This is a genomic window from Acidovorax sp. 94 (assembly GCF_003634645.1).
Classification (GTDB): Bacteria; Pseudomonadota; Gammaproteobacteria; order Burkholderiales; family Burkholderiaceae_C; genus Acidovorax; species Acidovorax facilis.
The window spans coordinates 3,045,640-3,160,133 of the sequence record NZ_RBJA01000001.1; the positions used below are offsets into that span (position 1 = coordinate 3,045,640).

At 63.6% G+C, this 114,494-nt stretch carries 104 protein-coding genes (2 of these 104 only partly in view); 47 read left to right on the top strand and 57 right to left on the bottom strand.

Annotated elements, in window-relative coordinates; genetic code table 11:
* A protein-coding gene (gene ruvC, locus C8C94_RS13990; RefSeq protein ID WP_055395965.1) for a crossover junction endodeoxyribonuclease RuvC crosses the window boundary here: on the top strand, positions 1–272 show its final stretch. The gene continues 277 nt to the left of window position 1, outside the view; the window shows 272 of its 549 coding nt (coding positions 278–549); the start codon falls outside the window, past its left edge; its stop codon occupies positions 270–272.
* 132 nt (positions 273–404) lie between these two features.
* On the opposite strand, the gene C8C94_RS13995 is transcribed toward ruvC, so the two are convergent.
* Entirely contained in the window at positions 405–1,157 is a 753-nt protein-coding gene (locus C8C94_RS13995) for a M48 family metallopeptidase (RefSeq protein ID WP_121421137.1), read from the bottom strand.
* 349 nt (positions 1,158–1,506) lie between these two features.
* The gene (locus C8C94_RS14000) at positions 1,507–1,992 is read right to left on the bottom strand and encodes a CZB domain-containing protein (protein WP_055395973.1); all 486 of its coding nucleotides are present in this window, start codon (positions 1,990–1,992) and stop codon (positions 1,507–1,509) included.
* Positions 1,993–2,195: 203 nt separating this feature from the next.
* Here C8C94_RS14000 and C8C94_RS14005 point away from each other — a divergent pair, with 203 nt between their 5' ends.
* Positions 2,196–3,215 carry an LLM class flavin-dependent oxidoreductase gene (locus C8C94_RS14005; protein WP_121421138.1) on the top strand — a complete coding sequence of 340 codons (1,020 nt, stop codon included), beginning with the start codon at positions 2,196–2,198 and terminating at the stop codon, positions 3,213–3,215.
* A gap of 18 nt (positions 3,216–3,233) precedes the next feature.
* Here the strand turns inward: C8C94_RS14005 and C8C94_RS14010 are convergent, their stop codons facing one another.
* Positions 3,234–4,010 carry a hypothetical protein gene (locus C8C94_RS14010; RefSeq protein WP_147433262.1) on the bottom strand — a complete coding sequence of 259 codons (777 nt, stop codon included), beginning with the start codon at positions 4,008–4,010 and terminating at the stop codon, positions 3,234–3,236.
* 217 nt (positions 4,011–4,227) lie between these two features.
* Complete coding sequence (locus tag C8C94_RS14015) at positions 4,228–4,977, bottom strand: SDR family NAD(P)-dependent oxidoreductase (RefSeq protein ID WP_055395971.1); 750 nt, start codon at positions 4,975–4,977, stop codon at positions 4,228–4,230.
* Between the two features lie 234 nt (positions 4,978–5,211).
* On the opposite strand from C8C94_RS14015, the gene gspF reads away from it, so the two are divergent.
* The 3 genes from gspF (at position 5,212) to C8C94_RS14030 (ending at position 7,918) form a co-directional block, all read left to right on the top strand.
* Positions 5,212–6,444: a type II secretion system inner membrane protein GspF gene (gene gspF / locus C8C94_RS14020; RefSeq protein ID WP_121421140.1), complete on the top strand. Its 1,233-nt coding sequence runs from the start codon at positions 5,212–5,214 to the stop codon at positions 6,442–6,444.
* A 4-nt stretch (positions 6,445–6,448) separates the two neighbouring features.
* Positions 6,449–7,381, top strand: a complete 933-nt coding sequence (locus tag C8C94_RS14025; RefSeq protein WP_121421141.1) for a 5'-nucleotidase — start codon at positions 6,449–6,451, stop codon at positions 7,379–7,381.
* A 180-nt stretch (positions 7,382–7,561) separates the two neighbouring features.
* A complete protein-coding gene (locus C8C94_RS14030; protein WP_121421142.1) occupies positions 7,562–7,918 on the top strand; it encodes an EF-hand domain-containing protein in 357 nt (118 codons plus the stop codon).
* Positions 7,919–8,006: 88 nt separating this feature from the next.
* Here the strand turns inward: C8C94_RS14030 and C8C94_RS14035 are convergent, their stop codons facing one another.
* From C8C94_RS14035 to C8C94_RS14045, 3 genes are all read right to left on the bottom strand, one after another.
* Positions 8,007–8,438: a hypothetical protein gene (locus tag C8C94_RS14035; RefSeq protein ID WP_121421143.1), complete on the bottom strand. Its 432-nt coding sequence runs from the start codon at positions 8,436–8,438 to the stop codon at positions 8,007–8,009.
* A 319-nt stretch (positions 8,439–8,757) separates the two neighbouring features.
* Positions 8,758–9,264, bottom strand: coding sequence for a DUF1854 domain-containing protein (locus C8C94_RS14040; RefSeq protein ID WP_121422862.1), 507 nt, complete (start codon positions 9,262–9,264; stop codon positions 8,758–8,760).
* A gap of 23 nt (positions 9,265–9,287) precedes the next feature.
* Positions 9,288–11,594, bottom strand: coding sequence for an ABC transporter ATP-binding protein (locus tag C8C94_RS14045; protein ID WP_121421144.1), 2,307 nt, complete (start codon positions 11,592–11,594; stop codon positions 9,288–9,290).
* Between the two features lie 253 nt (positions 11,595–11,847).
* On the opposite strand from C8C94_RS14045, the gene cphA (C8C94_RS14050) reads away from it, so the two are divergent.
* The 3 genes from cphA (C8C94_RS14050) to C8C94_RS14060 all read left to right on the top strand — a co-directional run bounded on the left by cphA (C8C94_RS14050) (position 11,848) and on the right by C8C94_RS14060 (position 17,239).
* Complete coding sequence (cphA, locus tag C8C94_RS14050) at positions 11,848–14,052, top strand: cyanophycin synthetase (protein WP_055395949.1); 2,205 nt, start codon at positions 11,848–11,850, stop codon at positions 14,050–14,052.
* A gap of 98 nt (positions 14,053–14,150) precedes the next feature.
* Positions 14,151–16,730, top strand: coding sequence for a cyanophycin synthetase (gene cphA / locus C8C94_RS14055; RefSeq protein ID WP_121421145.1), 2,580 nt, complete (start codon positions 14,151–14,153; stop codon positions 16,728–16,730).
* Between the two features lie 59 nt (positions 16,731–16,789).
* Complete coding sequence (locus C8C94_RS14060; protein ID WP_121422863.1) at positions 16,790–17,239, top strand: CreA family protein; 450 nt, start codon at positions 16,790–16,792, stop codon at positions 17,237–17,239.
* 122 nt (positions 17,240–17,361) lie between these two features.
* On the opposite strand, the gene C8C94_RS14065 is transcribed toward C8C94_RS14060, so the two are convergent.
* Entirely contained in the window at positions 17,362–18,012 is a 651-nt protein-coding gene (locus tag C8C94_RS14065) for a DsbA family oxidoreductase (RefSeq protein ID WP_121421146.1), read from the bottom strand.
* A 194-nt stretch (positions 18,013–18,206) separates the two neighbouring features.
* Here C8C94_RS14065 and C8C94_RS14075 point away from each other — a divergent pair, with 194 nt between their 5' ends.
* Positions 18,207–19,955 carry a hypothetical protein gene (locus tag C8C94_RS14075; protein WP_147433263.1) on the top strand — a complete coding sequence of 583 codons (1,749 nt, stop codon included), beginning with the start codon at positions 18,207–18,209 and terminating at the stop codon, positions 19,953–19,955.
* Positions 19,956–20,033: 78 nt separating this feature from the next.
* Here the strand turns inward: C8C94_RS14075 and C8C94_RS14080 are convergent, their stop codons facing one another.
* On the bottom strand, positions 20,034–21,557 hold the full coding sequence (locus tag C8C94_RS14080; RefSeq protein ID WP_121421149.1) for an AMP-binding protein: 1,524 nt from the start codon (positions 21,555–21,557) through the stop codon (positions 20,034–20,036).
* 285 nt (positions 21,558–21,842) lie between these two features.
* Here C8C94_RS14080 and C8C94_RS14085 point away from each other — a divergent pair, with 285 nt between their 5' ends.
* The 3 genes from C8C94_RS14085 (at position 21,843) to C8C94_RS25470 (ending at position 25,176) form a co-directional block, all read left to right on the top strand.
* On the top strand, positions 21,843–22,835 hold the full coding sequence (locus C8C94_RS14085; protein ID WP_121421150.1) for a YcjF family protein: 993 nt from the start codon (positions 21,843–21,845) through the stop codon (positions 22,833–22,835).
* A 199-nt stretch (positions 22,836–23,034) separates the two neighbouring features.
* Positions 23,035–24,369, top strand: coding sequence for an SPOR domain-containing protein (locus C8C94_RS14090; RefSeq protein WP_121421151.1), 1,335 nt, complete (start codon positions 23,035–23,037; stop codon positions 24,367–24,369).
* Positions 24,370–24,534: 165 nt separating this feature from the next.
* Positions 24,535–25,176 carry a hypothetical protein gene (locus tag C8C94_RS25470; protein ID WP_147433264.1) on the top strand — a complete coding sequence of 214 codons (642 nt, stop codon included), beginning with the start codon at positions 24,535–24,537 and terminating at the stop codon, positions 25,174–25,176.
* 52 nt (positions 25,177–25,228) lie between these two features.
* Here C8C94_RS25470 and C8C94_RS14100 read toward each other — a convergent pair whose 3' ends face one another.
* Together C8C94_RS14100 and C8C94_RS14105 are read right to left on the bottom strand one after the other, a co-directional pair.
* The gene (locus tag C8C94_RS14100; RefSeq protein ID WP_233573471.1) at positions 25,229–25,993 is read right to left on the bottom strand and encodes an alpha/beta fold hydrolase; all 765 of its coding nucleotides are present in this window, start codon (positions 25,991–25,993) and stop codon (positions 25,229–25,231) included.
* Positions 25,994–26,006: 13 nt separating this feature from the next.
* Entirely contained in the window at positions 26,007–27,017 is a 1,011-nt protein-coding gene (locus C8C94_RS14105; RefSeq protein WP_121421154.1) for a M14 family zinc carboxypeptidase, read from the bottom strand.
* A 181-nt stretch (positions 27,018–27,198) separates the two neighbouring features.
* Between C8C94_RS14105 and C8C94_RS25975 the strand changes: the two genes are divergently transcribed.
* From C8C94_RS25975 to C8C94_RS14110, 3 genes are all read left to right on the top strand, one after another.
* The gene (locus C8C94_RS25975) at positions 27,199–27,330 is read left to right on the top strand and encodes a hypothetical protein (RefSeq protein ID WP_255354175.1); all 132 of its coding nucleotides are present in this window, start codon (positions 27,199–27,201) and stop codon (positions 27,328–27,330) included.
* Positions 27,302–27,463, top strand: a complete 162-nt coding sequence (locus C8C94_RS25730; RefSeq protein WP_176887027.1) for a hypothetical protein — start codon at positions 27,302–27,304, stop codon at positions 27,461–27,463. The genes C8C94_RS25975 and C8C94_RS25730 overlap by 29 nt, the downstream gene beginning before the upstream one ends.
* Before the next feature lie 256 nt (positions 27,464–27,719).
* Entirely contained in the window at positions 27,720–28,193 is a 474-nt protein-coding gene (locus C8C94_RS14110; RefSeq protein WP_121421155.1) for an HU family DNA-binding protein, read from the top strand.
* Positions 28,194–28,333: 140 nt separating this feature from the next.
* Here the strand turns inward: C8C94_RS14110 and C8C94_RS14115 are convergent, their stop codons facing one another.
* The 4 genes from C8C94_RS14115 to C8C94_RS14130 all read right to left on the bottom strand — a co-directional run bounded on the left by C8C94_RS14115 (position 28,334) and on the right by C8C94_RS14130 (position 33,311).
* The gene (locus C8C94_RS14115; RefSeq protein ID WP_121421156.1) at positions 28,334–30,133 is read right to left on the bottom strand and encodes a feruloyl-CoA synthase; all 1,800 of its coding nucleotides are present in this window, start codon (positions 30,131–30,133) and stop codon (positions 28,334–28,336) included.
* A 271-nt stretch (positions 30,134–30,404) separates the two neighbouring features.
* Positions 30,405–31,346 carry a 3-hydroxyacyl-CoA dehydrogenase NAD-binding domain-containing protein gene (locus C8C94_RS14120; protein ID WP_121421157.1) on the bottom strand — a complete coding sequence of 314 codons (942 nt, stop codon included), beginning with the start codon at positions 31,344–31,346 and terminating at the stop codon, positions 30,405–30,407.
* 11 nt (positions 31,347–31,357) lie between these two features.
* On the bottom strand, positions 31,358–32,350 hold the full coding sequence (locus C8C94_RS14125; RefSeq protein ID WP_121422864.1) for a Bug family tripartite tricarboxylate transporter substrate binding protein: 993 nt from the start codon (positions 32,348–32,350) through the stop codon (positions 31,358–31,360).
* Positions 32,351–32,390: 40 nt separating this feature from the next.
* The gene (locus C8C94_RS14130; RefSeq protein ID WP_055393320.1) at positions 32,391–33,311 is read right to left on the bottom strand and encodes a 3-keto-5-aminohexanoate cleavage protein; all 921 of its coding nucleotides are present in this window, start codon (positions 33,309–33,311) and stop codon (positions 32,391–32,393) included.
* A 130-nt stretch (positions 33,312–33,441) separates the two neighbouring features.
* On the opposite strand from C8C94_RS14130, the gene C8C94_RS14135 reads away from it, so the two are divergent.
* Entirely contained in the window at positions 33,442–34,134 is a 693-nt protein-coding gene (locus C8C94_RS14135) for a Crp/Fnr family transcriptional regulator (RefSeq protein ID WP_055393318.1), read from the top strand.
* Between the two features lie 47 nt (positions 34,135–34,181).
* Here C8C94_RS14135 and C8C94_RS14140 read toward each other — a convergent pair whose 3' ends face one another.
* The 4 genes from C8C94_RS14140 to C8C94_RS14155 are packed head-to-tail and all read right to left on the bottom strand — an operon-like array spanning position 34,182 to position 38,682.
* Positions 34,182–35,009: an alpha/beta fold hydrolase gene (locus C8C94_RS14140; RefSeq protein ID WP_121421158.1), complete on the bottom strand. Its 828-nt coding sequence runs from the start codon at positions 35,007–35,009 to the stop codon at positions 34,182–34,184.
* Positions 35,006–36,556, bottom strand: coding sequence for a benzoate-CoA ligase family protein (locus C8C94_RS14145; protein ID WP_121421159.1), 1,551 nt, complete (start codon positions 36,554–36,556; stop codon positions 35,006–35,008). Before C8C94_RS14145 ends, C8C94_RS14140 begins: the two co-directional genes overlap by 4 nt.
* Before the next feature lie 48 nt (positions 36,557–36,604).
* Entirely contained in the window at positions 36,605–38,155 is a 1,551-nt protein-coding gene (locus tag C8C94_RS14150) for a 3,4-dehydroadipyl-CoA semialdehyde dehydrogenase (RefSeq protein ID WP_121421160.1), read from the bottom strand.
* Positions 38,156–38,214: 59 nt separating this feature from the next.
* Positions 38,215–38,682, bottom strand: coding sequence for a DUF4863 family protein (locus tag C8C94_RS14155; RefSeq protein ID WP_121421161.1), 468 nt, complete (start codon positions 38,680–38,682; stop codon positions 38,215–38,217).
* Between the two features lie 261 nt (positions 38,683–38,943).
* On the opposite strand from C8C94_RS14155, the gene C8C94_RS14160 reads away from it, so the two are divergent.
* The 6 genes from C8C94_RS14160 to C8C94_RS14185 all read left to right on the top strand — a co-directional run bounded on the left by C8C94_RS14160 (position 38,944) and on the right by C8C94_RS14185 (position 46,840).
* Positions 38,944–39,885: a helix-turn-helix transcriptional regulator gene (locus tag C8C94_RS14160; protein WP_121422865.1), complete on the top strand. Its 942-nt coding sequence runs from the start codon at positions 38,944–38,946 to the stop codon at positions 39,883–39,885.
* A gap of 179 nt (positions 39,886–40,064) precedes the next feature.
* Positions 40,065–41,729 carry a 2,3-epoxybenzoyl-CoA dihydrolase gene (gene boxC / locus C8C94_RS14165; protein ID WP_121421162.1) on the top strand — a complete coding sequence of 555 codons (1,665 nt, stop codon included), beginning with the start codon at positions 40,065–40,067 and terminating at the stop codon, positions 41,727–41,729.
* Between the two features lie 45 nt (positions 41,730–41,774).
* Positions 41,775–43,202: a benzoyl-CoA 2,3-epoxidase subunit BoxB gene (gene boxB, locus C8C94_RS14170; protein WP_121421163.1), complete on the top strand. Its 1,428-nt coding sequence runs from the start codon at positions 41,775–41,777 to the stop codon at positions 43,200–43,202.
* Between the two features lie 165 nt (positions 43,203–43,367).
* Positions 43,368–44,654, top strand: coding sequence for a benzoyl-CoA 2,3-epoxidase subunit BoxA (gene boxA / locus C8C94_RS14175; RefSeq protein WP_121422866.1), 1,287 nt, complete (start codon positions 43,368–43,370; stop codon positions 44,652–44,654).
* A gap of 731 nt (positions 44,655–45,385) precedes the next feature.
* Positions 45,386–45,598: a hypothetical protein gene (locus C8C94_RS14180; RefSeq protein WP_121421164.1), complete on the top strand. Its 213-nt coding sequence runs from the start codon at positions 45,386–45,388 to the stop codon at positions 45,596–45,598.
* A 216-nt stretch (positions 45,599–45,814) separates the two neighbouring features.
* The gene (locus tag C8C94_RS14185; RefSeq protein WP_121421165.1) at positions 45,815–46,840 is read left to right on the top strand and encodes an SDR family oxidoreductase; all 1,026 of its coding nucleotides are present in this window, start codon (positions 45,815–45,817) and stop codon (positions 46,838–46,840) included.
* 18 nt (positions 46,841–46,858) lie between these two features.
* On the opposite strand, the gene C8C94_RS14190 is transcribed toward C8C94_RS14185, so the two are convergent.
* Positions 46,859–47,236 (bottom strand): DUF779 domain-containing protein, encoded by a 378-nt coding sequence (locus tag C8C94_RS14190; protein WP_121422867.1) that lies wholly within the window; start codon positions 47,234–47,236, stop codon positions 46,859–46,861.
* A 170-nt stretch (positions 47,237–47,406) separates the two neighbouring features.
* Entirely contained in the window at positions 47,407–48,930 is a 1,524-nt protein-coding gene (locus C8C94_RS14195; RefSeq protein WP_121421166.1) for an aldehyde dehydrogenase family protein, read from the bottom strand.
* Positions 48,931–49,240: 310 nt separating this feature from the next.
* Here C8C94_RS14195 and C8C94_RS14200 point away from each other — a divergent pair, with 310 nt between their 5' ends.
* Positions 49,241–51,211, top strand: coding sequence for a sigma-54-dependent Fis family transcriptional regulator (locus tag C8C94_RS14200; RefSeq protein ID WP_121422868.1), 1,971 nt, complete (start codon positions 49,241–49,243; stop codon positions 51,209–51,211).
* 3 nt (positions 51,212–51,214) lie between these two features.
* Here the strand turns inward: C8C94_RS14200 and C8C94_RS14205 are convergent, their stop codons facing one another.
* A complete protein-coding gene (locus C8C94_RS14205) occupies positions 51,215–52,801 on the bottom strand; it encodes a methyl-accepting chemotaxis protein (RefSeq protein ID WP_121421167.1) in 1,587 nt (528 codons plus the stop codon).
* 205 nt (positions 52,802–53,006) lie between these two features.
* Between C8C94_RS14205 and C8C94_RS14210 the strand changes: the two genes are divergently transcribed.
* Positions 53,007–53,513: a flavodoxin family protein gene (locus tag C8C94_RS14210; RefSeq protein ID WP_121421168.1), complete on the top strand. Its 507-nt coding sequence runs from the start codon at positions 53,007–53,009 to the stop codon at positions 53,511–53,513.
* 36 nt (positions 53,514–53,549) lie between these two features.
* Here C8C94_RS14210 and C8C94_RS14215 read toward each other — a convergent pair whose 3' ends face one another.
* Entirely contained in the window at positions 53,550–53,888 is a 339-nt protein-coding gene (locus tag C8C94_RS14215; RefSeq protein WP_055395322.1) for a helix-turn-helix transcriptional regulator, read from the bottom strand.
* Between the two features lie 96 nt (positions 53,889–53,984).
* Between C8C94_RS14215 and C8C94_RS14220 the strand changes: the two genes are divergently transcribed.
* The 11 genes from C8C94_RS14220 to C8C94_RS14270 all read left to right on the top strand — a co-directional run bounded on the left by C8C94_RS14220 (position 53,985) and on the right by C8C94_RS14270 (position 64,787).
* The gene (locus C8C94_RS14220; RefSeq protein WP_121421169.1) at positions 53,985–55,055 is read left to right on the top strand and encodes an efflux RND transporter periplasmic adaptor subunit; all 1,071 of its coding nucleotides are present in this window, start codon (positions 53,985–53,987) and stop codon (positions 55,053–55,055) included.
* Position 55,056: 1 nt separating this feature from the next.
* Positions 55,057–58,404 (top strand): efflux RND transporter permease subunit, encoded by a 3,348-nt coding sequence (locus C8C94_RS14225; protein ID WP_121421170.1) that lies wholly within the window; start codon positions 55,057–55,059, stop codon positions 58,402–58,404.
* 63 nt (positions 58,405–58,467) lie between these two features.
* Entirely contained in the window at positions 58,468–59,760 is a 1,293-nt protein-coding gene (locus C8C94_RS14230) for an NAD(P)/FAD-dependent oxidoreductase (RefSeq protein WP_121421171.1), read from the top strand.
* A gap of 59 nt (positions 59,761–59,819) precedes the next feature.
* Positions 59,820–60,029: a DUF2892 domain-containing protein gene (locus C8C94_RS14235; RefSeq protein ID WP_055395335.1), complete on the top strand. Its 210-nt coding sequence runs from the start codon at positions 59,820–59,822 to the stop codon at positions 60,027–60,029.
* Positions 60,030–60,042: 13 nt separating this feature from the next.
* Positions 60,043–61,452 carry a TolC family protein gene (locus tag C8C94_RS14240; RefSeq protein WP_121421172.1) on the top strand — a complete coding sequence of 470 codons (1,410 nt, stop codon included), beginning with the start codon at positions 60,043–60,045 and terminating at the stop codon, positions 61,450–61,452.
* A 47-nt stretch (positions 61,453–61,499) separates the two neighbouring features.
* Positions 61,500–61,793 carry a rhodanese-like domain-containing protein gene (locus C8C94_RS14245; RefSeq protein WP_121421173.1) on the top strand — a complete coding sequence of 98 codons (294 nt, stop codon included), beginning with the start codon at positions 61,500–61,502 and terminating at the stop codon, positions 61,791–61,793.
* Positions 61,794–61,860: 67 nt separating this feature from the next.
* Positions 61,861–62,721: an MBL fold metallo-hydrolase gene (locus C8C94_RS14250; RefSeq protein WP_121421174.1), complete on the top strand. Its 861-nt coding sequence runs from the start codon at positions 61,861–61,863 to the stop codon at positions 62,719–62,721.
* A gap of 43 nt (positions 62,722–62,764) precedes the next feature.
* Positions 62,765–63,211 (top strand): OsmC family protein, encoded by a 447-nt coding sequence (locus C8C94_RS14255; protein WP_121421175.1) that lies wholly within the window; start codon positions 62,765–62,767, stop codon positions 63,209–63,211.
* A gap of 43 nt (positions 63,212–63,254) precedes the next feature.
* Positions 63,255–63,635: a rhodanese-like domain-containing protein gene (locus C8C94_RS14260; protein ID WP_121421176.1), complete on the top strand. Its 381-nt coding sequence runs from the start codon at positions 63,255–63,257 to the stop codon at positions 63,633–63,635.
* Positions 63,636–63,719: 84 nt separating this feature from the next.
* A complete protein-coding gene (locus tag C8C94_RS14265) occupies positions 63,720–63,911 on the top strand; it encodes a DUF2892 domain-containing protein (protein WP_121421177.1) in 192 nt (63 codons plus the stop codon).
* Positions 63,912–64,493: 582 nt separating this feature from the next.
* Positions 64,494–64,787: a DUF4148 domain-containing protein gene (locus C8C94_RS14270; protein ID WP_121421178.1), complete on the top strand. Its 294-nt coding sequence runs from the start codon at positions 64,494–64,496 to the stop codon at positions 64,785–64,787.
* Between the two features lie 435 nt (positions 64,788–65,222).
* On the opposite strand, the gene C8C94_RS14275 is transcribed toward C8C94_RS14270, so the two are convergent.
* The 10 genes from C8C94_RS14275 to C8C94_RS14320 all read right to left on the bottom strand — a co-directional run bounded on the left by C8C94_RS14275 (position 65,223) and on the right by C8C94_RS14320 (position 77,617).
* Positions 65,223–66,548, bottom strand: coding sequence for an MmgE/PrpD family protein (locus C8C94_RS14275; protein ID WP_121421179.1), 1,326 nt, complete (start codon positions 66,546–66,548; stop codon positions 65,223–65,225).
* A 1-nt stretch (position 66,549) separates the two neighbouring features.
* On the bottom strand, positions 66,550–67,293 hold the full coding sequence (locus tag C8C94_RS14280) for an alpha/beta fold hydrolase (RefSeq protein WP_233573472.1): 744 nt from the start codon (positions 67,291–67,293) through the stop codon (positions 66,550–66,552).
* A 144-nt stretch (positions 67,294–67,437) separates the two neighbouring features.
* A complete protein-coding gene (locus C8C94_RS14285) occupies positions 67,438–68,415 on the bottom strand; it encodes a tripartite tricarboxylate transporter substrate binding protein (RefSeq protein ID WP_233573473.1) in 978 nt (325 codons plus the stop codon).
* A 99-nt stretch (positions 68,416–68,514) separates the two neighbouring features.
* Positions 68,515–69,720 carry a 3-oxoadipyl-CoA thiolase gene (gene pcaF / locus C8C94_RS14290; protein ID WP_121421180.1) on the bottom strand — a complete coding sequence of 402 codons (1,206 nt, stop codon included), beginning with the start codon at positions 69,718–69,720 and terminating at the stop codon, positions 68,515–68,517.
* A gap of 13 nt (positions 69,721–69,733) precedes the next feature.
* Entirely contained in the window at positions 69,734–70,549 is an 816-nt protein-coding gene (gene pcaD, locus C8C94_RS14295; RefSeq protein ID WP_121421181.1) for a 3-oxoadipate enol-lactonase, read from the bottom strand.
* Positions 70,550–70,561: 12 nt separating this feature from the next.
* Positions 70,562–71,581, bottom strand: a complete 1,020-nt coding sequence (locus C8C94_RS14300) for a tripartite tricarboxylate transporter substrate binding protein (RefSeq protein ID WP_121421182.1) — start codon at positions 71,579–71,581, stop codon at positions 70,562–70,564.
* Between the two features lie 65 nt (positions 71,582–71,646).
* Entirely contained in the window at positions 71,647–73,710 is a 2,064-nt protein-coding gene (locus tag C8C94_RS14305; protein ID WP_121421183.1) for a 3-hydroxyacyl-CoA dehydrogenase NAD-binding domain-containing protein, read from the bottom strand.
* Entirely contained in the window at positions 73,710–75,794 is a 2,085-nt protein-coding gene (locus tag C8C94_RS14310) for an acetate--CoA ligase family protein (protein WP_121421184.1), read from the bottom strand. Before C8C94_RS14310 ends, C8C94_RS14305 begins: the two co-directional genes overlap by 1 nt.
* A gap of 5 nt (positions 75,795–75,799) precedes the next feature.
* On the bottom strand, positions 75,800–76,600 hold the full coding sequence (locus C8C94_RS14315) for an enoyl-CoA hydratase/isomerase family protein (RefSeq protein ID WP_121421185.1): 801 nt from the start codon (positions 76,598–76,600) through the stop codon (positions 75,800–75,802).
* Positions 76,601–76,618: 18 nt separating this feature from the next.
* A complete protein-coding gene (locus tag C8C94_RS14320) occupies positions 76,619–77,617 on the bottom strand; it encodes a tripartite tricarboxylate transporter substrate binding protein (RefSeq protein WP_121421186.1) in 999 nt (332 codons plus the stop codon).
* A 161-nt stretch (positions 77,618–77,778) separates the two neighbouring features.
* Between C8C94_RS14320 and C8C94_RS14325 the strand changes: the two genes are divergently transcribed.
* Positions 77,779–78,576, top strand: a complete 798-nt coding sequence (locus C8C94_RS14325) for an IclR family transcriptional regulator (RefSeq protein ID WP_121421187.1) — start codon at positions 77,779–77,781, stop codon at positions 78,574–78,576.
* Between the two features lie 277 nt (positions 78,577–78,853).
* Positions 78,854–79,933, top strand: a complete 1,080-nt coding sequence (locus tag C8C94_RS14330; protein WP_121421188.1) for a porin — start codon at positions 78,854–78,856, stop codon at positions 79,931–79,933.
* 527 nt (positions 79,934–80,460) lie between these two features.
* On the opposite strand, the gene C8C94_RS14335 is transcribed toward C8C94_RS14330, so the two are convergent.
* A protein-coding gene (locus C8C94_RS14335; protein WP_121421189.1) for an IS3 family transposase occupies positions 80,461–81,683 on the bottom strand; the annotation gives its coding sequence in 2 pieces (ribosomal slippage) (positions 80,461–81,416 and positions 81,416–81,683; 1,224 coding nt in all).
* A 271-nt stretch (positions 81,684–81,954) separates the two neighbouring features.
* Positions 81,955–82,941 carry an IS5 family transposase gene (locus C8C94_RS14340; RefSeq protein WP_121421190.1) on the bottom strand — a complete coding sequence of 329 codons (987 nt, stop codon included), beginning with the start codon at positions 82,939–82,941 and terminating at the stop codon, positions 81,955–81,957.
* Between the two features lie 291 nt (positions 82,942–83,232).
* Here C8C94_RS14340 and C8C94_RS14345 point away from each other — a divergent pair, with 291 nt between their 5' ends.
* Entirely contained in the window at positions 83,233–83,823 is a 591-nt protein-coding gene (locus C8C94_RS14345; RefSeq protein WP_121421191.1) for a hypothetical protein, read from the top strand.
* Positions 83,824–84,105: 282 nt separating this feature from the next.
* On the opposite strand, the gene C8C94_RS14350 is transcribed toward C8C94_RS14345, so the two are convergent.
* The 12 genes from C8C94_RS14350 to C8C94_RS14395 form a co-directional block, all read right to left on the bottom strand.
* On the bottom strand, positions 84,106–86,355 hold the full coding sequence (locus tag C8C94_RS14350) for a bifunctional diguanylate cyclase/phosphodiesterase (protein WP_121421192.1): 2,250 nt from the start codon (positions 86,353–86,355) through the stop codon (positions 84,106–84,108).
* Complete coding sequence (locus C8C94_RS14355; RefSeq protein WP_121421193.1) at positions 86,345–87,106, bottom strand: GGDEF domain-containing protein; 762 nt, start codon at positions 87,104–87,106, stop codon at positions 86,345–86,347. The genes C8C94_RS14350 and C8C94_RS14355 overlap by 11 nt, the downstream gene beginning before the upstream one ends.
* Positions 87,107–87,496, bottom strand: coding sequence for a DUF1987 domain-containing protein (locus tag C8C94_RS14360; RefSeq protein ID WP_121421194.1), 390 nt, complete (start codon positions 87,494–87,496; stop codon positions 87,107–87,109).
* A gap of 30 nt (positions 87,497–87,526) precedes the next feature.
* Positions 87,527–88,099, bottom strand: a complete 573-nt coding sequence (locus C8C94_RS14365) for a SiaB family protein kinase (RefSeq protein WP_121421195.1) — start codon at positions 88,097–88,099, stop codon at positions 87,527–87,529.
* 6 nt (positions 88,100–88,105) lie between these two features.
* A complete protein-coding gene (locus tag C8C94_RS14370) occupies positions 88,106–89,338 on the bottom strand; it encodes a SpoIIE family protein phosphatase (RefSeq protein WP_121421196.1) in 1,233 nt (410 codons plus the stop codon).
* Positions 89,339–89,851: 513 nt separating this feature from the next.
* Positions 89,852–90,691 (bottom strand): hemolysin III family protein, encoded by an 840-nt coding sequence (locus C8C94_RS14375; protein ID WP_233573475.1) that lies wholly within the window; start codon positions 90,689–90,691, stop codon positions 89,852–89,854.
* A 68-nt stretch (positions 90,692–90,759) separates the two neighbouring features.
* Positions 90,760–90,900 (bottom strand): hypothetical protein, encoded by a 141-nt coding sequence (locus tag C8C94_RS25640; protein ID WP_158603825.1) that lies wholly within the window; start codon positions 90,898–90,900, stop codon positions 90,760–90,762.
* The gene (locus C8C94_RS14380; protein ID WP_121421197.1) at positions 90,894–91,511 is read right to left on the bottom strand and encodes a hypothetical protein; all 618 of its coding nucleotides are present in this window, start codon (positions 91,509–91,511) and stop codon (positions 90,894–90,896) included. The genes C8C94_RS25640 and C8C94_RS14380 overlap by 7 nt, the downstream gene beginning before the upstream one ends.
* Entirely contained in the window at positions 91,483–91,893 is a 411-nt protein-coding gene (locus C8C94_RS25475; protein WP_147433265.1) for a hypothetical protein, read from the bottom strand. The genes C8C94_RS14380 and C8C94_RS25475 overlap by 29 nt, the downstream gene beginning before the upstream one ends.
* A gap of 543 nt (positions 91,894–92,436) precedes the next feature.
* Positions 92,437–92,790, bottom strand: a complete 354-nt coding sequence (locus C8C94_RS25980) for a GFA family protein (RefSeq protein WP_121421198.1) — start codon at positions 92,788–92,790, stop codon at positions 92,437–92,439.
* On the bottom strand, positions 92,787–93,470 hold the full coding sequence (locus C8C94_RS14390; RefSeq protein WP_158603826.1) for a TetR/AcrR family transcriptional regulator: 684 nt from the start codon (positions 93,468–93,470) through the stop codon (positions 92,787–92,789). The genes C8C94_RS25980 and C8C94_RS14390 overlap by 4 nt, the downstream gene beginning before the upstream one ends.
* Positions 93,467–94,030, bottom strand: a complete 564-nt coding sequence (locus C8C94_RS14395; RefSeq protein WP_158603827.1) for a peroxiredoxin-like family protein — start codon at positions 94,028–94,030, stop codon at positions 93,467–93,469. Before C8C94_RS14395 ends, C8C94_RS14390 begins: the two co-directional genes overlap by 4 nt.
* Before the next feature lie 242 nt (positions 94,031–94,272).
* On the opposite strand from C8C94_RS14395, the gene C8C94_RS14400 reads away from it, so the two are divergent.
* The 4 genes from C8C94_RS14400 (at position 94,273) to C8C94_RS25985 (ending at position 96,812) form a co-directional block, all read left to right on the top strand.
* Positions 94,273–95,370 carry an alkene reductase gene (locus C8C94_RS14400; RefSeq protein ID WP_121421201.1) on the top strand — a complete coding sequence of 366 codons (1,098 nt, stop codon included), beginning with the start codon at positions 94,273–94,275 and terminating at the stop codon, positions 95,368–95,370.
* Entirely contained in the window at positions 95,367–95,963 is a 597-nt protein-coding gene (locus C8C94_RS14405; protein WP_121421202.1) for a TetR/AcrR family transcriptional regulator, read from the top strand. Before C8C94_RS14400 ends, C8C94_RS14405 begins: the two co-directional genes overlap by 4 nt.
* Before the next feature lie 47 nt (positions 95,964–96,010).
* Complete coding sequence (locus C8C94_RS14410) at positions 96,011–96,298, top strand: YciI family protein (protein WP_121421203.1); 288 nt, start codon at positions 96,011–96,013, stop codon at positions 96,296–96,298.
* Positions 96,299–96,680: 382 nt separating this feature from the next.
* Positions 96,681–96,812 (top strand): hypothetical protein, encoded by a 132-nt coding sequence (locus C8C94_RS25985; RefSeq protein ID WP_255424238.1) that lies wholly within the window; start codon positions 96,681–96,683, stop codon positions 96,810–96,812.
* Positions 96,813–97,026: 214 nt separating this feature from the next.
* Here the strand turns inward: C8C94_RS25985 and C8C94_RS14415 are convergent, their stop codons facing one another.
* The 8 genes from C8C94_RS14415 to glmS form a co-directional block, all read right to left on the bottom strand.
* Positions 97,027–98,313: an MFS transporter gene (locus C8C94_RS14415; protein WP_121421204.1), complete on the bottom strand. Its 1,287-nt coding sequence runs from the start codon at positions 98,311–98,313 to the stop codon at positions 97,027–97,029.
* A 7-nt stretch (positions 98,314–98,320) separates the two neighbouring features.
* Positions 98,321–99,076, bottom strand: a complete 756-nt coding sequence (locus C8C94_RS14420) for an MBL fold metallo-hydrolase (protein ID WP_121421205.1) — start codon at positions 99,074–99,076, stop codon at positions 98,321–98,323.
* A gap of 118 nt (positions 99,077–99,194) precedes the next feature.
* Positions 99,195–99,863: a metalloregulator ArsR/SmtB family transcription factor gene (locus tag C8C94_RS14425; protein WP_121421206.1), complete on the bottom strand. Its 669-nt coding sequence runs from the start codon at positions 99,861–99,863 to the stop codon at positions 99,195–99,197.
* A gap of 364 nt (positions 99,864–100,227) precedes the next feature.
* On the bottom strand, positions 100,228–101,442 hold the full coding sequence (locus C8C94_RS14430; RefSeq protein WP_255424239.1) for a PepSY domain-containing protein: 1,215 nt from the start codon (positions 101,440–101,442) through the stop codon (positions 100,228–100,230).
* A 7-nt stretch (positions 101,443–101,449) separates the two neighbouring features.
* On the bottom strand, positions 101,450–103,993 hold the full coding sequence (locus C8C94_RS14435; protein ID WP_233573476.1) for a TonB-dependent receptor: 2,544 nt from the start codon (positions 103,991–103,993) through the stop codon (positions 101,450–101,452).
* A 77-nt stretch (positions 103,994–104,070) separates the two neighbouring features.
* Positions 104,071–105,039 (bottom strand): DUF4880 domain-containing protein, encoded by a 969-nt coding sequence (locus C8C94_RS14440; protein WP_158603828.1) that lies wholly within the window; start codon positions 105,037–105,039, stop codon positions 104,071–104,073.
* Between the two features lie 5 nt (positions 105,040–105,044).
* Positions 105,045–105,548, bottom strand: coding sequence for a sigma-70 family RNA polymerase sigma factor (locus C8C94_RS14445; RefSeq protein ID WP_121421209.1), 504 nt, complete (start codon positions 105,546–105,548; stop codon positions 105,045–105,047).
* Positions 105,549–106,082: 534 nt separating this feature from the next.
* Positions 106,083–107,996 carry a glutamine--fructose-6-phosphate transaminase (isomerizing) gene (gene glmS, locus C8C94_RS14450; protein ID WP_121422873.1) on the bottom strand — a complete coding sequence of 638 codons (1,914 nt, stop codon included), beginning with the start codon at positions 107,994–107,996 and terminating at the stop codon, positions 106,083–106,085.
* A gap of 140 nt (positions 107,997–108,136) precedes the next feature.
* On the opposite strand from glmS, the gene C8C94_RS14455 reads away from it, so the two are divergent.
* The 5 genes from C8C94_RS14455 (at position 108,137) to C8C94_RS14475 (ending at position 112,448) form a co-directional block, all read left to right on the top strand.
* Positions 108,137–108,646 (top strand): Lrp/AsnC family transcriptional regulator, encoded by a 510-nt coding sequence (locus C8C94_RS14455; RefSeq protein ID WP_121421210.1) that lies wholly within the window; start codon positions 108,137–108,139, stop codon positions 108,644–108,646.
* 104 nt (positions 108,647–108,750) lie between these two features.
* On the top strand, positions 108,751–109,737 hold the full coding sequence (locus C8C94_RS14460; RefSeq protein WP_121421211.1) for a DnaJ C-terminal domain-containing protein: 987 nt from the start codon (positions 108,751–108,753) through the stop codon (positions 109,735–109,737).
* Positions 109,734–110,060, top strand: coding sequence for a MerR family transcriptional regulator (locus C8C94_RS14465; protein ID WP_121421212.1), 327 nt, complete (start codon positions 109,734–109,736; stop codon positions 110,058–110,060). The genes C8C94_RS14460 and C8C94_RS14465 overlap by 4 nt, the downstream gene beginning before the upstream one ends.
* Before the next feature lie 156 nt (positions 110,061–110,216).
* Positions 110,217–111,269, top strand: coding sequence for a diguanylate cyclase (locus C8C94_RS14470; RefSeq protein ID WP_121421213.1), 1,053 nt, complete (start codon positions 110,217–110,219; stop codon positions 111,267–111,269).
* Positions 111,270–111,317: 48 nt separating this feature from the next.
* Complete coding sequence (locus C8C94_RS14475) at positions 111,318–112,448, top strand: diguanylate cyclase (protein ID WP_121421214.1); 1,131 nt, start codon at positions 111,318–111,320, stop codon at positions 112,446–112,448.
* Between the two features lie 144 nt (positions 112,449–112,592).
* On the opposite strand, the gene C8C94_RS14480 is transcribed toward C8C94_RS14475, so the two are convergent.
* On the bottom strand, positions 112,593–113,387 hold the full coding sequence (locus C8C94_RS14480) for an ATP-binding protein (RefSeq protein WP_121421215.1): 795 nt from the start codon (positions 113,385–113,387) through the stop codon (positions 112,593–112,595).
* Positions 113,384–114,494, bottom strand: the 3' portion of a protein-coding gene (gene glmU / locus C8C94_RS14485; protein WP_121421216.1) for a bifunctional UDP-N-acetylglucosamine diphosphorylase/glucosamine-1-phosphate N-acetyltransferase GlmU. The gene runs 320 nt beyond the window's last position; only the last 1,111 of its 1,431 coding nucleotides appear in the window; its start codon lies beyond the right edge, outside the window; its stop codon occupies positions 113,384–113,386. Before glmU ends, C8C94_RS14480 begins: the two co-directional genes overlap by 4 nt.

The following is a 114,494-nucleotide window of genomic DNA, read 5'->3' on the forward strand; positions in this document are numbered from 1 at the left end:
CCCTGGTGGCGAGCAATTTGCCGGTGGCCGAATACACCGCGCTGCAGATGAAAAAAGCCGTGGTCGGCCACGGCCGCGCCGCCAAGAGCCAGGTGCAGGAGATGGTGCGGCGCCTGCTCAGCCTGCCCGGCGTGCCAGGCACCGACGCGGCCGATGGACTGGGCATGGCCATCACACATGCGCATGCGGGTGCTGCCATGGGGAGGCTGGGCGAAGCCGCGACGCTGAACCGGCGCCAGCACGCGATGTACAAGGGTGGGCGGAGTTACTGACCCCAGGCGAGCCAAAGCACCGCCGCGCGGATGGGCGCCCACGGCTGCGGGGATGTCGAAGTGAGCGGACAAAAAAAATACCGCGCCCGAAGACGCGGCACTGCCCCACCAGGCTTTAGCAACAGCGAAAGGTCAGGCCACCTGCGTCTTCATCCGCTCCGCCCGCTCCTTGGGTGACGGATGGGTAGACAAAAAACTGGTCGAATCCCCGCCCGACATGGCGGCGAGTTTTTCCAGCGCAGTGACGCAAGCGGCGGGCTGGTAGCGCTTGGCCTTCATGAAGCCCATGGCGTAGTCGTCAGCCTCGCGCTCGTTGCTTTGCGAATGCTGGGCGCGCACCACTTTCTCGAACAGGTCACCCAGCTGCGAGCTGGCAATGGCACCGGCCTTGCCGTTGCTCGACGCCACGGCATTGCGCAGCGCGCTGGTGCGCAGGGCGGTCTGGATGCGGGCCTTGGTGTGGCCGGCCTTGACGTGGCCGATCTCGTGGCCGATCACATAGCGCACTTCATCGTCGGTGAACTTGTCCATCAAACCCGAATACACCCGGATGGTGCCGTTGGCCATGGCAAAGGCGTTGATCTCGGGCGTGAGGTAGACCTTGAAGTTCATCTTGAGGCCGTCGTGGGTGCCCAGGCCCGAGGTAAGTTTGGCCAAACGCTTGGCATAGGGGTTGCCTGCCGGTGCCACCTGGTTCTGGCTGTCCATCTCGGCGGACATCTGGTCGAACGTGCTCTTGAGTTCCTCGTCCGACAGGCTCTCGGACTTGGCCAGGTCCTTGCCTGCATCCAGCATCTTGCCCAGGTCAAACTGCGCCCACACGGGCGATACGGCGCTCACGCCGGAAGCCAGGGTTACGAGCGTCAACAATTTACGGCGGTCCATGGGGGTTCCCTCTCTGACGTGGTCAGCTTCTTGATTGGTCTTGAATCGATTGTGTTTTTGCGCAACCAACTGCAAGCAATGGTTGGCGCGCGCCGAAGGATAGCCACGCCAACGGCGTTTCTCGCTGGCGGCCGTGTCTTCAGATGTAAGAACTGTGTGCCGATGCTGGCGAGCGGGCCGAAACGGTGGGGGCTGGGCGAGGTTGCGGCGCCGGAAATCTTCGCAGAATTCAGACAAAAATGGCCTTAGCGCTTGTGTATCAAGCGTTTTAAGCTATCAAAAACAGAGCGACTATTCACACAGCGCCAGCTGGCCCTGGCCGTGCCTGTGTACACCGCGCCCCAAGGTATCAGCGTCCCAGGCCCCGCTTGAGTTCCTTGAGCAGCAACAGCACCTGGTTGGACGCATGGCGGCAGCTGCTGTTGAGCAGTTGCACGGCCTTTTGCTGCTCGCCCGCCTGGAACGCAGTCACCACATCGGCCGCCTGCTGGTGAAAGTATTTGTGCCGGGCCACCAGCATGTCGAACGCGGGGTAATGCCCCAGCCGCACGCGCCCCGTGCCATAGAGCCAGCGGCCCAGGTCGCAGCGGTCGTCCTGGCAGATGCGTTCGGGCCGCATCACTTCCTGCGAGCGGCCATTGACCATGTCCTGCAGCTGCAGGCGCCAGCGCTCATGGCTGGCAATGGCCGCGTCGATATCGATTTCGGTCATGAGCATGGAGGCGTACTCGGCGTCCAGCACCAATTCGCTGCCGTTGTCTTCCATGGCCCAGGTGGTGTCCGGGCTGGTGGGATCTTGCTCCCGGATCTTGAACAAACGACTGAAAAAACCCATGCTTGGTCCCTGTGGAGGCACCCCGTCCGCCAGCACCAGGAATGGTCCTGCCGGAAATGCCTTGAAACATTCTGTGGGGCGCGCGCGGTTTTGGCTATCAAAAAATGACCTCTTGGTAAAAACCGTGCGCGTCAACCCTTCTGGCCCTGCCAGCTCTGCCCCGGTAGCCAGCAGCAATGTGGCTAGGGCCAGACAATGCACGGATGACTTCCACTGCTCAACGCCCCGCCCTGTCCATGCTCGACCTCGTCGCCGTCCGGGAGGGCGGGACCGTAGCCGATGCGCTGCAGATTGCCCTGCGCACCGCGCAACATGCTGAAAAGCTGGGTTTTGCCCGTTACTGGCTGGCAGAGCACCACAACATGGCGGGCATTGCCAGCTCAGCCACCGCCGTGCTGGTGGGCCACATTGCCGGTGGTACCTCGCGCATCCGTGTGGGTTCTGGCGGCGTGATGCTGCCCAACCACGCGCCTCTGGTGGTGGCCGAGGCCTTTGGCACCCTGGCCGAGCTGTACCCGGGCCGCATCGACCTGGGACTGGGCCGCGCGCCGGGCACGGACCCCACCACCATGCGCGCACTGCGCCGCAGCCGGGTGGAGACAGCCGATGATTTTCCGCAGGACGTCGCAGAGTTGCAGCGCCTGCTGGCCCCGGCCGAACCAGGCCAGCGCCTGATCGCCATGCCCGGTGCGGGCACCAACGTGCCGATCTGGCTGCTGGGCTCCAGCCTGTTTTCGGCGCAACTGGCAGCGGAGCGCGGGCTGCCGTATGCCTTTGCCTCGCACTTTGCCCCGCGCCTGCTGCACCAGGCCATTGACCTGTACCGCAACCTGTACCGGCCGTCCGCCGCCTGGCCCCAGCCCTATGTGGTGATCGGGGTGCCGCTGATTGCAGCGCCCACGGATGAAGAAGCGGAGTTTCTGGCCAGCAGCACCTACCAGAGGGTGCTGGGAATTCTGACCGGCGACCGGCGCCGCCTGCTGCCGCCCGTTGAGAACTACGCCGCGCAGCTGCAGCCCCAGGAGCGCGCCGCGATTGGCGACTTTCTGGCCGCTGCCGTGATCGGCGGGCCGGACACGGTGCGCGCGGGCCTTGCACAGCTCACCGAAGCCACCGGGGCCAATGAGCTGATGCTGGTGAGCGATGTCTACGACCCAGCACTGCGCCTGCGCTCGCTGGATATTGCGGCACAGGCCCACGCCGAAGCGTGGGAAAGCCGCTGAGTGCCTTGATAAAAGAGCTTAGGTCTTCTGTCCGGTGTAGACGAAAGTTTCTGCCTTGCTCGCACTCTGCCCCATGATCACGATCGCTTGGGTTGTGTCGTTGTACAGAACAACGTGTTGAACAACCACGCCATCGCCCACGGGGCAGGTGGCTCCGCTGAAGGTGAGCGGCAGATCAAACACGTTCCGGCCGCTGGCGCGGGGCACCACGGTGCCGCGAACGGAGCAACCCGGGTAGGAGGGAATCGACACCAATCCACCGGTGGAAATGGAAACCGACACCAGGGGCTCCCGCACCTGGTTGCCAATGCCGGTGCCGGAATACGTACCCAGCAACTCGCTCACGACAGCAGGCTGCTCGTAGAGCACGCCATAGGTACCGGTGAACTTCACGCCCTTGGAATCCGTGACCTGCACCGAATCCCGCACCGCGTACTTGCCGCTATAGCTGACCGCCACCGTCGTCCGGCTGGCAAGGTTTGCCTCATCCACCACATTGAGATAGCGCCCGGTGCCAGAGACAACATCTGGGCCCGACGTCTGAACGGCGCCTTGCGATATGCCCACCACGGCGCCCACTGCATTGGTCAGGATGCTCCAGGATTCACCGTTCTCCAGCACCACACCCTGCACATTCAGAGGGTCGGTGGTCGCCCCGGTCCACAGGCCTTCCACGCCGGTGACCACGGTCGCAGGAGGCTTCGGCGCGGGCGGCGCCACGTCATCCCCACCTCCGCCGCAAGCAGATAACACCAAAGCGGCAACCAGTCCTCCCAGGGCAGTCGTCTTATTCACTTTCTTCTCCTTTGTGAGTCAATTCTGGGGGGGCTGCGCCATGGCGCGGCCCCAACTGCCGCATCTTAAGCGCAGGCACCGCAAGCGGCACAGGGCAAAATCGCATGCGGTGGGGGCCGTCTCGCCCACGCCACATCTGGTTCGAGGAGAACTTCACCAGAGGCAGCCACCCTTTCCAGCCATCCAGTTTCGATGGCTCCAACACCGCGCCGGTGTTTTATCGCGCCAGGTAGCCGCCATCCACCGGGTAATATGCCCCGGTCACAAACGACGCCTTGCTGGACGCCAGCCAGGTCACCAGCTCGGCCACCTCTTCAGGTTGCCCCAGGCGGCCGATGGGGTGGGCGCCCACCAGCATCGCGTTGATGCCAGCATCCTGCTCCAGCCCGCTGATCATGGGCGTATGGATAAAGGCAGGCCCGACGGCATTGATGCGCACGCCATGGGCGCTGTATTCAATCGCAGCCGCCTTGGTCAGCCCCACCACACCATGTTTGGCCGCGGTGTAGGCCGGGGCGGTGGCAAAACCCACCGACCCCAGGATGGATGCCATGTTGATGATGGAGCCGCCGCCATTCTTGAGCATGGCTGCGATCTGGTATTTCATGCCGTAAAACACGCCGGAGAGGTTGATGTTGATGACCTGGGCCCAGCCATCCAGGGGGTAATCGGCCGTGGCCGCCTGCGGGCCGCCGATGCCCGCGTTGTTGCAGGCGATGTCCAGCCGGCCGTAGTGGGCCACGGTGCGGTTCACCAGCGCTTCGCAGTCCTCAGGCTTGCCCACATCGGCAGCCACAAAAATGGCATCGCCCCCGGCTGCGCGTACCAGCGCCGCCGTTTCCTCACCTGCCTGCACATTCACATCCGACACCACCACCTTGGCGCCTTCGCGCGCCCACACCAGCGCAATGGCACGCCCAATGCCCGACGATGCCCCGGTGACCAACGCAACCTTGTTCTTCAGCATGAAAGACTCCTTGTTCATTCAGAACACCTGCAACCCGATGCCACAGATCGCTTTTCATTCTGCGCGCCCAATGCGTCAGCGCCTTGACCTGGGTCATCCCGCTGGCAAGGGTACTGGCCCACAGCCATGGGCCTTGGGTACCGGCTACCATCAGGGGCTGCAAGGTTTTCGCCCGCATCAGCCTGTTGTGTGACCGCCTGATTTCCACGCCACCGCCATACCGCCCGCACCCGCATGCCTGCTTTTTCCTTTGAAGCCCTGGACGCCCAGGGCCAGACCCGCAAGGGCCTCATGGAGGCCGACACCGCCAAGGCCGCGCGCAGCCTGCTGCGAGCCCAGGCCCTGGTGCCCCTGGCGGTAGAGCTGGTGCAGACCGGCCAGTCGCTGGATGGCAGCTCGGCCAGCCTCAGCCAGCGCCTGTTCACGCGGCCCGTGTTCAGCGCCACGGGCCTGTCGATCTGGACGCGGCAGATTGCCGGGCTCGTGTCTTCCGGCCTGCCGCTGGAGCGCGCCCTCACGGCACTGTCTGAAGAAGCCGACGACGAACGCCAGCGCCACCTGGTGGCCGCACTGCGCGCTGAGGTCAATGCCGGGGCCACGTTTGCGCGCGCCCTGTCGCAGCACCCGCGCGAGTTTTCCGATATCTACTGCGCGGTGATCGGCGCGGGCGAGCACAGCGGCAACCTGGGCCTGGTGCTGGAGCGCCTGGCCGACGACCTGGAAGAACGCCAGGCGCTCAAGGCCAAGCTGGTGGGCGCTGCGCTGTACCCCGCCATCGTGACCGTCGTCGCTATCGTGATCGTGCTCTTCCTCGTGGGCTACGTGGTGCCCCAGGTGGCCAGCGTGTTTGCGGGCACCAAGCGGGCGCTGCCGTTTCTGACCGTGGCCATGCTGGGCATCAGCGCTTTTGTGCGCAGCTATGGCTGGATGATGCTGATTGCTTCTGTTTTGATCGCTTTTGGCACACGCTGGGCGCTGACCATCGGGCATATTCGCGAAAAATTCGATGCCGCCTGGCTCAACCTGCCGCTGGTGGGCAAGCTGGCGCGCGGCTACAACGCAGCGCGTTTTGCGGGCACCTTGGCCATGCTGGCGGGTGCGGGCGTACCCATCCTCAAGGCGCTGCAGGCCGCCGCCGAAACGCTGAACAACCGCGCCCTGCGCGCCGATGCACTCGAAGCGCTGGTGCTGGTGCGCGAAGGTGCGCCCCTGGCCTCGGCGCTGGCGCAGAAAAAGCGCTTCCCCGGCCTGCTGTCGATGTTTGCGCGCCTGGGCGAGCAGACGGGGCAACTGCCGGTGATGCTGCAGCGCGCCGCCAGGCAGCTTTCCACCGAGGTCCAGCGCCGCGCCATGGCGCTGGCAACCATCCTGGAGCCTTTGCTCATCGTGGGCATGGGCCTGATCGTGATGCTGATCGTGCTGGCCGTGCTGCTGCCCATCATCCAGCTCAACCAGTTCGTGAAGTGACTCTATGGCCGTGACCCTGGACGACAAGCTGGTGGTGGCGATCTCATCGCGGGCGCTGTTCAACTTTGAGGAGGAAAACCGCGTCTTCGAGCACGAGAGGGATGACCGCGCCTATGTGGACCTGCAGCGCCAGCGCCTGGACGTGCCCGCCGCACCCGGCGTGGCGTTCTCTCTGGTGCGCAAGCTGCTCGCCTTCAACACCTCGGAGCACCAGCGGGTGGAGGTGGTGCTGCTCTCGCGCAATGACCCGGTCAGTGGGATGCGCGTCTTCCGCTCCTGCAACGCCCATGGCCTGCCCACCATCCAGCGCGGCGTGTTCACCCAGGGGCGTGACCCTTTTCGCTACCTGCGACCGCTGGGCGCACACCTGTTCCTGTCTGCCAACGAGGCCGATGTGCGCGAGGCGCTGCACCTGGGCTACCCGGCCGCGCGGGTGATCACCGAATCGGTACAGGCAGGCGACGCCAACCCGCAGGAAGTGCGCATTGCCTTTGACGGCGACGCCGTGCTGTTCTCCGATGAGGCCGAGCGTGTGTACCAGGCCGAAGGCCTGGCCGCCTTCCAGCAGCACGAAACCGACAAGGCCGCCCTGCCCCTGCCCGATGGCCCGTTCAAGCCCCTGTTGGCGGCGCTGCACCGACTGCAATCCGCCGGAGAGGCCGGCGGCACCACCGGCATGCGCATCCGCACCGCACTGGTCACGGCGCGCAGCGCCCCGGCGCACGAACGCGCGATCCGCACGCTGATGGACTGGAACATCGATGTGGACGAAGCCATGTTCCTGGGTGGCCTTCCCAAGGGCGAATTCCTGCGCGAATTCGAACCCGACTTTTTCTTCGACGACCAGACAGGCCATGTGACCTCAGCCGCCCGTCATGTGCCAGCCGGCCATGTGAACAGCGGTATCTCCAACCCCCTGCGCCCTGCCGGCGATTAACCCGGGGCCGGGCACGGACCCGCGTTCCTTCGAAAAGTTTTGCAATCCCCTGCAACTCCCGGTGAAAACTGCAAGCCTTGGGTTGCATTCCGCCCACGCACGCCCAGCTGTGCCAACATCGTTGCCAGTCCACAGAAGGAGCCTGTTTTGCGCATCAGATTTTCCCTGGCCGCCTGCGTGATGAGCACCCTGGGGGCAGCCTTGGGCACCACTGCACTGGCCATGCCCCCTGCAACTGCGCCAGCGCCACCAGCCCCCGCCGCCAGCGCCCCCACTGAATCCCAGGCAGCCCTGACCAAAGGCGAGATCAAGGCCATGCGCGAGTTCAAGATGCTGGACTTCAATGGGGACGGCAAGCTCAGCCGCACCGAGGTCAAGCTCTTTCCCCGGCTGGCCGCCGCATTCGACGATGCGGATACAGACAAGGATGGCTATGTGTCGTACGAGGAAGTGCGGGCCTTTGCCGCCAAGTACCGCGCGGAGCGGGATCAACAGCGGGCTGCCCAGGCGGCTCCCGCTTCATCACCCCGGCCTTGAGGCCAGAATGGGGGGGGAAATTGAATGAAATAAGGCTCCAGCGCTTATCAGTTATGCGCAAACAGCTATAATTTTAGGAGCAAAACCCTCACAAGCCGCCAGTGCGCTTGATCTTGGGGTCGGAGTAGGTCAGCGGCTCGTTCTTGACCTGCTGGGCCATGCGCTCCTGCAGGGTCATCTTGTTGATGTCCTGCGCCACCTCCACCGCACTGCCACTGGCCCGCCACATCGACTGGATCAGCTCCAACAGTTGTTTGTAGATCGGCTCCTTGGGGGGCTCGGGCGGTTCTTCCACGGTGTCTTTTTTCTTGACCTCGGTCCAGTCCCGGTTTGATACATCGGGCGCTGAGGGCTTGTCGGGCTCGCGCACGATGGCGCCCTCGCCCAGCCGGTCCATGGATTCAACAGGGTTGGATGCATTGATGGGCCGCACCGGCGGCGCGCCAGAGGCGCCAGTGGAATACAAATCAGCGCCCTGAGGACGCCAACTCGGCGATCGGTCGACAGGTGGCATTTGCATGGCAGTGGCCCCAATGGTTGATGAATAGATATGCTCGAAGTGCAGAGGCTTTTTCGCCGTCTTCGTAATCTATTACGGCAAAAAGAAGGGGAAATTTAGGTCTTTTTCACCGATTGGCTCAAATTTAGGGTTTTCCCTAATCTTTGTCACCCTTTTGGGTGCATGCGGGGGCCGGATCGGCTCACAGCCGACCGATTGCACTCATTCCCGCACCGGGTCTGGAGCTACTGGCTTGTGGGGGGAGCGGGCACGGCAGGGCTTGGCACTGCCGTTGTGCCTTGCCGGTGGAGACACCGGGAGGACCCCGTACAGGGTCAGATCAGAGAAAGCGTTCCAGCAACCGGCGCGAATGCCGGTCCAGCGCCGTGGTGTCTTTGACGCGGAACTGCACGCCGTCGCCCCCGGCAATCAGCAGGCGGGTGCGTCCGCCCAAGCGGCGGATGTCTTCCTCGGCCTTGAGGACGAGGCTGGCAGGGCCCCGGTCCGTCTCCACCTGCCAGGTGCTGGGGGTGGAGAAGCTCGATACTGCAATGATTTTTTCGATAGTGGGCACAAACTCTCGCACTTCCAACTCTTCTTCGATGAGCTGGCGGGCGGGGGCTGGCAGCTGGTCCAGCCGGTCGATCCACAGCAGTTCGTGGCCGTCAGATCCGATCAGCGAGAGCCCTTCGGCGGGTGCCGCGATGGGGAAGGCCCGCACAGGCGTGACGCCCTCGTGGGCCGTGCCGTCGGCCAGGGTCAGAACCAGCCGACTGTGTGGATTGCGCGCCAAGGTGAACGTGGCGGAGGCGGTGGACGGCGATTGCGGGAAGGAAGGGGTGTTCATGGCGTTTTCCTGCAGTGCAGTCATCACGGGTTGCCCGCAGGGTGGGCGGGGTGCAGCAGGCTGCTGTCGATGATGACGCCGGCCGCCTGGGCGTCTTCTTCGGCACGGCGCGCCTGGGCTTCGTAGAGCCGCCAGTAGGCGCCCTGCTTCTCCATGAGTTCGTCGTGCGGCCCGACCTCCACCACTTCGCCCCGGTCCATCACTACCAAGCGGTCGGCTTTGCGCAGGGTGGACAGGCGGTGGGCGATGGCAATCGTGGTACGGCCCTGCACCAGGTTGTCGAGCGCCTTCTGGATTTCCTTCTCGGTCTCGGTGTCCACGGCCGAGGTGGCCTCGTCCAGGATCAGGATGCGCGGGTCGATCAGCAATGCGCGGGCAATGGAAATGCGCTGGCGCTCGCCGCCCGAGAGGCCCTGGCCACGCTCACCCACGAGTGAGTCGTAGCCATGGGGCAAGCGCAGGATGAATTCATGGGCGTGCGCAGCGCGGGCCGCCGCCACGATCTCCTCGCGCGTGGCCTCGGGCTTGCCGTAGGCGATGTTCTCGGCAATGGTGCCGAAGAACAGGAAGGGCTCCTGCAGCACAAGACCGATGTGGCGGCGGTAGTCGGCCACAGCGAAACGGCGGATGTCGATGCCGTCGACCTGGATGGAGCCATCGCTCACGTCATAAAAACGGCTGATCAGGTTGACCAGCGTGCTCTTGCCTGAGCCGCTGTGGCCCACCAGGCCGATCATCTCGCCGGGGCGGATATCCAGATCCAGCCCCTTGATGACTGCGCGGCTGCCGTAGCGAAAGCCCACGCCCTGCATGGTGATCGCGCCCTGAACCTTGTCCACCTTCACGGGTTGGGCCGGGTCGGGCACGTTGCTCACATGGTCCAGGATGTCGAAGATGCGCTTGGCGCCAGCGGCGGCCTTTTGCGTGACCGAGACAATGCGGCTCATTGAATCCAGCCGCCCGTAGAAACGGCCGATGTAGGCGATGAAGGCCGTGAGCACACCCACCGTGATCTGGTTGCGCGACACCAGCCAGATGCCGAAGCCCCACACCACCAGCAAGCCAATTTCAGTGAGCAGCGACACGGTGGGCGTGAACAGGCTCCAGGTCTTGTTGAGCTTGTCGTTGACTTCCAGGTTGTGTTGGTTGGCGTCTCGAAAACGCTGGGCTTCGCGCTTTTCTTGCGCAAAGGCTTTCACGACCCGGATGCCCGGGATGGTGTCGGCCAGCACGTTGGTCACTTCGGACCACACGCGGTCGATCTTTTCAAACCCGGTGCGCAGGCGGTCGCGCACGGTGTGGATCATCCAGCCAATGAAGGGCAGCGGCACCAGCGTGACCAGCGCCAGCCATGGGTTGATTGAGAACAGAATGGCCGCCGTCATCATGATCATGAGCACGTCGGTCACAAAATCCAGGGCGTGGAGGGACAGGAAGACGTTGATGCGGTCCGTCTCCGAGCCAATCCGCGCCATGAGGTCACCCGTGCGCTTGCCGCCAAAGTAGTCCAGCGACAGGCGCAGCAGGTGCTCGTAGGTGGTGGTGCGCAGGTCGGCGCCGATGCGCTCGGACACCAGCGCCAATATGTAAGTGCGCGCCCAGGAGAGGCCCCAGGCCGCCAGCGCCGACAGCAGCAGGCCGCTCAGGTACAGCAGCACCAGGCCGGGTTCGATCTGCTTGCCGTTCTGGAACGGGATCAGGATGTCATCCATCAGCGGGATGGTCAGATACGGCGGCACCAGTGTGGCGGCGGTGGACGCCAGCGTCAGCGCAAAACCGGCGGCCAGTTGCTTGCGGTAAGGCCGGGCAAAGCGCCACAGGCGCAGCAGCACCCAGGTGGAAGTTTGGGGCGGCTGGGCGCGGGCGCAGGCCGGACATTCATCGGTGTCGGGCGGCAGGGGCGTGTGGCAGGTGGGACAGGCGGGTTCGTCGGCCTCGTCCTCGGCGCCGTTGTCACCCCGGGCGCTTTGCTGCTCAAAACGCTGCAGCAGACGCAGGGCCTGGGCGTGGTGCGCAAGGGTAAAGCGCCACAGCGCCAAGCGCTCGCGAGGGCTGTGCAGCTCCAGCGAGCCCACACCGCCATGGTCCTGCAGCTTGAGCGCCAGGCCATCGCCCAGGGGCCAGCTGCGCCAGGCCGTGGTGCCCGCATCACAGGCCAGCAGCCGTTCAGACGTCACCACCACCCAGCCTGCCGCAAAGCGCAGCGCCGTGCTCAGGTCAACCTGAAGCGCTGCCAGTACGTTTTCCTTGGAAGCGAGCATGGCCCGCAAATCGGCCCCCAAAGGGCCAGAAAAGACACCCGAGGCGTCCACAGAATGGTGATGTTGCATTTTTGGTTGGGTTTTCCGCCCCCGGCTGCCTGCGGTGACCGATCTCGCGAAAGCGCGAATTCTCCCCGATACTGCATGCCACGGTGCGACGGCATCCTCATTTAACGCCTCTGACGCTCATTTGGCTGACACTGCGCACAGCCCCAGGACTGGAGCACAATCCTCGTCCACAAAAGTTTCCTTTCACAGTTTCTTCCTCTCCCGCATAGCCCATAGCCCTTACCCGGCCGGACCAACTCACCCGCTGCAATCCATGGCGAAACTCAACGACATCCAACTGCTTCGCATCAACTACCTGCGCGGCCCCAATATCTGGACCTACCGGCCTGTACTGGAAGTCTGGCTGGACCTGGGCGAGCTGGAGGACTACCCCTCCAACCTGCTGCCCGGTTTCAACGACCGACTTACCGCCTGGCTGCCCGCACTGATCGAACACCACTGCGGCGTGGGCGAACGCGGTGGGTTCCTGCAGCGCCTGCAGGAAGGCACCTGGTGCGGCCATGTGCTGGAGCACATCGTGATCGAGTTGCTCAACCTGTCGGGCATGCCCACCGGTTTTGGCCAGACCCGCAGCACCAGCCAGCGTGGCGTATACCGCATGGTGTTCCGGGCGCGCGACGAAAGCGTGGCGCGCGTGGCGCTGGCCCAGGGCCACGCGCTCATCATGGCCGCCATCAACGATGAGCCGTTTGACGTGGCTGCCGCCGTGGCCCGTGTGCGCACCGAGGTGGACGACCAGTACCTTGGCCCCAGCACCGCCTGCATCGTCACCGCCGCCACCGACCGGGGCATCCCGCACATCCGCCTGAACGACGGCAATCTGGTGCAACTGGGCTATGGCGCCAGCCAGCGCCGCATCTGGACGGCTGAGACCGAGTTCACCAGCGCCATCGCCGAAGGCATCGCCAGCGACAAGGACCTGACCAAGAGCCTGCTCAAGTCCTGCGGCGTGCCCATCCCCGAGGGCCAGGTGGTCAACAGCCCCGAGGAAGCCTGGGAAGCCGCCCAGGACATCGGCCTGCCTGTGGTGGTCAAGCCCTCTGACGGCAACCACGGCCGGGGTGTGACGCTGGATCTGCACAAGCAGGCAGACATCGAGGCCGCCTACCACGTGGCCTACCCCGAGGGCAGCGACGTCATGGTCGAGAGCTTCATCCCCGGCGACGAGCACCGCCTGCTGGTGGTGGGCGGCAAAGTGGTCGCAGCGGCACGTGGTGAAGTGGTCACCATCACCGGCAACGGCCGCTCCACCGTCAAGGAGCTGATCGACACCCAGCTCAACTCCGACCCGCGCCGTGGCTACGAAGAAGAGTACCCGCTCGAAATCATCGACCTGGCCACTGACACCAAGGTGCAACTCGAACTCAAGCGCCAGGACCTGGGCGCCGACTCGGTGCCCGCCGCTGGCCGCCAGGTGGTGGTGCAGCGCAACGGCAACGTGGCCGTGGACTGCACGGACGACGTGCACCCCGAGGTGGCCTACATCGCCCAGTTGGCGGCTAAGGTGGTGGGGCTGGACATCGCCGGCATCGACTTGGTGGCCAAGGACATCTCTAAACCCCTGCACGCCCAGGGCGGTGCCATTGTCGAAGTGAACGCAGGCCCTGGCCTGCTGATGCACCTGAAGCCCGCCGTGGGTGCACCGCGCCCTGTGGGCCAGGCCATTGCAGAGCATCTGTTCCCGTCGGAAGACGATGCGGGCCAGGCAGGCCGCATTCCGCTGGTGGGCGTGGCGGGCACGCGTGGCACGTCAACCATCGCGCGGGTCGTGGCCTGGCTGCTGCACCTTAGCGGTCACCACACGGGCCTGGCCTGTCGCGAAGGGCTGTTCCTGGACCGCCGCTGCGTCGAATCGACCGATTGCGCGCACTGGGAGGCCGCCCACCGCCTGCTGATGAACAAGACCGTGCAGGCCGCCGTGATCGAAAGCGACGCGCGCACCATCCTGCGCGACGGCCTGGCCTACGACCGCTGCCAGGTGGGTGTGGTCACCGACATGGACGGCGTGGAAACGCTGGCCGAATTCGACGTGCACGAACAGGACCAGATGACCAAGGTGATGCGCACTCAGGTGGACGTGGTGCTGTCGGAAGGCGCAGCGGTGCTCAACGCTGCCATCCCGCAAGTGGCCGACCTGGCGCCGCTGTCGGACGGTGCCGTGGTGCTGTATGCCCAGGACGCCACCCTGCCCGTCATCGTGGAACACCGCGCCAAGGACAACGGCCGCGCCGTGGTGGTGAAGAACGGCCGCGTGGTGCTGGCCACGGGCAGTGCAGAACATGTGCTCGGTTCGCTGGCAGACCTGACCTTTGGCCGCAATGCCGTGGCGCCCGACACCGACGCCCTGCTGGCTGCCATCGGCACGGCCTGGGCGCTGAACATTGCCCCTGACCTCATCGGCGCTGGCATCAAGACCTTTGAGCCCGAACTGGTCCCCACCACCGCACTGCGCTCGTGATGGCACCTCGCGCATTAGCTTTAGTTTGTTGTTTGACCTCGCATCCCACGACCTGAACAGGGCCTCAGCGCCCTGATGGACCACTGAAAGAGACTTCCATGGATGTATCCCGCACCCGGGCCCTGCGTGGCCCCAACCTCTGGAGCCGCCACATGGCCATCGAGGCCGTGGTGACCTGCGCCGAAAACGAGCGCGCCGTGGGCCAGATGGCCGGGTTCGAAGCCCGCCTGCGGGCCCTGTTTCCCGCCATCGGCGCGTTGCACCCCGAAACCGGGGGCGGCGATGTCTCGCTGGCCCATGTGCTGCAGACTGCCGCCCTGGCATTGCAGGCGCAGGCAGGTTGCCCTGTCACCTTTGCGCGCACCACCGCCACCACCGATGCGGGTGTGTACCAGGTGGTCGTGGAATACAGCGAAGAGGCCGTGGGCCGCAAAGCCTTTGAGTACGCGCAGCAACTCATCAAGGCGGCGCAAGGCGAAGGCAATTTTGATGCCGACACCGTGATTGCCGAGCTGCGCGAACTCGACGAAGACGAGCGCCTGGGCCCCAGCACCGGCTCCATCGTGGACGCCGCCGTGGCGCGCGGCATCCCCTACCGCCGCCTCACGCGTGGCAGCCTGGTGCAGTTTGGCTGGGGCTCCAAGCAGCGCCGTATTCAGGCGGCCGAGGTCGATTCGACCAGCGCCGTGGCCGAATCCATCGGCCAGGACAAGGACCTGACCAAACGCCTGCTGCATGCCGCTGGCGTGCCCGTGCCGCTGGGCAAGCCGGTCGAGAGCGTGGACGAAGCCTGGGAAGTGGCCCTCAAGGTCGGCCTGCCCGTGGTGGTCAAGCCACAGGATGGCAACCAGGGCAAGGGTGTGACGGTCAACATCACTGACCGCGCCCAGCTCGAAGAAGCCTACAAGAACGCCGCCGAATACGGCACCGTGATGGTCGAGCGCTTTTTGCCGGGCCATGACTTCCGCCTGCTGGTGGTCGGCGACCAACTGGTGGCCGCTGCACGCCGCGAGCCGCCCCAGGTGCTGGGCGACGGCCAGCACACGGTGCGTGAGCTGGTCCACCAGGTCAACCTCGACCCACGCCGGGGCGAGGGCCATGCCACCTCGCTCACCAAGATCCGGCTCGACGACATTGCCGTGGCCCGCCTGGCCATGCAAGACCTGACGCCCGACTCGGTGCCCGCCAAGGGCCAGCGCGTCGTCCTGCGCAACAACGCCAACCTGTCCACGGGTGGCACCGCCACCGACGTGACCGATGATGTGCACCCCGAGGTTGCCGCACGCGCTGTGGCCGCCGCCCAGATGGTGGGCCTGCACATCTGCGGCGTGGACATGGTGGCCGAGACCGTGCTGCGCCCCCTTGAAGAACAAGGCGGCGGCTTTGTGGAAGTGAACGCCGCCCCCGGCCTGCGCATGCACCTGGCCCCCAGCTACGGCAAGCCCCGCAATGTCGGCGCAGCCATGGTAGACAAGCTGTTTGCCCATGGCGACGACGGCCGCATCCCCACCGTGGCCGTGACCGGCACCAACGGCAAGACCACCACCGCCCGCCTGATTGCGCACCTGTTCACCGCCCAGGGCCTGCGCGTGGGCATGACCAACACCGACGGCGTGTACGTGAACGGCCGCCAGATCGACAGCGGCGACTGCAGCGGACCCAAGAGCGCCCGCAACGTGCTGCTGCACCCCGAGGTGGACGCCGCCGTGTTCGAGACCGCGCGTGGCGGCATCCTGCGCGAAGGCCTGGGCTTTGACCGCTGCCAGGTGGCCGTGGTCACCAACATCGGCGCGGGCGACCACCTGGGCCTGAACTACATCACCACGGTGGAAGACCTGGCCGTGCTCAAGCGCGTGATCGTGCAGAACGTGGCTACCACGGGCTACGGCGTGCTCAACGCGGCCGACCCCATCGTGGCTGCCATGGCGCCCGCCTGCCCCGGCAAGATTATCTTCTTTGCCAGCGACCGCCACCATCCCGTGATGGCCACGCACCGCGCGCAGGGCCACCGCACCGTGTATGTGGATGGCGACTCCATCGTGGCTTCGGAAGGCTCGTGGCGCGAGACCATCCACCTGCGCGACGTACCCATCACACGCAACGGCAAGATCGGTTTTCAGGTCGAGAACGTCATGGCGGCCGTGGCCGCCGCCTGGGGCGTGGGCATGCCCTGGCAGACCATCCGCCGGGGCCTGTCAGGCTTTGTGAACGACAGCGACAACGCGCCCGGCCGCTTCAACATCATGGACTACCGGGGCGCCACCGTGATTGCCGACTACGGCCACAATCCCGACGCCATGCGCGCCCTGGTGGGTGCCGTGGACGCCCTGCCCGCCAAGCGCCGCAGCGTGGTGATCAGCGGCGCGGGCGACCGCCGCGACGAAGACATCCGCGACCAGACCGTGATCCTGGGCGCCGCATTTGACGACGTGATCCTGTACCAGGACGCTGCCCAGCGCGGCCGCGCCGATGGCGAGGTGATGGCCCTGCTGCGCGAAGGCCTCGCAGGCGCATCACGCACCACACACGTCGAAGAAATCCGGGGCGAGTTCATTGCCATTGACGCCGCCCTGGCGCGCCTGCAGCCCGGCGACCTGTGCCTGGTGCTGGTGGACCAGGTGGAAGAAGCCCTCGCCCACCTGGCCCAGCGCTGCACCGAAGCCGGGGCCGCTGCGTGATGGCCCTCAAGCAAGCGGCCACCTCGGCGCTGCTGGCCCTGGCCGCAGCCACCGCCTGGATGGGCGTGGCTGGCAGTGCGCAGGCAGCGCCCGGCGAAAAAATCGGCACGGTGGACACCGCCTTCCAGTGGATCGGCCGCGACCACGACATCCTCGTGGAAGCCTATGACGACCCCGGCGTTTTGGGCGTGACCTGCTACGTCTCGCGCGCACGCACGGGCGGCATCAAGGGCACACTGGGCCTGGCCGAAGACCGCGCCGAAGCCTCCATCGCCTGCCGCCAGGTGGGGCCCATCAGCTTCCCCGAGCCGCTCAAGAAGCAGGAAGAGGTGTTCAGCGAACGCATGTCCATCCTGTTCAAGCGCCTGCGCATCGTGCGCATGGTCGACCCGGCCCGCAACACGCTGGTCTACCTCACCTACTCCGAAAAACTCATCGACGGCTCGCCGCAGAACAGCGTGACCGCCGTGCCGGTGGACCGGGCCATGGCCATCCCGCTGCGCAAATAAGCGGGCAAGGCCGTACACAACAGAAAGCAGAAAGAGGCCATGGCCCCTTTCTTTTTTTATATAAAACCAGCTCCTAGCGCTTATCCATCAAGCGCCAGCAGCTATCAAAACAATAGTATTCATCAAGCCTGGCTGGCAATCTGCCGCAGCGCCTGCTCAAACACCTCCACCGGCTGACCACCTTGAATCAGGTGGCGCTCGTTGATGATGATGGCGGGCACCGAGTGGATGCCATTTTGCAAATACAACTGCTCACGCTCGCGCACCTCTTCGGCAAAACGGTCAGACGCCAATAGTTCACGCGCCTCGTCCACATTCAGCCCGACCTCACCCGCCACGCGCACCAGCACTTCGTGGTTGCTCGGGTCTTGCCCATCGGTGAAATAGGCTTTGAACAGCGCATGCTTGAGCTGCGGCTGCAAGCCCTTCTCTTCGGCCCAGTGCAGCAGGCGGTGCGCGTCAAAAGTGTTGTAGACGCGGCTGCGTTTGCCTTTGCCAAACGTGAACCCCAAGTCCGCGCCACGCGCGGCAATGGCCTCGCGGTTGCGTTCGAGCTGCTCGGGCGTGGAGCCATACTTTTCCTGCAGATGCTCGTTAATGTCCTGGCCCTCGGGGCCCATCTGCGGGTTCAGTTCGAAAGGCTGAAAGTGCATGTCAAGGGCCACTTCGCCCTTCAGGCGATCGGCCGCCTGCTCCAGCGCCTTGAGGCCGATGATGCACCAGGGGCAGGAGACATCGGAGACGAAATCGATCTTGAGGGTTTTGGTAGTCATGGCAAGCTCAAAAAATCAGAGCTGGATGGTAGACCAATGCAATGGCCTTCGCAGGAGGGCGCTTTTGTGCCCCTGAAGCGCCCGCTTCCTGCCCCAGTGTTCTCTAGTGTGGCGTTGCACGCTAGCGCAGAACGCCAGGCTTCAGTCCTCCTCGTTTCTGCCGATATCCGTCAGACAGCTATGAAATATCCTGAATGAGTGCGATCAGCCTCTCCCCTCTTTCCACAAGCTGGAGCCCGTCAGGAAATTCCACCCAAGCATCGGTGACGGCCTCTGCGCAGGTCTCTTCACGCGTGCCGCTAGCGAGCGCCGTATCGCCGGACGTGACCCGCAACAGCGTCACAAACTTCACTCCATCTGCCATCCCGGAAGCCGTGCCTTCGACGATGGGTGACACCCGGTTTCTGCACGTTACCCAGTGGCCCTCGGTGATGGAGTCGATCGACATCACCTACGAAGCAATCGCCCCATCGCAGACCAGCAGCCGACAAATGCAGGTATGGGAGCAGACACCGACGACCGCTGTGGATCAGATCATCGGCCGAAACGCGAGCGCCACGACGGAAAAGGCGCGGTTTGCCGGTTTGGGGTCCGCCCTGATAGAGCAGGCCGCCCGCACCGGCTCGAGCTACCGTCAGACGGTGGTGAACCTGGGTGCAGTGAGTTCGCCCGACAAAATTCAAGGCAAGGCTACTGGCGCTATGTGGGGCATTCAATCCAGCCCCAGCGCCAGTGCGACATTTGCCATCACCACTCAATCTGGCGCCACGGTGCGGATCTCCATAGCCGACCAGCGGGAGCAACGCGCCACAGGCTCTGGCATCGCTGTGCAGATCGAGGTGGATGGCAACCTTACGCAGCAGGAAAAGGACGCACTCCAATCTCTGGCAGAAGGTTTCGATCTTGCTATCGAGGGCTTGACGGCTGAATCCCCTGTGCTGCGGCTGGACGGTCTGCTGAAGTTCGATAGCAAGCTCTTCACCAAGCTGGAATTCAAGGTGGATATCTATGGGGTGGACCAGGATGGCGTCCGCATCCTGAAGCTCGGTGCCAACATCAGCGCAGACGCCAAAACCCGCGAGATTGAACTCAAGAGCCCTGAAGGCACCGTAAGAATGAAAACCGATTTGCGGCAGCCCGCGCTATGGGGCACCGCAGACCAGAAGGCCTACGCCGTGCGACAGTACCTCAGCCGCATCGACAAGGCAGCAGAGCGCGGGCATGCAGACAGCGGCTTGGTTGACCTGTTCAAGTCCAGCTTCGCCGCCCTGAACGGCGGCTATGAATCGGCAAACTCCCCTGGGAGGTCAGGCAGCGCCAGTATCAGCATTGGCGACCCGGTCGATCTGACGCGCGACGCCAACGCCTTCAGTGAAGGCGACAAGAGCCTGCTCACCGGCCTGGCGGACTTTGATGCATCGATTACCGCAACCCGCCGTGCGTCCAATCCGCGCCGCACCAAAGAGGTTGACACCTTCGAATACACACTCAAACAGTCCACTCAGATCTCCGGCTCATCCCCCAGCAACCGCGGCTTCACCCAGACCCAGTCCGCCAAGCTTTCTGCTGCCTATCACCAATCGCTGCACTCAAGAGCAGCACCAAAGTTGACATCAGACTCTGCAACCCAGAACTATTCCTACGAAAAGGTGGAAGACAGCAGCAGCACGCAGGTAGAGCTAGGCTACGAGAAGGATGAGCCTGTGCGCGCACTGATCACGCAGGCCGCCTCGCAATCGCTGCATGTCCTCAAGGTGGAAAACAACAAGATCACCGAGAACACGGCAGAGCCAGCTCATGTGCAGTCAAAGCAGACAGATTTGCTGCCCTTGCTGAAGCAATTGAAACGGCAGCAGGATGCGAACCAGTTGACGGATGACGAGAAACAAAAGCAGCTGCAGGAATGGGGCGGAATGGTGCTGGGAAGCTTGGCCACGGATTAGCACCTCTGAAAAATTTCGTTGACGCAGCGCCCGTGCGTTCTCTGCTGCGCAAACTGACAAAGACGCCGAACACCCGCGCTAACCCGTTCGATCCGCCGAGAGCATCTTTCGAAGTTCTGTCTTTGGCACTTTGCCATAGCTGTTCTTGGGCAAAGCCTGCACAAAGCGGTACAGCCGAGGGCGCTTGAAACGGGCTATATGGGCCAGGCACAGCGCGTCCAGTGCATCCGGGCTCACGCCCTCCTCCGCCACCACAAAGGCCACAGGCACCTCGCCCCATTCCGCATCGAGCTGCCCCACCACGGCCACCTCGCGCACCTGGGGGTGCAGCAGAAGCACCTCCTCCACCTCGCGCGGGTAGATGTTGGAGCCGCCAGAGATGATCACGTCCTTGGAGCGGTCCTTGAGGGTGAGGAAACCATCGGCATCCAGCGCGCCCATGTCGCCGGTGTAGAGCCAGCCATCGCGCAGCGTCTGCGCCGTGGCTTCGGGGTTGTTCCAGTAGCCGGGCATGACGGTGTCGCCGCGCACCACCACCTCCCCGGTCTCGCCTGCGGGCATCGGCTGGCCTGCAGCATCGACCACACGCACCTCCACCAGCGACTGCGCCACGCCGACCGATACCATGCGCTCGGCCCAGCGCGGCTGGTTGCGGTCGGCCAGCTGGGCGCGCGACAGGGCGGTGATCGTCATGGGGCTTTCGCCCTGGCCGTAGATCTGCACGAAGCGGTTGCCGATCACGGCCAGCGCGTTGCGCAGGTCGTCGGCATACATGGGACCGCCACCGTAGACGATGGTCTTGAAGCCGCTCACGTCGGCACCCGTGGCGCGCACATGGTCCACCAGGCGGTGCACCATGGTGGGCGCAGCAAACAACGTGAGCTGGCCCACGCTGGCCGCAAGCTGCACCAGCTCCGCAGACTCAAAGCCACCCGACAGCGGCACCACATGCCGCCCGCCGCGCAACACCTGGGCGTAGTTGTAGAGGCCCGCTCCGTGCGACATGGGCGCGGCGTAGACCATGGCGTCGCCGGGCAGCACATCGTCCACGTCGGTGAAGTAGCAGGCCGTCATGGCCAGCAGGTTGCGGTGGGTCTGCATCACCCCCTTCGGGCGGCCAGTGGTGCCGGAGGTGTAGAACAGTGAGGCGACATCCTCGGGTGCGCGATCACAAACGTCCATGGGCGCGTGCGTGACAGCGGCGCGGTACGCTTCGGAGCCAAACACCAGCAGACCAGCATCCGCCGCCCCTGCCTCGCGCGCGGCTGGGGCCAACGCCTGCGATGCCAGCACCACACGCGCGCCGGAGTCGGCCAGCACGTAGGCCAGTTCTTTGGCATGCAGCTTGTAGTTGACCGGCACCGACACGGCCCCGGCCCACACGATGGCGTGCAGGGCCTCCAGGTACTCGGGCGCATTGGCGGCGTAGATGGCCACTCGGTCACCGGGGGCCACGCCGCATTGCGTGTGCAGATAGGCGGCCAAGGCGGCGGCGCGTGCGCCCAGGTCGCCGTAGGACCACAGCACGTCACTCCCCTGGAGTACAGCGGGCTGGTGGGCTTGCAGCAAAGCACTGCGGCGCAGCAGGTGGGCGATGTTCATAGTGTGCACTCCACAACAAGGGGATTTTTCAGGGTCGGCCGCCTCAACAGCCGTGGAGACCTGTTGGCACTGTAGGCACGCCGGGCGCTGGCGCACAGTCGCCAAAATACCCAAGGGATAACCCGGCCCGGCCCCGAAACACCCGGTTACCACGCGCGCCCAAATCCCCACAGGCTGTGGCGTTGAAACCCCGTTGCCTAGACTGCATCTGATCCCATGCGCGCGGCCAGCCCACCCAGGCAAGCGCCCCACCGTTTTTACCCAACGCCTTGCAGGCAACACCCCATGAACCTGGACCAGCAAAAATCCATTCTCACCATCGCCCTCCTGGCCGCGTTTGCGGACGGCAACAAGGACGACGCCGAGCGCGAAGAGATCCGCCGCATTGCCCAGTCGCTCGCGGGCGACGCAGGCATGGCGGACCTTCCACGCATCTACCAGGACGTGCTGCTCCGGCGCACCAGCGTGCAGGCGGCGGTGCAGGCCCTGAGCGACCCCATGCACCGCCAGCTGGCCTACGAGATGGCGGTGTGTGTGTGTGATGTGGATGGCCGCCAGACGGCGGCAGAACGCGAGTTTCTGAACGGCTTGAAGACGGCGCTGCAGCTGGGCGCACCGCAGACCGACGCGTTTGACCGGGAAGCCGATGCGATCGTGGATGTGGCGGAAAAGGCCGTGCCTTTATCCATGCCTGTGTCCGCGCCTATCGCGTTCCCAGGGGCAGCCGCAACGGCAACAGCCGCCGCAGCCCCCAGCAGTGCTTCGGATGCCGAGCTGGACAAATCCATCCTCAACTATGCACTGCTCAACGGTGCGCTGGAGCTGCTGCCGCAGTCCTGGGCGTCAATGGCCATCATCCCGATGCAGGTGAAGATGGTGTACGGCATTGGCAAGGCCCATGGCGTAGAGCTGGACCAGGGCCACATCAAGGAGTTCATCGCCGCTGCGGGCGTGGGCATGACGTCCCAGTACCTGGAACAGTTTGGCCGCAAGCTGCTCGGCGGCTTGCTGGGCAAAGCGGCGGGCCGGACCATCGGCGGGCTGGGCAGCGCCGCCACCGGCATGGCGTTTTCGTTTGCCACCACCTACGCGCTGGGGCAGGTGGCCAAGCGCTACTACGCCGGGGGCCGGGTCATGAGCACGGCCATGCTGCGCGATACCTTCCAGAACCTGCTGGGCCCCGCCAAGCAGATGCAGTCGCAGTACCTGCCGCAGATCCAGCAAAAGGCCGCCACGCTGGACGCGGGGAAGATCATGGCGATGGTGCGCGGTGCCTGACACGCCACAGCCACTGCGGAAAACGCTATATTATTAATAGCTACCAGCGCTTAATAGACAAGCGCCAGAGGCCATTTTTAATCAAAATCCAGTGGCGAGGCCCGCGTGGGCCAAACGCAATCAGGCCAGAGCGTTGCGCCCGCGCTGACCCGCGCGCAAACCAGGTGGCGCAAACATCGGCCCATGACAGAATCGGCCCATGCTCGACCACACGGACCCTGTCGCCTCCATCATCCCGGCCATGTCGCTTGACTCACCGTCCGACAACGCCATGACGGCGCTGTCCCGGCTGGCACTGGGACCCGTGAACACGGCCTACTACATGGCCGTTTTCGAGCGCTTTGACAACACGGGCCGCACCACCACCACCTGGAACTGGGCGGCCTGCCTTGCCACCCTCAACTGGATGCTGTTCCGGCAGCTGTGGACGCCAGCGCTGGTCTACCTGGCGGCGGCCGAAGGGCTGGCGCTCATCGTGTATGGCATCGGCCGGACATTCTTGCAATGGCCGCCGGGCGTGGAACTGGGCGTGCTGGGGGCCTTTGCAATGCTGGCCTTTGCGGTGCCGGGCCTGTATGGCAACGCCATCCTGTATGCCGACATCCGCAAACGGGTGGCCCGCGCGCTGGCGGCCTCACGCACGCTGCCCGAGGCCTGTGTGCTGCTGGAGAGGCAGGCCAGCTCACGCAAGCGGCTGCAGGCACTGGTGCTGGCCAACCTGGTGCTGGTGGCCGCAGCCGCGCTGGCATATCTGGTATGGGCCCCTTCAGACACCAAGCCGCTGGCCCTGGAGCCCGCCGTAACGGTGGCGCAAGCCACGGCGGCGGCGTCCCGGCCCAGCGCAGCGGCTTCTGCACCAGCCGCTGCCATTACGGCGGCGCCTTCACCAGCACCAGCACCGGCACCCGTACCTGTTCCGGTTCCTGCGCAAGAGCCCCCTACCCCCGCCCTTCCCGCCACCACCGCCTCGGCTCCTGACCCAGCGAAACCGGCAGCGGCCCCGCCCACCGTCAAGCCTGCGGCCACGGCAAACCCAGCGCCAAAGGCCGCAGCACCAGCCAGCACGCCAGCGCGATCCTCGGAGGCCAACCGCCCCGCTCCGGCTGCGGCCTCTGCAGCCTCCACGGTGTCCAAAACGCCCTCTTCAGCGCCCGCCACGGCTGCCCCCAAGCCCTCTGCAAAGACAACGCCCCCCGCCGAGCCCGCCAGCCGCGCGGCCTCGGCAGCCAAGGCCAAAACGCCCAAAGCCTCCGCTTCGGCCGCTGCGCCAGCATCCTCAGCCCCTCTCCCCACCGTGGGCACGGCGGCGGGCTACTACATCAACGTGGGGCTGTTTGCCGACGAAGCCAACGCCCGCAAGGCCCAGGCCCGCCTGCTCAACGAAGGGCTACCCGCCTTTCGCCAAGAGCTGAACAACGCCAAGGGCCGCCGCATCCGCGTGCGCGTGGGGCCCTATGAAAGCCGGGCGAAGGCAGAGGCCGCGGCCGCGTCGATCCGGGCGATGGCGCTGGAAGCTGTGGTTTTCAAGCAATGAGATGGGTACCTCGTATCTTGAGCTCTTTGGAGGTGGCGGCTGCGCGGTGCCTGCATCCCTCGTCGCGCAGCGCCTGATTGGTAAAAATTAGCTGTTCCATTCGATAGGAAACACATAACATATGTAACAACAGGTTATCTTCACATTCCAAATCAGGGGTCACGCATGTCTTTCGCGAAGTCGCTTTCCAAAGTGTTGGCAGTAGGGGTTTTGGCACCGATCATGGTGGCTGGCGCACAGGTCGACGATGTGGGGGGTATCGCATCCGGCGGAAGCGTGTCCATGCCGAGCCCTATGGTCGCAGCGGCCATCAGCGCGGGCTCCCTGTCCCTGACAGGCGGAGAATCCACCATGTCACCCCGTTTTTTCCGCTCAGGTACGCCGGGTGATGCCTGCTCAACGTTCAGTTCAGGTAACTTTCAATACACGACGGTTCCCTTCCAGACCAATGGCAGCGGTTCATTGCGGGCCATCGTCGATCCGCAAACCTGCGGCACAGGCGTTTTTGTAACGTTCCACGTCGGCGCCTTCAATCCATCCAGCATCTGTAGCGGGTATCAGTGGTCCTTCGGCTCTTCGCAGGCCTTTGACCAAACCTTCTCGGTCCCGGCGAACACCGCCATGACCATGGTTCTTTCTGGCGTGGCCAATGCCCCCGGGGTGAACTGCGGCCCGGTTACGTATTCCCTGGACGGAACAGGCGGTGCCGCGTCGTCCATTCCCGTCAACAACCCATGGGCGATGGTGGTTCTTGCAGCATTGGTCGGCGTTGCGGGCTGGAGACTTCGCAGTTCTCGCCAGGCTTGATGGACTGAGCGGCCCCCTCTCGGGTGCATAGGGGCGCGCGGCCCTGCCTTCATCAACTCCTGGAGTCTGCTGCCACCCAGCCCAGGATCTTTTCAATCACCCAGCCAGGGTCGTCCAGCGGCAGATCATGCCCGGCCCAAGGATGGACCGCCACGGACACATGCCAGGCATTGGCGATGGCTTGCGAGCACCGGCCATGCACCAACCCATCCTCGCGGCTTGCCAGCAGCAGCATGTTGGCCAAGGGGGGCTTCTTTGGAGCGCGGTAGCGGGCCGCAGCCGCTAACTGGCGCAATGTGTTGGCAGCCGACACCGGGCGCTGCCTGCGTATCGCAACCCAGCCTGGCACCACCTGCTGTCGGTGCAGCGCGCGGTTGCTGGTCAGGCGCAAGACCTCCTGCTCCACCTGTTCCGACGGACTCCCTCCGAAAGCGAGGCGCAGCAATGCGGCGTAATTGCGTGGCCGCAGCCGTTGGTAGAAGGGGCTAAAAGGCCGCAGGCTGGTGTTGATCAACACACAGCCCACCAGCTCCTCAGGCGCCACCCGCGCCCACTCGGTCGCCACCATGGCGCCCAGCGACATGGCCAGCACCCGAAAAGGTGGCCGCACACCTTGCGCGGCCATCTGGGCACGGCAGGCGTCCACCATGCCCCGCACCGTGGCGGGCGACACGGCCCGGTGCAGCAGGCCATTGCCAGGCAAGTCTTGCACCACAACGCGGGCACCCGGCAGGGCGTGCTCGAACGCTTCGACAAACGCGCCCCAGTGCGCGGCCTCGCGCGTGAGGCCTCTGAGCAGAATCCATGGATGGTGCATGGGGAACACCTCTTCAGTACCACGCGGCCAGGGCATCCGCCCTGCGCTGCGCCCGCGCTTCGGGAGCTGGCACCCAGCGCTCGTGGCTACAGGCCGCGCGGGCCAGAAAATCGAGCAGTGACAGATGGCGCCGCAGCACCCGCTGCTGGCGGTGGTTGATGAGCGGGTTGAAGATGCCGTTGCGCGAAAACAGCTGGCGCGGGTTCTTCTTGATCCACAGCCACGACCCCATCTCCAGCGTGAGCGGCAGGAAGGTGTGTGTGGGCGCCTCGCGGCAGGCCTGCAGGTACAGGTGGTCCCACAGGTCGCCGTGCGCCAGGTACTGGGCGCTTTGCGGCTCGATGACGTACTGGTGGTGGCTGTGGGCCTGCAGAAAGATCTCCTGCAGCGCATGCAACTCGGCCAGGTGCGCAATGGGCTTGCGCGTGTGGGCAAACGGAAACCACAGGCGGTCACGCACGCCAAACCCCGAATGGCAGTCGATGGCCATGCTGAACGGCCGCGCCAGCAACTCCTGGGCCACCACCTCGCACAGCGCCTGGCTTTCGGCCTCCATGGCATCGCCCGCGCGCCCCCGGTACCAAGGCAGCCCCGCACTGATGCGTTGCCCGCCGATCCAGGGCGGCACGCGGTCCGTGGCATCGACCGGTGCATTGCGCATGAGGTCCACCCCGCGCGGATTGGCGCGTGTGGCGGCCCACATGCCACCCGGGTTGACCACCGGCATGAAAACCAGGCGCATCTGCTCCAGCTGGCGGTGCAGCGTGGTGTCCCACTGCAGCCGCATGACCACGTTCTGCAAGTAGGCGATGACCACCTCGGCGCCGATGCGCTCCAGCCCATGCACGCCTCCGAAAAAGCCGATGGCAGGCACGTCCAGCGACGGGTTGCCCACGCCGATGGCATGGATCGGAAAGCTGTGGCCCGACGCCAGCTGCACCTGCCGAACCACCTGCACCTGCAGATGGGGTGCCCCCAGCTCGATGATTTTTTCGAGCGCCAGCAACTCGGGCAGCGTGTTCATGGTGGATGGCGATGGAGGCGTGGGACCGTGCAGCAAGGCGATAGGCAGCAAGCATAGCCCCGGCCCGCACGCGCCAACAGCGCCATGACGCATCTGTGTGAATTCGGCGAAACGACTCGGAACTGTCACACAAGCGCGTTAACTTGCCCGCAGACACAACCCTTCGAAGAGGCACATGATCATGCTCTGGAGATTGCTCGGACTGCAGCGGCTGCTGGATGAACTCTTCGATGCCCCGGGCTGGCCCAGCTTCGATTTGCCCAGCCCCGACGGATGGACCCACTATGAAGACGCAGCCGCAGCGCAGGACTGAGGTGCACCGCATCGCCCTGCTGTGCGGCACCCTCGGTTGTGCGCTGGCCTGGGGTCTGGTGGAGTTGCTGGCGCTGCAGCGCCAGCGCTACCACCAGTGGCGCCAACGCCACGAGACCCCTGCGCACCGCTGACGCAGCAGCAAGACGGACACATGCGTGCATGCATGTATGCGAGCGCGTGATCGCACGCAGCACACACGGCCTTCAGCAGACGCCAACTGCGCACGGCCCCTCATTCCCAGCGTCTCTCTACAGCCCTTCTCAGAAGCCTCTAATGCTGGCGGGTCTTCGTTTTTGCACGGTATGCCGCAGTCGCACCTAAAATTGCGCACCTTCCCTTCATTGGGGGGAGGCATATTGCAACTCTGAACAAAGAAGAATCACCATCATGGCAACTGCAAAAAAGACTCCAGCGCCCGCGAAGAAGGCCGTCAAGGCGGCAGCACCTGCTGCTGCAAAGAAGGCGGCACCTGCCGCCAAGAAGGCTGCAGCCCCCGCAGCGAAGAAGGCCGCCGCACCAGTGGCCAAGCCTGTTGCTGCAGGCATCAAGCCGATCAAGACCGCCTTCAACAAGACCACGCTGATCGCCCACCTGGCCGAGCAGGCTGGTGTGGAACCCAAGGCCACCAAGGCCGTGCTGGCCGCACTCGAAGCCACCATCCTGGGTTCGGTGCACAAGAAGGGCTCTGGCGAATTCACGCTGCCCGGCCTCATGAAAATCGGCCTGCAGCAAATCCCCGCCAAGAAGAAGCGCTTCGGCAAAGACCCCTTCACCGGTGAAGAGCGCTGGTTCCCCGCCAAGCCTGCAGCCGTGAAGATCAAGACCCGCGCGCTGAAGAAGCTCAAGGACGCCACGGTCTGATCTCAGCCGTTGCGAAGGGCGTGACGGGGTGATGCCCCATCATTCCTTCTCAGCAAGAAAAGGACCCGTTGCCCAAGGCAGCGGGTCCTTTTTTACGGGTGGATTCGAAAAGCCGCAGAAGGCGCTGCCACGGTACCCCGTCAGATTGAGATCACGTTGGGGGCAGCAGGGCTGGCATGCAGCAGCTCGACCTGCGCAGCCCGCCGCGCCAGCACCGCGCCCTGGTTGATGTAGCCCTTGTCGGTGATTTCTCCAGCATCGGGGTCGGGCGGCGTCGCCATCACCAGTGCACGCGCAGGGCACTGCGATGAACCCGCGCCAGCAGTGCGGCGGGCCTGCATGACACCACGCAGGGCGTCGTCCAGCCGCGCGCGGTCCGCTGCACCGGCGACAGAGGGAAACACCAGCATGCCCACTTCGTCCCGGTTGTGGCCCGTAAGCACGATGTCCTGCACCAGGGGTGCCAACTCGGACACCAGCTCCACCCGCAGCGTGCCCACCGACACCCAGCTCCCGCTGGAGAGCTTGAAATCCTCAGCCACCCGGCCGTTGAAGACCACGCCACACTCCGGCCGCACAGGGTCCACCAGGTATCCCGCGTCACCGATGCGGTAGAAGCCATCGCTGTCAAACGCGGCGGCCGTCTCGGAGGGTGCATTGCGGTAGCCCGGAAACACCGATACACCCTTGACCCGCATTTCGAGCTTGCTGCCGTTGGGCACCAGCTTGAGTTCAAGCCCGGGCAACGGCGCACCGATACAGCCAGCGCCGTCCATGCGCCAGTGGGCGCTGGTCACTGCGGGCGATGTCTCCGTGGATCCCCAGGACGTGGTCAGCCACAGCGGCGACGCGGGCCGCACGCGTGCTGCCACGGCCTCCAGCCGCTGCCAGGTGGAAGGGGCCAGCGCTGCCGCGGCATAGAACGCCAGGCGCATGCGCGAGAGGATTTCAGCGGCCAGCGCGGCGTCTGCCTCCAGAAACGGCAACAGCATGTCGAAACCACGCGGAACATTGAAGAGCATCGTCGGCTTCACATCGCGCAGGTTGCGCACCGTCTTCTCGATAAGCCCTGGCACGGGCCGCCCTTCATCGATGTAGAGCGCGCCCCCATGGCACAGCACCATGTTGAGGTTGTGGTTGCCGCCAAAGGTGTGGCTCCACGGCAGCCAGTCCACCAGCACAGGCTTTTCGTGGGCCAGGAACCGCCAGGTCTGGGCCATCATCTGCTGGTTGGCGCACAGCATGCGGTGGGTGTTGATGACCACCTTGGGATGGCCCGTGGAGCCCGACGTCAACAGGTACTTGGCAGGGTCGTCGGGCTGGATGGCCTCAAACGCCTGCGACACGGCCGGGCTTTCTAGGCCCGCCAGCAGTTGAGCAAAAGGCAAGGCGCCAGGCACGGCCTCGGCATGGCGACTGAAGACCTTGACGGTATCGGACGCGTACCCCGCCAGGGCGGGCGCGTAGACCGAGGCGTCCGATGCATAAACCAGCGAAGGCTCCAGCACCGCAAGCATGCTGTGCAGGCGGCCCGGGTCACGGGATCGTGCATAGGCGCTCGACAAGGAACAGGGCGCGATGCCCACATGCATCGCCGCCAGCATGAGCACCGCGTGGTCCACCGCGTTGTCGGAAAGAATGGCGATGGGGCGGCCCGCCGGCAGCTTCAGGTCCAGCAATGACTGCGCAACGGCGCCCACAGCCTGGCGCAATTCGCCATAGGTCAGGGTGCGCCAGTGCTCGGCCGTCTCGTCACGCTCCGCCAAGGCCAGCGCGTGGGGTGTCTCGCGCGCCCACTGCTCCACCCATTCACCGATGCAGCGCGCATACGCGCCCAGCGCCACGGGGGAACGCAATACGAACGAGCCGTCGTCCTGATGGACCAGCACCGTGGCGGGCGGTGCGATTTGATTTTCATCGCCAAGAAATTCGGGGTGCATGGTGTGGGTGGTCTCTCGTGTTCTTGGGGCAGCAACAAAAATGGGCAACACAGCGCTAACCAGCGGCGCGGCGGTGCGCAACACCACTGCTGGAAGCGCTTGGTTGAACCCGTCGAATAAACCCATGCGGCAGGACCGCACGGTGCAATAGCGGATTCAGACCGGCGAACAAAACCCAGCGAAGCGGTTCTGGCCGGGCGCTGCGTCGCAGGCAGTACGGGTAGTACGGCAAGACGCGGCAACAACGCCAGCAGGGTTCAGTTGGCCGCTCTCAGTCCAGGACGCGGGCATCTTGCTTGGCACGCAGAAGGTCTACCAGCAAGGCGTCGCGTGCAGCCACCAGCTCCGCACTGGTTCTCCCTCCAAGCGCCTGCGTAACGCCGTCAGCGACACGGCTTTGCAGCGCTGGCGTCATCTGCGGAGCCCCCAGGTCCTGCCACCAGTCTTCGATGGGGCCGCCGAGGTGCGCGAGCAAATGGGCGATTCCACCTTCGCCGCCGGAGAGGTGCAAGTTCATGAAAGGCCCCATCAGCGCCCAGCGCAGCCCCGGGCCATGGGCAATGGCGGTGTCGATGTCGCTCACACTGGCAACCCCCTCGTGGACCAGATGAAACGCCTCCCGCCACAGCGCCGCCTGCAGGCGGTTGGCAATGTGCCCCTTGATTTCGCGCCGAACATGGATGGGGCGCTTACCGATGGCGGTGTAGAAATCCATCGCGGTAGTGATCGCCTGGGCCGATGTCTTTTCGCCTCCTCCCACCTCCACCAGCGGGATCATGTGCGGGGGGTTGAACGGATGGCCCAGCACCACGCGCTCCGGGTGTTTGCACTGGGCCTGCATGGCCGTAACAGACAGCCCTGAAGAGCTGGAAGCCAGGATGGCATGCGACGGGGCGGCTTCGTCTATGCGGCGCAGCAGATCCACCTTGAAGTCCAGCCGCTCCGGCCCGTTTTCCTGCACGAAGTCCGCCTGCCCCACGGCGTCCTCCAGCCGAGCATGAAAGTGCAGCCTTGCCGTGCTGACGCCCGGCGCAAGCCCTTGCCGTTGGAGCACCGGCCAGTGCTGTGCCACGGCATCGTGCAGGCGCTGCTCGCCCCCCGGAGAAGGATCGTGGGCATCCACGTCCAGCCCGCGGGCGAGAAAGTACGCAGCCCAGCTTGCACCAATGACGCCAGTGGCGACCACCGCCACCCGGTTCACGGAAGCATCCATGTCCGTGCCCTTCAGGACTCGGCCGTGAAGCCGATCTTCTTGACCAGAGGCCCCCATCGATCTGCCTCCGCCTGTTGCGATGCGGCCATCTCTGCGGCGGTGGAGCCCTTGGCAATCAGGCCCACCACAGCCAGGCTGTCGATCACCGACTTTTCCTTGATCGCCATGTTGATGGCAGCGTTGGCGGCTGCAACCACGCTGGCCGGTGTCTTGGCGGGTGCGTAGAAGCCAAACCACTCCTCGGTCGTCAGCTCGGGGAAGCCCTGCTCCGCAAAGGTGGGCACCTCGGGCGAAAACGGCGAACGCGCCTGGCCAGAGGTGGCGATCAACCGCAGCTTGCCCGCCTTGTGGTTGGGAATGAAGTCGCCGCTGGGCGTCACCATGGAGGCAATCTGCCCACCCACCACATCGGTCACACCGGGAATGGAGCCCCGGTAGGGCACATGCTTGAGGTCCACACCGTTGTTCAGCCCCAGCAGCGCACCGATGAAATGGGGGGTAGAGCCCGCCGCTGGCGAGCCGTAGTTGGCCTGCCCCGGGTTCGCCTTGGCCCAGGCCAGGAAGTCCTTCACGTTCTTCACCGAGGCTGGCACCAGCGGCCCCACGGCCAGCCCATGGTGCATAACGGCGGCGATGGACACCGCCACGAAGTCTTTCGTGGGGTCGTAACTGAGTTTGCTGTAGATGTGCGGATAGATGGACGTGCAGGAAAACGGCGACAGCGTGAGCACGCTGCCATCGGTGGGGGCGCCCTTGAGCGCCTCCAGCGCAATGCGCCCGCCGGCACCGGGCTTGTTCTCCACCACGGCGACATTGCGGGTATACGACGAACCCGCCAGCTTCTCACCCACCCTGCGCGCCACGCTGTCACCCGCGCTGCCCGCCGGGAAGCCGTAGAAAATCTTCACCTGCTCCAGCGTCTGGGCCATCGCGCTCCAGGGAGTCAGTGTCCCCAGCGCGGTTGCATAGCCCAGGTGGTTCATGAATTGGCGGCGTGTCTGCATCATCTGTCTCCTCTTTCTTGGTGGGTGAAATCGCAACAACTCAATCGATCGCAAAGGCGGGGCGAACGCCGCCTGCGCGGGGCAGACCCATGAGGGCGCGGGCCTCTGCCGGCGAAGCGGGCTCCATGTCCAGCTCCCGAATGATGCGCACGATGCGCTCCGTCAGCTGCACATTGGTGGCCAGTTCGCCCTGGCGGAAATACAGGTTGTCCTCCAGCCCCACGCGGGCATGCCCACCCAGCAGCAGCGCCGCCACATTGGCTTCGAGCTGCGAGGGGCCGATGCCACTCACGCAAAAGATGCTGTTGCGCGGCAGTGTGTCCACCATCATCTGCAGGTAGCGCGGCGAATACGGCATGGCGTTCTGGAAGCTGCGGTGCACGTTCATCACGAGGTTGATGAAATGCGGGCCCTCGTCGTGCCCCTCATCGATCAAGGTGGTGGCATCCTGCAGGATGTGTGTCGGGCTGAACACCTCCCACTCGGGCTTGATGCCGCGTGCCTTCATGCCCAGTGCCAGTTCACGCCCTTTGCTGAGCGGGGTGTCCATGAGGATCTCGCGGCCGTCAAAGCTCAGGTTGAGCGTGGTGGCATCCAGGGTGCACATCTCGGCCCCCGCATCCATGCCCTTGATGCGCTCTTCCCAGGCGATCTCCCAGCGGTCACCGGACAGCGGCCGCACCATGTCGCCATGCACACCACCGCCGGTAGAGTTGTTGATGACGATGTCGCAGCCTTTGGCCCGGATGCGGGTGTTGATGTCGCGGTAGATATCTGCGTTGCAAGTGGCGCCGTCATCCGGGCGCCGCGCATGGATGGCCACCACGCTGGCCCCTGCGTTCCAGCACCGCTGCACATCGTCGGCAATTTCACCGGGCTGGGTGGGCAGGTGCGGGTTCTGCGACTTGTGGGCCATGCCACCGGTGGGAGCGATGGTGACGATGACTTTGCGCTTTGTCATGACATGGACTGGTGGAAAATGGTAATGCACCCATTATTTTTTTTAGCGTCTGCATACTCAGTCATCGCGATGACATTTGGACTCAGGGTATACGAGGACGCCTTTCTCCTTCACTCTGGAGCCTCACACCATGCTGGTCAAGCTGGCGCCGCCGACGGTCGCCGATCTGCTGAAAAACTCAGCCTGGTTTCCCTTGCTGGACGAGAGCGCACAGCGACGCGTCCTGGACGACCTGCGTGAAGTCGAAGTGGCCCAGGGCAGCGCCCTGTGCCGGCGCGGCGACGTCCCCCTGCACTGGTATGGTGCCGTTGAAGGACTGCTCAAGTGGACGGTGACCTCGGACAACGGGCGCTCGGTGACCCTCGGCGGTCTTTCTGCAGGCAGCTGGTTTGGTGAAGGAACCCTGCTGCGTGGCGTGCCGCGTACGGCGGACATCATCGCGCTGCGCCCCAGCCGGGTTGCGCTTTTACCCGTGGACACCTTTGAATGGCTGCACGCCACCCAGCGCAGTTTTGACCACTTTCTGCTGCGCCAGATCAACGAGCGCATGCACTGGTTTCTGGGCAATTTCACGGCCCACCACCTGCTGGACACGGACAGCCAGGTGGCGCGGGCGCTGGCAGGTCTTTTCCATCCCTGGCTGCACCCTGGCAGCGACCCTCACCTGCAGGTATCGCAGGAGGAAATCGCCAATCTGTCCGGTGTCTCGCGCCAGCGCTGCAACGCTGCACTCAAGCGCCTGGAGGCCGAGGGTGTGCTGCAGATCGAGTACGGCGGTATCACCGTGGTGAACCTGGAAGAACTGCGCCGCAGAGTGGAATAAGGGCCGGCGCGGCGTTCGATGGGCGCAGGTGCAGGCCTATCGGGTGTTCACGGATTTCGGCCTGCTGCCATCACGAACACCAAGGTCGCAGCGATCACATCGTCGGAACGATCGCGGTGGGGTGAATGCGCGCAATCGGACAGTTCCAGCAGCTGCGTTCCGGGCACACGGGCGGCAATACCGTGGATCTGGGCCAGCGTGCCGTACTCGTCATTGAGCCCCTGCACAGCCAGCACGGGCACACACACGGTGCCCAGCTCTTTTTCGATGTTCCACGCGCGAAATGTCGGGTCGAGCCAGATGCGGTTCCAGCCCCAGAAAGCGGAGTCCGGGTCGTCGTGGTAACGGCCCAGCTTGCGAGGCAGGTCGGTGGTCTCGTAGGCATCCCGCGCCTGCTCGATGTTCTGGATGGTCACGTCCTCCACAAAGAGGTGGGGCGCCAACACCACCAGACCGCTGACCCTCTGCGGGAACATCGATGCGTACAGCAAGGCAATGGATGCGCCATCACTGTGGCCAAAAAACCAGGGCGGCTCGTTAACGCCCACAGCCTCCAAAAAAGCAGGCAATACCTCCCGGGCCTGTCGGTGCATGAAGTCCACACCCCAGGCTTCATCGGGCGCCCGTGGGGTGGAACGCCCATACCCCGGCCGCGAGAACACCAGACCCCGAAAGCCCCCCGCCTCGCACAGCTGCTGCGGGAAGTCCTTCCACATCGCCAGCGACCCCAGCCCCTCGTGCAGGAACACCACCAAAGGTGCAGACCGGCGCTCTGGCGCAATCCACTGGTATTCCACCCGCACTGGCCGACCTCGCCAGTCAATGGCGGCCCATTCGCTGCCCCCGCTGGTACCGCCGCGGATGCCCCCGTTCACGCCCGGGCCTCCAGCTCGCGCAGCCTAAAACGCTGGATTTTGCCCGTGGCGGTCTTGGGCAACTCCGGTACGAACTCGATGAAACGCGGGTACTTGTAGGGCGCGAGTTTCTCCTTCACGAAGGCTTTGAGCTCGTCCTGCGTCGCGGCCTTGCCATCCTTGAGCACCACAAACGCCTTCGTCTTGGTAAGGCCGTCTGCGTCCTGCTTGCCGATCACGGCGGCCTCCAGCACGGCGGTGTGCTGCATCAGCGTGGCCTCCACCTCGAACGGCGAGACGTAGATGCCGCTGACCTTGAGCATGTCGTCGCTGCGGCCTGCGTAGGTGTAATAGCCGTCCGCGTCGCGCACATACTTGTCGCCGCTTTTGGTCCACCCGCCCTGGAAGGTGTCGCGCGTCTTCTCGCGGTTGTTCCAGTACATCAAAGCAGCGCTGGGGCCTCGGATGTAGAGGTCGCCCACCTCGCCGTCGGGCACGCTCTGGCCGTCCTCGCCACGCAGTTGCACCTCGTAGCCCGGCACGGGCTTGCCGGTGGTGCCATAACGGATGTCGCCCGGGCGGTTGGACAAAAAGATGTGCAGCATCTCGGTGGAGCCAATGCCATCGATGATGTCGCAGCCAAAGTGCGCCTTGAAGCGCTGCGCGATCTCTGCGGGCAGCGCCTCGCCTGCCGAGGAGCACATGCGCAACGCCACCGCCGCACGCGCTGGCAACCGGGGTGATGCGAGCATGCCCGCGAAGCCTGTAGGCGCGCCAAAAAACACCGTGGGCTGGTGGTCCACCCAGCGCTTGAAGGTGGCATCGGGCGTGGGCCGCTCGGCCATCAGCACCACAGTGGCGCCCACGGACAGCGGGAAGGTGAGCGCATTGCCCAGGCCGTAGGCGAAGTACAGCTTTGCGGCTGAGAAACAGACGTCCTGCTGGGTGAGGCCGAGCACCGGCTTGCCATACAGCTCGGCCGTCCACCACAGGTTGCCGTGGGTGTGCACCGTGCCCTTGGGCTTGCCCGTAGAGCCCGACGAATAAAGCCAGAAGCCCGGGTCGTCCGCGCCGGTGGGCGCTGGTGCGGCCAACGGAGACGCACTGTTCAAGGCCGCTTCCAGATCGCGGGCGCCCGCATGCAGCTTGCCCACCGGCAGCGATACCAGCAGCGTGCCCACTTCATGAGGACCGCGCGCCATGGCCTTGGACAATACAGGCAGCAAGGCCCCCGATACCAGCGCCGCCTGCGCCCGGCTGTGCGCCAGCATGTAGGCATAGTCATCCGCGGTCAGCAGGGTGTTGACCGCCACCGGCACCACCCCTGCATACAGGCAGCCCAGAAAGCACACGGGCCAGTCGCTGGTGTCGTGCATCAGCAGCAGCACCCTCTCTTCGCGCCGCACCCCCGCCTCAGCCAGCACGCTGGCCAGCCGCCGGGCGCGGTCTTCCAGATCGCCATAGCGCAGGTGGCCCCGGTCGTCGATGTAGGCCGTGCGCTCGGCATGCGCCCGGTTCAGGTCGAACAGATGTTCGGCGAAATTGAATCGCTCTGGCAGGCTGCTCATGGGGATGACTCCGTATTGTTCTGGGCAATTCACAGGCCTTGGCAGGCCTCATAGACCGAGCGATGCCAACACACCTGGGCTGGCTTGCACCGCACTGCGCTGGTGGTAAAAGTCGAGCGCACGCAAGCCGCCCAGCTCTGCACCACCACCAGCGCGCCCCGGCCCCCCGTGCTGCGACATGGGCATCACATTGCCGTGCCCTGTGTGAGCCTGCGCCACATCGGGTGTGACGACATGCACACGCCCGTGGCTCGCGGCCAGCTGCACGGCCGCAGCTGCCAAGGCTGCCTCGTCAGCACCAAACAGCGAGGTCACCAGCGATCCTTGGCCCCTGTGCGCCAGCGCCAGGGCATGGTCCAGGTCACGGTAGGGCAGTAGCGTGGCGACAGGGCCGAATACTTCCATGTCATGCACCGCAGATGCCGCATCGGCATCGCGCGCACCCAGCAGCACCGGCCCCATGCAGGCCGCCACGGCAGGGTCGGCATCCACCAGCGGGCATGCTCGGCCATCGTGCAGCAGGTCGGTGTGGGCGCTCAAAGCGGCCAGACCTTCGCGCACCGCGTGCAGTTGCGCGGCGCTGACCAGGGAACCCATGCGCACGCTCTCGTTGCGCGGGTTGCCCACGCTGATGCCTGCGAGCTTGGCACCGATGGCCTCGGCCGCAGCGTCGTATACCGCAGCGGGCACCAAAACGCGGCGGATCGCCGTGCACTTCTGCCCGGACTTGACCGTCATCTCGCGCACCACCTCACGCACCAGCAGGTTGAAGGCATCGCTGCCCACGGTGGCATCGGGCAGCAGGATGGCAGAGTTCAGGCTGTCGGCCTCGATATTGGCCCGCACCGAGCGGTGCGCCACGGCCGGGTGCGACCGGATGACAGCCGCAGTTTCCGCCGAGCCCGTGAAGGAGACCACATCGAAAGGCTGCAGCTGGTCCATCAAACCCGCAGAGCTGCCCGCGATGACCGACAGCGCGCCCACGGGCAGCACACCCGCATCGATCACATCCTTGACCATGCGCTGCGTGAGCCAGGCCGTGGCGGTGGCGGGCTTGACGATCACCGGGACGCCAGACAGCAGCGCAGGCGCCGCCTTCTCCCACAGCCCCCAGGCGGGAAAGTTGAAGGCGTTGATGAACAGCGCCAAACCCCGCGTGGGCACCTGCAGGTGCTGCGACAAAAAGACCGGCTCCTTGCCCAGCTTGACCGCGTCGCCATCGCGCAGCACCCGCACATCACCCAGCGCATCGCCCCACCGCGCATACTGGCCCAGGGTGAAGATGCCGCCGTCGATGTCCACCGCCGAATCGTTCTTCACCGTGCCAGAGTTGGCGGTTGCAATGTCGTAGTAACTCTCACGGTGTGCCTGCAGTACCTTCACCACCGCCGCCAGTAGCGCGGCCCGCTCACGGTAGGTCATGGCGCGCAAGGCGGCGCCGCCGCGATCCCGTGCAAAGGCAAAGGCTTCCGGCAGATCCAGCCCCGTGCAATCGACGCGCACCAGCGCGTCGCCCAACACCGGGTCGCTGAGCACGGTGCCCGGGCCGTTTCCGGTTTGCCAGCGTCCAGCGGCAAAGTTGGCCAGAAGTTCAGTCATGCAGGTCTTTCAATAAAAGGGATCGGGATGGCGAGAAGCGCGAGAAAGAAGGGACCGCTTTAACGTGTGAACTGGATCTGCCCTTCCGGCAGCAGATAGAGCACCAGCGCACGCCCTTGAGCCACCGTGGGGCGGTGGGCGCTGGCCGGTGGATAGACGCACCACCCAGCGGGGTGCCCGTCGAAGGTGGCACCGGCCGTGAGCGGCATGATCAAATCGATTTCCCCCAGAGGGTGGCTGTGGTGAGGGCCCGCAATGTCCTGCATGTCCACCACATCGACGGAAAAGCGGTGCAATGCATCGTCAGCCTTGAAGACGCGGCCGTAGCGGATGCCGCCACCTTCGCGGTCGCACAGCCACCCCTCTTTCACGCCCACCAGGCAGGCCGCTTTGAGCCCTGCATAGGCAGCGCTGTCAGGCCCGTGGGTCTGGTTGAGCCAGTCCTGCAGTTCGGAATCCAGAGGTCGCCCGGCGATCTGCGCGGTCAGATCCACCATGGCTTGATGAAATGCGGCTTTGTGGGGCATGGCTTCTCGGGGGCTAGGAAAATGGGGGCCCGCACACCTTTTTGATCTGTATCCTTGTGGATTTTTCAGATGTGCAGTATTTTGCTTGCACATGAACGATAGTTAATGCATGGCCGAATGTCAAGCACTATAGTGCATAAATTGTTTTCGCCGAAGGGGTGGAAAAGCGCCGTGGTGAGGCGCCCCTGAGCGCGCTCGACCTGCCAATACCCACCAATACCCGCCAATGGGCTGTAAGAACCTGTTCCAAGAAAGATGGGCATGACCGAACAAGAAGACGCAGAAACCGCGCTCTCCACGCCTGCCGACAACATGCCGGGGGCTGCGGAAGAGGCCAAGAATCCCCTGCTGGTCGCGCTGGGCGAGCGCGTGCGCAACCTGCGCGCACAGCGCGGCCTCACGCGCAAGGCCGTGGCGGTGGCGGCCGACGTGTCCGAGCGGCACCTGGCCAACCTCGAATACGGCACCGGCAACGCGTCCATCCTGGTGCTTCAGCAAGTGGCAGGCGCCCTGCACTGCTCGCTGGCCGAGCTGGTGGGCGACTTCACCACACGCTCGCCGGAATGGCTGCTGATCCGGGAGCTGCTGGAGCACCGCAGCGAGCCCGAGCTGCGCCGTGCGCGGCTGGCGCTGCACGAACTGTTGAGCGGCGGTGGCAGCGACACGGCACGCCATAGGCGCATCGCACTCATTGGCTTGCGGGGCGCGGGCAAATCCACCCTGGGCCCCCTGCTGGCGCGCGACCTGGACGTGCCCTTTATTGAGCTGAGCCGCGAGATCGAAACCCTGGCGGGCTGCAGCGTGCGGGAGATCCACGACCTGTACGGCACCACGGCCTACCGCCGCTACGAACGCCGCGCCCTCGAAGAAACCGTGCAGATCCACAGCGAAGTGGTTATCGCCACGCCCGGTGGCATCGTCTCGGACCCCGCCACCTTCAACGAGCTGCTCGCGCACTGCACCACCGTGTGGCTGCGCGCCGCGCCCGAGGAACACATGGGCCGCGTGCTGGCCCAGGGCGATATGCGCCCCATGGCCGCCAGCAAGGAGGCCATGGACGACCTGCGCCGCATCCTGGAAGGGCGCGCGGCCTTCTATTCCAAAGCCGACCTCACCATCGACACCTCCGGGAGCAGCCTGGAAGAAAGCCTGCAGCAACTGCGCACCGGAGTGCGCAAGCTGATGACCGCCCGGCCAGGCTGACCTCCTCTCCACCACCAGCTAACAGCCCCGAAGCTCTCCGGGGCTGCCGCGACGTGGTTTGAGAAAAATCCTCAGAAAACAGCGACATGCATTGACTTGCCTATTGATATGCACGATGATGCACATCAGCGACGCATTAAATGCACTATTATTCCTGTTAGCAGATGGATGGAGACCCCATGACCACACCCGCCCCCACCCGCGTGGACTACCGCACCGATCCGACCCAATACCGCCACTGGGCGCTGGCCGTAGACGGCCCGGTGGCGCGCCTGTCGCTCGACATCGCCGAAGACGGTGGCATCCGCCCCGGCTACAAGCTCAAGCTCAACAGCTATGACCTGGGTGTGGACATCGAGCTACACGACGCACTCAACCGCATCCGCTTCGAGCACCCTACGGTGCGCACCGTCATCGTCACCAGCGCCAAGGACCGCATCTTTTGCTCGGGCGCCAACATCTTCATGCTGGGTGTCTCCAGCCACGCCTGGAAGGTGAACTTCTGCAAATTCACGAACGAGACGCGCAACGGCATCGAGGATTCGTCCAAACACTCGGGCCTGAAGTTCGTCGCCGCCGTGAATGGCGCATGCGCGGGCGGTGGCTACGAGCTGGCCCTGGCCTGCGACGAGATCGTGCTGGTGGACGACCGCTCGTCGGCCGTGTCTTTGCCAGAAGTGCCGCTCCTGGGCGTGCTGCCCGGCACCGGCGGCCTGACCCGCGTGACCGACAAGCGCCATGTGCGCCACGACCTGGCCGACATCTTCTGCACCAGCGTGGAAGGTGTGCGCGGCCAGCGCGCGGTGGATTGGCGCCTGGTGGACCGCATCGCCAAGCCCGCGCAATTTGCCGCCGCCGTCGATGAAACCGCCGCACGCCTGGCCGAAGGCAGCCCCCGCCCCACCAGTGCGCAGGGCGTGGCCCTGACCCGCGTGGAGCGCGAAGAAAGCGCCGACAGCCTGCGCTACGCACACGTCAGCGTGGACATCGACCGCACCCGCCGCACCGCCACGCTCACGCTGAAGGCCCCCACCGGCGCGCAACCGACGGACATCGCTGGCATCGAAGCCGCAGGCGCCGCCTGGTGGCCGCTGGCCCTGGCGCGCCAGCTGGACGACGCCATCCTGAACCTGCGCACCAACGAGCTCGATATCGGCACCTGGCTGCTCAAGACCGAAGGTGATGCCCACGCCGTGCTGGCCAGCGATGCCACGCTGATCGCGCACCAGGACCACTGGCTCGTGCGCGAAACCATTGGCGCACTGCGCCGCACCTTTGCGCGGCTGGATGTGTCGTCGCGCAGCCTGTTTGCGCTGGTCGAATCCGGCTCGGCCTTTGCAGGCTCCTTGGCAGAACTGGCGTTTGCGGCCGACCGCACCTACATGCTCGCCCTGCCCGACGATGCCGAGCGCGCGCCCAAGATCACGCTCAACGAATTCAACTTCGGCCTGCTGCCGATGGTGAACGACCAGAGCCGCCTGCAACGCCGCTTTTACGAAGAAGCCACGCCCATGGAGGCAGCCCGCTCGGCCGCCGGCAAGCCACTGGACGCCGATGCCGCTCTGGCACTCGGCCTGGTCACCGCCGCCCCAGATGACATCGACTGGGACGACGAGATCCGCATCGCCATCGAAGAACGCGCGGCCATGTCGCCCGACTCGCTCACCGGGCTGGAGGCCAATCTGCGCTTTGCCAGCAAGGAGAACATGAACACCCGCATCTTCGGCCGCCTGACCGCCTGGCAGAACTGGATCTTCAACCGCCCGAACGCCGTGGGCGACAAAGGCGCGCTCAAGGTCTATGGCACGGGCCAGAAAGCCGGTTTCGACTTGAATCGCGTCTAGCCCCAACCCCGACCGTTCGGTTTTCCATCCAACGAGGAGACATCCATGAGCACCATCAACTACAGCGAGAAGATCCCCAACAACGTCAACCTCGGCGAAGACCGCACGTTGCAGCGCGCGCTCGAAGGCTGGCAGCCCAACTTCATCAACTGGTGGGACGACGTGGGCCCCGAGGGCTCCACCAACCACGAGGTGTACCTGCGCACCGCCGTGAGCGTGGACCCCAACGGCTGGGCGCAGTTCGGCCACGTGAAGATGCGCGACTACCGCTGGGGCATCTTTTTGAACCCCGGTGACACCAACCGCGAAATCCACTTTGGTGACCACAAGGGCGAAAAGGCCTGGCAGGACGTGCCCGGCGAGCACCGCGCCAACCTGCGCCGCATCATCGTGACGCAGGGCGACACCGAGCCCGCCTCGGTCGAGCAGCAGCGCCACCTGGGCCTGACGGCGCCCAGCATGTACGACCTGCGCAACCTGTTCCAGATCAATGTGGAAGAAGGCCGCCACCTGTGGGCCATGGTCTACCTGCTGCACAAGCACTTTGGCCGCGACGGCCGCGAAGAGGCCGAGGCACTGCTGCAGCGCACCTCGGGCGACGTGGACAACCCACGCATCCTGGGCGCGTTCAACGAGAAGACGCCCGACTGGCTGGCGTTCTTCATGTTCACCTACTTCACCGACCGTGACGGCAAGTTCCAGCTGGCAGCGCTGGCCGAGAGTGCCTTCGACCCGCTGGCGCGCACCACCAAGTTCATGCTGACCGAAGAGGCGCACCACATGTTTGTGGGCGAAAGCGGCATCTCGCGCGTGCTCAGCCGCACCGCGCAGGTAATGAACGACCTCAAGACCGACGACCCCGCCCGGGTGCGCGCGGCCGGTGCCATCGACCTGCCTACCATCCAGCGTTACCTGAACTTCCACTACAGCGTAACCATCGACCTGTTCGGTGCCGACCAGTCCAGCAACGCCGCCACGTTCTATAGCTCCGGCCTCAAGGGCCGCTACGAAGAGGGCAAGCGGAGTGACGACCACATCCTCAAGGGCCAGACCTACAAGGTGCTGGAAGTTGTCAACGGCCAGTTGCAGGAGAAGGAAGTGCCCATGCTCAACGCCTTGAACGAGGTGCTGCGCGACGACTTCATCAAGGACTCGATGGCGGGCGTAGGCCGCTGGAACAAGGTGCTGGAAAAGGCCGGCATCCCCACGCGCCTGGCCGTGCCACACAAGGCCTTCAACCGCCAGATCGGGGCGCTGGCTGGCATCAAGATGTCACCCGACGGCCGCGTGGTGAGCGAAACCGAATGGACAGCCCGCAAGGCCGAGTGGCTGCCCACGCCCGAGGACTTTGCCTTCGTTGCCTCGCTGATGGGGCGCGTGGTGGAGCCCGGCAAGTTTGCGGGCTGGATCGCGCCGCCGGTCATGGGCATCAACCGCCAGCCCGTCGATTTCGAATACGTGCGGTTTGGTTGATCCCCCTGAGCCGCTGCGCGTTTTCCCCCTGAAGGGGACGCCTCCAGCGGCCCGGCAAAGCCGGTTCCGTGGTGGCACTGGCATCAGGTCGCGCCACTGGTTACCGCTGCGCGCAATGGCGCAGGGACATGGCACCGGAACAACTGTTGGAAGAAGAATATGGGCATGACCACCACCACGCTGATCGACAACGGCATCCTGAAGCAGCACCTGATCGACCCCGAGATCTGCATCCGCTGCAACACCTGCGAGGCCACCTGCCCGGTGGGTGCCATCACACACGACGACAACAACTACGTGGTGCGCGCCGATGTGTGCAACGGCTGCATGGCCTGCATCTCGCCCTGCCCCACCGGCTCCATCGACAACTGGCGCACCATGCCGCTGGCGCGCGCCTACAGCATCGAAGAACAGCTCACCTGGGAAGAACTGCCGTCCGAACTCACGCCCGATGAACTGGCTGCCGAGGGTGTGGCAACGTCGACCGGCGATACAAAGCTGCCGTCCGCACCGGCTGCACCGACCACGCCCATGGAGCCGGGCACGCAGGCGTTCCGCTCGGCGCAGTACGGCGCCACGGTGCCGCCCTGGTCGGCCGCACACCCCTACACCAACCTGTTCCCCCCGAGGAGCCCCACCACCGCCACCGTGGTTGGCAACTTCAACTGCACCGAGGCGGGCTTTGAGAGCGAGACGCACCACGTGGTGCTCGACTTCGGCAGCATGCCGTTCCCGGTGCTGGAGGGGCAGTCCATCGGCATCATCCCGCCCGGCACCGACGCGCTGGGCAAGGCGCACCACGCGCGCCAGTACTCCATCGCCAGCCCGCGCAATGGCGAGCGGCCCGGCTATAACAACCTGGCGCTCACGGTAAAGCGCGTGACCACCGACCACGACGGCAACGCCGTGCGCGGCATCGCTTCCAACTTCGTGTGCGACCTGAAAGTGGGCGATAAGGTCCAGGTGGTGGGGCCGTTTGGAAGCTCCTTCCTGATGCCCAACCACCCGCGCTCGCACATCGTGATGATCTGCACCGGCACCGGCAGCGCCCCCATGCGCGCGATGACCGAATGGCGTCGGCGCCTGCGCAGCAGCGGCAAGTTTGAAGGCGGCAAGCTCATGCTGTTCTTCGGCGCACGCACGCAGCAGGAGCTGCCGTACTTTGGCCCGCTGCAAAACCTCCCCAAGGATTTCATCGACATCAACCTGGCGTTCTCCCGCACCGCCGGGCAGCCCAAGCGCTATGTGCAAGACCTGATGCGCGAGCGCGCCGCTGACCTGGCTGCGCTGCTGCGCGACGGCAACAGCCACTTCTATGTCTGTGGCCTGAAGAGCATGGAAGAAGGCGTGGTGATGGCCCTGCGCGACATCGCCAGCGAAGCCGGCCTGGAGTGGGACGCTGTGGGCGCCGCACTCCAGCGCGAAGGACGGTTGCACCTGGAGACCTACTGAGCTGCATCGCCGCCGGTCCGTAGGCCGGCGGCACGGGAAGTGCGCTGGTGGTGGTGCGCCTCCAGGTTGGTCGGATTGCGCATCAAATTTTGAGTGCAATAGGGCCCTAGCGCTTGATGGATAAGCGCAAACAGCTATTATTTTTATAGCATTTAAGCCATCCACCACGCTCGCAGCAGTTGCGCATAGTCAGGCCAGAAATGGACGGCTCACTTTCGCGCACGCGCCCCGCCCTTCCCGCCAGCACAGCCACAGCGCCACGCTGTACTATCCAGAAGAATCCCACGCACCTTTGCGCGCCTCGCAAGATGCAGAAACCGAGTCCACTGAAATCGAGAAATCGGCTGTGCGCCGAGGTGGTAGCGGGTGCAGCGCAAGGCGCGGGCTGCGGCCAAGGCTGGCCGCCTTGGCAAAGCCCGCAACGCCGCGATGCGCCTGCTGCCACCCCGGCCCGAAGGGTGAGGGCCTGGCAGGGCCGCCCTCGTCGTTGCCGTGCTCGCCGGGTGTGCAACCCGCCTGCGCCCGCCGCCTAGAGGACGGCCCTGCCAGACCCTCACGCACAGCCGATTTCTCGGTTTCAGTGGACTGGTGCGCGTTTGCTTACGGCAGATGGAAAAAGGACGACCCGCCTATAGGACAGGGACTACAGAAATTGCCCTGGTGCATTTTGAGAATGAATTCACACACGGCCCCCGTGTGCAATTTTTCTTTTCTTTCACCAGGAGATATCAATGTCCAGCAACAACCCTCAAGGCCAGAACCAGCACACCGACAACAACGACTCCCAGCGCAAGAACCAGGGCAGCCGGCAGGCCGAGCAAAGCAACGACCCATCTGGCAACCGCCAGCAGGGGCAGAACGACACTTCGGGCTCCAGCGGCAACCCGGGAAGCCGTGAGCAGCACGAAGACTCTTCCCGCCGCACACCCCAGAACCAGCGCTGATCCGCCGAGCGGCGCCTTGCCGTGAGACGGATGCAGGCCAAACGGGCGCACGCCGAGCCGCACGCCGGTGGTGGGGCGTGCGCCTTGTGACCTCGGGCCGTGCTGCCTCCCCCCTGGAGCAGCGCGGCCTAACTTTGTGGCCCTGCTGCGGCCTGCGTTCAGCGCGCCACACCACTGCGCTTCTTTCCTTCATTCATTGAGCCAGCACCCTCTGCCATGAACACAGCCAAAACGCCCCTTACCGACACAGCGGTCCATGCAACGGTCCAGAAGCAGAGGCGGATCCAGACCCAGCAGGACCACCACGACACACACCAGCCTCCAAAGAGCAAGGCACAACCCGCGAAGGGTAAGGGCAGCCCTGCGGCACCGGGGCCAGGCCATGCGGAACCGGCACCTCCGCTGCCCGACCAGCACCTCACCAAACCGGGCCTGGAGGCCGACATGGAACTCAAGCCCCAGTTCGAGGCGGCCCATTACCGGGGCAGCGACAAACTCAAGGGGTTCTCCACGCTCATCACCGGCGGCGACTCGGGCATTGGCCGCGCGGTAGCCGTGCTGTTTGCCCGCGAGGGTGCGGACGTTGCCATTGCGTACCTGGCGGAACATGAAGACGCCGAGCAGACTCGCCAGCTGGTGGAGGCAGAGGGCGGCCGGTGCATTCTGATCCCCGGCGACGTCAAAGACGCCGCGTACTGTGCGGATGCCGTGCGGCAGGTGGTCACAGCGTTTGGCAAGCTCAATGTGCTGGTCAACAACGCGGCATTCCAGGAGCATGCGGCCTCCCTGGAAGAACTGACGGCAGAGCGTTTTGACGAAACGTTCCAGACCAATATCTACGGCTACTTCCACATGGCCAAGGCAGCCCTGCCCCACCTGCACCGGGGTGACTCGATCATCAACACCGGCTCCGTCACCGGGCTGCGCGGCAGCAAGGAACTGATCGACTACTCGGCCACCAAGGGGGCCATCCATGCGTTCACCAAGGCCCTGGCCCACAACCTGGCCGACCAAGGCATCCGCGTGAACGCGGTCGCCCCCGGGCCGGTATGGACGCCCCTCAATCCGGCGGACAAGACGCCAGAGGACATCGAAAAATTTGGTGCAAAGACCCACCTGGGCCGCCCGGCGCAGCCCGAGGAGATTTCACCCGCCTACGTGTTTCTTGCAGCACCGTGCTGCTCCAGCTACATCACCGGCACCGTGCTGCCGATCACGGGCAACGCCGGCGACGGCGCGTGAAGAGAGCACCGCTTCACATCACGCCAGATCGCGGGCGACCAGCGGTTCAATCCCAGCCCACTCCTCGTCCGTGAACAGGCGCGAGCGGGTGTGGAAAGCCTTGCCGGTGCTGCCCTCCAGCGAAAACGTGCCGCCGTGCCCGTCAATCACATCCAGAATGAGCTGCGTGTGCTTCCAGTATTCGTACTGCGATTTACCGATGTAGAACGGCGCGCCGCCCACATGCCCCAGCAAGACATCCCCCGCCCCAATGGTCAGATCGGTGGGCAGGTAGCAGTTGGCCGCGCTGTTGTCGCAGCAGCCGCCCGACTGGTGGAACATCACACTCCCATGCTCCGCCTGCAGCTGTGCAATCAGCGCAAGGGCTGCGTCGGTGGCAATGACTCTCTCGACCATGGTGATCTCCTGGTGCGCCAATGCAAAAAGCTGCCGCAGAACGACTCTGCCGCAGCGTCACCAGCGGTTCACAGGCCGTTCCTGGCTAGGCGTCTCTCCCGCAGACAGTAGCAACGCTACGGCAAGGGAGAGCAACGACGCCAGGGACGGTCTGTGGACCGCCACCACCATCAGAAGAAGCCGAGCTTGTTTTCCGAGTACGAAACCAAAAGATTCTTGGTTTGCTGGTAATGGTCCAGCATCATCTTGTGCGTCTCGCGCCCAATGCCCGATTCCTTGTAGCCGCCAAACGCCGCGTGCGCAGGGTAGGCGTGGTAGCAGTTGGTCCACACCCGCCCGGCCTTGATGGCGCGGCCCATGCGGTAGGCCACATTGCCGTTGCGGCTCCACACACCGGCGCCCAGGCCGTACAGCGTGTCGTTGGCAATGGCCAGCGCTTCGGCTTCGTCCTTGAAGGTGGTCACGGCCAGCACGGGACCGAAGATTTCTTCCTGGAAGATGCGCATCTTGTTGTGGCCCTTGAACAGTGTGGGCTGCACGTAGTAGCCGCCTTCCAGGTCGCCACCCAGGTGGGCCTGGCCACCGCCAGCCAGGACTTCGGCGCCTTCGGCCTTGCCCAGTTCCAGGTACGACAGGATCTTGGTGAGCTGCTCTTTGCTGGCCTGCGCGCCCATCATGCTGTCGGTGTCCAGCGGGTTCTGGTGCTTGATGGCGGCCACGCGCTTCAAGACACGTTCCATGAACTTGTCGTAGATGGATTCCTGGATCAGCGCACGCGACGGGCAGGTGCAGACCTCGCCCTGGTTGAACGCGAACAGCACCAGGCCTTCCACACACTTGTCGAGGAAGGCATCGTCCTTGTCCATGATGTCGGCAAAGAACACGTTGGGGCTCTTGCCACCCAGCTCCAGCGTGGCGGGAATCAGGTTGTTGGCGGCGGCCTGCGCAATCACGCGGCCGGTGCTGGTCGATCCGGTGAAGGCGATCTTGGCAATGCGCTTGGAAGTCGCCAGCGGCATGCCCGCCTCACGGCCAAAGCCGTTGACGATGTTGAGCACGCCGGGCGGCAGCAGGTCGGCAATCAGCTCGGCCAGGATGAGGATGGAAATGGGGGTGGACTCTGCAGGCTTGAGCACCACGCAGTTGCCCGCGCCCAGCGCAGGTGCCAGTTTCCACGCCGCCATCAGGATGGGGAAGTTCCACGGAATGATCTGGCCCACCACGCCCAGTGGTTCCTGGATGTGGTACGCCACGGTGTTCTCGTCGATGTTGGAGAGGGCGCCTTCCTGCGCACGCACACAGCCCGCAAAGTAGCGGAAGTGGTCCACGGTGAGTGGGATGTCGGCGTTCAGCGTTTCGCGGATGGCCTTGCCGTTGTCCACGGTTTCCGCATAGGCCAGCAGCTCCAGGTTCTGCTCGATGCGGTCTGCAATCTTCAGCAGGATGTTGCTGCGCGTGGCGGCGTCGGTCTTGCCCCAGGCGTCGGCAGCGGCGTGGGCGGCGTCCAGCGCCAGCTCGATGTCTTCGGCGGTGGAGCGGGCGGCCTGGGTGTAGATCTTGCCGTTGACGGGCGAGATCACATCAAAGTATTGGCCCTTGACCGGGGGCACAAATTGGCCGCCGATGAAGTTGTTGTACTGGGGCTTGTAGGCGATCTTGGCGCCAGCGGCGCCGGGGGCTGCATAAACGGTCATGTTGTCTGTCTCCGGTGGATTTGTGGACATCTGGTCGGCACACCGCGCCGCCAGATAGAGGACATGACTCAAAACCCGTGCCAACCTGCCCCACCTGCTAAGTGTTTGATTTTTATGGCTTTGTTTGCGCGTCCGCAAGAATGCACCATCCATCGGCCGCTAAGGTGTCCGCTCCAGAACGCGACACCTGTCACGAAATGGAACAGTTGAAGCGGCCCCTCAGCGCTTGCTATTGCCCTGGCCTCTGGCCACCGCCATACTGGCTTTCAAACAGGGCGCGTTCATGACGCCCGGGCAGGAGACAAACACCATGCGATCCACTTCCACATCTGTGGCACTGCGGCAAGCCCGCCAGCACCTGCTGGAATCAGGCCAATGCCCCATCGGCCTCGTGGACGAGCGCCTGGCACGGTCGTGGCAGCGCAGCCTGGACAGCGGCCTGCTGCCCACCGGGCGACTGGGCAACCCCGACAACCTGGAACACCAGGCCTTGCGGCAGTTGCGCGGCCACCACCAGGAGTTGCTGGCGCATTCGCGCCCCGTGATGGAGTACCTGTTTGAGCAGGTGCGCGACAGCCAGAGCGTGGTGGTGCTGGCCAGCCCCTGCGGCACGCTGGTGGACACCTGTGGTGACGCCTACTTTCTGGGTAAGGCCGAACGGGTGGCCCTGACCAGCGGCGCCTCGTGGCACGAAAAGCAGCGCGGCACCAACGCCATCGGCACCGCGCTGGCCGAAATGGCGCCCGTGGAAGTGCACGGCGCAGAACATTTTCTGGAGCGCAACGGCTTTCTGACCTGTGCCGCCGCCCCCATCCTGTCTGCCACCGGGCAGATACTGGGCATTCTGGACATCTCCAGCGAACACAGCCGGGGCAACCCCCACACGCTGGGGCTGGTCAGCACCGCCGCCCACATGATCGAAAACCGGCTGCTGGTGTCGGGCAGCCAGCGCCATGTCCGCCTGCACCTGCACACGCACCCCGAGGGCATTGGCACCGTGGCCGAAGGCATCGCGCTGGTGTCGGAAGACGGCTGGCTGGTGGGCGGCAACCGCAGTGCGCTGGCGCTGCTGCGCATTTCGTTGGCGCAGCTGGGCAGCATCTCGCTGGACCAGATCCTGAACGTGGACCTGCAAGAGCTTTTGGCGCGCCACCACCGCCGACCCGACGCGCCGCTGTCCTTGCGGCGGCACGATGGCGCCCCGCTTTTTGGGCTGCCAGTGCCCGACAAGCGCACGGTGCGGACCCTGCCCCCATCTGCGCCTACCCGCCCCCCGGAGGATGCGCTGGCCCAGCTGGACACCGGCGATGCCCGCTGGCGCACGGCTGCCGCCAAAACGCGGCGCATTCTGGGCAAGCCCATCGCCCTGCTCATCCAGGGCGAATCCGGGGTTGGCAAGGAGTGGTTTGCGCGCAGTGCACACCAAAGTGGCCCGCGCCGCGACGGCCCCTTCATTGCCATCAACTGCGCCGCAATGCCCGAGTCGCTGATCGAGTCCGAGCTGTTTGGCTACAGCCCCGGCGCATTCACCGGCGGCCGGCGCGAGGGGCGCCTGGGCCTGCTGCGCGAAGCCCATGGCGGCACGCTGTTTCTGGATGAGATTGGCGACATGCCGCTGACCCTCCAGACGCGGCTGCTGCGCGTGCTGCAGGAGCGGCAGGTGGTGCCGCTGGGCAGCGCGCAGCCGGTGGCCGTGGACTTTGCCCTCATTTGTGCCTCCAACCGCAAGCTGCGCGAAGAGGCGGAGCAGGGACGGTTTCGCACCGACCTGTACTACCGGATCAACGGTCTGGCGGTTGAGCTGCCCCCCCTGCGCGAGCGCACCGACTTCGAAGCGCTGAGCCATCGCATGCTCCAGGACATTGAACCCGCCCGACACCTGCGCCTGGACCCTTCGTTGATGGCAGCGCTGGAAAAATACCGTTGGCCGGGCAATTTGCGCCAGTGCGCCAGCGTGCTGCGCACCGCCTGCGCCATGCTGGACGCGCACGAGGAGATGGTGGAATGGCACCACCTGTCGGATGACTTTCTGGAAGAACTGCAAAACGTGGATCGTTTTGCCACGCCAACCACCCCGGAGCGCCCTCCGCAAAACCTGGATGAACTGTCCCAATCGGCCATCCAGCAGGCGCTGGAGAGCTGCCGGGGCAACATGAGCCACGCAGCGCGCACCCTGGGCATCAGCCGCCAGACGCTGTACCGCAAGCTGGCCCTGCGCAAGGAGCGGCTCGTCAACCCTGATTTACAGCACTCCGCCCGAGGCCTGTTGTCAGGGCACTGATGGTCAGGCCAGCATCAAGCGCTGGCCCGCAGGCTGCCCCGATTCCAATGGCTGGGCAGCGCCAGAGAGCTTGAACGTCGCGACCGTTTCCACCAATTTCCTCGACTGGGTGCTCAGGCTGGAGGCTGCTGCGGCCATCTCCTCCACCAGCGCTGCGTTTTGCTGGGTGGCCTGGTCCATCTGGTTCACCGCCACATTGACCTGGTTCACCCCTTCGCTTTGCTCGGTTCCGGCCGCGCTGATTTGCGCCACCGTCTCCGTCACCCGCTCAATGGACGAGACCACCTCTTTCATGGTCTGCCCGGCGGTGCCGACCAGCACGGTGCCAGCCTCAACCCGCTCGACACTCGTGGCAATGAGCGTTTTGATCTCCTTGGCGGCCTCCGCAGAGCGTGCCGCGAGGCTGCGCACCTCCGAGGCCACCACGGCAAAACCCCGTCCCTGCTCACCTGCCCTGGCAGCCTCCACGGCCGCATTCAGGGCCAGGATGTTGGTCTGAAACGCGATCCCGTCAATGACACCGATGATTTCGGAAATCTTCTTGGAGCTTTCGTTGATGCCGCTCATGGTGTCCACCACTTTCGACACCACATCGCCCCCCTGCTTGGCCACCGTGGATGCACTCTGGGCGAGGGCATTGGCCTGGCGTGCATTCTGCGCATTGTTTTGCACCGTGGAATTGAGTTCCTCCATGGCGGCAGCGGTCTGCTCCAGCGCACTGGCCTGGTTCTCCGTCCGGGTGGAAAGGTCGCTGTTGCCGATGGATATCTGCGCGCTGGCCGCCGCCACGGTTTCCGAACCACTGCGCACCTGGCTGACGATACGGGTCAGCGAGTCCTGCATCACGGCCAGCGCTGCCAACAGGGGGCTGAATTCATCCCGCGACGCATCCACCACCGCCGTGGTGAGGTCGCCATTGCGCACGCGGTCAGCCACGGCTTGTGACTCGGCAACCCGGCGCAGGAGCGTAGCGCCGATGTGCCACGAAAACAGCAGCAGCCCGATAGCCACCACCACAACGGAGCTTACCAACGCACGCAAGGTCAGCTTAACGTCCCGCCCAATCTCGGCAAGGCTGGCATCGAGCAGCTTGGACTGGTGTTCCTTCTCCTTGGCAAGAACTGCCAGCACCACATTGCGCGTAGGTATCGTGGACGCGACCAGGAAGTCAAACGCTGGCTCCTTCTTTCCTTCCTTGATCAACTGCAGGTTCTGTTCGGCAACCCGCCAGAAAGCTTCCAGTCCTTGGGTCAATTCGGCACTCAGTGCCTTTTCCGATGCCGTATTTACTGCTTGCTGGAAGCCCGCAAGGTCTTTGTCAATCAGGCGCCTTTTCTCGCCGATATCTGCGAGCGTGGCGGCCAGGTCTTCGGGTGTGCGGACCAGGATGGCATGGCGAACCTGCAAGGAAACCCGCGTGACGTTCAACTCCATGGCACTGGCCTGAAGCTGGCGCGGCACCTCTTCCCGGGCCACCAGTTCGGTCTGGTGATTGACCTCACCCAGATAGATCCAGGCCAGTACGGCGATCCCGGCCAGTCCTGCAATCAGCAGGAAGGAAATGGCATGAAGACGTCTGGCAATGCTCATGGTGTCACCTCTGCAAGGAAGAAATCTGCGTTGCCGCGGCGCTCTAGCACTGCCCCCTGGGCTTCGTGCCAATTGCGACAATTTGCAACCAACCGGGCATCTTGGCGGATTGAACGCGCTTCTCGAATGCGGGTCAATGGGGCCGCCCCTGCATGGCGGCAAGCGGGTCTTCAGGGGTCACAGGGCGAGGGGCTATGCTTTACCCATGAGCCCCCGCAAGACCTTGTTGATCGTTTACCACTCGATGACGGATGGCACGCGCCAGATGGCAGATGCAGCACGGGCAGGCGCTTGCTCCGACAAGGATGGGGCCGTTCATGTGCGACTGCTGCATGCCGCACAGGCTGGCGCCGCAGACGTGCTGGGCGCGGATGGGTTCATTTTTGCCACCCCGGAAAACCTTGCAGCCATCAGCGGACAACTCAAGGATTTTTTTGACCGCAGCTACTACGCCGTGCTAGACCACGTCAATGGCCGCCCCTATGCATGCCTGGTCTGCGCGGGCAGCGATGGGCACAACGCGGCCCGGCAGATGGAACGCATTGCGACCGGCTGGCGCCTGCGGGCCATCGCCGAGCCCCTCATTGTCTGCACCCACGCGCAGACGCCAGAAGCGATTCTGGCCAGGAAGAGCATCTGCAGCGATGAACTGGAACGCTGCCGAGCCTTGGGCGAAGCGATGGCGCAGGGTTTGGCGCTGGGCGTTTTTTAGGCGGGCCACTGCGCCCAGAAACCTGGTGGGCTAGGCTCAGCGCACCACCTGAAACGCGGCACGCGCCGCCGAGTCCCGCTCCAGCTGGCGTGCAATATTGCCGCAGACCAGATCACACAAGGCATCGACCGACTCATCGGTCAGCCGGTAGTACACGCTAGTCCCCCGCCCCTCGCGGGCCACAAGGCCGTGCTTGGTCATCAACGACAGATGCCTGGAGACGTTGGCCGCCGTGTAGCCACATTGCTGCGCCAGGTCTCCCACGTTTTTCTCTCCGTCCCGCAGCAAATTGAGGATGCGCAGCCGCGTGGGTTCGGCAAGAACCTGGAAGTAGGCAGCGACCTGCTCAAGGGCTTCGGGGGGCATCTCTTTCATCGCGGGATCTCCGTGCATTGGGAACACATGATACATTATTGACTAATTAGCTGATTAGTTAAATAATCAATCTCACAAAGATTCCCTGGAGCCGCCATGAAGTCCCTGACCCTGTTGACCGCAGCGCTTTCCCTGGCCGTGTCCGGCGCCTGGGCGGCCAGCAACACCGCTGCGCAGCCGGTCGCCACCTTTACCGTCAAGCCCGCTGCCGCCCAGCTGGCGAGCAGTGTGGACGCCCAGGTCGAGGCCGTGCGGGACGCCACCCTCTCCGCCCAGGTACAGGGTGCGGTGATCAGCCTCTCTGCCAAGGCGGGCGACCGCGTTACGGCGGGTCAGGAGCTGGCACGCATTGATGCGCGCGCAGCGCAACAAAACGCCGCTGCCAGCGCGGCGCAGGTGGACGCCGCGCGCGCCGCCCAAAACGTCGCTACCAAGGAATACGAGCGCCAAAAGCAGCTGTTCCAGAAGCAATACATCAGCCAGGCAGCGCTGGACCGAGCAGAGGCACAGTGGCGTGCCAGCCAGTCGCAGGTGCAGGCCCTGCTGGCGCAGGCAGGTGCGGCCGCCACGCAGTCGGGCTTCTACGTCATCAAGGCGCCATTTGCGGGCGTGGTGGGCCATGTACCCGCCACACTGGGCGACATGGCCATGCCGGGCAAACCCCTGATGACCGTGTACGACCCTTCGCTGATGCGCGTTACCGCCTATGTGGGGCAGCAACAGGCCGCCACATTGCGCAATGGAGGCACTGGCGAGCTGCAGGTGGAAATTCCGGGGATCTCCGCTTCGCGCATCGCGGTCCCGGCATCCAAAGTGCAGGTGCTGCCCACCGTCGATGCGCAAAGCCACACCGTGCAGGTGCGCGTGGAGCTGCCAGCCAGTCTTGTGGGCGTGGCACCCGGTATGTTCGCCCGCTTGTGGATCGACGCAGCCAAGGGTGCTGCCGCACCGGCAGCCGCTGCCGTGGGCCCGCTGCTGGTACCCGCCAGCGTGGTGGTTCGGCGCGCGGAAATGACGGGCGTCTACGTGCTGGATGGCCAGGGCCGGCCGCTGCTGCGGCAGGTGCGCCTGGGGCGGCCCGCTGGCGACATGGTGGAGGTGTTGAGCGGCGTGCGCGCAGGCGACCGCATTGCACTCCAGCCCCAAGCTGCTGCCAAGGTGCGCTGACATGAGCACCCCCCAAAACCCTTCTCAGCTCGGAATCTCCGGGCGCATCGCCGCCTTGTTTCAGGGCGCGCAAATCACGCCCTTGCTGGCCGTGGTGGCGTTTTTGCTCGGCGTTTTTGCAGTGCTGGTCACGCCCCGCGAGGAAGAGCCGCAAATCGACGTCACCATGGCCAACGTCATCGTGCCGTTCCCCGGCGCCTCCGTGGCGGACGTGGAGCAGATGATTGCCACCCCAGCCGAACAAGTGCTGTCGCAGATGCAAGGCACGGAGCACGTGACCTCGGTGTCCCGGCCTGGCGTGGCGGTGATGACCGTGCAATTCAAGGTGGGCGTGCCACGCACCGAGGCGCTGGTGCGCCTGCACGACACCTTGCGCAGCAATGCTGACTGGCTGCCCAAGGGGCTTGGGGCCATGGACCCGATCATCAAGCCCAAGGGCATCGACGACGTGCCCGTGGTGACGCTCACCCTGCACAGCCGCGACGAAACATCCGGTGCCTTTGCGCTGGAGCGCGTGGCCCACAGCCTGGAGGCCGAGATCAAGCGCGTGCCCGGCACCCGCGAGGTGCAGACCCTGGGCGGCCCGGGCCGCGCCGTACTGGTGCGCATGGACACCAACCGTATGGCAGCCACCGGCACTACGGTGGACGACCTGCGCCGCGCCTTGCAGTCGGCCAACATGGGGCTGCCCGTGGGAGAGCTGCTGGGCGGCGACCGAACCATCCAGCTGGACAGCGGCCCCGTTCTCGCGCGCGCCGATGAGGCGGCCGACCTCATGGTGGGCGTGCGCTCGGGCAAGCCGGTGTTCCTGAAAGATGTGGCCGATGTTCAGGACGGCGCCTTGCCCGCAAGCCGCTATGTCTGGCATGGGGTTCCACGGCGCACCGCCAACACCGCCAGTACCAGCGGCGAAGCCCCGCAGAGCGCCGTGGACGAATACCCAGCCGTGACCCTCACGGTGACCAAGAAGGCGGGAGAGAACGCCATCGACGTCGCCAATGCGGTGATGCAGCGGGTCGAGCAACTGCACAACACCGTGATTCCCGACGGCGTGGAGGTGACGGAAACCCGCAACTACGGCGCCACCGCCAACGACAAGGCCCAAAAGCTCATCCAGAAGCTGCTGTTCGCCACAGCGTCGGTGGTGGCACTCGTCTTCCTGGCCCTGGGCCGCCGCGAAGCCGCCATCGTGGGTGTGGCCGTGGTGCTGACGCTCACGGTGACGTTGTTTGCGTCCTGGGCTTGGGGCTTCACCCTCAACCGGGTATCGCTGTTTGCGCTGATTTTCTCGATCGGCATCCTGGTGGACGACGCCATTGTGGTGGTGGAGAACATTCACCGCCACCAACTGCTGCACCCCGGACGCAGCCTCAAGGACATCATCCCCCACGCGGTGGACGAGGTGGGTGGCCCCACCATTTTGGCCACATTCACCGTGATTGCCGCCCTGCTGCCCATGGCGTTTGTGAGCGGCCTCATGGGCCCGTACATGAGCCCCATCCCCATCAACGCCAGCATGGGCATGCTGCTGTCGCTGGCCGTGGCGTTCGTCATCACCCCCTGGCTGGCCCGGCTGTGGATGAAGGAGCACACCGCCCACCCCTCGGGGCATGCCGCCCCGGCGCACAGTGGGCTCAGCGCGCGCATTGCACCCACCTTCGAGCGGGTTTTCAGCCCCTTGCTTCACGATCGCCAAGGCAAGCGCAACCGCCGCTGGCTGGGCCTGGGCGTGGCCGCGCTGATTGCCTTGTCGGTCGCCCTGCCGGTACTCGGCTGGGTGCAGCTCAAGATGCTGCCGTTCGACAACAAGTCCGAGTTTCAGGTGGTGGTGGACATGCCTGCGGGTACGCCCGTTGAGCGCACGGCCGCCGTGTTGCACGAGCTGGGCGCACACCTGGCCACCGTGCCCGAGGTGACCGACTACCAGGCCTACGCGGGCCTGTCTGGCCCCATCAACTTCAATGGACTGGTGCGGCAGTACTACCTGCGCACCGGGGGCGAGGTCGGTGACATCCAGGTCAATCTGGTGGACAAGCAACACCGCAAGGACCAGAGCCACGCCATTGCCATGCGGGTGCGCCCCGCCTTGCAAGAGATCGGCAAGCGCCATGGCGCCAATGTGAAGGTGGTGGAAGTGCCTCCCGGCCCGCCTGTGCTATCGCCCATCGTGGCCGAGGTGTATGGCCCCGATGCGGAGGGCCGCCGCGAAGTGGCGCGTGCTGTGCGCGCCGCGCTGGCCGCTACCGGAGGCATTGTGGACGCCGACGACAGCAGCATTGCCGACGCCCCTCGCAAGCTGCTCATCGTGGACCGGCGCAAGGCGGCCCTGCTGGGCATTCCCCAGCAGGCCATCGTGAGCACGCTGCATGCGGGGCTCAGCGGCGAAGCCACCACCTGGCTGCGCGACGCCAGCAAATACCCGGCGCCCGTGCTTTTGCAATTGCCCGCAGAAAGCCACGGCGACCTGGAGGCACTGTTGCGCCTGACGGTCCGGGGTTCTCAAGGCCAGTTGGTCCCCATCCGCGAGCTGGTCACGGTGAGCGACACCCTGCGCGAACAGCCCGTGTATCACAAGGACCTGTTGCCGGTGAATTTTGTGGTGGCCGACATGGCGGGCCGTGTCGACAGCCCGCTGTACGGCATGTTCCAGGCACGCAGCGCGATTGCCCGCATCGTGGCGCCTGACGGCGGATCGGTGCAGGAGTACTTCGTGCGGCAGCCTGCGGATGCCCTGCGGGGCTACGCCATCAAATGGGATGGCGAATGGCAGATCACGTTTGAGACCTTCCGCGACATGGGCGCTGCCTACGCGGTGGGCCTGATCCTGATCTACCTGCTGGTGGTGGCGCAGTTTGGCTCCTACCTCACACCGCTCATCATCATGGCGCCCATCCCGCTGACCATCATCGGCGTGATGCCCGGCCATGCCTTGCTGGGCGCGCAGTACACGGCCACCAGCATGATCGGAATGATTGCCCTGGCGGGCATCATCGTGCGCAACTCCATCCTGCTGGTGGACTTCATCAACCTGCAGGTGCGCGAGGGCGTACCCCTGAAGACGGCCATCGTCCACTCGGCCATCACCCGTGCACAGCCCATTGTGCTGACGGGGCTGGCGGCCATGATCGGCGCGTTCTTCATCCTGGACGACCCGATTTTCAATGGCCTGGCCATTTCACTGATCTTCGGCATCTTTGTTTCCACCGTGCTCACGCTCGTGGTGATTCCCACCCTGTACTACGCAGCGTACCGGGACCGCAGCGCGGGCAGCAGCACCAACGGTGCCGGTCCCGCCAACCCACCTGACAACAGCCCCTCAGAGGCTGCCGTTCACCACGGAACGCAGTGAACGACGCACCGAACGCACTGAACGAACGGTCGGGCAACCATCCTTCAACCACAGGAGACAACCATGGCACATGTAGTGATTATTGGAGCGGGTATCGGGGGCATGCCGGCTGCGTACGAAATGCGCAGCAAGCTGCCACGCGAAGATCGGATCACAGTGATCAGCGCGGTGGACTACTTCCAGTTCGTGCCCTCCAACCCCTGGATCGCCGTGGGCTGGCGAAAGCGCGATGACATCGTCCTGCAGATCCGCCCCTTGCTGGAGCGCAAGGGCATTGATTTCATCGCCCAACCGGTGAAATCCATCGATGCTCCAGGCAAAGCTGTCACGCTGGAAGATGGAAGCACTGTGAATTACGACTACCTCGTGATCACCACCGGCCCCCGGCTGGCCTTTGAGGAAGTGCCGGGCTCAGGCCCCGTCAACGGGCACACACATTCGGTGTGCTCCGTGGACCACGCGGAACACTTCTGGCGCGACTACCAGAAGTTTCTGGAAGCCCCCGGCCCCATCGTCATTGGCGCCATGCCAGGCGCGAGCTGTTTTGGCCCGGCCTACGAGTTCGCATTCATCGTTGCAGCGGACCTGCGCAAGCGCAAGCTGCGCCACAAGGTGCCGATCACCTTTGTCACCAGCGAGCCCTATATCGGCCACCTGGGCCTGGGCGGCGTGGGCGACAGCAAGAGCATGCTGGAGAGCGAGCTGCGCAGCCAGGACATCAAGTGGATCCACAACGCGCGCACCACACGGGTTGAAGCGGGCAAGATGTTTGTCGAGCAGCTGGACGACAAAGGCCAGGTGCACCAGCAGCACGAGCTGGGCTTCAAGCTGTCGATGATGCTGCCTGCCTTCAAAGGGGTTGATGCGGTGGCATCCGTATCCGGACTGTGCAACCCGCGCGGGTTCGTGTTGATCGACGAGCATCAGCGCAGCAAGGCCTACCCCAGTATCTTCTCGGCCGGGGTCTGCGTTGCGATTCCGCCCGTCGAGGTAACACCGGTCCCCACCGGGGCGCCCAAGACGGGTTACATGATCGAGACCATGGTCTCGGCCATCGTGCACAACATTGCCGCTGAGATCGCGGGCCAGCCCGCCACCGCCACCGCCACCGCCACTTGGAACGCCATCTGCCTGGCCGACATGGGGGACACCGGCGCGGCGTTTGTCGCGCTGCCGCAGATGCCGCCGCGCAACGTCAACTGGTTCAAGAAGGGTAAATGGGTGCACCTGGGCAAGATTGCTTTCGAGAAGTACTTCCTGAACAAGATGAAGTCGGGCAATTCCGAGCCTATCTACGAGAAGTACGTGCTCAAGCTCCTGGGCATCACCCGCCTGCACGAGCAAAAGCCCCATTGACCGGCGCGGGACCACGCACCCACCCCCAGTTTCTATCGTTTCTTAACAAGGAGTTCATCATGACAACCTGGCAAATCGTTCGTTTGGTCGCAGGCACCTTCATCCTGCTTTCTCTGGCGTTGGGCATTCCCGGCAGCCCTGTTTTTGCCAGCCAGTGGTGGCTGGCCTTCACGGCGTTTGTGGGCGTGAACCTGCTGCAGAGCGGGCTCACCAAGTGGTGCCTGATGGAGACCATCTTGCGCAAGCTGGGCGTGCGCCCAGGCTGCTGAGGAGGACCACGCCATGCGCAAACTCCTCCTGAGCGCTGCCTTGCTGGCCTGCGGCATGGGTGCAGCCCAGGCGGCAGATTTGCACGAGGCTTGGCTGGCCGCACGGCAGCAACACCCGGACATGGCAGCAGCGGCGGCCACACGCGCCGCAGGCGAGGCCCGCCGCGTGCAGGCCAGCCGCTTGTGGAACCCCTCTGTGACGGCCCAGGCTGCGGCAGGCGCGATGGGCTCACAGACCTCCGCCCGGGGGGCCGCGTTTTCCATGCCAGGGACACCACAGACCTCTGGGGTGGGTTTTGACACCTCGGTCCGCAGCGGCCCGGGTACACGCTGGGGTGTGGAGGCGCGCATGCCGCTGTACAACCCCGAGCGCAGCGCACAGGGGCGCCAGCTGCTGCTGTCCGCCGATCTGGCAGAACTGCAGGCCGCCTCGGTGCAGCAACAGCTGATGCTGCGAACGGCCCAGCAATACTTCTCGGCCGTGCTGGCGCAGCAGCAGCGCGCGTTGCTACTGCGCCAGCAAGAGGCAACCGATCAGGCTCTCAAAGAGGCGCAGGACCGCTTTGCATTGGGGGACTCGCCGATCACGGATATGCGCGAAGCCGAGGCGCGCGCGCAGGCCAACGCTGCACTGGTGCAAGCAGCCGATGTTGAGATGCAGATTGCGCGCCAGGCTCTGGCCCAGACCACAGGCTGGAGTCCTGCGCAACTGCCCCCCCTGCACCTGCCCGCCTCGTCGGGCAACGAAACCACCGCCTTGCGCGATGGCAAACCCCTCGCGCCCCTGTCTCACTGGCTGGATCTCGCCGAGCGCGACAACCTCCAGGTGCGCACCCAGGCGCAGGCCCTCGCACTGGCCGAGCAAGAGGCAACCAAGGCGGCGCGTTTTGCCAGCACCAAGGTGGACCTGGTGGCCCAGACGGGAGGCGACCACCTGTCAGGATCTGGCCGGTGGGGCTCTGCCAGCAACTCCGCACGCCAGTACATGGTGGGTGTGCAGATCCAGGTGCCGCTGTACACCGGTGGCCAACTTGATGCGCGCCATCAGGAACTGCTGCGCCTTCAAGACAAGGCCCAGGCCGACCTCGACAGCGCCCGGCTTGCCGTCGCCCAGCAGGTACGCACCAGCTGGCTGCACCTGCAGGCCGGGACCGCCCGGACCCAAGCCCTGGAGTCGGCGCTCAGGGCGGCCCAGGTTCGGCTGGAGGCGACCCAACTGGGTCGCCAGGTGGGCGACCGCACCACACTGGATTTGCTGCAGGCACACAATGACGCCATGCAGTCGCAATCCAACCTGCTGGGGCACCAGACCCGCATGGCGCAAGAACGCCTGCAGTTGATGGCTTTGGCGGGCCAGCTCGACGAGGCCGCGTTGCAAGCGGCCACCGACACAGCGCACATGCTGGCCCCGCCCACACCTTGAACGCCTCCAACCATGCCCTCATCCCACACCCTCACCCCGCCAGCGCCATGAACCCCCACCCCGCCCCCACGCTTCCCCTGGTCGTCGATGTCCGTTCGCCCGGCGAATTCGCAGCAGGCCATGTGGCTGGCTCCATCAACCTGCCGCTAGACAGCCTGGCCCAGCAAGCCGCTGCAGCGCTGCCGCACCGCGACCAACCGATGGTGCTTTGCTGCCTTTCGGGCGCTCGCTCGGGCATGGCAGTCCAGTGGTTGCGCACGCAAGGCTATAGCCAGGTGTCCAATGGCGGCGGTGTGAGCAGCGTGGCCCTGCAGCTGGGCCGCCCCATCGAACGCGACTGATGGGATCAGGCGCTTGCCACCGCCACTCGGAGCATTGTGTCCATCGAAACTGCAACAGGAGATCCCCGTGAAGCCCCAGATAGAAGCCTTCTTTGACGACGCGACCTGGACCGTGAGCTACGTGGTGTTTGACGAACCCGGGGGCCACTGCGCACTGGTGGATTCGGTGCTGGACTACGACGCAAAATCAGGACGCACCCGCACGCATTCTGCGGATCGCCTGGTAGCGTTCGTCCAGAGCAAGGGTTTGACCGTGCAATGGATTCTGGAAACCCATGCCCATGCCGACCACCTGTCCGCCGCGCACTACCTTCGCGGCAAGCTGGGAGGAAAAATCGCCATCGGAGCCGCCATCACCCAGGTGCAAGAGGTGTTCAAAGCCATCTTCCACCTGGAGCCCGAGTTCCACCCGAATGGCAGTCAGTTCGACCACCTGCTGCACGACGAAGAAGTGTTTTCTATTGGCCAGCTCGAAGCCAAGGCGCTGGCCGTGCCGGGCCACACCCCTGCGTGCATGGCGTACCAGATCGCAGACGCCGTGTTGGTGGGCGACACCCTGTTCATGCCCGACGTCGGCACCGCGCGCTGCGACTTCCCGGGTGGCAATGCGCACACGCTGTACCAGTCGGTGCGCAAGCTGCTCAGCCTGCCCGCACAGACCCGCCTTTTCATGTGCCACGACTACCCCCCCGCGGAGCGCGCCCCGGCCTGGCAGACCACGGTCGCCGATCAGCGCGCCCACAACATCCATGTGCACGACGGCATGACCGAAGCGGCATTCGTCGAACTGCGCACCCGGCGCGATGCAACGCTGGACATGCCCGTTCTCATCCTGCCCTCGGTGCAGGTCAACATCAGGGCCGGGGCGATGCCCCCGGCAGAAGACAACGGCATGACCTATCTCAAGATTCCCGTGAACGCGCTGTGACACGCTATCCACGAGCCCTTCTTTGAAGATCCCGGAGATTTCCATGAGCAACGAACAGATCACCGTTGAGCTGGTCCAGCAAGAGGACTACCGCTTTGACATCCATTTTGGTGGCACCGTCCCCCACCTGATCGGCGACGAACCCACCCCATTGGGCACGGGCAAGGGCCCATCGCCGGTGCAACTGCTTTGCGCAGCGGTGGGCAACTGCCTCAGTGACTCCCTGCTGTTTGCGCTGCGCAAATTCAAACAGTCACCGGAGCCCCTAACCGCCACCGTGGTGGCCCAGGTGGGCCGCAACCCTGAAGGGCGCCTGCGCGTGCTGCGCATGGATGCCACCTTGCAACTGGGCGTACCTGCCGCACAACTGGAACACCTGGACCGCGTGCTGGGCCAGTTCGAAAGCTATTGCACGGTAACCCAGAGCGTGGGGCAGGGCATTCCCATCGTGCTGAAAGTGCTGGACGCCAACAACGCCGTCCTCAAATGACACCACGGCATATCCACCGTCACACTACTAAAGGAAACACCCGATGAAAACAGCCCACGATCTCGTGGCTGCGGCGAAAGCCCAGGTCCATGAAGTCCCCATCGACCAAGCTGATGAAGCCATCCGACTGGCCGATGTGCTCATCGACGTGCGTGAGGCCGATGAGTACCAGGCCGGACACATACCCGGTGCCATCCACGCCTCGCGCGGGGTGCTGGAGTTCAAGCTCAGCAGCACGCCTGCACTCACCTCGCGCGATCTGAAGGTGGTGGTGTACTGCAAGACCAGCGGGAGGGCCGCCTTGGCAGCCTGCGCCATGCGCGACATGGGCTACCTGCAGGTGCAGTCCATCGCAGGCGGTTTTGACGCCTGGGCTGCAGCGGGCAAACCCGTGGCGTCCCCCGAGCCACCATCTTTCGACTGATCCGGTGGTGCATCAGCCATGCGCCACCTCTTGTGCAAGAAAGGCCCCGCCCCCGGGGCCCATGCGTAACCCAAAGGAATTGTCATGAACGTCAACGTTGGAACCATTGATCGCGTGCTGCGCATCGTGGCAGGCTTGGTGCTGATTGCCTTGGCTGCCACCAACACTGTGGGATGGTGGGGCTGGTTGGGCGTTGTCCCCTTGGCCACCGGCCTGTTCCGCTTCTGCCCCGCCTACACACTGCTGGGCATCAACACCTGCCCCTTGAAAAAGTAGCCAGACGCGGCAAACGCTGCGCGTGCGGTTCAGGCATTTCCCGTACGTGCAGCACTGAGCACTTGTCTACGATCTAGCCGGAGATCGTGAACAGACGCTTCGACAATTTGGCCCCACACATCTCAAGCCGGACCACCACCTGCGCACAACAGGCTGCTGAAGGGCTGACGCCCCGTGCAAGGTCACCAGCACCACCACCGGCGGGTGGTCTGCATCGCCCAGGCTCTGACTGACGTGGAGCAGTTCGACAGCTCCACGCTTTCCCGGCTTCGCAGGCCCGGGCACCAGAGTTTCTCCCCGTAAAACCCAGTGGGTGAAATACGCCCATGGGCCTCCAATCCCTGCATACCCCCTCCCTGCTAAGCGCTTCTTGGCGTAGCAAATCAATTGTTTCAAATACTGGAACAGTTAATTTGCGACTGGGTAGTTTTTCTCTGAACAGCACCGGCGTACAGTTCAACCCATCGATGAGCCGAACCCGCAAGGCGACTCACCGAACCCGGTTTGAAGCAGTTTTCAGCATCCGCTTTTGGCGCTTTGTTCCGGCTTTTTTGAGACGCTTTTTATCCAAGGATTTGCACCATGAACACGACTGCCCGTTTCCTCTCTATCGCCGCTGTTGCTGCTTTCGCCTCTTTCGGCGCCCACGCTGACGAAGCCGATGGCTCGCAATTTGCGCTCCAGTTCGACACCAACCGCACCCGTGCTGAAGTGCAAGCGGAAGCCGCCACGGTGGCCCCGACCCGCAGCCAGGAACCCGCGGGCTCGCGCGTGGTGACTTACACCTCCACGGCTGACCGCGCTGCAGTGCGTGCCCAGGCAGCCGAAGCCCTGCGCACCGGCAAGATTCCCCACGGCGAATTCAGCGCCATGTAATTGACGCAGTTGCGGGCCTTCCCATGGTGGCGGCACTTCGCGGGTGCTGCTGCCATGGGGAGTGTTTTCCTCACTGTCAGGCAAGCAAACTGGGCTCCCACTGGGAGCCCTTTTTGTTGCTACGCCTATGCCTCGGCAAGGAGCTGTCTCTCCCTGCGCGTTTTGCGTATTCGGCGCGGGGATCGAGGATGAGGGCGGTACCCACGGGGCTTCCTTCTTTGCTATTGCCAGCATCTCCGAATCGCGACTATCCCGGGTAATTAAAGTCGTAAACCCCTGCCCAGCATCCATGCGGCCTAGCGCCCTGCTCAGCCAAGTGGCTGTCAACCTAAAGTCGTAAACTCCTCCAAGAGCGCTGCAGCAATCACTCAAATGCGGTCCAAGAGCATCCGCTTGGAGGCAAATCCAAGTGAGGTGATGCCGAGAGAACTAGAACTAGAGTAAGGTGCTGCGGCTATCCAGCGCCCAGACATTCGTCAATAGGGTCCGCGCTCGATTGGTGCCGATGACTGGTTCGGCAAGCTCCAGAAACTTGCCTTCCAACTCGGCATCCGTGAGGGCCTGCTCCGGGTCTCCCTTGCGGTTGGGCTGAAAATGCGTAAGCCGACGGCCATCCACAGTCTCGATTTCGATGCGCGCAGCCCGCTGTCCAGGGAAGGCTGCATCAAGAACCGGATCCACCTCGACCGTCATGCGCTCCATCAGCGCGCGCGTGCCCACATCGTCCAGACGGCCTGGCTCGTACGCCGCTAGGCGAACACTGCCATGCGACAAAGCAGTGGCCACGACATAGGTCAAGCTGAAACGCGCTTCGTTCGCCGTGGTGGGGCGGGTATAGCAAGCAATGTCGAGAGCGGGACGATAGGTCGCAACCCGCACGCTCTTGATCTGGTCAGCCTGAAGGTTGTGGAGCTGCCGCAGTTCCAGCGCGCCATCAATCGCCGCGAACGTGTGTCCGCAGCCAATGTGGTTCTTGAAGGTCAGCCGAGTAATGTGGAAATCCTTGCCCAGCGTTGCGCCGATGCTCGACCAATCGGGGCCATTGCTCATGGCTTGCCCCAGACCGGTTTCTCCGTCCAGTACGTCGAGCGATCCGGTCAGGCCGCGCGAGGCCAGTTGCGCTGCGAGCAAGCCCGCTTCGGCGGCGCGCCCTGCGTGCAGCGGCTTGGACATCGAGTCCATGCGGAAAGCCTGCTGAAGCCCTGCCGCAAACGTCGCTGCAGTTGCAAGCGCGTGGGCAAACGCGAGGCCGTCGAGGCGCATGACTCCGCCCACGGCAGCCGCAGCACCAAAACTGCCTACCGTGCCGGTGCTGTGCCAGAACTTGTAATGAGGTCGGCCCATGACCACCCCGATGCGAGTGGAGACCTCGTACCCAAGCACCACCCCCCGCAGAAATTCGAGGCCGGAGACGCCAAGGTCTTGCCCTGCCGCCAGTGCGGCCGCAATAGTCGCTGCGCCAGGGTGGTACATCGCGTCGCGAAAACTATCGTCCACCTCGGCCGCGTGTGCCGCAGCACCGTTGATGAGTGCGGCTGCGCGTGCCGTACTCGCACGCCCGGTGCCCAAGTGGGCGCGCCCACGGTCGAGGTCATCCGTGAGCGTCTGCTCCAGGATCGCCACGGGAGGCGTATTCAGCCCCGGAAACAGAGATGCGTACCAATCGATCACGGCACGCTTGGCGTGGTGGATCACTTCGTCAGGAAGCGGTTGCCGCTGAAACTCTGTGGCATATCGGGCAAATATTTCTGTAGCGTGCATGTCAGATTTCCTCTAGAGGGGGCAAATATGTATCAAACCAATCCAAGAGCAGGCTGTTCACCTCATTGGCTGCCTCGTACTGCACCCAATGGCCAGAGCGGGGTATGACCACAGACTTGCTGTGCCCATGGCGCTGCATGAGCAAGGACGCAGCAACATGGGGACAAGCAGTAACGTTATGCTCACCCCAGGCCAACAGCAAAGGTCCGGCGTACCTGTCCAGCAGGTGCCGCAGCTCGGCGGAGCGCGAAATGCGCTTGCTGTGGAAGCGCGTCTGCAGACATGCCTGCGTATGGATCGCGAGCGCGGTGGCGTCGAGACTGCAAGGGTCGTGGAGCATGTGCATCATCAGGTTGTGACGCATGGCATCGTCAAACTCCAACCAGTCCCCTCGCTCGAAGGCAGGCTTCCAGTTGCACAGTTCACCTTTGGGCCGGCGCTCCCCGCCATGGCCAGCAGGCCCCAGGAGCGCCAGGCATGAAACGGCGGCGCGCTCGGCAGCCAGTCCCGCAGCGACCTGGCCACCAAACGAGAATCCAGCCAGACCTACCGGAGTGTCTGGCCCCACAAGCCGATCAAGAGATTCCCGGACCAAGGCCACCATTGATTCCAGCGTGCGGTCAGCGGGTGCGCTTGAATCGCCATAGCCGGGAAGATCGGGCATCCACACCGTGTAGCGCTTGGCAAGCGTCTCCATATTGCGCGCCCAGTGCAGCCAGTTACCGTGCCCGCCGTGCAGCAGCACTACAGGCGCTCCTTGCCCCCAGCGGCGCCAAGCCATTGGCTCCCCAGAATCGGCTAGAAGCACTTCGTGGCGGTCTGCCAGGCGCTCCAGCTCGTCCACCAGTGGCGCATTTTTTGGGGTGTATGAAAGGCCGGATCTCATCGCTCAATCCATCTTGATGGATTGCTCCTTGACGACCTTGCGCCACTTGGCGACTTCGGCACGCACAATGCGCGCTGTTTCCTCGGGAGGGTCGAGCGTCACGACCAAACCCTCCGCCTGGGCCCGCTGGCGGAATGCGTCTGTTTCTGAGGCGCGCTTGAGCGCTCCGTAGAGTTGGTTCACAACCGTCGCGGGTGTACCGGTTGCCGCGAAAATGCCATACCAGACATCCGCTTGGTATCCCGCAACGCCGGCCTCGGCAAAGGTGGGCACATCCGGCAGCAGTGGCGAACGCTTGCCGCTGGTCACGCCCAACGCTCTCAGTTTTCCACTGGCGATGAAAGGGGCGACGCTAGGCAAGGTGCCAAACCCCACATCGATCTGACCGGCCAAAAGGTCCGTCACCAGCGGGCTTGCGCCCCGGTAGGGCACGTGTATGACATACATGTGCGCCATGCTCTTGAGCAACTCGGCTGCCAAATGTGTAGAGGTACCGTTGCCAGCTGATCCATATGCCACCTTTCCTGGATTGGACTTTGCGTGTGCCAGGAACTCACGGGCCGACTTGAGCGGGCTATCGGCCCGAACAACCGCCACATTCGGTGCGCGCCCCAGCAGCATGATGGGCGCGAATGCGGAGTCTGGCGCATAGGGCAATTTCGCAAACAGGCTCGGCACGATCGCTATCGCGCTGGTGTTGAGTAACAGAGTGTGGCCATCGGGGGCACTTTTCGCAACAAAGTCGTTGCCGATCACAGTTCCGGCCCCCGCCTTGTTCTCTACCAGCACAGGTTGGCCGAACTCTCGGGAGAGCGCCTCACCGAGGGTGCGCGCCATGGCATCCGTGCCTCCTCCTGCCGGAAACGGGACGACCAGACGGATGGGCTTGTGGGGAAAGGTTTGTGCAATAGCGCCGGAAGTTGCCAAGGCCATCCACAGCATTCCCAGACCTGACATCCATTTGCGGACCATCCGATTCATCTTGTCTCCTTGTTCTTGTCTTGCGCGATGGAGGTTGTGCCCAAGAGCATCGTCTCAAGGCTGTCATAGCCTCCTGCGCGCTTCAGGCTCAGGGGAGGCTCACACCCTCTCCAAGATCAGCGCGATGCCCTGCCCCACTCCAATGCACATCGTGCAAAGCGCATACCGGCCACCCGTGTCGTGAAGCTGGTTGATGGCAGTGGTGGCCAACCGGGCGCCAGAAGCACCCAACGGATGCCCCAGAGCAATGGCGCCCCCGTTCGGATTAACGCGTGGGTCATCCTCTCTCAGGCCCAGGTCGCGCAGAACTGCCAGGCCCTGCGCAGCAAAGGCTTCGTTCAGTTCAATCACGTCGAGCTGTGCCAGGGTCAATCCAGCCAGCTCCAGGACCTTGCGCGTGGCTGGTGCGGGGCCCATGCCCATGATGCGTGGTGCCACACCGGCCGTGACCATGGCAACAACACGGGCGCGCGGTGTAAGCCCATGCCGTGCGGCTCCGCTCTCGTCGGCGAGCAGCAATGCGCAAGCCCCGTCATTCACGCCCGAGGCGTTGCCGGCGGTCACCGTGCCATCGGGCCGCACCACGCCCTTGAGACGGCTCAGCGCTTCCACGCTCGTCTCGCGCGGATGTTCGTCGCGTGTGACCACCAGCACGTCGCCTTTCTTTTGCGGCACCGTGACCGGTACGATCTCAGCGTCAAAGAAGCCGCGTTGCTGCGCAGCGACCGCCTTGCGCTGTGAGGCTAATGCCATACGGTCCTGGTCTTCGCGCGATATCTTGAAATCCCTTGCCACGTTCTCGGCCGTCTCGGGCATGCTGTCCACGCCGTGCAAGGCCCTCATCTTCGGGTTGACCAAGCGCCAGCCGATCGTGGTGTCCTCCATCTTCGCCGCGCGCGAGAACGCACTCTCGGCCTTGCCCATCACGAAGGGCGCACGGCTCATGCTTTCCACGCCCCCCGCCAACATCAGGCTGGCCTCCCCGGATTTGATGGCCCGTGCGGCGGTGCCCAGCGCATCCAGACCCGAGCCGCACAGGCGATTGACCGTGCTGCCGGGTAAGCCCACGGGCAGTCCCGCCAGCAGCGCAGACATGCGGGCTACGTTGCGGTTGTCTTCGCCGGCCTGGTTGGCGCAGCCGTAGACGATATCGGCCACAGCCTCCCAGTCCAGGTTCGGATGGCGTGCCATCAGGGCCTGGAGCGGCACAGCGCCCAGGTCGTCGGCGCGCACAGAAGACAAGCTGCCGCCGTAGCGCCCGAAGGGGGTGCGCACAGCGTCACAGATGAAGGCATGGCGGGTCATGGTGGCTCCAGGCTTAAAGGGCTTCGGAGGACGCACCCACGGTGCTGTCCAAGAACATGCGCAGCACGCGATTGAAGCGCTCGGGCTGCTCGATACAGGTCATGTGTGCCGCATCCGCAATCACGGCCAGCGTCGAGTTCGGTAGACGGCGATGCATCTCCAACGACGCCGCCAGCGGTGTGCCGATGTCGTGCTCGCCCACCATCACGAGCGCCGGGCAGCCGATGCGATGCAGGTCATCGGTGGTGTGCACGGACGCGATGGCAGCGCAGCACCCCGTCCAGCCTTCCACATGGGTTGACCCGATCACTTGTGCCACTGCCGCCACTGCGGCAGGCTGAGAGGCGCGAAAGTCTGCGGTGAACCAGCGACCAATCGCAGGTTGCACAAGCGGCCCCACGCCTTGTTCGCGCGCGACGCGGATGCGTTCGTCCCACACCGATTGGGGCGTGGCGCCATGCTGGCTGGTGGTATCCGCCAGGACCATCGCCTCAATGCGCTGCGGATACTTCAGCGCAAAGGTCTGCCCGATCATGCCGCCCATCGAGAAACCGATCCAGGTGGCGGCCTCAATGCCGAGGTGATCCATCAATTGCGCGGCGTCTCCAGCCAGTTCATCCAGCGAATACGGTGCCGCACCTGCGCCACTGCGCCCATGCCCGCGGGTGTCGTAGCGCAACACGCGGTAGCGCTCAGCCAATGCGGGCATCTGAAGGTCCCACATGGAAACGTCACAGCCGAGCGAATGGGACAGCACCAGCCAGGGGCCTTGCGTACCGTCGACGGTGTAATAAATGGCCGGTGCTCCGGCGATTTCGAGCATGCTCATGGCGTATAGGACCTATTGCGGCGTGATGTTGGCTGACTTGGCGATGCGTGCGTACTTCGTGACTTCCGCCTCAATCAGCTTCTGGAAATCTGCGGACGTGCTGGCCGCCACCGTGACGCCCATTGCTTCGAGCTGCTTTCTCACCTGCGGCAGGCGCAGGATCCCGGTGATGTCCTTGTTCAACTGTGCGACCACAGGGGCCGGAGTTTTTGCGGAGGCGAGCAGGCCATACCAGAAACTCCATTCGTAGCCTGGAACACCTGCTTCTGCCGCCGTTGGCAGGTCCGGCATCTCGGGAATTCGCTTGGAGCTGGTCACGGCAAGCGCTCGCACCTTGCCATCCTTGACCATGCCTGCTGCTGAAACATAGGGCGCAATGTGAAACTGCACGCGGCCTGCGATGGTTTCGGTCATGGCTTCCCCCACGCTCTTGTAGGGAATGTTCACGGCCTCGATGCCCGCTTGCTCGCAGAACAGTGCCGCAGCAAAGTGAGAACTACTGCCAACCCCCGCCGACGAATAGCTCAAAGCCCCTGGCCGCGCCTTGGCCTGCGCCACCATTTCGGCCAAGTTCTTGGCAGGCAAATCCTTGGGCACCACGATCAGGGCGGGGCCGTCGCCGATCAAAGTGACAGGGGCGAAGTCGCGCAGCGTGTCGTAGCCCGGGTTGCGGAACACCGCAGGTGCCGTGGCATGGGCAGGGGATACGCTGAGCAAGGTACTGCCGTCGGCTGGTGCCGCCAGGACAGCGCGGGCAGCCAGCGTGCCGCCCACGCCTGTCTTGTTTTCCACCATCGCGGGCAACTTCCAGCGCTCGGACATCGTGGCTGCGATCAGGCGCGCCGCCGCGTCGGGTACGCCGCCCGCGCCGAAGCCGACGAGGAAGCGGTAGCTGGACAGGGCTGGCGGTGGCAGCTCGGAGCCCGCCCCAACTTGTTGTGCCCAGGCTGGCACGGAAACGCAGGCTGCGCCAGCGGGTAGCCACGTCAGCAGTGAGCGTCGGGATGGATGATGAGGGTGTTGAACTGGCATCTGGATGTCTCCTTGGGTTGTGCTGCCTGGGGCAGTCTGGTGTCGTTGCGCGGTAGCTTGCCGCGTCAGCTTTCGGATGGGAGCAGGACGCGCGGGTCACCGATCCTTGAACCAGGACCATTGATCTCAGCGAGCCACGCAAAGTCAGCACTCAGCGCTACCTCACCCCGTTCGCGGGCCCAGAACACCACGCCGCCTTCCCAGCGTGGAAACCCGTAGCCATTGACCAGGGCCAGGTCCACATCCGTGGCATGCGCGGCCACGCCTTCAGCCAGCAGCAGAGCGGCCTCATTGGCGAGCGCTAGCAAGATGCGGCGCACAATCTCTTCATCAGCGATGGCACGCGGCGTGATGCCTTTGTCAGCGCGGGCCTGCTCGATCAGGACATGCACGGCTTCGTCCACCATGGGCTTGCCGCCTTCGGCATAGCGGTAGTAGCCTGCGCCGGTCTTGCGTCCCAGGCGGCCGGCTTCGCACAGCTGGTCGGCGATGTGCACGTAGCGCGCTGCCGGGTCGCGTGTTCCAGACTGAGCCTGCCGCATGCGCCAGGCAATGTCCAGGCCCGACAGATCGGCCACAGCGAAGGGGCCCATGGCAAAACCGAAGCGCTGCAGCGCATCATCCACTTGCTCAGGCCAAGCACCTTCCTCGATCAAGAACTCGCACTGGCGGCGGTAAGCTGCGTACAGCCGGTTGCCGACGAAGCCGAACGCGTTGCCCGTCAACAGTGGCAGTTTTCCAAGCTTCTTTGCCACTGCCAAACCTGTGGCCAGCGCATCGGGCGCAGTGGCCTCGCCGCGCACCACCTCCATCAAGCGCATGACATTGGCTGGGCTGAAGAAATGCAGACCGATCACGTCTTGCGGGCGCGATGTAGCGGCAGCGATGGCGTCCAGGTCCAGATAGGACGTGTTGCTTGCCAGCACAGCACCGGGACGGGCCAGGCCATCGATGCGCGCGAACACCTCGCGCTTGACATCCAGGTCATCGAACACAGCCTCGATCACCAGATCGGCCTCGGCGATGTCATTCCAATGCAGGCTGGTGTGCAAACGGTCCTGGCGCGACTGTGCGACATCGGGCGCCATCTTTCCGGCGCGCACGCGGGCGGCGTAGTGTTCGCGAATACGGGTGCCACCGCGGTCCAGCGCCGCTCCATCCTGTTCCAGCAGTCGCACGTCGTAGCCAGCGTCCAGCGCGGCGATCGCGATACCCGTTCCCATGGTGCCTGCGCCGATCACAGCGAGGGTCTGCACCGCGCGGGGTGCCGCACCCACCAGCTCCGGGTGCTTGGCACTTTCGCGCTCGGCAAAGAACTGGTGGCGCAGCGCCGACGCCTCGCGCGAGGTACGCAGCTGCTGGAAGGCCGCGCGTTCACCGGCCAGAGCGGTGTCGAAGTCTTGCAAGGCCGAGGCCCTGATGGACTCAATCGCCGCAACCACAGCCGGGCGGTTTTTGCCCGCCTTCAGCGCAGCCGCTGCTGCGTCGGCCACGGCCTGGGTTTCACTGGCAGGGACTGCGAGTTCACGCACCCTCTGCTTGCGCCCGGCCAGGTTCCGCGCATGCGCCACAGCTGCAGCGCACAGGTCCCCGGCCGCGATCTGATCTACAAGGCCAGCGGTAAGTGCTGCGGCGCTTTTCACGCGCTCGCCGCTGCAAACCATCGCTATCGCACGTGGCACACCCACCAGGCGTGGCAGCCGCTGTGTGCCCCCCGCTCCAGGGATGATCCCCAGCGTAACCTCAGGCAGTCCGACGACGGTCTCGGGTGCTGAGATGCGGGCATCACAGCCCAACGCCAGCTCGAAGCCGCCGCCCAGCGCTGCGCCGTGCAGCGCTGCGACGAAGGGCTTGGGGCAAGCCTCTATGGCTGCGATCACCGTGGGTAACTGCGGCTCTGCCAGCGGTTGACCAAATTCGCGGATGTCCGACCCCGCGATGAAGGTTGTGCCCGCACCGATCAGCACCGCGGCCACGATGCGCTCGTCGCGCACCACCTCATCGATGGCTTTCAAAAGTCCTGCACGCACTGCGGCAGAGCCTGCATTGATCGGTGGGTTGTCGATCCAAATGATGGCGACTTCGCCATCTCGCTCCAGGCGAACCTGGGCCGTTGAATGGGTAGCCATCAGGCAAGCACCACTACGCCGTCTGCCGCGCGAACGCCTTGGCCTTTGGGCAGCACGAACACCGGGTTGATTTCGGCCTCGACCAAGCGTTCGCCAAGCTGGGCCGCCATTTGCGAGAAGGCAACGATGGCGGTCACCAGTGCATCAACATCGGCCAGGGGGCGGCCACGGAAGCCGTCCAGCAGCGGCCAAGTCTTGAGCTCCTGCGCCATGGCCAGCGCATCGGCACGCGACAGCCCGCCGGTGGGAGGCAGCAGCCGCATGGTTGTGTCCTTGAACAGCTCGGCCGTAACGCCACCCATACCCAGCAGAATGGCTGTACCCAGTGCATCGCGGTGCATACCCAGAATCAGCTCGGTGCCACCACCGACCATCTCCTGCACGAGGAAGCGCTTGGGAAGCACGCCGACCTTGGCCTCGACCTCCGACGCCATCGCAGTGAGGCGCGCACCAATGGTCTCGGCCGACAGGTTCACAGCCACACCGCCCACGTCACTCTTGTGCGTGATCTCGGCCGAGAGAATCTTCAGCACCACGCGGCCACCCAGCTCGCGCGCTGCAGCTTCGGCCTCAGCAGGTGACGCAACGATGCGTTCACCCGCACAAGGCACGCCGAAGCGCGTGAACAGCTGCTTGGCCTGGTATTCATCCAGAGAGCCTGTCGGCAAACCGTCCACGGCCACCGCAGCGGCAGGCGCGCTGGACTCGACCTGAGGCTTCAACTCAGCCGCCTGGAACATGGCGCGCAGCGCCGCCGTGCAGCTTTCCGCAGCTGCGAATGCAGGCACGCCACGTTGCGTCAGCAGCGCACCCACTTCAGGCGCATGCGGGCTGACGTAGGCGATCACTGGCTTGTCAGAGTTAGGCAGACAGTCCTGGATCGCGCCAGCCAGCAGCTCAGGCATGGCCAAGCTGGAAGAGCCTACGATGATGGTCAGGGCGTCGTAGCTCGGGCTCTTGAGCAGCACATTGATGGCCCCACGCAGCAGGTCGGGCTTGAGGCCTGCCAGCGTCACGTCGATGGGGTTGCGGTCCAGCACGGCATGGTCGCCGGTCTGCAGTGCGCGCAAAGCCTCGGCGGTGGCTGCATCGGGCGCAGGCGTGTCGAAACCGGCCATGCCCAGATCGTCGGACACCAGCGTGCCGGCGCCACCGGTAGAGGTCAAGATGGCGACGCGTTTGCCATGCAGCTTGCGGCCGGTGGCCAGGGCCGCAGGGATGTCCAGCAGGTCACTGAAGGTTTGCGCGCGGATCACGCCGACTTGCTTGAACAGCGCGTCGTACATGCGGTCGGCACCAGCCAGCGCGCCGGTGTGCGAAACAGCCGCTTTCGCGCCAGCTTCAGAGCGGCCGATCTTGAACGCCACTACTGGCTTTCCAGCGCGCGCGGCTTTCAAGCAGGCGCTGCGGAACTTGGCGGGATCGCGCACGGTTTCTACATACAGCGCAATCACCTTGGTGGCCTCGTCATCGGCGAGGTGGTCGATGAAATCGGCCAGCTCCAGATCCACCTCATTGCTGGTGGAGATCAATTTGGACAAGCCGACGCCACGCGCTGCTGCGCGCGACAACAGTGCCCCCAGGATGCCACCACTCTGCGAGACGACGCCAATGCCGCCCACAGGGAAATGCTCCATCTCCAGCGCACCGGTAGCCGACAAGACGATGTTGTCGGTCAAGTTGACGAGGCCAATGGTGTTGGGGCCCAGGATGCGCATGCCACCAGCAGCCTCCATCAGTTGCTTCTGTCGGCGTGCGCCATCCTCACCGGTTTCGGTGTAGCCGCTGGCGAGGACAATAGCCGCCGCAGTGCCTCGGGCAGCAAGATCCCGCACAGCGAGGTGGGCGCGCTCAGCACCCAGCAAGACGATACCGACGTCAGGCACCGCAGGCAGCGAAGCGATGTCCGGATAGCACACCAGCTCCCCGATGCGATCCACTTTGGGATTGACCGGGTAGATGTCGCCCGCAAAGCCGTGCTTCAACAGGTAGGAAACAGGGCGGCCTGCGGTTTTTGCGGAATCGGCAGATGCGCCAATGATGGCCACGCTGCGTGGCTGAAGGAGGCGGGAGATGGCGTTCATGGGGATTACTCTTTGCTGGCAGTTGCCGAAGCCTTGGCAAGAAAGGCCATCACCGAATCGCGGTGCTCTGTGCTCGTGTAGCAGATGCCTTGGGCCTGGCTGCCTTGTGCGAACACCTGTTGCGCCGACATCTCGAAGGTCTGGTCCAGGATCGTCTTGCCCAGCGCGAGGGCGGTGGCCGAGCCTCTGCTGAGCTCAGCCGCCCAAGCCTGCGCGTCCGCCACCAGCGTTTCAGCCGAGGTCTTGCGGTCCACGATGCCCATGGTCAGTGCCTCGTTCACATCGACCTTGCGGCCCGTGAAGATCAGCTCCTTGGCCTTGGGAAGCCCGACACGGCGGGGCAGGAAGTACATGCCGCCCCCATCGGGAATGATGCCGCGATGGATGTACGACCAAGAGAAGTTGGCCCATTCATTGGCGATGATGAAGTCGCACGCCAGTGCTGTGTCGGCGCCCAGCCCAGACGCTGCTCCATTGACAGCTGCGATGGTCGGCTTGGGCATCGTGTGCAGCAAAGTCTGCGTGTAGTGCACGCGCTGCTGGCGGTGCCAGCCATTGAAGGCAACTTCCCCGGCAGGCGCCTTCATGCGGCGCTCCATGCCGGAGATGTCCCCCCCCGCGCAGAAGCCCTTGCCTTTGCCGGTGAGCACCAGAGCCCGGATCGATTTGTCCGCGCTGACATGCTCCAGCGCCGCGATGAACTCGGTGCGCATGTCATCGCTCATCGCATTGCGTTTTTCGGGGCGATTCAGCGTGAGCGTCGCAATGCCATGGGTGACGGTCAGTTCAATGAGCTCGGTGGTCATTTTCTGCTTTCGAAAGGTTTAGTCGTTGGTGATCTTGTTGTCCTTGACGACCTTGCGCCAGCGGGCTTCTTCGCCCTTGGCATAGGTGTCAAATTCCTGAGGCGATCCACCCTTGACGATGAGGCCCTCGGCTTCCAGCTTCTTGCGGAAAGCCTCTGTGTTGACGGCTTTCTTGGCTGCGCTGTTGAGCTTCTCGATCACATCTGCAGGTGTGCCAGCGGGCGCAAAGAGGCCGTACCAGCTGTCCGCCACATAGCCGGGGACTCCGCTCTCCGCGACGGTGGGCACTTGGGAGAGCACCTGCGAGTTGGATCGCGTAGCAGTTGTCACCGCCAGCGCATGCAGTTGGCCTTTGTCAATCATGGAACCCACGGCTGCGGCTGTGGCAAACATCACATCCACCTGGCCGCCCAGCAAGTCTGTGAGGGCTGGTCCCGCCCCGCGATAGGGGATGTGAATCAGGTTCGTGCCCGTAAGGTTCTTGAACAACTCACCGGCCAGATGGGCGGAAGTTCCTGCACCTTGCGACGCGAAGGACAGCTTCCCTGGGGACGCCTTGGCTGCGGCAATGATGTCCTTCACCGACTTATAGGGACTGTTGGCCCGTACGACCAGTACGTTGGGTGATACGCCTACCAACATCACCGGAGCAAAGGCTGTTTCGTGGCTGTAGGGCAGCTTCGGTTGGATGCTAGGGTTGACCACGTGCGCCACTGTCGCCATCACCATGGTGTATCCGTCCGGCGCACTCTTGGCTGCCGTGTCGGTTCCGATGATGGTTCCAGCGCCCGGCTTGTTGTCGATGATGACCGGCTGCCCCAGCTCTTGGCCCATGACCACGGTCATGGAGCGGGCCACCAAGTCCGTACCGCCACCGGGCGCAAATGGCACGATGATGCGAACAGGTTTCTCAGGGAAAGCCGCGTTGGCGGGGGCCGCGTGCAGGCCACCCAAGACGGCTGCAGCAGCAATGACGCATGCGATGCGCGAACGCGCAGAAAGCAGGTGTTTGTGCATTTCTTTGTCTCCATTTATTAGGGAATTGACTAACAGCAAGTGGTCTCAAGCAGCGGCATGATCGGCCGCCTCACTCACAGGGTTAGATTAAGAGAACGACCTCTTTGACGCACCCCCTTCATTCCACTGGTTGGAAATAAAATGGCTCTACAACATCCACCATGACGCCACCTGCTAGCACTTCTGCACGACGCAAGAACCATGAAGAACCCACACTGAATCGATCGCTGGAGCGGGGGGTGGATATCCTCAGGGCGTTTCGGCCGGGCGCTGACTTGCTGGGAAACGGCGAGCTGGCGGAGCGCACCGGACTGTCCAGAGCGACCGTCAGCAGACTGGCGCAGACTTTGGTGCAGTGCGGCCTTCTGGAGCATGACGGCGCACGTCGTGCATACCGACTTGCCGCCCCGGTGCTGAGCTTTGCTCACGCCATGCGCTCAGGCTCGCCCATCCTGCAGATCGCCGCTCCACTCATGCGCACCGCTGCGGAGAAGCTGCGCGTCAATGTGGGGTTGGCCGTGGCGGACCGCGAGGAGATGGTCTATCTGGAATCCATCCGGTACAACAGAAAGGTTTCACTGCGCAGCGTGGTGGCCGGCCAGCGGGTGCCCATTGAACTCACCTCCCTCGGGCGCGCGTACTTGTGTGCTATCTCCGAAGCACAGCGAAGGGAGCTGATGACCAAGCTTGGGCAGCAGCGCTTATCCGGCTGGAAAGCCATTCGCGAAGATATCCTCACTGCCGTGCAACTGTTCGGAAAAAATGGCTACTGCACCGCATCGTGGCAGCCGGAGGTGGTCGCCATTGCGACCCCTATCGTCACGCCGAGCGGCGCCATCTACGTGCTCAACATGAGCGTCACGACCCAGCAAAGCGCGCTGGAGATGGAGGCAGAACTGAGCGCCCCCCTCAAGGCCCTTGCCGAGAAGATCACAGAGGCCGTTCGGCGGCTGGATTGATGGCGTGATGCTCCAGGGAGCTATTGCGCTCCCTGCACATGCACGCGATCCGCGTGCATGTTGCTGGAGAGCCTGGATGCGGCAGCAGGCATTGGTTCGAGATTTCCACCCCTTGGAATGGGGTGGATGCCATCCCCTGTCCTGCTCCATAGACTCCCTCCGGCCAGCGTGGCAGTTCACAACACAACGATCTCTGGTTCGCAGCAAGTGCCCGCTGTAGAGCTTGGCCGCAGGACCTCACGCAGGGGATCGTTTGAACAATCCAAGGAGACTTCACATGGAATCATTGCCAAGGCTTGGCCTGACGGTCATCGCCGTATCTCTCACCACAGGCTCTGGCATCGCGCATGCCCAAAGCAGCGTTACCCTCTACGGCGTTGTGGATGCTGGCCTGCGCCATGCTCGTGGCCTGGAGAGCAACAACAGTGGCTCGGCGGGGTCTGCTACGGCACTGAACAGTGGCATCGACACGACCAGTCGCCTGGGGTTCAGGGGGAATGAAGACTTGGGTGGAGGACTCAAGGCAATTTTCAATCTGGAATCTGGCGTCAACGTGGACACCGGCGGCATGTCCAACGCGGCCAAGCAGTTTGACCGCGCCTCATGGGTGGGGCTGCAAGGCGGTTGGGGAAGCCTGACGCTGGGGCGCCAGACCACCCTGCTGGCAGATGCAGTCTCTGCCGTGGACCCATTGGGCAGTCGTTATGCAGGGTTCAATCCCAACATCGGGACAGCGGCACTTAGCGCACATCGGCTGGGGGGAGAGTACGGCCCAGCGGGTGCCACCACTGGCGCTTACCGCCTCGACAATTCCATCAAGTACGTGGGTCGATTCGGCGATTTCAGCGTGCGAGGCATGCATGCTTTGGGCGAGCAAGGTGCCAGCCAGTCGAAGCTTTCATCCTCAGGCCTGGGGGCCACCTACCAGGCGGGCAGCTACAACGCAGCGGTTGCTTACACGGAGTTCAAGAACGCCAATGGGCTCACGCTGAAAGGCTATGTCGGCGGTGTGGGTGCGAAGCTCGGCAACGGCAAGCTATCGATCACCTACGGCAGCCACAAAGCGCAGACTTCGGTCACCGCGACAACCCGCAACAACACTTTTGGAGTTGGCGGTGCGATGCCGTTGACTGGAAGCCTGGACTTGGTTGCCGCCTACTACCGCGTGGATCGCAGCCGCAGCGGCGCAGCGGATGACGGCTTCGGCCGTCTCATTGCTTTTCTGGAGTACAAGCTCTCCAGACGCACATTGGCCTACGCCGAGGTGGACCACACGAGTTGGAAAAACGGATATCAAGGCCCAGGACTCAAGAGCCACGGGACAGGCGTTTCGGTGGGTGTCAAACACGTTTTTTGACCGCTCGTGAATCTGCTGATATGGGGTGGGCATCAGCAGATCCCTGCGCGAATGGGGGTGTGTTCGAGCCTGCGCAAGGTGAGGCCATAGCCCTGCAACGGCGTTCCTTCAGGATGACCTGCAGCCCACCACAGGCCGTATTGTGGGTATGGAGGGCGTAGCCATGGGCAGCTTCTCCCGCGCATCCGAAAAAGTCTCGGCGCGAGCCGATCCACATTCCATTGCGCGATTCCTATTCTGGGTAATTAAAGTCGTAAACCCCTGCCCAGCATCCATGCGGCCTAGCGCCCTGCTCAGCCAAGTGGCTGTCAACCTAAAGTCGTAAACTCCTCCAAGAGCGCTGCAGCAATCACTCAAATGCGGTCCAAGAGCATCCGCTTGGAGGCAAATCCAAGTGAGGTGATGCCGAGAGAACTAGGGTCTGTTGAGAGTCAACGGGAGTTGATGACAGCAGCCGCAAGATGAATCACGGCCGAGAAGCTGGTGTCTGACCTTGCCCCTGTTTCGTGGAGTTCTTAACCCACGATTCACGCGGCCTTTTTACGCTGTGCCTCGTACCAGCGTTGTTCATACTGCATCGGACTGACGTAACCCAGCGTTGAATGCAGCCTGCGGTGATTGTAGAAGGCCATCCAGTCCATCACCGCCTGCCTTGCCTGCTCACGGGTGGCGAATTTTTGCCCATGCACGCTGGCCGTTTTCAGTCGCCCCCAGAAGCTCTCGGTCGGCGCGTTGTGGCAAAACCCCAAGTCCGCCCAACAGTTGCCCTTCCTGCTCATCGATGAACGCACGCCCCAGCCCTTGAGCGCATCCTGGAATTCTGCGCTGCAATACTGGCTGCCCCGGTCGCTGTGGAATATCACCCCAGTTGGTGGCCTACGGCGCCACCACGCCATGGCCAGCGCATCTTTGACCAGGCCCGCCTGCATGTGTGGCTGCAGGCTCCAACCCACCACCTGGCGGCTGAACAGGTCAATGACAGCGGCCAGGTACAGCCAGCCCTCATCGGTCTGGATGTAGGTAATGTCGCCACTCCAGAGCTGATTGGGAGCCTGAGGGTTAAAGCGCCGCTGCACCAAGTCGGGCGCCACCGGCAGGCTGTGGCGGCTGTCGGTGGTCACGACGAACTTGCGTTTCGTCCTGGCCTTGATGCAGTGCTGCTGCATGAGTTTGCGAACTCGGTCTTTGCCAACACGGATGCCACGGGCCAGCAGTTCCTTGTGCATGCGCGGCCAACCGTATTCACCCTTGACCTCGGCGTGGATGGCACGGATGTGCGCCAGCAGGGCTTCGTCGCTGTGACGTCGGCCAGGGCTGCGGCTTGCATGACCATCGTCTGGCTGGCGCTGCCAGTTGAAGTAGCCGCTGGCGCTGACCTCCAGCACCTCGCAGGACACGCTCACCGGATACAACTTTCTCATTTGGTCAATCCAGGCGTACCTCGCAGCGTGTCCTGCGCGAAGTACGCCGCGGCTTTTTTTGCAATGTCACGCTCCATGCGAAGCCGCGCGACCTCGGCGCGCAAACGGGCAATCTCCATATGCTCGGGCGAGACTTTGGCAACCTTGTCTGCGCTGCCAGCACAGTCCAGGTCTCCCTTGGCTGACAGCCGCACCCAATTGCCCAAGCTTGCCTTGGGTATGCCCAGTACCTTGGCCACCACTGCAATGGCCTGACCTGCCCGTACCTGCCGAACGGCTTCCAGCTTGAACTCTCGCGTGTACTGCGCACGCACCTGCTTTTCACTCATCTCTCAACTCCTTGTCGATATTTTCAACAAGGGCTAAGAACTCCACTTTTCAGGGGCAAGGTCATATCGCGTTTGGGCGATAGCGCGGCTCCTATATCCACGAGCTTCAGAGTATCTGGTCACAACGATGCCTAGGGAAGCTCTTCACGAATCGGTTCTGGTTATGTCACAGCGATGCCTGAACTAAAACAGCACTCGCTTTGAGTAATGAGGCGTGCGCAGCGCACCCAGCAGGCGTTTGGCGAGGGCCATTGCCCCTATATCGGAGGCTTTACGCCCCCTGCACGCGCACCTGCCCCATGCAGGCCGGCAACTTGTGCCTTGACATCCACAGATTGCCCAGCGCAAACAGCGTGACGATCTGCGCCGTGTTCTTCTTGAGCCCACGATAGCGCACCTTCACGTACCCAAACTGCTGCTTGAGCACCCTGAAGGGATGCTCCACCTTGGCCCGGATGCTGGCCTTGGTGCGCTCAAGTTGATCGATCAGCACATCCACAGGCTTGTCCTTGTCCAAAGCCCGGCGCAATCCTGGACGCATGGCCACATGACAGCGCACCGCAGCTTTGGCATCGGGCCGCTTGTCTACACCTTGATAGCCTGCATCGCCAAAGGCATCAGTTTCTTGTCCGTGCAGCAGACTGTTGGCTTCGATCACGTCGTTCACATTCCCACTGGTGCCTCGTACGCTGTGCACCAGGCCTGAATCCGCATCCACGCCAATGTGAGCCCTCATACCGAAGTACCACTCATTGCCCTTCTTGCTTTGATGCATCTCGGGGTCTCGTGCCTTGCCTTCATTCTTGGTGGACGTCGGCGCCGCAATCAGCGTGGCATCCACCACCGTGCCTGCTTTGAGTTGTAGCCCTTTGGCTTGCAGCAGTGCATTGACCGTAGCGAGGATCTGATCGGCCAGCTTGTGGCGCTCCAGCAGATGCCGAAAACGCAGGATGCTCGATTCACTGGGAATGTGTTCGTCCCAGTGAGACAGGCCGGCAAAGTCCCGAAAGGCTGGCACGTCGTGCAGCGCCTCTTCCATGGCTGGGTCGCTTAGCTTGAACCACTGCTGCATGAAATGGATACGCAGCAGGGTCTGCACTGCAAAGGGCTGCTGGCCCTGGCGTCCTATCTCTGGGGCGTAGGGCTCAATGAGCGAGACCAACTCGGCCCAGGGCACCACCAACTCCATGGCGTCCAGGAACTCGCGCTTGCGGGTGCGCTTGGTGGTATTGCTCAGGCCCAGGCTGCTTTGCTTCATGGCCTTATTGTCTCGGCTTCAAGCCTTGGTAAGCACATTACGCAGGGATTTGTGCAGAGGGTCCCTAGCACTCTGCGATTAGTCCTCTGAACCAAAGCTGGGCGGGATGCGAGCCATTGCGCCGATGCAAAATCAGGTCGAATGCGATTTCAGGCAATGCGATCAGAGGCTGAAAAAACGCCAACTGGCGACCAGCCGGCGCCGGGCATGCTCGTCCGCCCCGGTCAGGCTAGCCGCCTTGCGGCCACCGCTTCAGGAAGAGCGCGTCTTGCCGATAACCAGAAGGTTACGATGAAAAGCCTCCTCGCTCTGCTGCTGGCCAGCGCCTGCTTCCAGGCGCAGTCCGCCAACCTGCCTCCCTGCGACAAGGCAGTGCGTTTCACTGCGGCTTGGTTCGCCGACCCGGAAGTGGACAACGCCAAACCGGCCGCCGAACTGACGAAGATCGGCGCGGGCGCCGGCCGCCGCGGTACGCAACTCGGCCACGTCGTTGTCGAGACCAAGCTGGCGGTGATGCCGCAGACCAGTTGCCAGGGCGTCTTCGTGCGGCTGGATTACATCAAACCGGTGCTGCGCGTAGCCAGCGAGATCCCGCCGGGCAGCTGTGCCTATGCGCACGTGATGAAACACGAGCAGACGCATGTGCGCATTCACCGCGACATCGCGCGCCAGTTCCGCGAGCTGGACTATCCCTGGGCTTCGGGCAGCAGCAGCGCGGGCATCCTGCTCTACGCAAAACAGGAACTCGACCGCCTGATGCAAGCCCAGGTGCTGTTCGACAACCCCGAGGAATACGCCCGCAACTTCAGCGCGTGCGGTGGTGAGATCGCGCGGCTGGTGAAGCCCGCGGCGTCTACCAAGTCTGGGCAGACACCGCGTTGAGGCAACCGCCTTCCGCGAGGGCTGATTGGTCGCGCCTTGGACTGGACCAAAATGATGCCGACGGTCAGGCTTGCTGCCGCCGAGACCGGAGTGAGCCATCGCGCCGACCTTCGACTGCGCCCCTTGTTCCGCCCCCGAACCCAACAGGCGTGTGGGGATAGAGCCACTCGCGTGGATCGCGGGGTCGTCGGCACATGAGTCAAAAGTGGCTTACTTCTACATCGGCGCCAACAGCTCAGATACCGTAGTTGCACGGCCAAAAGGGATTCGTGCAGAGATTCTTTAGCAGCTTTTGGGGACTAAGGCCCTTCGCTCCATATGACGCTGCACCCAGGCAACCAGCGCATGCGCTTCCATAGGCATTGCGATGTGGTATCCCTGGCCTTCCTGGCAGTCCATTCCGACGAGTGCATTCCAGACAGTCGCATCCTCAATTCCTTCCGCCAATACGCTGAGCCCCAGCTTTCGCCCCAATTGAGCCACCATCTCGGCGATTCGGGCGCTGCGAGGCTCACTCAACTGACGAACAAAGGAACGATCAATCTTGATGCGATCCAGAGGCAGCCGCTCAAGATAGCTCAGCGACGAGTATCCGGTCCCGAAGTCATCGATTGCAATGGATATGCCCTGCGCTCGTAGGGCTGAGAGGGTTTGCTCCAAGAATTGAGTCGGAAGCGCAGCGACTGATTCAGTGATCTCCAGCTCCATGTGTAGGCCCTGCAACCCGTTGGTCGCCAGCGCTGCGCAGACAAGGTCAAAGAATCCAGGGTCCTGCAACTGCACCGTGGAAACATTCACGGCCATTCTCTGTGGGGCGGTACCTGCGTTCAGAAGCTCGCGCATCGTTGAACAGGCTGTGTTGAGAACCCACTCGCCCAATCCCACGATGAGGCCAGAATGTTCGGCAACGGGGATGAACTGATCTGGAGGGACAAAACTCCCGTCGCCCTTACGCCATCGCAGCAGAGCCTCGAGCCCGACCAGAGTATGGCCGCAGAGGTTCAGTTGGGGCTGATAGACAAGGAACAGTTGCTTGTTCTCAATGGCTTCTCTCAGTTCAGATCGCAGCAATGCTCGAGCTCGTGCTTCCGTGCCCATCAGATCTGCGTACTGGAGTTCTTGACCTCGGTAGTCTCGCTTGGCACGTTTGAGGGCAATGGTGGCATCCTTGACCAAGTCAGCTCCTGCTCGTGGCTCCTCTGGCAAAAGCACATACCCACAGGTGAGCGAGACCTTGTGCGGCACGCCATCAATGTTCAGTGGGTGCCGGATGCACTCCAGCAACTGTCTAGGCTGTACGTGTCGTACAGATCCGAGGACGCCGAAGGTATCCGCCCCGAGACGGGCCAGCAGCACACTAGGAGGCAAAGACGCTTCGAGGCAGCGGGCGACCTTTTCCAGAAGCCGGTCACCGAACCGGTGACCCATCACGTCGTTCGTAGCGCTGAAGTCGTCGATGTCGACCAATGCCAGAATGTGGCCGTTCGTTCCATGCCGTGCGCACTCGTTGACCTCGTGGACAAAGTGCGCGCGATTGGGAAGGTTGACCAATGGGTCGTGGTATGCACTCTCATGCAAACGACTAAGGAGACCTCGGTTGTGCAGGAGGGTTCCGAAATTGGCGCGCAGCACGTCCAGTACCTGCCGGTCAAGTCCGTGGTGGTCCCTGGGCACGTGGATGAACACGACGAGGTCTTGTTCATCCTTGTGCCCGATGTGCAGCGCCAGCCCCCCGTCCTTGCCGTAGATGTTGCTTTTGCTTTCCGCCGACTTGAGAAGCAGGTCCAGTTCCGGTCCTGGCGTCACCAGATCGAGCGGGAGATCCACAAACTCGGAAAATTTTCCGGATGCCGCCATCACGTAGTAGTCACGCTGGCTTTCCCCACGCTGCGCGCAGACCATGCCTTCTCGTTCTACCTTCAGCAGCGCGGAGATTTGGGTCAGCACTGCCGAAGCGAACTCGCAATCGCCCTTTGTTTCGAGAAGAGATGCGCTTGATCGCACGATAAGTTCGAGGCTTGATCGGCTGGCATCTACAGCGCAGAGCTGTTTGTAAGACCGAATTGCTGTCACGACCATGGCCAGAAGCCGATCTCTAGTGAGTTCCGCCTTGGTCCGGTAGTCGTTGATGTCGTACCTGAGCAGTGTTTCCAAATCAGGGACCTGCCCCGGTTGACCCGTTCGAAGGACGATGCGGGTGTTTCTCAGGCCCGCGGAATGGCGGATGAAGTCGACCAGGTCGAGTTCCGAGCTGGCCTGCTCCGCCCCCACGTCGAGTATGACCATGGCGAGGTCATGTGCACGCAGCAGCAGCAACCGTGCTTCGTCGTCCGAGAACGCATGCGTGAACGCCAAGGGTCGTCCAAACAGCGTTTGGCCCTCAAGCGCACTCAGAGTTGCAGTGTGAACGTCGGGATCACCGTCTACGACGAGTATTCGCCAGCTTGTTCTGCTGTTGGGCTCGTCTTGTCGTGCTGCGTCAAGAGTGGTCAACCCTGCATCAGTCCAGCGCCCCTCAGTCTCAGACAACATGCTCGGCAGACGGCAAGGTGTTGGTCGCGAGACGGACCTGGTTTCGGCCCCCTCGCTTGGCGACGTAGAGCGCTTCATCAGCAAGGCCGTACGCGCTGTCGAAGTCACTGCCGGCGGGCCCCCAGCACACCCCAAAGCTGGCAGTGACGCTACTCCCATCAGGCAGATCGAATGCGTAGGCTTCGATAGCGTGGCGCAAATCCTGCGCTACGCGCTCGGATGCCGCTCCACCATGACGCGGAAGCACGACGGTGAACTCTTCGCCCCCAACACGCCCGATGTGAGCGGTCGTAGGAACGACAGTCTGAAGGCAAGCCACTATGCCCTGGATGACCCGGTCACCCATCGGATGCCCGAAGCTGTCGTTGATTCGCTTGAAATGATCGATGTCTAGAACGATCAACGCGAGATCTTCCCGGCCGAAGTGTTGATTGACCAATTCAATGACAGCCGCCCGGTTGAGGACGCCGGTGAGCGGATCGTGATTGGCGCGGTGTTCCAGCTCGGCGGCCAAGTCCTGAAGCCGCGTGTTCATCTGGTTCATTTCCAGCTCGGCCCGGTCGCTGCGCCGCACAAGCCTACGCGTTTCCCGAAGGAGTCGCTCATAGGCAAGAATCAAATCGCCAAGCGCTTGCCCACATGCTTCTTGCGCGGAGCTTGGGCAGGCCGCGTGTGCAGCCCTCGCCGCCAATAGCGTTTGATTCTCTGCGTCGAAAATGTCGGGAGGGTGCCCCGAAGGAGCGCCCAGCATTCAAGCGGCTCCGACCGAATGGTTGACGAACTCGATGACCGGAAAATCTTCACTCAGTTCCTGGCCAAACTCGAGAATGGTGTCATCTTCTTCGTCGTGATACCAATTGAGCACGACGCGGTTTCCTGCCGCGGCGGCGTTGTCCAGCGCTTCAATGAGGTTGAACAGCATTTTCGTGCTGGAGCTATTGAAGTAAGCCAATGCGATGTTCACTTCTAACGTGATTTCGCTTTGTGTAGCCAGAAACTCTCTTAGCTTCGCGATGATGTCCCCATAGAAGGCTGCTGCGTTTTCTGGATATGACTCGCCCCGCAGGCTGAGGATGCGCGTGTCAAACTTGAAGTCCACCTCGGGCGAACTGGGCGTCGGTGCGATATAGAGGTTGTCCATCGGTAGTCTCGATTCGTCGGCTCTCAATGCTTAGATTGCCGCCTTCAGATAGAAGACGGGGGAATCGCCAGACTCATTGTTGGCGTCGAAATCAAACTCAAGAGGCTCCCGAGCGTCCCGCGCGACGGTCAGGAACCCCAATCCCGCACCCTTGCTCCCATCCGGCGTGTCCTCACGCAGCGTCTGGCGGTAGGCCAGCTTGATCTCTTCGAGCGTCATGCTGCGCAGCGCAGTCAGCTTCACGCGAAGCTCCTCGGCCATCAGAGGTTCAATGGGATTCGCACAGAGCAGGGAAAAGCTACCGTCGAGTTCGCGGCGAATGCAAACCGATCCATGGCGCAGTTCGCCATCGTTTTGACTGGTAGGGGTAAGCGAGTCCGCTGAGTAGTGAATGATGTTCTGCGCCATCTCGACAAACGACGAGAAAAGCTTACGTCGGGTTGGTGCGGCGACCCCGGCAACTTCCAGTTGGAGCTTCACCGCATCGGCCATCGCGGCCACGATGTGCTGTGAGAAGTACCCGACGTAATAGAAGATAACCTGGTGCTCGCGCGCCAGGCTGAAGAACGAGCCGTACTTGTCGGCAATTTTGTGGGACGTCATATCTGTCTATGTGCGGAAGCAGAAGAAGGTGAGGTCATCGCGCCGGTGGTGCTCGCCCTGCCAAATGCGGAGCGATTCCAGCAACGCCGCGTTGAGCTCTGAAGGTGTCTTTTCTTTATGCTCGAGCAATAGCTCCCGAACGCGCCGCTTGCCGAAAGCAATGCCGCGAGGCCCGCCGATCTGGTCAACCAGCCCATCGGTACTAACGAACACCACACTCCCCGGGGGAAGAATTGCTTCCTGGTTCTGCCATTCGTAGTCGAAGTCGCTGTCCACATAGCCCACTCCCTTGCGTTGAGCATCGAGCATTTCAACGGCATCGGCTTCATGGCGGAGCACGAACATTGAAAGTCGTGCCCCCGCAAAGATCAGCCGGCCGTTCGCAGGCTCGAACCAGAAGCAGGCAGCATCCATGCCGTCATCAGAACCGGGCGTCCCATCCTGGCCGTTCATCTGGCCCAGCATCTGCTTGATGCTTCGATTGACATGGCCCAGCAATCTCGCGGGGTCCCGAGGACCGTTTTGCTCAATAGCTTGGTTCAGGCTGGTTGACGCAATCAAAGTCATGAATGCGCCAGGAACCCCATGCCCTGTGCAATCGGCCACCGTGGCGAACCAACCGTCTGAATCTGTGCTGAACTGGTAGAAGTCGCCTCCGACGATGTCCCGCGGCTGCCAAACCAGGTTGGCATCTGGACAGGCCCGTGCCAGGGCATCCAGGGAGCTGCGCAGAGTGGACTGCTGAATCACACTCGCATACTCAATGCTGTGCATGATCTGGCGGTTTCGAGAGGCCTGCATATCTGCCACGACCCGCATAAGCTGCAAACCGTTGCCGATGCCCGCGAAAGCACCGTCGCGCGTGATGATGAAGCCGTCGGACAGGGCCTTCTCTCCGTACTCCACCGTTTTGAACGTCAGCGCATCGATGTCCAGGGCCTCGTCGACGATCAACGGCTCCTTGTCCATGAACGCGATACAGCTCTTTCTACCGTACAGTTCTTGCCGGAACTGCTTGCTCATCTGTGACAAGAAGATACTGCGATTGATAAGGCCGATCGGCTGATTGCCTTCCACGACGGGGAGGCTCACGAGGTCGCGGTGGCGGTTGAATACCTCCATCACTTTGTCGTTTGTCTGATCAGTGGTCATGCACGGCACTTCGATGCACAGATCGGCCGCGCTGGGCTGGCGGAATCGGGGCCGGAAATCGCGCAGGTATTCGGTGGTTTCGGGCATGAGGCGTGGCAAAAAGCCGGAGGGCGTTGTGTCTAAATGTTACGACTGCCATATTGCGGTTTCGTGACGCAGTCGTTGTTTAGCGAGCGTTCTGAAATAAATTTCACCGGAATGGTCTCAGGCTAAGCATCAGAGTGCGCCAGGAGTGATCTGCGCGACCTTGCGCACATGTGAATACGTTGGTGCCCGGTCCGCAGTGGCTTGGATGGTTTACCGAATGATCCGATGACCTAGGCTGCCGAGTGATTCGGGCGCTTCGCACTTTCGGGATGTCTGCCGCGCGGACTTGGGCACCGAACGAAGTACCGTCAATTGCTGTGCCGCGAGATGGCAGACAAGGATTCCAAGGCTTGGTCCAGCGTGGGCTGGTTGGCGGCGAGGCGCGAGGGCATCCGTCAAGGCTACAAAGAAGGCGCGGGCCAAGATGCTGCGTGATCACACGTTGCGCTCGACTGCTTACGGACACCTCGGATCGAGCTCAGTTGTGGTGTCGCTGAACATCAACCTCCCAGGTCACATAACGACTCTGACAACCGCTGCATAGTGGCTCGCCGTTCCACCCAGTACAAACAAGTGCCAAACTCCATGGGCATGGCGATAGCCGGCGCGATTGACGTAGAAGATCGTGCCAGCTGTGTAGAGGGCTGCCCCGGTGAGCAACCACTGTAGCCCTCTCGCGTCGATCTGGGCGAGCAGCGGTACGGCCGCAACCACCATGACCCACCCCATTCCAATGTAGAGTACCAGGGGCGGTTTTGGGGAGTCGACACCAAGTTCGCGCGCTATTCCCAGCAGGGCAATGCTCCACACTGCCACCAGGCGGTCCCAGTCCCAGGCACCCTGCACCGCAACCAATGCAAAGGGCGTGTAGCTGCCAGCAATGAGCAAGTAGATAGCGCAGTGGTCAGCACGTTGCCACCACAACTTCGCTTGCCCATGCGAGCCATGGAAGAAGGTGGACGCGGCATACAGTGCAACGCAGGACAGCGCAAAAACCAGCCCCCCAACGATCTTTCCCAGGTTGCCAGTGGGCAGGCTGGCCGTGAGCATGAGTGGAACGCCTAAAACAGCCAATGCAAACCCAAACAAGTGGGTGCAGGTGTTGAAGCGTTCGCCTAGGCGCATTCGGATGAAGTGCTTGATTGGCTCCAGTGAATCAGTTGGGCGTGACGTGGGTATGAAGAAAAGGGGAAGCTCTTCATCTTGCCCAACTGGTAGCGACGATGCTTCTCCATATCGGGTATCGGCATCCAGCACTTCTTCACTACAGCTCAGCCCGGTCAGTTGCTCGATCTCCTCGACGGTCGAGAGAAACTCGGACAGCGGTTGGCTTTGGCCGGCAGAGCAGTCCACTAGGCTGCGGAGGATTGCAGTGGGAGGCGGGCTGGGAGATGCTCTGACGAGTAGCCGCTGGGAAGCCTTCATAGATCCAGCTTGAATACAGCCACAGACTCCACCAATGCCTGGGCCTGGTGGCTCAAACTGCTGGCAGCGGCAGCCATCTCCTCGACCAGCGCTGCGTTCTGCTGGGTGGCCGCATGCCGTTGCAGCGGCGTCAGCACATCACGATGTTTTCGAGGTGGAATGCGAAAGGCGTCGCATTGCCGCCAGGGCCGCCGCCAGTCATGACGATGTCGGCGCTGGCAATACCCAGCAGAGACAGCTGCGTGTTGATGTTGGAGATGATGGCCGAGTTCATGACCTGGCCCTGCACGATCTGGGAAGCCACACCAATCCAGATGGTGGGTTTGAACTGGAACACCGCCTTTTGCTGGGGGGCGATTGAGGTCTTGATAGCCAGGAGCTTCCCGTCCTTGTAGCAGCTGGCGTTGATAGCACCCTTGGGCAGCGCATTGAGCACCTGCACTTCATTGGGACTGGAGCCAGTGCCTGCAGACACGAGCCGGTCGCCAGAAGTCGTCAAGGTCATCTGGAACAGCTGGCCATTTTGGGCCTCCAGCTGCGGGGTGTAGTTGCCATAGCTGTCACTGGCGCCGACCTGCATGCTCATGGGGAAGGTGAACGGATGGTTGTCGCCTGGGCCGCAGTACTTGATGACCAGCCAGGCCACCGCGAGCTCGTCGAAGTTGGTCGCAACGTTCTTTTGGAATATCACGACCTCCGAGTTGTTCGTGTCGTTGGATTTATTGATGAAATTGAGTTGAATGCCCATGGGTTTCTCCTGTTGGTGAAAGTGGTGACAACACGCCGTGTATTGCCTGTTTGCCATCGTTGCCCTCCAGCCCCGACGGCGAACCCAGCGTGTCCAGCCCTGGTGGTTGCCTTCTGGATCGGACGATGATTTCGAGATTGACTTCGCAGGTGATTGAGCCTTCGCCGGGGCCGCCTTCGCTCATGACGGTGTCGGCGCTCGCGATGCCGATCGGTGAGAGCGCGGTGTTGATTTCCGTCATCACGGCCGAGTGAATGGGTCGCCCCAGCACAACCTGGGAGTACAAGCCTTCCCGTAGCGCGGGCTGGCACTGGAACAGCGCCGTTTCCCCAGGTGCCATCGAGGTACCCGCTGCACATTCATTGCCTTCAACTTTGGTCAAGTTTCCCTCCCGGTTTCCAGAGGATTGGCGGTTGTCAATCTCGGGTGTGCGCACATGGATGCGCTGCTTGCCTGGAGTCTGGCGTCTGCGCTCTTGGCACTTGCTATTCGGTACGCGATTGTTAGGGGTATGGCGCAATGTGGCTATTTTTTTTGCACAACTCACCCACACGTATGGCGCAGATGTCGTGGTAGATCGTCTTGCGTGAAACGCAGTGCCTGGCTCACAGCGAACCGCACGATCGAGCGGCAGATTCCGAGAGTGAGGCGACCGTTCCAGGTCGGTGACGTGAAACGACGGATGTTTGCGGTTGCTGCCGCTCATGCGCTGGACCGCGGATGACTCAGATCTGCCTGGTCCTGCCGTAGCGGTTTCAATCGACTGGTCCGCAGCGGTTGCTGCCTTCCGACGCCAGAACACGAATGTCCGGTTTGGTTCACACACCGTACGTGCAAGCCCTTCGGATTGACGCTCTGGCGAATGACGCTCGCACCTTAGACGGATTCAACTGCGCGTTGCAAGCGCACGGCTCGCCGCCGGCCCCTACGGCAAGCTCGCCCCATCGAACATGCGCGGCGCAATGCCGTTCAGGCTCATCCCATCGATGCATGCCAGGTTTACCGCGTAGGTCTGCTGCCCATTGCGCCGGATATCCGTAAAGCACTGGATCCCACACTGAGGACAAAAGTAGTGCTGAGCGAAGTTTTTCGACCCGTATGACTTTGGGGTCAGTTTCGGATCAGCGCTGGTCAAGCGAAATGACCCAAGTTCTGTCCGGTGCATCACAGCCCCCCTGCGCACGCAAAAACTACAGTTGCACTGAAACGGATCTTGAAGGCTGATCAGAGCCTCGAACTTCACTGCCCCGCAATGGCAGTGACCCACATAGTTTTTCATTGATGCTTACTCCTCTTCGAGAGGGCAGCACGCGCTGCTGCCGAGGTCGGCTGTAGGGCAGAAGCACCACCCTTGGCGCGCTCGCTCCCGAACGCATCATGAGCCAACCATCTACGCAAACCGTTCACTTGCCGTATGACCACCCCGGGATCCCTCGTTGCCTGAGCCACCACCGCCGCACCTTGCAAGCAAGTCAGCAGATGCTCAGCGTAGCCCACGGCATCTTCAGCACTACATTTGCGTGCAAACTGTGCCCGAAGCCATTCCAGCAAGTCGGTGAGCAGGACCGCTGCGGGCATGTGCAGATCGACCCCTCCGCGCTTTCCGAGCTCTGTGCTTAGACTGCCTAGTGGGCACCCCATCATGGCCAATTCCTCCGCCGATGCTTCGACATAGGCAAGCAGTCGCTCGATGACCTCCCACGGCGGGGCATCGCGTGTGCAGGAGGACTGCGAACCACTATCCCCCTCTCCTGACAGAGCGACATTCAATGCCTGCTGGCGCGCGTCGGTCACCGCTGCGAGCAACTCTGGCTTGGTCTTGAAGTAGTAGGCCAGGTTGCCTTTGAGCAGGCCGGACGCCTCAGCAACATCGGCAAATGATGTGCTTGCATATCCCCGTTCATGAAACAGCCGCAAAGCTGTAGAAACGATGCGCTCGCGTGTCTGCTCGCCTTTCACGCTGGAGCTCCGTTGAACTGCGGAGACCCAGCGTGAAGCCACCGCTCGATCTGATCCAACGGCAAATGATCGCCCACATCGGTTCCGTAATAGGCAACATCGATCACCCCATCCTCGCGAATCAGGAAATCCGCCGGGACCCTGTTGGCGGGCCCTTCCACGCGGCCCGGAAGCATGCCGGCTTTCATCGCACGGGCTGCATTCAGCAGAACGGACGGCGTCAACATCGCAGTCCACCGTTGCTCTACGCAGTAGCTGCGATACAGCTCCATGCCTGGGTCTGCAACGATAGGAAATGGTGCATCTTGACGCCCAACATGCGTTGCAATCGAAGAGGCGGGGGACTGGAACACCGCAACCAAGCTCAGTCCTTGCGTTGACCAAGCGTCATAACTACGAATGAGATCGCGCATCCGCAGATTGCACAAGGGGCAGGACGCGTACCGATAGAACGACAGCATCACCCTGCGGCCACGCAAGGACTGCAAATCGACAGGCGCCCCGAGAAAGTCACGGGTCGCAAACTCGGGAGCGCGGTCGTTGGCTTGAAGTCGCTTCATTGGCATCTGAGAATATTTGGACGTTCGACCAAATATAGCAGGATCAGTCGATGAGCGGTAGCGATGCGGTCGCTGCTCTCATGTGGCCTCCCAGTGCTCCCCAAGAAGCGCCACCCCTGCCGCTGATCGCAGACCCTGATGGTTATCGTTTGAACTGGTTCAGCATTCAAGCGCGTGTTGACATGATTAGGTCACTCGTCCTACGATATTAGGACGAATGACCTAAACCTTTGGAGTCTTGCATGCATGAGCTTTTTACCCCCTTCATGCTGAGCGACATGTTGCTCGGCAACCGGATCGTCATGGCGCCGATGACGCGCAACCGCGCAGCACCAGAGGGCGTACCGTCCCCTCTCATGGCAATCCACTACGGACAGCGTGGTGACGCCGGGCTTGTGATCTCCGAATCTGCTCCTGTGTCGGCTCAGGGGGTTGGATATCCTGGAACGCCCGAGATCTACACGGACGAACAGGCACAGGGATGGCGGAGGGTCACGGACGCGGTCCATGCCAAAGGCGGGCACATCTTTGCCCAGCTACAGCACTGTGGTCGTATTTCACACCCCAGTCTTCAGGTGGACGAAGAGCTACCCGTCGCCCCTTCAGCGATCAAGCCCGAAGGCTTGGCAGTCACATACGGTGGAATGCAGCCGTTCTTGACGCCAAGAGAGCTGACCACCGCGGAGATCCCTCAAGTGGTGGACCAGTTCAAGAGGGCCGCCGCAGTGGCGAAAGCCGCAGGCTTTGACGGTGTCGAGATCCACGCAGCGAATGGCTACCTGATTGATCAGTTCCTTCGGGATGGAAGCAATCAACGAAGCGACCGATATGGAGGATCACCCGCAAAGCGGTTGACGTTTCTGCTGGAGATCGTGGCGGCAGTCAGCGAGATCTGGCCGAAGGGCCGTATGGGCGTGCGATTCAGTCCAGAAAACTACTTCAACAACATGCGCGACAGCGTCTCAGCAGCGCATTTTGGGTACTACGCCGAAGAGCTTTCCAAATTGCACTTGGCATATCTTCATGTACTGGAGGGCGACATGTCGGCCGCTGAGCCTCTGGTGGACTATGGTGATCTGCGACGCCGCTTTGGCGGCACTTACATTGCCAACAATGGATACGGCAGAGCCCGGGCCATGGCGGCCATTGAGCAAGGTTCAGCCGATTTGATCGCCTTCGGCAAGCCGTTCATTTCGAACCCAGACCTGGTCACGCGGCTTCGACATGATCTGCCTCTCGCAACTCCTGATTTGGCGACGTTCTATGGCGGAGACGAGCGTGGATACACGGACTATCCAACGGCCACTGAGCAATCGCCCTCAACAATGGCGGCAGCATGAAATCCGCAGCCCCCAAACCAAGTACACGGCAGGAGATCGTCGAGAAAGCCGATCTTCTGTTTTATCAACGCGGCTTTGAGAACACCTCGTTTGCCGACATTGCCGATGCAGTGGGCATCTCACGCGGCAACTTCTACTATCACTTCAAAACCAAGGACGACATCCTCAAAGAAGTTATCGCTCACAGAGCGGCCAAGACGCAGGGGATGCTGGACACCTGGGCGCTCAAGGGGCGCACGCCTATCGAGAGGCTCAAGTGCTTTGCCCAGATGCTGATCGACAACCGCAAGGACATTCAGCGCTTCGGTTGCCCAGTAGGAACGCTGTGCGTCGAACTGGCAAAGCTCGAACATCCCTCACAAGGCGAGGCGGGAATGATCTTTGGCCAGTTCCGACGTTGGCTGGCGCAGCAGTTTGTAGAGCTGGGTCGCATCAAGGATGCCGATGTTCTGGCCATGCACCTGTTGGCACGAAGCCAAGGCATTGCTTCCTTGGCCAACGCCTTCCATGACGAGGCCTTCATCCGTCATGAGGTCAAGCAGATCGAAGCCTGGGTGCTGGATGCAGCGGGTCAAGGCGCGTCGCAAAAGTAGATTACAGATTCCAACTCTGATATCGCGATCAATAGGAGAGAGTTCTCATGCACATTGTCTTGCTCAAGTTCGGGCCCAATCGTTCGCAAGCCGCGCAGTGGATGGCCGGACACGAGGAGTGGATTGAAAAGGGGATCAACGATGGGGTGTTCTTGCTCGCCGGGTCTCTGGAGAATTCGCAAGGCGGTGCGCTGCTGGCAGTCAAGCTCAACAAGGCCGAGGTGACCGCTCGGGTTGAAGAAGACCCTTTTGTGAAGCACCACGTTGTGGAGCCAGAGATCATCAGCATTGCGCCGTCGCGAATGACTGAGGAATTCGCTCCGCTGCTTGCCTAGATTTGGGACTTCAGAGGGTCTCTCGTGGCCGGTTGGCTCCTGCGGTACAGTTCCGTTGTGCGAAAAATCCTCGTCATCTTTCTGATACTGCTGGGTAGCGTTTTCCTGACCCAGACGGTATCGGCAAGTGTCTCTTCTTATGGGCATTGCTGTATTACCGAATGCGGTGATGTGGATGGGTGCGCCGTTCCTGGCTGCCAACCCTGCGGCTTGCACCTGATGGCCTCCACGCTGTCCCGCAGGTCGGATTCACCTCAGTCCACAGGCATGCCAGACGGCTCTGTGAAGGACTGGGCTTCTTGGCGGGCATCGGTGTGGCGACCTCCTGACTAGGGTTGGGTTGATTTCTCAATTTCCATCCAACCTAAACAGGAACATTCCTATGAAGAACAAACTTTTGAAGTTCAGTGTGGCCACTCTCTTGCTGTCGATTGCAGGCGTGGCTATGGCCCAAACCGATTGCTGCGCAGAACTCGTCGAGTGCTGCCTGGAAATGTTGGGCTGCTGCGATTGATAGCTAGCACCTAGCTACTGCGTGAAGGGCCGGCGTTCATGGACGCTGGCCCTTTTTTCTGTTCCTAGGACATGCGAGTTTGGCGACCAAAACGCAAGCGCTTTGCGGCCAAACAAGTTCAGCAACTCAGAGGCTACCGTCAGAGTGGGGACGGACCCGATCACGGCACCAGTTCGTGAAGCCAGAGTTCCGATGCGCCGGAGTCAGTCTGTACTCATCGCTTACCCACGGCGGGGTTGAGCCGTGGGTGAGTCTCTTCGCCCCAGTGCAGAAGGATGCCTCCAGAGACAAGCATGGCAATGGCGACGAAACAGAAGGCGTTTTCTAGTCCACCTCCCCATGCTGCGGCTGCGCCCAGGCCCAGCGCGCCGATGCCATAACCAAGATCGCGCCAGAACCGGTAGATACCGATGGCAGAAGCGCGCCAACGAGGATGGGCAATATCGGCCACCGCAGCACTCAGATTCGGGTACAGCATGGCCATACCGAGACCGGCTATGGCGGCGGACATGCTCCACCACAGCGATCCAGTACCGAGCGGCATGAGCGCAACCCCGGCTCCGCAAACCCACATTCCCCATACATTCAGCAGGTGCCGCCCAACACGATCAGAGAGCCTGCCTGTGAAGAACTGTGCGGCGCCCCAGGTGAAACCGTAGACGCCCACTATCCATCCAATGCCCGGCAGACTCAGCCCTTGCTGGTGCAGGTAGATCGGCCACAAGGCCCAGACGAGTGCATCCACAAATTTCTCGACCAGTCCGGCCTGGCAAAGGGCTGCCATGCGCCGGTCGCGCCAACTCATCAAGAAGAACATCTCTGCGGTTGTTGGATGCTCTCTCGCCGCTTCGGGATACCGTGGCCGGAGCGCTGTGACGCCTGCGCCTGGCTGCCGTTTCACCTCGTCGCGCGCCCAGGGCAGCGTTTCAGCAACGGAGGTCCATGCCAGCAATGTCGCCAGACCGATGACCGCCCCGCCAAACCACAGCAGGCCCACGCGCGGCCCCAGTATTGAAGCGAGATAGCCAGTAGCAACACCGGCGATGGCAAGCCCCAGGTAGCCTGAGAACTCATTCAGGCCTATCACCAGGCCGCGCTGGTCGGCGCGGGTGAAGTCAAGTTTGGCGGTTTGCGTCATCGACCAGGTCAGCCCCTGATTGACGCCCAGCAAAACAGTGGCGAAGACCACCCATGACCAGCTCTGCGAAAAGTAGATCAGCGCCGGAATGGGCCAGGCCACCAGCCAGCCGAACAGAAGGACACGCTTGCGCCCCAGCTCCTCGGCCAGGCGCCCTGCGGCGAAGTTCATCGTGCCTTTGACGAAGCCAAAAGCCACCACAAACGCCACCAGCAGCATGAACGATCCGCGCGGAACGCCGAACTCGGTCTCGGCCAGCGCGGGCACGACATTGCGCATCATGCCAATGGTCATGCCCACCAGCAGCACCTGCAGCAGCTGCTGCAGAAACTGACCGAGATTGGCGCGGATACCGAAATTCATTGTCAGCTCAGACAGTTGCTGCGACTGGGACCGCGCCACGCAGATTGGCTTGCACGATGTGCTCCATGTCGGCGGGCTGCGGTGGGATGTCGGCAGTCAACGCAGACACAAAGGCATCCCTGGACATCGAAAGCATGGGATTGAAACGCTTTTCAAAGCTGATGGTGGATGCGGGTTTGCCCGACAGCCCTGCGCCGCAACTGCTCCCTGCCTGGTGGCCTGGGTAGATTTCGAGTTCGGCGGGCAACGACAACAGCTTGGTATGGAGCGTGTCGTAGAGCTGCGCAGCCATTTCACGCTCGTGTCCCGCCAGATCGGGACGGCCGACTGCCCCCACAAAGAGCGTGTCGCCTGTGATGACGAACCAGGGTTCGTCCCCACGGCGCAGGTCTCGGACCAGCAGGCACACGCTGTCAGTGGTGTGACCCGGGGTGTGGATGACATCCACCAGCACGTTGCCAGACTCCAACCGCTGCCCGTCGCGCAGCGGGGAGAACGCAAAGGCCGTCCTCCCAAGGTTGCTTTCGTGAAGGTGGTAGCTGGCACCAGCAAGGCGCGCAAGCTCCGGACCGCCCGAGAAATGGTCGGCGTGAACATGGGTGTCGATGACGTGCGCGATGAGTACCCCAGCTTTTTCAGCTTCCTGGAGAAACCAGCTCTCATCACCGGCCACTACATCGACTGCGACGGCCTTTTGAAGACCGGCGCAGCCGAAGAAATAGGAGAGCGTTGCATTGGCAGCAAGGTGTTGGCGAAAGAACATGGTGGTCTCCTTGAGGGGCCCCGTGCCGTGGCTGTCGGGGATATGGAAGGTGGTTTAGTAGTAGCCCGGACCGGGGCGCGGACAAGGAGTCGGTTGATGCGCCCCGGGGTCCATCTCTTTACGCAAGCTCTGACGGGCTGGCAACGGGTAGTCCGCGAGCGCGCCACTCCGCCACCCCGTCGGACAGGTGGAAAGCTTGGTATCCCTTCTTGCGCAGCAGTTCTGTGGCGGCCTTGGCCATCAAGCAGAACGGGCCCCGGCAATATGCCACCACGGGCACATCCTTGGGCAGCTCGGCCAGGCGCTGTTTGAGTTCTTCGAGGGGAACCGAGCGGGCGTGGGGTAGATGCGCCACGCTGAACTCCTCCTCAGGCCGAACGTCCAGGACGGTGATTTCTCCTGCAGCAGCCCGGCGCAGGATTTCGCTGCGGTCAATGCCTTGAAGGTCGGCGCCTGGCTCTGAAATGGATGCCAGCGCCATCTGCAAATCGACCAGACGCTCCTCAGCCTCTGTGCGCAGGGTGACCCACAGGTCCGCCACGCTGGTGCTAGCCAGGCGATACACAACGTATTTGCCGTCTTTGCGGGTATCCACCAAACAAGCCAACCGCAGTTCTTTCAGGTGGGCGCTGGCGAGCTTGACGCTGATATCGGCTTGGGTCGCCAGGGTTTCGACAGTCTTCTCGCCCTGACACAGCAATTCGATGAGTTCCAGGCGCTTCGGGCTGGCAATGGCTTTGCCAATACGGGCTACTTGCTCGTAGAGCTGATTCTTGAGTTCTCTCATACATTCATTCTAATGAATGTTTGAATGAAAAAGAAATTTCGTCACCGTAAGACTTGGAAGCTCCGGAGTTTGCTGAGGGCTTGGAGCTCTACGGTGCCACTGCCGAGCGAGAAATGTGCGAACTATCTCAATCTGTTCAGCCATTTCCGTCTGCAGGGTAGACGACGAGATCGAGAGGCGAAATGGATGAAGCACCGGAGCTTTCAGCGCGGACGGCATCTTGTACGCGTGTTGCGGTGAGCCCCGTCAATGTTGGGCATCCTGAATCTTCTTTGGCAGTCGAATGGTGCCCGTATTGTTCGATATTAAAGAAAGCGGGGAGTGCACCTGCTGGTCTGATAGACCGTAACCAACTTTGAGCTGCCTACCGGCGGTGCCGTTGGCTGAGCGATCCCTTTCTCGCTCGTGCGCGCCACCGGCTGTTCCAGACCATCAGCCCTGTGACGGCCAGAGCACAAGTTACCAAACCGGCCAACAAGACAGCGATACGGCCCCACAGCCCAAGCACCCGGCCTGTGTGTAGCGGGTACTGCCAGATTACGAAGCGCTCGCCGCGCGTGGCGTGGTGGTAGCCGTACAGTGCGAGAAGCTCGCCGTGCTGGTCGTCCAGATAGACCTGTTCGTAGCGCAGGCTGAGGGCGTGTTCCAACATCTCGGGTTCCTTGAAGGCGATGCGGTACACACCTTGCCGGGCCAGGTGGTTGGCGTACCAGGGCTGGTAGTGCCGGGTTTCGGGGGCCAGATGGGATCGTGCGCGTGATACCGCTTCGTCGATACCGAAGGCGGGTAGCCGCCCTGGGTCTGGGATGGCGGGCAGCGAGCGCACGGGATGCTGGTGCACCGTGGAGAACCAGTTCACCACGGGTTTGAACACTTCATCGGCGAGGCTGAAGTACACGCCCGAGATGCTCAACACGATGGCAAAGGGCAGGCTCCACAGGCCTGCGCTACGGTGCAGGTCGAACGTGAGGCGGATTGCGGATGCCCCGCGCTTGATGCCCCACGTGGGCTTCCATTTTTGCCAGAAGCCTTGGCGCCAAGTGGACATGCGGGGAAGCGTTAGCCAGGCACCGAGGAGTGACGAGGCAAGCCACACCAGAGCGAGCGCGCCTGTCACCCAGAGGCCCAATTTCCCGGGCAGTTGCAGCCTGCGGTGCAACATGTCGATGAAGGGGATGAGGTGCGCGCGGTCCAACCGGGCTGCTCCCCACTGGCGCCGACCCAGGAGCTGCCCAGTGGCGGGGTCGACATACACACGGTCGAAGCCGAGGGCGTGGGACTGACCTGTGGCGGCATCGGTGCTTGGCGCCACGCGCACTTCATAGGTGCTGCCTGCGGGGGCGCTCAGGGGCATCAAGCTCACGCGCAGGCGTGGGTCTTCCTGCTCGATGCGGCGGACCAGCTCGTCGGCTCCCAGGGCGGGCCGGGTGTGCCCGACGCGCAGCAGGCGCGGGTTGAGCCAGGTATCGATCTCATGCGCGAACGCCAGCACGCTGCCGGTGAGGGCAATTACCAGCAGGAGCAGCAGCATTGCGAGGCCAAGGTAGCGATGCAGCCCTACCCAGAACTTGCGAGCCACGGCCGAGTCACCAGTGGTGCGCGTAGCTAACCGTCAGGGTCGCCCCGGCGGCGGGTAGGCGGCTGTCATTGCGACCGCTGCGCATGAGCTGGCTGTACAGCGGCAGGTAGTACTTGTTGAACAAGTTCTGCACGCCTACGGTCAGGTGGTTCTTGTTGTCGAACTGGTACCGCCCGACGAGGTCCACGCTGTAGTAGCTTTGCACGTCCGCACGTGCAAACTGGGTGAGGCCGTTGGCCAAGCGGTAGTCGCGCGAGCCAAACCAGTTGAACTGCGTGCGCAGGCTCCAGCGCGCGCTGGGTTGGTATTGCACGTAGCCGGTAATCTTGAGGGGCGGGATGCGGTAACCAGTCATGATCTGGTCGCTGGTAAGGCCGGGCGGTGTCTCGCGGCCCTGCATCCAGGTCAGCGTACCGCCGGTAGACCATGTGTCGCGATAGTGGTCGGCAGTCAGCTCCACACCGCTGATGCGTTCGCGCGTGCGGGTAAGGTGCAGCCCGTTGTTGAAGGACTGCACTGCGCCCAGGTTAGAGCGGGTGTGGAAAACGGCCAGCGTGGCCATCGTATTGCCGACGGCGCCGCGCCAGCCAATTTCGTAGTTACCGGTCTTGACGGGTTCCAGCTCGGAGGAGCGGATGTCGAACTTGGCGCCCGCGTTGCGCAGTTGCAAGCCCACGTCGGACAGGTCGAAGCCCTGGCTGAACGAGGCGTAGATCTCGTGGTCCTTGACGGGCTTGAAGGCCAGGCCGACGTTGTAGAGCACCGCGTCGTAGGAAACCTTGCCGCCAGCGACGGTGGCGGGGTTGGCCAGGCGCGACTGCGACAGCGGCTGGAAGTCGTCAAAGCTGGCTTGCGATTTCTCGTAGCGCAGGCCACCTTCGACGGACCATTGGTCATTGAACCTGTGCTGGAGCTGCCCGAATGCACCCGCGCTTTTCACGGTGACCCAGGGCATGTAGGTGCGTTGCCCCGTGCGGCGAAAAACGAGGCCGCCACTGGCGTCGTAGGTGGCCGCGTCGAAGGTGTCCAGGGGCATATTGCTGCGCTCCCGGATATAGTCTGCCCCCCACACCAGCTTGGTGTGCTTGTCTTTGCCCAGAGGGGTCGTGATGGTCAGGCGGCCGCCGAACACTTTGTTGTTCTGCATGACCTGGTCCACGAAGTTGCCGCGATTGGTGTTGCTGCGGGAGTCCGATGGGACAAATCGCACGTAGTTGTCCCGGCCATAGAGCATGGCCGAGAGCATGCTACCGGCCAGGTCCCTGTTTGCGTAGCTGGCGCTCAGCAGGGTGTTCTCAACCTGGTTCTGCTCGGCCAGCTGCAGGCCCTTGATGGCCCGGGCCGTGGTGCTGCCCAGGGGCGCCTTGTTTACGCTGGGATCGCTGGCGTAGTCGGACTTCTGATGGGTGCGCAGGTCACTGGCCGCGAGCTGGATGCGCTGGTTCGCATCGATGCGAAAGCCCAGCTTGCCGCCCAGACTGTAGGTGTTGGAGTCGAACAGATCACCCTGGCTGGCATCGGGGGCGATGCGATTGCCGTGGCCGTCAAAGGCGCCGCCCGTGTGGCGTGTGGAGATATCGACCTCGTAGTCCACCACCTCGCCCGCACCCGACAGGTAGTGCTGCACCTGGGCACCCACACCTTCGCTGCTAAGCTTGGCGAGCGAGGCATCAAAACCCACCGTGGTGCGCGCCACCGGCTTGCCGCCCACAGGCCGCGTGGTGACCGAGATCACGCCGCCGGTGGCGCCGCTGCCATAAATGGCATTGCTGCCGCGCAGCACCTCGAGCCGCTCTACGCGGCTGAGGTCCACGCTGGCGAGGGTGCGCGAGCTGTCGCGGTTGGTGTTGAGCGGAATCCCATCGACCAACACCAGCACATTGCGCCCGCGCAGGGTCATGCCAAAGTCGCTGAGATTGCGGCTGGAGTCCGAGAGGCCGGGAACGCTCTTGGCCAGCAAAGCGCCCAGGTTGGGTGCGGTGGCGCGAAGGTCGCTCAGCTCCTGGCCCTCAATGACGGTGACTTGCCGTGTAGGCTGCATGAGCGAGCTGTCCGAGCGCTGGTCGGACACCATCACCATGGGCAGCTGCGCCGTGGGCGCACTCACCTGCGCCTCAGTGTCTGCGGGCGAGGCGGTGGCAGAGGTGGGCTCCAGCGCGCTCTGCTGCGCCTGCGCCGCTGCTCTGATCTGCAAGGCGCCGCCCGGCAAGGCCTGCACCGACAGGTTCGAGCCTTCCAGCGCTTTGCGCACGGCCTGCTCCGCTGTCAGCGTCCCCTGGATGGGCTTGGCGCGCAAGCCCTTGACCAAGGCGGGGTTTGCAACGATGCTGCGTTGGGTCTGCTGGCCGATGCGGGTGAGGGTGTCGGACAGCGTGCCGTCCGGGATATCGAGGCGCACGGCCGCCGATGCTGATACCACTGCGGTCGCATCGGTCCCCTGGGAGGCGGCGGACGAGGCCGCACACGCCAGGATCGCGGCGAGGGCCAGCGCGTGCACGCCGGGGCTTTGCAGCGGCTGACGGGTGGGACTGGAGTGGAGGGGAATGGTCACGGAATCATCCTTTTCGCGCTGTGTTGACCACCTTGTGCGGCGAAACGGAAAATCCCCTCAGCTTTTTTCACGCCACCTCAGCGGGGAGGTTTGGCGTCGATGGAGACCAAAGGGCCCAGGCGGCGAATCTGCACCGGCAAGGTCTGGGCAAGCGTTTCCAGCAGCAGCTGCACGTCAAGCTGGAAGATGCCGAACACCCGCAACCCCGAGACAGAGGGGGCAACCCGGATAAAGCCCGGGTAGTAGGCCTGGATGGCATTCACCACATCCCCCAGGGGCCAGTCGTCCACCGCCAGCATCCCTTGTTGCCAGGCAGCCCTGCCCACGACGTTGCCCTGCAGGCGCTCTAGCGTGCCCCCGCTGAAGCTGGCGCCTTCGCCCGTGCGCAGCCTGGACTGTGCAAGCCCGAGCGGCTGAAAGTGCAGCAGGCCCTCCAGGGCCACCAGGTCGGTGCGGTCAGCATGCACGCGGCTCATCAGGCGCCCCGCATCCATCTGCGCCTGCCCATGCCGGGTGTGGATGCTCAGAGGCGCGGGGCCAGTGAAAGCGCGGGTGGCGATCAGTGCGCCTGCCTTGTGCTGCAAACTGGGCACGTCCGCCACGTAGCGCACATTAACGGAGGAGCGAGCATCCAGCAGCACGGTCGTGCCATCGGCGAGGGTGAACGCGCGCCGCTCCCCCGTTCCGGTGCGCAGGTCGGCCATAACCTGCCCGAGCGGGGTCCAGCGGTGGGCCACGAATGCAGAGGCGGCCGTCACGCCAGCCACGCCCAGAGCGCCGCGCAACACGCGGCGACGCCGGGTCTTGAACAGCGTTTGCAGGGCTGCGTTCACCGGCTGCCCCTCGGTCCGTGGCTGAAGGGTGCGAATGGTCTGCAGCGGGGCCGCCAGCGCGCTGTTCACCCGCTCCCAGGCGCCACGGTGCGAAGCGTCCTGGTCCAGCCAGTGCTGGAAGGCCTCGCGGTCTGCTGCGCTCGGTTCGGAGGCTTCCCGGTGTACCAGCCAGTCCACCGCCGCATTCAGCGCTTGTTCGTTGGGCGGGGGCATCACCCTCATGCCGTGGTGCAGCTCACGCACTGCAGCAGGGCTCGCTTCATGTGCCGCTCGACGGTGGCCAGAGAAATGCCCATATATGCCGCAATCTGTGGGTAGCTCAGGCCATCAAGCCGCGACAGGAGAAACGCGGTTTTGACCGGTAAGGGCAAGGCCGCTATCGCTCGGTCAATCTGGCAGATAGCCTCCATCAGGATGGCATGCTCCTCAGGCGAGAGCGCCACCGCCTCGGGCATGTGGCGCAGCGTGTCGGCATATGCCTTCTCCAGGTCCTGGCGCTGCCAGAGCTTGATCAGGATGCGCTTGGCGAGCGTGGAGAGAAAGGCGCGTGGCTCCAGAATCTGGGAGGGTGCGCTGTACTGCGCCAATTGCAAGAAGGTCTCGGACGCCACATCCTCCGCGTCGCTATGGCTGGAGACATGCCGCATCAGGCGACTACGAAGCCACGCATGGTTCTGGCGAAAGATCACATCCACGTCGGCATGAAACTGGACTGGAGGCATGGCGCTGGGTCAGGAGTTCAAGTAGGCAGGCTGCAGGCTTAAAATGCACAAATGATAACAATTCTTGTTATCAACGCCTTGCGGTCTTGTCCACCTGGTTCCTGGGCGATTCACGGCCTGGTGTCCGGCGTCGGGTGCTTGCAGACTGGCAGCGCTACCACTCTGATAGCACCCAGGCGAGCCGCGAACGATTAAGGACGAGCGCGTGGTGCATCTAATCAAGATCACCTTACACACCAAGTCAGCCGACGACGCCATGCGCTAGAACAGGCGCGCAGTGACCATTCAGGCCGGGCTGCAACTAGCGACCGGTGTTGGCGGATGCTGCCGTTCAGGTACTAGAACTTGAATGACTCAGATCAGCCTGAAGCAGCCCATCCAACTCCCCCATAGCTTTGTGATCTGACAATAAAAAAGCGCCTCAACTGAGGCGCTTGGAACCCATCGGTGCAGGTGCGCTGCACCATTACAGGTTTTATTTACAGGTTACAGAGTTTATTTTTACGATCAAATTCCGGGGGGTCAGTTCACTCGTCACTCCACTGTGACACTCTTGGCCAGGTTCCTGGGCTTGTCCACATCCGTCCCCCGCGCACACGCGGTGTGGTACGCCAGCAGCTGCAGCGGCACCACGTGCAGCAGCGGGCTCAAGGGGCCGTAGTGCTCGGGCATGCGGATGACATGGATGCCCTCGCTGCTTTCGATGCGGGTATCGGCGTCGGCCAGCACGTAGAGCACGCCAGCGCGCGCGCGCACTTCCTGCATGTTGCTCTTGAGCTTTTCGAGCAAGGTGTCATTGGGCGCCACGGTGACCACGGGCATGGCACTGGTCACCAGAGCCAGGGGGCCGTGTTTGAGTTCGCCCGCCGGGTAGGCCTCGGCGTGGATGTAGCTGATTTCCTTAAGCTTCAAGGCGCCTTCCAGCGCAATAGGGTAGTGCAGGCCTCGGCCCAAAAAGAGAGCGTTTTCCATCCGGGCAAAGTCTTCGGCCCAACTGATGATTTGTGGCTCCAGCGCCAGCACAGCCTGCAAGGCCACGGGCAGGTGGCGCATGGTTTTGAGGTGGGCGGCTTCTTGCTCATCGCTCAAACGGCCTTTGGATTGGGCCAGCGCCAGCGTCAGTAAAAACAAGCCTGCCAGCTGGGTGGTGAAGGCCTTGGTGCTGGCCACACCGATCTCGACACCGGCGCGCGTGATGTACGCCAGCTTGCATTCGCGCACCATGGCGCTGGTGGCCACGTTGCAGATGGTCAGCGTGTGCTGCATGCCCAGGCTCTGCGCGTGGCGCAACGCGGCCAGGGTGTCAGCGGTCTCGCCAGACTGGCTGATGGTGACAACCAGGGTGCGTGGGTTGGGCACGCTGGTGCGGTAGCGGTATTCGCTGGCCACTTCGACTTGCGTGGGGATGCCCGCGATGTCTTCGAGCCAGTATTTGGCGGTGCAGCCGCTGTAGTAGCTGGTGCCGCAGGCCAGGATCAACACGCTGTCGATTTCCTTGAACACACGCCAGGCGGCGGCGCCAGGTTCGCCATGCTGGCCCGCGCCGTCGAACAGCTCGGGCACGATGCCTGCCAGACCTTCGAGCGTGTCGGCGATGGCACGCGGTTGCTCGAAGATTTCCTTTTGCATGTAGTGGCGGTAGGGGCCTAGCTCGGCCGCGCCGCTGTGGGCCAGCACGGTGCGCACGGGGCGCTGTTCGGACGTGAGTGCGGCACCGTCCTTGCGCACGATCCAGTAGCGGCCCAGCTGCAGGTCCACCAGGTCACCCTCTTCCAGATAAACGATCTGGTCAGTGACGCCCGCCAGGGCCATGGCATCGCTGGCCAGAAAGTGCTCTGCGCCCCCGTTTCCAACCCCCAGGATCAGCGGCGAACCGGCGCGTGCACCCACCACGCGGTGCGGTTCGTCCTTGTGCATCACGGCGATGGCGTAGGCGCCATGCAGCTCGGCCACGGTGGCCTGCACGGCGTCGAACAGGTCGCCGCTGTAGTGGCTGTCCACCAGGTGGGCGATGACTTCGGTGTCGGTCTGGCTCACAAACACATAGCCGCGTGCCTGCAGCGCCTTGCGCAGTTCTTCGTGGTTTTCAATGATGCCGTTGTGCACCAAGGCTACTCGGCCTGCGCTTTGGGCCTGCGCGTCTGCGCCAGTGCCGTGGCTGAAGTGCGGGTGGGCGTTGTGCACGGCGGGCGCGCCATGGGTGGCCCAGCGGGTGTGGGCAATGCCGGTGGCACCGTCGATGTGTTCGGTGGTCACCTGCTCCAGCAACTCAGCCACGCGGGCGGTGCTGCGGGCGCGCTGCAGGCCCGCCGGGCGCGCTGCATCGAGGCTGGAGGCATGTACCGCCACGCCGCAGGAGTCATAGCCCCGGTATTCAAGCCGCTGCAGGCCCTGGACGAGGATGGGAACGATGTTGCGCGTAGAGACCGCGCCGACGATGCCGCACATGGTGTTTGCCCTTGGGTTGGATTCGATGGGGCGGATCGTAAGCAGCATTGAGAAAAATTATCGATTGATATTTCAATGAAATTGAACTTAAATTTCACAAAACACAATGCATGAAATTTTTATTCAATTTATAGAAAATCATGGAATCCATACCACTCGACAGCACAGACTTGCAGCTGCTCAACCTGCTGCAAACCGACGCGGCGCAGAGCAACCAATCCCTGGCCGAACAGGTGCATGTCTCCCCACCCACCTGTCTGCGCCGCGTCAAGCGCCTGCACGATGCCGGTCTGATCGAGCGCCAGGTGGCCATCCTGCAGCCCGATCGGCTTGCGGCCATTCAGGGCCACGGGCTGGCCTGCATCGTCGAGGTGTCGCTGGACCGCCAAGGCGCCGAACAGCTTGACGCGTTCGAAGCCCGCGCCGTGGCCGACGACGCCGTGCAGCAATGCTGGCGCGTATCGCCCGGGCCGGACTTTGTGCTGGTGGTGCACACACGGGACATGCCGGGGTACCTGGCGCTGTCGCAGCGCCTGTTCACGGGCGATGCCAATGTGCGCAACGTGAAGGCCTTCTTTGCAACCCGCAGGGCAAAATTTGGTACAAAAGTGCCTCTAGCGCTTGATCATAAAGCGCAAGCAGCTATTTAATTCATAGCAAATGGTTGACAGCCCCTTTGCATGCCGTTGTCCCAGTCCTCTTGCCTTCCCGCCGCATCGGCATAGAGTGGTTGGACACACAGGAGCCACGCCGCATGGAGTTCAAGGACTACTACCAGACGCTGGGGGTCAGCCCCACCGCCACGGCCGACGAGATCAAGAAGGCCTACCGCAAGCTGGCGCGCAAATACCACCCCGACGTGAGCAAGGAGCCCGACGCCGTGGCGCGCATGACGGCGGTGAACGAGGCCAACGCCGTGCTCTCCGACCCGGAAAAACGCGCCGCCTACGACCGCCTTGCGCAAGAACCGCGCATGCAGCCGGGGCAGGACTTCCGCCCGCCCCCGCACTGGGATGCGGGGTTCGAGTTTTCGGACGGCACGGGTGGTCCGGGTGGCGCTCCGGGCGACTACAGCGACTTCTTTGAACAGCTGTTTGGCCGTGCCGCCCGGGCGCGTGGCGCCGGGCGCAGCGAACACACCAGCAGAAGACCACCCCCCACCCAGCGCGGCGCAGACCACCACGCCCGCATCGAGCTGGACCTGGCCGACGCCTACCAGGGCGCCGAACGCACCCTCACGCTGCAAAGCGCGCACCAGGCCGATGACGGATCGCTGGTGCGCGACGAGCGCCATCTGGCCGTCAAGATCCCGCAGGGCGTGCGCGAAGGCCAGCTCATCCGCCTGGCTGGCCAGGGCAGCCCGGGCTGGGGTGGTGCACCGGCGGGCGATTTGTTTCTGGAGGTGCTGTTCAAGCCCGACCCGCGCTGGCGCGCGGAGGGCCGCGATGTCTACCAGCCGCTGGTGGTGGCCCCCTGGGAGGCAGCCCTGGGCGCCTCGGTCGAGGTGGGCACGCCTGGCGGCTCGGTCATCGAGGTGGCGGTGCCCGCAGGCTGGAAGGCGGGGCGCAAGCTGCGCCTCAAGGGCCGGGGCATCCCGGGCACACCACCGGGTGACCTCTATCTGGAACTGCACATGGCCCTGCCGCCGGCCACCACCGATGCCGAACGCGCTGCGTACGCCGCGCTGGCCCAGGCCTTTCCCCACTACAACCCGCGCGCTGCGCAAGGAGCCCAGCCATGAGCGCCCACTCCCCCACGCCCCCTGCAGAACTGCTCGACGATGGCAGCGCCGCCCTCACGCTGGACGCCCTGGCCCGCGCCTGCCGCATGGATGCCGAATGGGTGGCAGCGCGGCTGCAGGAGGGGTTGCTGCAGGCTGGCACCGAAGGCGAAGGCGACCGCTCGGCCTGGCGCTTCAGCGGGGCCACCGTGGTGCGCGCCCGGCGCATTGCCCACCTGGAACTCACCTTCGACGCCGACCCGCACCTGGCCGCACTCACGGCCGACCTGATCGAAGAAGTCACCACCCTGCGCCAGCAGCTGCGGCACCTGAAAGGCCGTTGAACGGCGCTGAGCACGACGGGACGCCTGGGGGCCACGCCGCAGCACCTGGTCATTTCATGCTGGCATCGCCCCACAGGGGCATGTAAGCTCCCCCCAGCCCCTTCGCGAGCCCGCCCCCCCCAGAGCGCTGCACGAGCGGCATCACCCTATCCATCCATGCCCACACCCCGCCGCCAGATGCCCCGCCGCATCTACCCCCTGCGCATTCTGGGCATGGGGCTCGGTGGCATGGTGGTGGGCGTGGTGCTGTGGGAGCGCCACGCCAGCGTCACCGCCTGGCTGGCCATGGTGCTGCCTGCTTTTGTGTGGCCCCATGTGGCCTACCTGATCACACGGCACAGCGCCGACCCCTACCGCGCTGAAACCCGCAACCTGCTCATTGACTCCGCACTGGCCGCCAGCTTTGTGCCGTTGATGCACTTCAACCTGCTGCCCAGCGTGTTGCTGCTGACACTGACCATGGTGGACAAGATCACCACCGGCATCCGCGGGCTGTGGGCGCGTGCGCTGCCCGCCATGCTGGTCGGAGGGCTGGCGGGCGTGGCGCTGGCCGGCCTGCACTGGGCGCCGGAAACCTCCATGCGGGTCATGGTTGCCTGCCTGCCGGTGATGGCGCTGCACACGCTGTCGGTCAGCATGGTCAGCTACCAGCTCATCCGCCAGTCGGCAAGGCACAACCAGATGCTGGACGAACTGCGGCGCGTGGATGCGCTCACGGGCCTGTTCGGGCGCGGCCACTGGCAAGAGCAGGCCGAGGCGGCGCTGCGCCGCCACCACGCCAGCAACGAACCCGCCTGCATGCTGATGCTGGACATTGACCATTTCAAGGAAATCAACGACGCCCATGGCCACACCGTGGGTGACGAGGTGATCCGCGCGCTGGCCCATGTGGTGCGCGGCAACGTGCGCGCGGGCGACTGCGCGGGGCGCTACGGCGGCGATGAATTTGCCATCGTGCTGCCGGGCATGCTCGCCAAGGACGCGCTGGCCATTGCCCACCGCATCCGCGAGCAAACCGAAGGCGTGCGCCTGCGCAGCCTGCCCGGCGTGCGCATCACCAGCAGCATCGGCGTAGCCCCCGCCGACCACCGCCACAGCAACCTGCGCGCCTGGATCGACGCCGCCGACGCCGCGCTGTATGCCGCCAAAAACGGTGGGCGCAACCGCGTGGCGGGGTGCATGGAGCCAGCGCTGGCGCCTGCGGTGTAGCAGCCCAGAACCGGTTCCAGAACACCACATTCGCCGCCCCGTGCCAGCATGACCCCCGCGAACGATCCGCAGCCTGCTTCTTACCGCCGCCACGGTGGCATCGGCCCCGCGTCGGAGCGGCTGACCTACCGCCGCATCTACCCGTTGCGCATGCTGGGCATGGGCCTGGGTGCCGTGTTGCTGGGCAGTGTTCTGCACGACAACCAGTCTCCGGCGTGGATGTGGTGGTTGCTGGGGGTCACCGCGCTGGTCTGGCCCCAGCTGGCCTACCTGCTGGCCCGGCACAGCGCCGATCCCTACCGGGCCGAAGTGCGCAATCTGCTGATCGACTCGGCCATCGCTGGCATGTGGGTGCCGCTGCTGCACTTCAACCTGCTGCCCTGCGTGGTGATGGTCCTCATCACCACCTACGACAAGTTCAGCACCGGCATCAAACGCCTGTGGCTGCACTCCCTGCCCGGCATGGCGGGCATGTGCCTGCTGATGACCTTGCTGCTGCGGCCCGAGCCACGACTGGAAAGCTCACTGCTGGTGGTGGTGTGCACCCTGCCCCTGCTCATCGTGCATGGGTTGGCGGTCAGCACGTCCAGCTACCGGCTGATCCGCACGGTGGCGCGGCAAAACCGCGAGCTGGAGAGCCTGCGCCGCACCGACGCCCAGACCGGCCTGGTGGCCCGCAGCCACTGGCAGGACCAGGCCAAGCTCAGCCTGGAGCGGTTTCACGCCAGCGGCAGCCCCGCCTGTCTGCTGATGATCGACATCGACCACTTCAAGTCCATCAACGACCTGCACGGCCACACCGTGGGGGACGAAGTGATCCACGCCGTGGGCCAGGTGATCCTGGACTGCGTGCGCGCACACGACCACGCAGGCCGCTACGGCGGGGACGAATTTGCAGTGGTGCTCAGCGGCACCCGCGCAGCCGATGCGCTGGCCATCGCCGAGCGCATTCGCAGCCGCATCGCGGCCCTGCACCTGCGCGACCAGCCTGGTTTGCACCTCACCAGCAGCATCGGCCTGGCACAAGCCGCGCCCCACCAGGCGGGCCTGCGCGAGTGGATCAACGACGCCGACGCCGCCCTGTACCGCGCCAAAAACGCCGGGCGCAACCAGGTGGCAGACCATGAAGCGCAGACATCCCACGCGGCACCACCTGCGCCGGTGGTGCAGACCCATTGAACCCGGAGGGGGTTTGCTGAACCTGCTGAGCCCGGGGCGCTGACAACGCCGCGGGACCCAGGAATCAGCATAAAAATTGCCGCCAGCGCTTATCCATCAAGCGTAAAGAGCTATATTTTTAATAGCAAATTATCAAATCTTTGCTCACGCTGGCCAGCACACGCGCACCGTGCAGCCACCGCCCGGCACCGCCGTGGCACTGATCTGCGCGCCATGGCGCTGCGCCACCGCGCGGCACAGCGCCAGCCCCGCGCCCACGCCGTCAAACTCTGTCTCGCGGTGCAGGCGCTGGAACACGCCGAACAAGCTGCCCGCGCGCGCGGGGTCGAAGCCCACGCCGTTGTCTTGCACCGTAAAAGCCACGTGGCCTGCGGGTGCCGCATCCGCCGACACCGTGATGCACGCGTGCGCCACAGGGCGGGCGAACTTCAGGGCATTGCCCAACACTTGCACCAGCAGTTCCTGCAGCAGCGTGGGGTCGGCCTGCAGAGTGGGCAAATCCGACGCAATGCGCCACTCCACCCCCCGCCCGGCCTCGGCAGCGGCCAGCGCGGCGCGCGCCTGGGCGATGGCACTGCCCAGCGGCACCGGCTGCAGGCGCAGCGGCGCGCGGCTGGCGCGCACCAGGGCTTGCAGGCCGTCGATCATCAGCCCCATGCGCCGGGCAGACTGGTCCATCGTGGCCAGAAAACCCAGCGCCTCCTGCACCTCGGCACCCTGCACCACCTCGGGCGGCAGGTCGCCCAGCACCTCGCGCACCAGCGTGCCGTACGACGTCACGTGCCGCAGCGGCGCGCGCAGGTCGTGCGACACGGCACGCAAGAACTCCTCTTGCGCAGCGGCCATGTCGGCCACCTGCTGCTGGCTGCGGGCCAGCGCGGCGCGCAATCCCTGCAATTGCTGCAGCTCGTCCCCGGCGCTGGCGTCTGGTTCGTTCATGGCTTGGGCTGTTTGGCGGGCCTCGCCCAGTTGGCAATGCTCACCTGCTTGCCCCGCGCCACACTCAGTGCGCCTGGTGCCGTGCTCTTCGTGATGGTGCTGCCACCACCCACCGTGCCGCCTGCGCCAATGGTCACCGGCGCCACCAGCACGCAGTTGCTGCCCACATGCACATCGGCCTCGATCACCGTGCGGTGCTTGTTGGCGCCGTCGTAATTGGCGGTGATGCTGCCCGCACCGTAGTTCACGCGTTCACCCACCGTGGCGTCGCCCAGGTAGGCCAGGTGGTTGGCCTTGGCACCATCGGCCAGGGTGGAATTCTTCACTTCCACAAAGTTGCCGATGTGCACCTCGCGGCCCAGTTGTGCGCCGGGGCGCAGGCGGGCAAACGGGCCGATCAGCGCGCCCTCGCCCACGGTGGCGCCCAGCTTTTCGCCGTCGATGTGGGTGTAGGGGTGGATCACCGCGCCTGCTGCGATGCGTGCGTTGGCAATGCAGCAGTTCGCGCCAATGCTCACGCCCTCGCCCAGCTCCACGCGGCCAGTGAAGACGCAGTTCACGTCGATCTCCACGTCCTGCCCGCAGACCAGCTCGCCACGCACTCCGGTGCGGGTGTCGTCGCGCAGGTCAAAGCGGGCGGGGTCGGCCAGGCGCACGCCTTGCTCCATCAAGGCTCGGGCCTGGCGCAGCTGGTGCGCGCGCTCCAGCTCGGCCAGTTGCAGCGGGCTGTTGACGCCTGCCACTTGCAGAGCGTCGGTGATGCGGTGGGCCACCACGGGCACACCGTCGGCCACGGCCATGGCAACGATGTCGGTGAGGTAGTACTCGCCCTGCGCGTTGTTGTTGGTCAGCCGCGCCAGCCAGGGCGTGAGCAACCGTGCGGGCACGGCCATGATGCCGCTGTAGACCTCGGTGATGGCGCGCTGGGCGTCGCTCGCATCCTTGTGCTCGACGATGCATTGCACGGCATCCGATGTATTGCGCACGATGCGGCCATAGCCGGTGGGGTCGGGCAGGGTCACCGTGAGCAGCGCCAGCCGCTCGCCACCGCTGGCAGCCACCAGGGCGCGCAGGGTGTCGGCCTGGGTCAGGGGCACATCGCCCGAC

Bases quoted from the DNA above. Each gene is read 5' to 3' on its own strand.
- gspF (WP_121421140.1), top strand. From the start codon at position 5,212: ATGCCTGCTTTTTCCTTTGAAGCCCTGGACGCCCAGGGCCAGACCCGC.
- C8C94_RS13995 (WP_121421137.1), bottom strand. From the start codon at position 1,157: ATGGACCGCCGTAAATTGTTGACGCTCGTAACCCTGGCTTCCGGCGTG.
- pcaF (WP_121421180.1), bottom strand. From the start codon at position 69,720: ATGACCCGCCATGCCTTCATCTGTGACGCTGTGCGCACCCCCTTCGGG.
- C8C94_RS14215 (WP_055395322.1), bottom strand. From the start codon at position 53,888: ATGAAAGAGATGCCCCCCGAAGCCCTTGAGCAGGTCGCTGCCTACTTC.
- C8C94_RS14440 (WP_158603828.1), bottom strand. From the start codon at position 105,039: ATGCCCCCGCCCAACGAACAAGCGCTGAATGCGGCGGTGGACTGGCTG.
- C8C94_RS14460 (WP_121421211.1), top strand. From the start codon at position 108,751: ATGGAGTTCAAGGACTACTACCAGACGCTGGGGGTCAGCCCCACCGCC.
- C8C94_RS14075 (WP_147433263.1), top strand. From the start codon at position 18,207: ATGAGTGCGATCAGCCTCTCCCCTCTTTCCACAAGCTGGAGCCCGTCA.
- glmS (WP_121422873.1), bottom strand. From the start codon at position 107,996: ATGTGCGGCATCGTCGGCGCGGTCTCTACGCGCAACATCGTTCCCATC.
- C8C94_RS14240 (WP_121421172.1), top strand. From the start codon at position 60,043: ATGCGCAAACTCCTCCTGAGCGCTGCCTTGCTGGCCTGCGGCATGGGT.
- C8C94_RS14365 (WP_121421195.1), bottom strand. From the start codon at position 88,099: ATGACGTCCCACAAAATTGCCGACAAGTACGGCTCGTTCTTCAGCCTG.
- C8C94_RS14040 (WP_121422862.1), bottom strand. From the start codon at position 9,264: ATGAACACCCCTTCCTTCCCGCAATCGCCGTCCACCGCCTCCGCCACG.
- C8C94_RS14190 (WP_121422867.1), bottom strand. From the start codon at position 47,236: ATGGTCGAGAGAGTCATTGCCACCGACGCAGCCCTTGCGCTGATTGCA.
- C8C94_RS14210 (WP_121421168.1), top strand. From the start codon at position 53,007: ATGAGCCCCCGCAAGACCTTGTTGATCGTTTACCACTCGATGACGGAT.
- C8C94_RS14470 (WP_121421213.1), top strand. From the start codon at position 110,217: ATGCCCACACCCCGCCGCCAGATGCCCCGCCGCATCTACCCCCTGCGC.
- C8C94_RS14155 (WP_121421161.1), bottom strand. From the start codon at position 38,682: ATGCCCCACAAAGCCGCATTTCATCAAGCCATGGTGGATCTGACCGCG.
- C8C94_RS14300 (WP_121421182.1), bottom strand. From the start codon at position 71,581: ATGCCAGTTCAACACCCTCATCATCCATCCCGACGCTCACTGCTGACG.
- C8C94_RS14465 (WP_121421212.1), top strand. From the start codon at position 109,734: ATGAGCGCCCACTCCCCCACGCCCCCTGCAGAACTGCTCGACGATGGC.
- C8C94_RS14270 (WP_121421178.1), top strand. From the start codon at position 64,494: ATGAACACGACTGCCCGTTTCCTCTCTATCGCCGCTGTTGCTGCTTTC.
- C8C94_RS14005 (WP_121421138.1), top strand. From the start codon at position 2,196: ATGACTTCCACTGCTCAACGCCCCGCCCTGTCCATGCTCGACCTCGTC.
- C8C94_RS14125 (WP_121422864.1), bottom strand. From the start codon at position 32,350: ATGCAGACACGCCGCCAATTCATGAACCACCTGGGCTATGCAACCGCG.
- C8C94_RS14160 (WP_121422865.1), top strand. From the start codon at position 38,944: ATGACCGAACAAGAAGACGCAGAAACCGCGCTCTCCACGCCTGCCGAC.
- boxC (WP_121421162.1), top strand. From the start codon at position 40,065: ATGACCACACCCGCCCCCACCCGCGTGGACTACCGCACCGATCCGACC.
- C8C94_RS14195 (WP_121421166.1), bottom strand. From the start codon at position 48,930: ATGACCGTTTATGCAGCCCCCGGCGCCGCTGGCGCCAAGATCGCCTAC.
- C8C94_RS14200 (WP_121422868.1), top strand. From the start codon at position 49,241: ATGCGATCCACTTCCACATCTGTGGCACTGCGGCAAGCCCGCCAGCAC.
- C8C94_RS14455 (WP_121421210.1), top strand. From the start codon at position 108,137: ATGGAATCCATACCACTCGACAGCACAGACTTGCAGCTGCTCAACCTG.
- C8C94_RS14415 (WP_121421204.1), bottom strand. From the start codon at position 98,313: ATGAATTTCGGTATCCGCGCCAATCTCGGTCAGTTTCTGCAGCAGCTG.
- C8C94_RS14355 (WP_121421193.1), bottom strand. From the start codon at position 87,106: ATGCTGGGCGCTCCTTCGGGGCACCCTCCCGACATTTTCGACGCAGAG.
- C8C94_RS14400 (WP_121421201.1), top strand. From the start codon at position 94,273: ATGCATGAGCTTTTTACCCCCTTCATGCTGAGCGACATGTTGCTCGGC.
- C8C94_RS14235 (WP_055395335.1), top strand. From the start codon at position 59,820: ATGACAACCTGGCAAATCGTTCGTTTGGTCGCAGGCACCTTCATCCTG.
- C8C94_RS25730 (WP_176887027.1), top strand. From the start codon at position 27,302: ATGAAGACGCAGCCGCAGCGCAGGACTGAGGTGCACCGCATCGCCCTG.
- C8C94_RS14030 (WP_121421142.1), top strand. From the start codon at position 7,562: ATGAGCACCCTGGGGGCAGCCTTGGGCACCACTGCACTGGCCATGCCC.
- C8C94_RS14130 (WP_055393320.1), bottom strand. From the start codon at position 33,311: ATGACAAAGCGCAAAGTCATCGTCACCATCGCTCCCACCGGTGGCATG.
- C8C94_RS14115 (WP_121421156.1), bottom strand. From the start codon at position 30,133: ATGCACCCCGAATTTCTTGGCGATGAAAATCAAATCGCACCGCCCGCC.
- C8C94_RS14395 (WP_158603827.1), bottom strand. From the start codon at position 94,030: ATGAAGCGACTTCAAGCCAACGACCGCGCTCCCGAGTTTGCGACCCGT.
- C8C94_RS14345 (WP_121421191.1), top strand. From the start codon at position 83,233: ATGAAAAGCCTCCTCGCTCTGCTGCTGGCCAGCGCCTGCTTCCAGGCG.
- C8C94_RS14340 (WP_121421190.1), bottom strand. From the start codon at position 82,941: ATGAAGCAAAGCAGCCTGGGCCTGAGCAATACCACCAAGCGCACCCGC.
- C8C94_RS14285 (WP_233573473.1), bottom strand. From the start codon at position 68,415: ATGAATCGGATGGTCCGCAAATGGATGTCAGGTCTGGGAATGCTGTGG.
- C8C94_RS14135 (WP_055393318.1), top strand. From the start codon at position 33,442: ATGCTGGTCAAGCTGGCGCCGCCGACGGTCGCCGATCTGCTGAAAAAC.
- C8C94_RS14255 (WP_121421175.1), top strand. From the start codon at position 62,765: ATGAGCAACGAACAGATCACCGTTGAGCTGGTCCAGCAAGAGGACTAC.
- C8C94_RS14150 (WP_121421160.1), bottom strand. From the start codon at position 38,155: ATGACTGAACTTCTGGCCAACTTTGCCGCTGGACGCTGGCAAACCGGA.
- C8C94_RS14090 (WP_121421151.1), top strand. From the start codon at position 23,035: ATGCTCGACCACACGGACCCTGTCGCCTCCATCATCCCGGCCATGTCG.
- boxA (WP_121422866.1), top strand. From the start codon at position 43,368: ATGACCACCACCACGCTGATCGACAACGGCATCCTGAAGCAGCACCTG.
- C8C94_RS14000 (WP_055395973.1), bottom strand. From the start codon at position 1,992: ATGGGTTTTTTCAGTCGTTTGTTCAAGATCCGGGAGCAAGATCCCACC.
- C8C94_RS14410 (WP_121421203.1), top strand. From the start codon at position 96,011: ATGCACATTGTCTTGCTCAAGTTCGGGCCCAATCGTTCGCAAGCCGCG.
- C8C94_RS14245 (WP_121421173.1), top strand. From the start codon at position 61,500: ATGAACCCCCACCCCGCCCCCACGCTTCCCCTGGTCGTCGATGTCCGT.
- C8C94_RS14330 (WP_121421188.1), top strand. From the start codon at position 78,854: ATGGAATCATTGCCAAGGCTTGGCCTGACGGTCATCGCCGTATCTCTC.
- C8C94_RS14025 (WP_121421141.1), top strand. From the start codon at position 6,449: ATGGCCGTGACCCTGGACGACAAGCTGGTGGTGGCGATCTCATCGCGG.
- C8C94_RS14145 (WP_121421159.1), bottom strand. From the start codon at position 36,556: ATGAGCAGCCTGCCAGAGCGATTCAATTTCGCCGAACATCTGTTCGAC.
- cphA (WP_055395949.1), top strand. From the start codon at position 11,848: ATGGCGAAACTCAACGACATCCAACTGCTTCGCATCAACTACCTGCGC.
- C8C94_RS14080 (WP_121421149.1), bottom strand. From the start codon at position 21,557: ATGAACATCGCCCACCTGCTGCGCCGCAGTGCTTTGCTGCAAGCCCAC.
- C8C94_RS14275 (WP_121421179.1), bottom strand. From the start codon at position 66,548: ATGCACGCTACAGAAATATTTGCCCGATATGCCACAGAGTTTCAGCGG.
- C8C94_RS14420 (WP_121421205.1), bottom strand. From the start codon at position 99,076: ATGTTCTTTCGCCAACACCTTGCTGCCAATGCAACGCTCTCCTATTTC.
- C8C94_RS14320 (WP_121421186.1), bottom strand. From the start codon at position 77,617: ATGCACAAACACCTGCTTTCTGCGCGTTCGCGCATCGCATGCGTCATT.
- C8C94_RS14180 (WP_121421164.1), top strand. From the start codon at position 45,386: ATGTCCAGCAACAACCCTCAAGGCCAGAACCAGCACACCGACAACAAC.
- cphA (WP_121421145.1), top strand. From the start codon at position 14,151: ATGGATGTATCCCGCACCCGGGCCCTGCGTGGCCCCAACCTCTGGAGC.
- boxB (WP_121421163.1), top strand. From the start codon at position 41,775: ATGAGCACCATCAACTACAGCGAGAAGATCCCCAACAACGTCAACCTC.
- C8C94_RS14105 (WP_121421154.1), bottom strand. From the start codon at position 27,017: ATGAACACGCTGCCCGAGTTGCTGGCGCTCGAAAAAATCATCGAGCTG.
- C8C94_RS14265 (WP_121421177.1), top strand. From the start codon at position 63,720: ATGAACGTCAACGTTGGAACCATTGATCGCGTGCTGCGCATCGTGGCA.
- C8C94_RS14110 (WP_121421155.1), top strand. From the start codon at position 27,720: ATGGCAACTGCAAAAAAGACTCCAGCGCCCGCGAAGAAGGCCGTCAAG.
- C8C94_RS14225 (WP_121421170.1), top strand. From the start codon at position 55,057: ATGAGCACCCCCCAAAACCCTTCTCAGCTCGGAATCTCCGGGCGCATC.
- C8C94_RS14310 (WP_121421184.1), bottom strand. From the start codon at position 75,794: ATGAACGCCATCTCCCGCCTCCTTCAGCCACGCAGCGTGGCCATCATT.
- C8C94_RS14260 (WP_121421176.1), top strand. From the start codon at position 63,255: ATGAAAACAGCCCACGATCTCGTGGCTGCGGCGAAAGCCCAGGTCCAT.
- C8C94_RS14205 (WP_121421167.1), bottom strand. From the start codon at position 52,801: ATGAGCATTGCCAGACGTCTTCATGCCATTTCCTTCCTGCTGATTGCA.
- pcaD (WP_121421181.1), bottom strand. From the start codon at position 70,549: ATGAGCATGCTCGAAATCGCCGGAGCACCGGCCATTTATTACACCGTC.
- C8C94_RS14445 (WP_121421209.1), bottom strand. From the start codon at position 105,548: ATGCCTCCAGTCCAGTTTCATGCCGACGTGGATGTGATCTTTCGCCAG.
- C8C94_RS25985 (WP_255424238.1), top strand. From the start codon at position 96,681: ATGAAGAACAAACTTTTGAAGTTCAGTGTGGCCACTCTCTTGCTGTCG.
- C8C94_RS14035 (WP_121421143.1), bottom strand. From the start codon at position 8,438: ATGCAAATGCCACCTGTCGACCGATCGCCGAGTTGGCGTCCTCAGGGC.
- C8C94_RS14315 (WP_121421185.1), bottom strand. From the start codon at position 76,600: ATGACCACCGAGCTCATTGAACTGACCGTCACCCATGGCATTGCGACG.
- C8C94_RS14230 (WP_121421171.1), top strand. From the start codon at position 58,468: ATGGCACATGTAGTGATTATTGGAGCGGGTATCGGGGGCATGCCGGCT.
- C8C94_RS14370 (WP_121421196.1), bottom strand. From the start codon at position 89,338: ATGCCCGAAACCACCGAATACCTGCGCGATTTCCGGCCCCGATTCCGC.
- C8C94_RS14425 (WP_121421206.1), bottom strand. From the start codon at position 99,863: ATGAGAGAACTCAAGAATCAGCTCTACGAGCAAGTAGCCCGTATTGGC.
- C8C94_RS14360 (WP_121421194.1), bottom strand. From the start codon at position 87,496: ATGGACAACCTCTATATCGCACCGACGCCCAGTTCGCCCGAGGTGGAC.
- C8C94_RS14100 (WP_233573471.1), bottom strand. From the start codon at position 25,993: ATGCACCATCCATGGATTCTGCTCAGAGGCCTCACGCGCGAGGCCGCG.
- C8C94_RS14480 (WP_121421215.1), bottom strand. From the start codon at position 113,387: ATGAACGAACCAGACGCCAGCGCCGGGGACGAGCTGCAGCAATTGCAG.
- C8C94_RS14065 (WP_121421146.1), bottom strand. From the start codon at position 18,012: ATGACTACCAAAACCCTCAAGATCGATTTCGTCTCCGATGTCTCCTGC.
- C8C94_RS14350 (WP_121421192.1), bottom strand. From the start codon at position 86,355: ATGTTGTCTGAGACTGAGGGGCGCTGGACTGATGCAGGGTTGACCACT.
- C8C94_RS14015 (WP_055395971.1), bottom strand. From the start codon at position 4,977: ATGCTGAAGAACAAGGTTGCGTTGGTCACCGGGGCATCGTCGGGCATT.
- C8C94_RS25980 (WP_121421198.1), bottom strand. From the start codon at position 92,790: ATGAAAAACTATGTGGGTCACTGCCATTGCGGGGCAGTGAAGTTCGAG.
- C8C94_RS14120 (WP_121421157.1), bottom strand. From the start codon at position 31,346: ATGGATGCTTCCGTGAACCGGGTGGCGGTGGTCGCCACTGGCGTCATT.
- C8C94_RS25975 (WP_255354175.1), top strand. From the start codon at position 27,199: ATGCTCTGGAGATTGCTCGGACTGCAGCGGCTGCTGGATGAACTCTTC.
- C8C94_RS14185 (WP_121421165.1), top strand. From the start codon at position 45,815: ATGAACACAGCCAAAACGCCCCTTACCGACACAGCGGTCCATGCAACG.
- C8C94_RS14405 (WP_121421202.1), top strand. From the start codon at position 95,367: ATGAAATCCGCAGCCCCCAAACCAAGTACACGGCAGGAGATCGTCGAG.
- C8C94_RS14325 (WP_121421187.1), top strand. From the start codon at position 77,779: ATGACGCCACCTGCTAGCACTTCTGCACGACGCAAGAACCATGAAGAA.
- C8C94_RS14220 (WP_121421169.1), top strand. From the start codon at position 53,985: ATGAAGTCCCTGACCCTGTTGACCGCAGCGCTTTCCCTGGCCGTGTCC.
- C8C94_RS14305 (WP_121421183.1), bottom strand. From the start codon at position 73,710: ATGGCTACCCATTCAACGGCCCAGGTTCGCCTGGAGCGAGATGGCGAA.
- C8C94_RS14380 (WP_121421197.1), bottom strand. From the start codon at position 91,511: ATGGGCATTCAACTCAATTTCATCAATAAATCCAACGACACGAACAAC.
- C8C94_RS14475 (WP_121421214.1), top strand. From the start codon at position 111,318: ATGACCCCCGCGAACGATCCGCAGCCTGCTTCTTACCGCCGCCACGGT.
- C8C94_RS25470 (WP_147433264.1), top strand. From the start codon at position 24,535: ATGTCTTTCGCGAAGTCGCTTTCCAAAGTGTTGGCAGTAGGGGTTTTG.
- C8C94_RS14045 (WP_121421144.1), bottom strand. From the start codon at position 11,594: ATGCAACATCACCATTCTGTGGACGCCTCGGGTGTCTTTTCTGGCCCT.
- C8C94_RS14085 (WP_121421150.1), top strand. From the start codon at position 21,843: ATGAACCTGGACCAGCAAAAATCCATTCTCACCATCGCCCTCCTGGCC.
- C8C94_RS14060 (WP_121422863.1), top strand. From the start codon at position 16,790: ATGGGCGTGGCTGGCAGTGCGCAGGCAGCGCCCGGCGAAAAAATCGGC.